The organism is Mesorhizobium sp. CA14 (genome assembly GCF_020165195.1).
Lineage (GTDB): Bacteria > Pseudomonadota > Alphaproteobacteria > Rhizobiales > Rhizobiaceae > Mesorhizobium.
In genome coordinates, this window is sequence record NZ_JAIUHR010000003.1 from 1 (window position 1) to 114,421 (window position 114,421).

General features: G+C 64.1%; 99 protein-coding genes and 1 pseudogene. 55 read left to right on the forward strand and 45 right to left on the reverse strand.

Going from position 1 to position 114,421, the window contains the following annotated elements; all coding sequences use genetic code 11:
- Positions 1-345 (reverse strand): annotated as a pseudogene (locus LB565_RS04355) (hypothetical protein); the annotation flags it as partial.
- 192 nt (positions 346-537) lie between these two features.
- Here LB565_RS04355 and LB565_RS04360 point away from each other — a divergent pair.
- Positions 538-1,149, forward strand: coding sequence for a LysE family translocator (locus LB565_RS04360; protein ID WP_224581947.1), 612 nt, complete (start codon positions 538-540; stop codon positions 1,147-1,149).
- Between the two features lie 9 nt (positions 1,150-1,158).
- Here LB565_RS04360 and LB565_RS04365 read toward each other — a convergent pair whose 3' ends face one another.
- The 3 genes from LB565_RS04365 to LB565_RS04375 are packed head-to-tail and all read right to left on the reverse strand — an operon-like array spanning position 1,159 to position 3,046.
- Entirely contained in the window at positions 1,159-1,545 is a 387-nt protein-coding gene (locus LB565_RS04365; protein WP_224581948.1) for a nuclear transport factor 2 family protein, read from the reverse strand.
- Positions 1,546-1,564: 19 nt separating this feature from the next.
- The gene (locus LB565_RS04370; protein ID WP_224581949.1) at positions 1,565-1,999 is read right to left on the reverse strand and encodes an OsmC family protein; all 435 of its coding nucleotides are present in this window, start codon (positions 1,997-1,999) and stop codon (positions 1,565-1,567) included.
- A gap of 36 nt (positions 2,000-2,035) precedes the next feature.
- Positions 2,036-3,046: a zinc-dependent alcohol dehydrogenase family protein gene (locus LB565_RS04375; RefSeq protein ID WP_224581950.1), complete on the reverse strand. Its 1,011-nt coding sequence runs from the start codon at positions 3,044-3,046 to the stop codon at positions 2,036-2,038.
- A 113-nt stretch (positions 3,047-3,159) separates the two neighbouring features.
- On the opposite strand from LB565_RS04375, the gene LB565_RS04380 reads away from it, so the two are divergent.
- Positions 3,160-3,768, forward strand: a complete 609-nt coding sequence (locus LB565_RS04380) for a TetR/AcrR family transcriptional regulator (RefSeq protein WP_224581951.1) — start codon at positions 3,160-3,162, stop codon at positions 3,766-3,768.
- An 81-nt stretch (positions 3,769-3,849) separates the two neighbouring features.
- Here LB565_RS04380 and groL read toward each other — a convergent pair whose 3' ends face one another.
- The 3 genes from groL to LB565_RS04395 form a co-directional block, all read right to left on the reverse strand.
- Positions 3,850-5,505 (reverse strand): chaperonin GroEL, encoded by a 1,656-nt coding sequence (gene groL / locus LB565_RS04385; protein WP_095768453.1) that lies wholly within the window; start codon positions 5,503-5,505, stop codon positions 3,850-3,852.
- Between the two features lie 64 nt (positions 5,506-5,569).
- The gene (gene groES, locus LB565_RS04390; RefSeq protein ID WP_010915433.1) at positions 5,570-5,866 is read right to left on the reverse strand and encodes a co-chaperone GroES; all 297 of its coding nucleotides are present in this window, start codon (positions 5,864-5,866) and stop codon (positions 5,570-5,572) included.
- A 365-nt stretch (positions 5,867-6,231) separates the two neighbouring features.
- Entirely contained in the window at positions 6,232-6,993 is a 762-nt protein-coding gene (locus LB565_RS04395) for an SDR family NAD(P)-dependent oxidoreductase (RefSeq protein ID WP_224581952.1), read from the reverse strand.
- 106 nt (positions 6,994-7,099) lie between these two features.
- On the opposite strand from LB565_RS04395, the gene LB565_RS04400 reads away from it, so the two are divergent.
- Entirely contained in the window at positions 7,100-7,996 is an 897-nt protein-coding gene (locus LB565_RS04400) for a LysR family transcriptional regulator (RefSeq protein ID WP_224581953.1), read from the forward strand.
- 6 nt (positions 7,997-8,002) lie between these two features.
- On the opposite strand, the gene LB565_RS04405 is transcribed toward LB565_RS04400, so the two are convergent.
- Positions 8,003-8,629, reverse strand: a complete 627-nt coding sequence (locus LB565_RS04405; RefSeq protein WP_224581954.1) for a TetR/AcrR family transcriptional regulator — start codon at positions 8,627-8,629, stop codon at positions 8,003-8,005.
- Positions 8,630-8,751: 122 nt separating this feature from the next.
- Between LB565_RS04405 and LB565_RS04410 the strand changes: the two genes are divergently transcribed.
- The 4 genes from LB565_RS04410 (at position 8,752) to LB565_RS04425 (ending at position 13,468) form a co-directional block, all read left to right on the forward strand.
- A complete protein-coding gene (locus LB565_RS04410) occupies positions 8,752-9,936 on the forward strand; it encodes an MFS transporter (protein WP_224581955.1) in 1,185 nt (394 codons plus the stop codon).
- Between the two features lie 14 nt (positions 9,937-9,950).
- Positions 9,951-11,231, forward strand: a complete 1,281-nt coding sequence (locus LB565_RS04415; protein WP_224581956.1) for a D-arabinono-1,4-lactone oxidase — start codon at positions 9,951-9,953, stop codon at positions 11,229-11,231.
- Complete coding sequence (locus LB565_RS04420; protein ID WP_224581957.1) at positions 11,228-12,364, forward strand: alanine racemase; 1,137 nt, start codon at positions 11,228-11,230, stop codon at positions 12,362-12,364. The genes LB565_RS04415 and LB565_RS04420 overlap by 4 nt, the downstream gene beginning before the upstream one ends.
- A gap of 168 nt (positions 12,365-12,532) precedes the next feature.
- Positions 12,533-13,468, forward strand: coding sequence for a helix-turn-helix domain-containing GNAT family N-acetyltransferase (locus LB565_RS04425; RefSeq protein WP_224581958.1), 936 nt, complete (start codon positions 12,533-12,535; stop codon positions 13,466-13,468).
- Between the two features lie 105 nt (positions 13,469-13,573).
- Here the strand turns inward: LB565_RS04425 and LB565_RS04430 are convergent, their stop codons facing one another.
- Genes LB565_RS04430 through LB565_RS04455 form a run of 6 tightly spaced genes read right to left on the reverse strand, consistent with a single transcriptional unit; the run spans position 13,574 to position 19,401 of the window.
- Complete coding sequence (locus LB565_RS04430; protein ID WP_224581959.1) at positions 13,574-14,509, reverse strand: phosphatidate cytidylyltransferase; 936 nt, start codon at positions 14,507-14,509, stop codon at positions 13,574-13,576.
- Entirely contained in the window at positions 14,509-15,168 is a 660-nt protein-coding gene (locus tag LB565_RS04435) for a lysophospholipid acyltransferase family protein (protein ID WP_224581960.1), read from the reverse strand. The genes LB565_RS04430 and LB565_RS04435 overlap by 1 nt, the downstream gene beginning before the upstream one ends.
- Positions 15,165-15,608 (reverse strand): hypothetical protein, encoded by a 444-nt coding sequence (locus LB565_RS04440; RefSeq protein WP_224581961.1) that lies wholly within the window; start codon positions 15,606-15,608, stop codon positions 15,165-15,167. Before LB565_RS04440 ends, LB565_RS04435 begins: the two co-directional genes overlap by 4 nt.
- Complete coding sequence (locus tag LB565_RS04445; RefSeq protein WP_224581962.1) at positions 15,605-16,936, reverse strand: phosphatase PAP2/dual specificity phosphatase family protein; 1,332 nt, start codon at positions 16,934-16,936, stop codon at positions 15,605-15,607. Before LB565_RS04445 ends, LB565_RS04440 begins: the two co-directional genes overlap by 4 nt.
- Before the next feature lie 13 nt (positions 16,937-16,949).
- Entirely contained in the window at positions 16,950-18,755 is a 1,806-nt protein-coding gene (locus LB565_RS04450; RefSeq protein WP_224581963.1) for a bifunctional alpha/beta hydrolase/class I SAM-dependent methyltransferase, read from the reverse strand.
- A gap of 37 nt (positions 18,756-18,792) precedes the next feature.
- The gene (locus LB565_RS04455; protein WP_224581964.1) at positions 18,793-19,401 is read right to left on the reverse strand and encodes a CDP-alcohol phosphatidyltransferase family protein; all 609 of its coding nucleotides are present in this window, start codon (positions 19,399-19,401) and stop codon (positions 18,793-18,795) included.
- A 278-nt stretch (positions 19,402-19,679) separates the two neighbouring features.
- Between LB565_RS04455 and LB565_RS04460 the strand changes: the two genes are divergently transcribed.
- From LB565_RS04460 to LB565_RS04470, 3 genes are all read left to right on the forward strand, one after another.
- Complete coding sequence (locus LB565_RS04460) at positions 19,680-20,159, forward strand: MarR family winged helix-turn-helix transcriptional regulator (RefSeq protein WP_059186480.1); 480 nt, start codon at positions 19,680-19,682, stop codon at positions 20,157-20,159.
- Positions 20,156-21,355, forward strand: a complete 1,200-nt coding sequence (locus LB565_RS04465) for an HlyD family secretion protein (RefSeq protein ID WP_224581965.1) — start codon at positions 20,156-20,158, stop codon at positions 21,353-21,355. Before LB565_RS04460 ends, LB565_RS04465 begins: the two co-directional genes overlap by 4 nt.
- Before the next feature lie 408 nt (positions 21,356-21,763).
- Entirely contained in the window at positions 21,764-23,296 is a 1,533-nt protein-coding gene (locus LB565_RS04470; protein ID WP_224581966.1) for a DHA2 family efflux MFS transporter permease subunit, read from the forward strand.
- 6 nt (positions 23,297-23,302) lie between these two features.
- On the opposite strand, the gene LB565_RS04475 is transcribed toward LB565_RS04470, so the two are convergent.
- Positions 23,303-23,809 carry a CAP domain-containing protein gene (locus LB565_RS04475; protein WP_224581967.1) on the reverse strand — a complete coding sequence of 169 codons (507 nt, stop codon included), beginning with the start codon at positions 23,807-23,809 and terminating at the stop codon, positions 23,303-23,305.
- Between the two features lie 236 nt (positions 23,810-24,045).
- Between LB565_RS04475 and LB565_RS04480 the strand changes: the two genes are divergently transcribed.
- Positions 24,046-24,870, forward strand: a complete 825-nt coding sequence (locus tag LB565_RS04480) for a DUF2189 domain-containing protein (RefSeq protein ID WP_224581968.1) — start codon at positions 24,046-24,048, stop codon at positions 24,868-24,870.
- 158 nt (positions 24,871-25,028) lie between these two features.
- On the opposite strand, the gene LB565_RS04485 is transcribed toward LB565_RS04480, so the two are convergent.
- From LB565_RS04485 to LB565_RS04495, 3 genes are all read right to left on the reverse strand, one after another.
- Positions 25,029-25,661 carry a LysE family translocator gene (locus tag LB565_RS04485; RefSeq protein ID WP_224581969.1) on the reverse strand — a complete coding sequence of 211 codons (633 nt, stop codon included), beginning with the start codon at positions 25,659-25,661 and terminating at the stop codon, positions 25,029-25,031.
- A gap of 289 nt (positions 25,662-25,950) precedes the next feature.
- Complete coding sequence (locus tag LB565_RS04490; RefSeq protein WP_224581970.1) at positions 25,951-27,924, reverse strand: TadE/TadG family type IV pilus assembly protein; 1,974 nt, start codon at positions 27,922-27,924, stop codon at positions 25,951-25,953.
- A 198-nt stretch (positions 27,925-28,122) separates the two neighbouring features.
- Positions 28,123-30,057 carry a pilus assembly protein TadG-related protein gene (locus tag LB565_RS04495; RefSeq protein WP_224581971.1) on the reverse strand — a complete coding sequence of 645 codons (1,935 nt, stop codon included), beginning with the start codon at positions 30,055-30,057 and terminating at the stop codon, positions 28,123-28,125.
- Between the two features lie 279 nt (positions 30,058-30,336).
- Here LB565_RS04495 and LB565_RS04500 point away from each other — a divergent pair, with 279 nt between their 5' ends.
- On the forward strand, positions 30,337-31,197 hold the full coding sequence (locus tag LB565_RS04500; protein WP_224581972.1) for a TIGR01459 family HAD-type hydrolase: 861 nt from the start codon (positions 30,337-30,339) through the stop codon (positions 31,195-31,197).
- Positions 31,198-31,229: 32 nt separating this feature from the next.
- Positions 31,230-32,213, forward strand: a complete 984-nt coding sequence (locus LB565_RS04505; RefSeq protein WP_224581973.1) for a bifunctional riboflavin kinase/FAD synthetase — start codon at positions 31,230-31,232, stop codon at positions 32,211-32,213.
- A 120-nt stretch (positions 32,214-32,333) separates the two neighbouring features.
- Here LB565_RS04505 and LB565_RS04510 read toward each other — a convergent pair whose 3' ends face one another.
- The 4 genes from LB565_RS04510 to LB565_RS04525 all read right to left on the reverse strand — a co-directional run bounded on the left by LB565_RS04510 (position 32,334) and on the right by LB565_RS04525 (position 36,417).
- Positions 32,334-32,888, reverse strand: a complete 555-nt coding sequence (locus tag LB565_RS04510) for an HdeD family acid-resistance protein (protein ID WP_224581974.1) — start codon at positions 32,886-32,888, stop codon at positions 32,334-32,336.
- Between the two features lie 124 nt (positions 32,889-33,012).
- Complete coding sequence (locus LB565_RS04515) at positions 33,013-34,434, reverse strand: glycosyltransferase family 4 protein (RefSeq protein ID WP_224581975.1); 1,422 nt, start codon at positions 34,432-34,434, stop codon at positions 33,013-33,015.
- 13 nt (positions 34,435-34,447) lie between these two features.
- Entirely contained in the window at positions 34,448-35,413 is a 966-nt protein-coding gene (locus LB565_RS04520) for a glycosyltransferase (protein ID WP_224581976.1), read from the reverse strand.
- 110 nt (positions 35,414-35,523) lie between these two features.
- A complete protein-coding gene (locus tag LB565_RS04525; RefSeq protein ID WP_224581977.1) occupies positions 35,524-36,417 on the reverse strand; it encodes a hypothetical protein in 894 nt (297 codons plus the stop codon).
- 304 nt (positions 36,418-36,721) lie between these two features.
- Here LB565_RS04525 and LB565_RS04530 point away from each other — a divergent pair, with 304 nt between their 5' ends.
- The 6 genes from LB565_RS04530 to LB565_RS04555 all read left to right on the forward strand — a co-directional run bounded on the left by LB565_RS04530 (position 36,722) and on the right by LB565_RS04555 (position 44,895).
- A complete protein-coding gene (locus tag LB565_RS04530) occupies positions 36,722-37,804 on the forward strand; it encodes a glycosyltransferase family 4 protein (RefSeq protein ID WP_224581978.1) in 1,083 nt (360 codons plus the stop codon).
- A 248-nt stretch (positions 37,805-38,052) separates the two neighbouring features.
- Complete coding sequence (locus tag LB565_RS04535; RefSeq protein ID WP_411970608.1) at positions 38,053-39,597, forward strand: acid phosphatase; 1,545 nt, start codon at positions 38,053-38,055, stop codon at positions 39,595-39,597.
- A 23-nt stretch (positions 39,598-39,620) separates the two neighbouring features.
- Positions 39,621-39,833, forward strand: a complete 213-nt coding sequence (locus LB565_RS04540) for a hypothetical protein (protein WP_224581980.1) — start codon at positions 39,621-39,623, stop codon at positions 39,831-39,833.
- Between the two features lie 131 nt (positions 39,834-39,964).
- Positions 39,965-40,762 (forward strand): MipA/OmpV family protein, encoded by a 798-nt coding sequence (locus tag LB565_RS04545; RefSeq protein ID WP_224581981.1) that lies wholly within the window; start codon positions 39,965-39,967, stop codon positions 40,760-40,762.
- 304 nt (positions 40,763-41,066) lie between these two features.
- On the forward strand, positions 41,067-44,030 hold the full coding sequence (gene ileS / locus LB565_RS04550; RefSeq protein ID WP_224581982.1) for an isoleucine--tRNA ligase: 2,964 nt from the start codon (positions 41,067-41,069) through the stop codon (positions 44,028-44,030).
- 253 nt (positions 44,031-44,283) lie between these two features.
- A complete protein-coding gene (locus LB565_RS04555; RefSeq protein ID WP_411970611.1) occupies positions 44,284-44,895 on the forward strand; it encodes a hypothetical protein in 612 nt (203 codons plus the stop codon).
- A 68-nt stretch (positions 44,896-44,963) separates the two neighbouring features.
- Here the strand turns inward: LB565_RS04555 and LB565_RS04560 are convergent, their stop codons facing one another.
- Positions 44,964-45,419 (reverse strand): nucleoside deaminase, encoded by a 456-nt coding sequence (locus tag LB565_RS04560; RefSeq protein ID WP_224581984.1) that lies wholly within the window; start codon positions 45,417-45,419, stop codon positions 44,964-44,966.
- Between the two features lie 181 nt (positions 45,420-45,600).
- Here LB565_RS04560 and LB565_RS04565 point away from each other — a divergent pair, with 181 nt between their 5' ends.
- The 8 genes from LB565_RS04565 to LB565_RS04600 all read left to right on the forward strand — a co-directional run bounded on the left by LB565_RS04565 (position 45,601) and on the right by LB565_RS04600 (position 58,186).
- The gene (locus LB565_RS04565; protein ID WP_224581985.1) at positions 45,601-47,610 is read left to right on the forward strand and encodes a pseudouridine synthase; all 2,010 of its coding nucleotides are present in this window, start codon (positions 45,601-45,603) and stop codon (positions 47,608-47,610) included.
- Entirely contained in the window at positions 47,591-48,145 is a 555-nt protein-coding gene (gene rsmD, locus LB565_RS04570; RefSeq protein WP_224581986.1) for a 16S rRNA (guanine(966)-N(2))-methyltransferase RsmD, read from the forward strand. The genes LB565_RS04565 and rsmD overlap by 20 nt, the downstream gene beginning before the upstream one ends.
- 129 nt (positions 48,146-48,274) lie before the next feature.
- Positions 48,275-49,633, forward strand: a complete 1,359-nt coding sequence (locus LB565_RS04575) for a M16 family metallopeptidase (RefSeq protein ID WP_224581987.1) — start codon at positions 48,275-48,277, stop codon at positions 49,631-49,633.
- Complete coding sequence (locus LB565_RS04580; protein WP_224581988.1) at positions 49,633-51,030, forward strand: M16 family metallopeptidase; 1,398 nt, start codon at positions 49,633-49,635, stop codon at positions 51,028-51,030. Before LB565_RS04575 ends, LB565_RS04580 begins: the two co-directional genes overlap by 1 nt.
- Positions 51,027-51,881 carry a patatin-like phospholipase family protein gene (locus LB565_RS04585; protein WP_224581989.1) on the forward strand — a complete coding sequence of 285 codons (855 nt, stop codon included), beginning with the start codon at positions 51,027-51,029 and terminating at the stop codon, positions 51,879-51,881. Before LB565_RS04580 ends, LB565_RS04585 begins: the two co-directional genes overlap by 4 nt.
- A gap of 511 nt (positions 51,882-52,392) precedes the next feature.
- Positions 52,393-54,834: a hypothetical protein gene (locus LB565_RS04590; RefSeq protein ID WP_224581990.1), complete on the forward strand. Its 2,442-nt coding sequence runs from the start codon at positions 52,393-52,395 to the stop codon at positions 54,832-54,834.
- Between the two features lie 36 nt (positions 54,835-54,870).
- A complete protein-coding gene (locus LB565_RS04595; RefSeq protein ID WP_224581991.1) occupies positions 54,871-56,883 on the forward strand; it encodes a type I secretion system permease/ATPase in 2,013 nt (670 codons plus the stop codon).
- Between the two features lies 1 nt (position 56,884).
- On the forward strand, positions 56,885-58,186 hold the full coding sequence (locus LB565_RS04600) for an HlyD family type I secretion periplasmic adaptor subunit (RefSeq protein ID WP_224581992.1): 1,302 nt from the start codon (positions 56,885-56,887) through the stop codon (positions 58,184-58,186).
- Positions 58,187-58,275: 89 nt separating this feature from the next.
- On the opposite strand, the gene LB565_RS04605 is transcribed toward LB565_RS04600, so the two are convergent.
- The gene (locus LB565_RS04605; protein WP_224581993.1) at positions 58,276-58,815 is read right to left on the reverse strand and encodes a dihydrofolate reductase family protein; all 540 of its coding nucleotides are present in this window, start codon (positions 58,813-58,815) and stop codon (positions 58,276-58,278) included.
- Positions 58,816-58,933: 118 nt separating this feature from the next.
- Complete coding sequence (locus tag LB565_RS04610; RefSeq protein WP_224581994.1) at positions 58,934-59,074, reverse strand: outer membrane protein; 141 nt, start codon at positions 59,072-59,074, stop codon at positions 58,934-58,936.
- A 262-nt stretch (positions 59,075-59,336) separates the two neighbouring features.
- Between LB565_RS04610 and LB565_RS04615 the strand changes: the two genes are divergently transcribed.
- Positions 59,337-59,768, forward strand: a complete 432-nt coding sequence (locus tag LB565_RS04615; RefSeq protein WP_224581995.1) for a hypothetical protein — start codon at positions 59,337-59,339, stop codon at positions 59,766-59,768.
- Entirely contained in the window at positions 59,768-60,634 is an 867-nt protein-coding gene (locus tag LB565_RS04620; protein WP_224581996.1) for an alpha/beta hydrolase, read from the forward strand. The genes LB565_RS04615 and LB565_RS04620 overlap by 1 nt, the downstream gene beginning before the upstream one ends.
- A gap of 137 nt (positions 60,635-60,771) precedes the next feature.
- Here LB565_RS04620 and LB565_RS04625 read toward each other — a convergent pair whose 3' ends face one another.
- Entirely contained in the window at positions 60,772-61,956 is a 1,185-nt protein-coding gene (locus tag LB565_RS04625; protein WP_224581997.1) for a cytochrome P450, read from the reverse strand.
- A gap of 204 nt (positions 61,957-62,160) precedes the next feature.
- Here LB565_RS04625 and LB565_RS04630 point away from each other — a divergent pair, with 204 nt between their 5' ends.
- The 7 genes from LB565_RS04630 (at position 62,161) to LB565_RS04660 (ending at position 70,711) form a co-directional block, all read left to right on the forward strand.
- Positions 62,161-63,075: an Lpg1974 family pore-forming outer membrane protein gene (locus tag LB565_RS04630; RefSeq protein ID WP_224581998.1), complete on the forward strand. Its 915-nt coding sequence runs from the start codon at positions 62,161-62,163 to the stop codon at positions 63,073-63,075.
- Between the two features lie 19 nt (positions 63,076-63,094).
- Positions 63,095-63,952 carry an alpha/beta fold hydrolase gene (locus LB565_RS04635; protein WP_224581999.1) on the forward strand — a complete coding sequence of 286 codons (858 nt, stop codon included), beginning with the start codon at positions 63,095-63,097 and terminating at the stop codon, positions 63,950-63,952.
- Between the two features lie 287 nt (positions 63,953-64,239).
- Entirely contained in the window at positions 64,240-65,289 is a 1,050-nt protein-coding gene (locus tag LB565_RS04640) for a LacI family DNA-binding transcriptional regulator (RefSeq protein ID WP_224582000.1), read from the forward strand.
- A 75-nt stretch (positions 65,290-65,364) separates the two neighbouring features.
- Positions 65,365-66,612, forward strand: a complete 1,248-nt coding sequence (locus LB565_RS04645) for an ABC transporter substrate-binding protein (protein WP_224582001.1) — start codon at positions 65,365-65,367, stop codon at positions 66,610-66,612.
- Between the two features lie 339 nt (positions 66,613-66,951).
- Complete coding sequence (locus LB565_RS04650; protein ID WP_224582002.1) at positions 66,952-67,872, forward strand: carbohydrate ABC transporter permease; 921 nt, start codon at positions 66,952-66,954, stop codon at positions 67,870-67,872.
- Positions 67,872-68,729, forward strand: a complete 858-nt coding sequence (locus tag LB565_RS04655) for a carbohydrate ABC transporter permease (protein WP_224582003.1) — start codon at positions 67,872-67,874, stop codon at positions 68,727-68,729. Before LB565_RS04650 ends, LB565_RS04655 begins: the two co-directional genes overlap by 1 nt.
- Positions 68,730-68,746: 17 nt before the next feature.
- Positions 68,747-70,711, forward strand: coding sequence for a glycoside hydrolase family 127 protein (locus LB565_RS04660; RefSeq protein WP_224582004.1), 1,965 nt, complete (start codon positions 68,747-68,749; stop codon positions 70,709-70,711).
- Positions 70,712-70,722: 11 nt separating this feature from the next.
- Here the strand turns inward: LB565_RS04660 and LB565_RS04665 are convergent, their stop codons facing one another.
- The 4 genes from LB565_RS04665 to LB565_RS04680 all read right to left on the reverse strand — a co-directional run bounded on the left by LB565_RS04665 (position 70,723) and on the right by LB565_RS04680 (position 74,917).
- Positions 70,723-71,532, reverse strand: coding sequence for an endonuclease/exonuclease/phosphatase family protein (locus LB565_RS04665; RefSeq protein WP_224582005.1), 810 nt, complete (start codon positions 71,530-71,532; stop codon positions 70,723-70,725).
- 24 nt (positions 71,533-71,556) lie between these two features.
- Positions 71,557-73,017 (reverse strand): phospholipase D-like domain-containing protein, encoded by a 1,461-nt coding sequence (locus LB565_RS04670; protein ID WP_224582006.1) that lies wholly within the window; start codon positions 73,015-73,017, stop codon positions 71,557-71,559.
- A gap of 155 nt (positions 73,018-73,172) precedes the next feature.
- On the reverse strand, positions 73,173-73,820 hold the full coding sequence (locus LB565_RS04675) for a class I SAM-dependent methyltransferase (protein WP_224582007.1): 648 nt from the start codon (positions 73,818-73,820) through the stop codon (positions 73,173-73,175).
- Positions 73,821-73,858: 38 nt separating this feature from the next.
- On the reverse strand, positions 73,859-74,917 hold the full coding sequence (locus LB565_RS04680) for an aminopeptidase (protein WP_224582273.1): 1,059 nt from the start codon (positions 74,915-74,917) through the stop codon (positions 73,859-73,861).
- Between the two features lie 296 nt (positions 74,918-75,213).
- Here LB565_RS04680 and LB565_RS04685 point away from each other — a divergent pair, with 296 nt between their 5' ends.
- Complete coding sequence (locus LB565_RS04685; protein ID WP_224582008.1) at positions 75,214-80,910, forward strand: HAMP domain-containing protein; 5,697 nt, start codon at positions 75,214-75,216, stop codon at positions 80,908-80,910.
- Between the two features lie 10 nt (positions 80,911-80,920).
- On the forward strand, positions 80,921-82,975 hold the full coding sequence (locus LB565_RS04690; protein WP_224582009.1) for a response regulator: 2,055 nt from the start codon (positions 80,921-80,923) through the stop codon (positions 82,973-82,975).
- A 26-nt stretch (positions 82,976-83,001) separates the two neighbouring features.
- On the opposite strand, the gene LB565_RS04695 is transcribed toward LB565_RS04690, so the two are convergent.
- Together LB565_RS04695 and LB565_RS04700 are read right to left on the reverse strand one after the other, a co-directional pair.
- The gene (locus tag LB565_RS04695; RefSeq protein WP_224582010.1) at positions 83,002-83,235 is read right to left on the reverse strand and encodes a hypothetical protein; all 234 of its coding nucleotides are present in this window, start codon (positions 83,233-83,235) and stop codon (positions 83,002-83,004) included.
- Positions 83,236-83,344: 109 nt separating this feature from the next.
- Positions 83,345-84,094: a DUF899 domain-containing protein gene (locus LB565_RS04700; protein ID WP_224582011.1), complete on the reverse strand. Its 750-nt coding sequence runs from the start codon at positions 84,092-84,094 to the stop codon at positions 83,345-83,347.
- A 121-nt stretch (positions 84,095-84,215) separates the two neighbouring features.
- On the opposite strand from LB565_RS04700, the gene LB565_RS04705 reads away from it, so the two are divergent.
- The gene (locus LB565_RS04705) at positions 84,216-85,436 is read left to right on the forward strand and encodes a helix-turn-helix domain-containing protein (RefSeq protein WP_224582012.1); all 1,221 of its coding nucleotides are present in this window, start codon (positions 84,216-84,218) and stop codon (positions 85,434-85,436) included.
- Positions 85,437-85,530: 94 nt separating this feature from the next.
- The gene (locus tag LB565_RS04710; protein ID WP_224582013.1) at positions 85,531-86,178 is read left to right on the forward strand and encodes a DUF5074 domain-containing protein; all 648 of its coding nucleotides are present in this window, start codon (positions 85,531-85,533) and stop codon (positions 86,176-86,178) included.
- Positions 86,179-86,197: 19 nt separating this feature from the next.
- Here LB565_RS04710 and LB565_RS04715 read toward each other — a convergent pair whose 3' ends face one another.
- The 3 genes from LB565_RS04715 to LB565_RS04725 form a co-directional block, all read right to left on the reverse strand.
- A complete protein-coding gene (locus LB565_RS04715) occupies positions 86,198-87,286 on the reverse strand; it encodes an acyltransferase family protein (RefSeq protein WP_224582014.1) in 1,089 nt (362 codons plus the stop codon).
- Positions 87,287-87,394: 108 nt separating this feature from the next.
- Positions 87,395-88,657: an MFS transporter gene (locus LB565_RS04720; protein WP_224582015.1), complete on the reverse strand. Its 1,263-nt coding sequence runs from the start codon at positions 88,655-88,657 to the stop codon at positions 87,395-87,397.
- Complete coding sequence (locus tag LB565_RS04725) at positions 88,654-89,385, reverse strand: MBL fold metallo-hydrolase (RefSeq protein WP_224582016.1); 732 nt, start codon at positions 89,383-89,385, stop codon at positions 88,654-88,656. Before LB565_RS04725 ends, LB565_RS04720 begins: the two co-directional genes overlap by 4 nt.
- Positions 89,386-89,492: 107 nt before the next feature.
- Between LB565_RS04725 and LB565_RS04730 the strand changes: the two genes are divergently transcribed.
- Positions 89,493-90,158, forward strand: a complete 666-nt coding sequence (locus tag LB565_RS04730) for an ArsR/SmtB family transcription factor (RefSeq protein WP_224582017.1) — start codon at positions 89,493-89,495, stop codon at positions 90,156-90,158.
- A gap of 157 nt (positions 90,159-90,315) precedes the next feature.
- On the opposite strand, the gene LB565_RS04735 is transcribed toward LB565_RS04730, so the two are convergent.
- The 3 genes from LB565_RS04735 to efp all read right to left on the reverse strand — a co-directional run bounded on the left by LB565_RS04735 (position 90,316) and on the right by efp (position 92,281).
- A complete protein-coding gene (locus tag LB565_RS04735) occupies positions 90,316-91,038 on the reverse strand; it encodes a DUF899 family protein (protein WP_224582018.1) in 723 nt (240 codons plus the stop codon).
- Positions 91,039-91,141: 103 nt separating this feature from the next.
- Positions 91,142-91,525 carry a VOC family protein gene (locus tag LB565_RS04740; protein ID WP_224582019.1) on the reverse strand — a complete coding sequence of 128 codons (384 nt, stop codon included), beginning with the start codon at positions 91,523-91,525 and terminating at the stop codon, positions 91,142-91,144.
- A gap of 186 nt (positions 91,526-91,711) precedes the next feature.
- Positions 91,712-92,281, reverse strand: a complete 570-nt coding sequence (gene efp, locus LB565_RS04745; RefSeq protein ID WP_224582020.1) for an elongation factor P — start codon at positions 92,279-92,281, stop codon at positions 91,712-91,714.
- A gap of 129 nt (positions 92,282-92,410) precedes the next feature.
- Between efp and epmA the strand changes: the two genes are divergently transcribed.
- The 7 genes from epmA to lpxK all read left to right on the forward strand — a co-directional run bounded on the left by epmA (position 92,411) and on the right by lpxK (position 99,332).
- Complete coding sequence (epmA, locus tag LB565_RS04750) at positions 92,411-93,454, forward strand: EF-P lysine aminoacylase EpmA (protein ID WP_224582021.1); 1,044 nt, start codon at positions 92,411-92,413, stop codon at positions 93,452-93,454.
- Between the two features lie 210 nt (positions 93,455-93,664).
- Positions 93,665-95,008 carry a TldD/PmbA family protein gene (locus LB565_RS04755; protein ID WP_224582022.1) on the forward strand — a complete coding sequence of 448 codons (1,344 nt, stop codon included), beginning with the start codon at positions 93,665-93,667 and terminating at the stop codon, positions 95,006-95,008.
- Complete coding sequence (locus tag LB565_RS04760; RefSeq protein ID WP_224582023.1) at positions 94,995-95,804, forward strand: 3'(2'),5'-bisphosphate nucleotidase CysQ; 810 nt, start codon at positions 94,995-94,997, stop codon at positions 95,802-95,804. The genes LB565_RS04755 and LB565_RS04760 overlap by 14 nt, the downstream gene beginning before the upstream one ends.
- 75 nt (positions 95,805-95,879) lie before the next feature.
- Positions 95,880-96,125: a DUF4170 domain-containing protein gene (locus LB565_RS04765; RefSeq protein WP_224582024.1), complete on the forward strand. Its 246-nt coding sequence runs from the start codon at positions 95,880-95,882 to the stop codon at positions 96,123-96,125.
- A 5-nt stretch (positions 96,126-96,130) separates the two neighbouring features.
- A complete protein-coding gene (locus tag LB565_RS04770; protein WP_224582274.1) occupies positions 96,131-96,910 on the forward strand; it encodes a lysophospholipid acyltransferase family protein in 780 nt (259 codons plus the stop codon).
- Positions 96,907-98,223: a lipid IV(A) 3-deoxy-D-manno-octulosonic acid transferase gene (gene waaA / locus LB565_RS04775; RefSeq protein WP_224582025.1), complete on the forward strand. Its 1,317-nt coding sequence runs from the start codon at positions 96,907-96,909 to the stop codon at positions 98,221-98,223. Before LB565_RS04770 ends, waaA begins: the two co-directional genes overlap by 4 nt.
- Positions 98,224-98,297: 74 nt before the next feature.
- On the forward strand, positions 98,298-99,332 hold the full coding sequence (gene lpxK, locus LB565_RS04780; RefSeq protein ID WP_224582275.1) for a tetraacyldisaccharide 4'-kinase: 1,035 nt from the start codon (positions 98,298-98,300) through the stop codon (positions 99,330-99,332).
- A gap of 27 nt (positions 99,333-99,359) precedes the next feature.
- On the opposite strand, the gene LB565_RS04785 is transcribed toward lpxK, so the two are convergent.
- Both LB565_RS04785 and LB565_RS04790 read right to left on the reverse strand, forming a co-directional pair.
- Positions 99,360-100,235, reverse strand: coding sequence for a glycosyltransferase family 92 protein (locus LB565_RS04785; protein WP_224582026.1), 876 nt, complete (start codon positions 100,233-100,235; stop codon positions 99,360-99,362).
- Positions 100,236-100,256: 21 nt separating this feature from the next.
- On the reverse strand, positions 100,257-100,490 hold the full coding sequence (locus tag LB565_RS04790) for a DUF2093 domain-containing protein (protein WP_040986608.1): 234 nt from the start codon (positions 100,488-100,490) through the stop codon (positions 100,257-100,259).
- A 116-nt stretch (positions 100,491-100,606) separates the two neighbouring features.
- Between LB565_RS04790 and LB565_RS04795 the strand changes: the two genes are divergently transcribed.
- Positions 100,607-101,203, forward strand: coding sequence for a hypothetical protein (locus LB565_RS04795; RefSeq protein ID WP_224582027.1), 597 nt, complete (start codon positions 100,607-100,609; stop codon positions 101,201-101,203).
- Positions 101,204-101,209: 6 nt separating this feature from the next.
- Here LB565_RS04795 and LB565_RS04800 read toward each other — a convergent pair whose 3' ends face one another.
- The gene (locus LB565_RS04800; protein ID WP_224582028.1) at positions 101,210-102,136 is read right to left on the reverse strand and encodes a LysR substrate-binding domain-containing protein; all 927 of its coding nucleotides are present in this window, start codon (positions 102,134-102,136) and stop codon (positions 101,210-101,212) included.
- Positions 102,137-102,226: 90 nt separating this feature from the next.
- On the opposite strand from LB565_RS04800, the gene LB565_RS04805 reads away from it, so the two are divergent.
- Positions 102,227-103,120 carry a DMT family transporter gene (locus LB565_RS04805; protein ID WP_224582029.1) on the forward strand — a complete coding sequence of 298 codons (894 nt, stop codon included), beginning with the start codon at positions 102,227-102,229 and terminating at the stop codon, positions 103,118-103,120.
- A 194-nt stretch (positions 103,121-103,314) separates the two neighbouring features.
- Here LB565_RS04805 and mutL read toward each other — a convergent pair whose 3' ends face one another.
- Together mutL and LB565_RS04815 are read right to left on the reverse strand one after the other, a co-directional pair.
- Positions 103,315-105,183, reverse strand: coding sequence for a DNA mismatch repair endonuclease MutL (mutL, locus tag LB565_RS04810; protein WP_224582030.1), 1,869 nt, complete (start codon positions 105,181-105,183; stop codon positions 103,315-103,317).
- Positions 105,184-105,449: 266 nt separating this feature from the next.
- A complete protein-coding gene (locus tag LB565_RS04815) occupies positions 105,450-106,352 on the reverse strand; it encodes a LysR substrate-binding domain-containing protein (RefSeq protein WP_224582031.1) in 903 nt (300 codons plus the stop codon).
- A gap of 89 nt (positions 106,353-106,441) precedes the next feature.
- On the opposite strand from LB565_RS04815, the gene LB565_RS04820 reads away from it, so the two are divergent.
- From LB565_RS04820 to LB565_RS04835, 4 genes are all read left to right on the forward strand, one after another.
- Complete coding sequence (locus tag LB565_RS04820; protein WP_224582032.1) at positions 106,442-107,992, forward strand: trimethylamine methyltransferase family protein; 1,551 nt, start codon at positions 106,442-106,444, stop codon at positions 107,990-107,992.
- A gap of 64 nt (positions 107,993-108,056) precedes the next feature.
- Positions 108,057-109,706: an ABC transporter substrate-binding protein gene (locus tag LB565_RS04825; RefSeq protein ID WP_224582033.1), complete on the forward strand. Its 1,650-nt coding sequence runs from the start codon at positions 108,057-108,059 to the stop codon at positions 109,704-109,706.
- A 91-nt stretch (positions 109,707-109,797) separates the two neighbouring features.
- A complete protein-coding gene (locus tag LB565_RS04830; RefSeq protein ID WP_224582034.1) occupies positions 109,798-110,271 on the forward strand; it encodes a DUF3828 domain-containing protein in 474 nt (157 codons plus the stop codon).
- Between the two features lie 4 nt (positions 110,272-110,275).
- Complete coding sequence (locus LB565_RS04835) at positions 110,276-110,863, forward strand: YbjP/YqhG family protein (protein ID WP_224582035.1); 588 nt, start codon at positions 110,276-110,278, stop codon at positions 110,861-110,863.
- A gap of 263 nt (positions 110,864-111,126) precedes the next feature.
- On the opposite strand, the gene queF is transcribed toward LB565_RS04835, so the two are convergent.
- The gene (gene queF, locus LB565_RS04840; RefSeq protein ID WP_224582036.1) at positions 111,127-111,588 is read right to left on the reverse strand and encodes a preQ(1) synthase; all 462 of its coding nucleotides are present in this window, start codon (positions 111,586-111,588) and stop codon (positions 111,127-111,129) included.
- A gap of 217 nt (positions 111,589-111,805) precedes the next feature.
- Between queF and LB565_RS04845 the strand changes: the two genes are divergently transcribed.
- Positions 111,806-113,851, forward strand: a complete 2,046-nt coding sequence (locus tag LB565_RS04845; protein WP_224582037.1) for an FAD-dependent oxidoreductase — start codon at positions 111,806-111,808, stop codon at positions 113,849-113,851.
- A 128-nt stretch (positions 113,852-113,979) separates the two neighbouring features.
- On the opposite strand, the gene LB565_RS04850 is transcribed toward LB565_RS04845, so the two are convergent.
- Complete coding sequence (locus LB565_RS04850) at positions 113,980-114,387, reverse strand: hypothetical protein (protein WP_224582038.1); 408 nt, start codon at positions 114,385-114,387, stop codon at positions 113,980-113,982.
- Between the last annotated feature and the right edge of the window lie 34 nt (positions 114,388-114,421).

Consider the following 114,421-nt stretch of genomic DNA (forward strand, 5'->3'; position numbering starts at 1 on the left):
CTCCTCGCGCTTCAAAAGATGCCCGATCAACTGCTGCAGCCATGGCCCTGCATTGCGCAGCCGGCCGAGCAAGGCCACGTCCGAAATGTCGGCAATCCCGCTTGCCGCCGCCCAGGCCACGACACCCCGCATCCCTACCTTGCCAAGGCAGTAAGCCAGCGTCAGGCGCAACAGGTCGCTCGCCGACCTGATGCCGCGTGGTCGCACGAACGCCTTCGTCTCGCGCGCACTTCCTGCGATCAACTCTTCGCCGCCGAGAAGCTCAAGTGTCTCGGCCCAGCCATCATCAACAAGCGATTCGTGTCTCATCCCCAGCGTAGAATCACAACCGATTCCGCGCCGCAATACCCTATCTTAGCGCCTATGCCCTCGAGGGGGAGATGGCCGCGAAGCGGTCAGAGGGGTCGTCTCGCATAGCGCCGACGTCGTCTTGTCGCGCAAGGGGTTGGCGCAAGGCGAAGATCACGCTCTTCACCCGCTTGCCCGGTCGCACGTCTGTCGGTACCTTCGCGCCGGGCAGGACTGCGGAGGAAATCCATGAGCATCGAATTCCTGTTGACGTCGCTGATCATTGTGGCTTCGCCAGGCACCGGCGTCCTCTACACGCTGAGCGCCGGCCTCTCGCGCGGCGCGCGCGCTTCGATCATCGCCGCCTTCGCCTGCACGCTGGGCATCATCCCGCATATGGCGGCCGCCATCACCGGCCTCGCCGCTGTGCTGCACACAAGCGCCGTCGCTTTCGAGACGCTGAAATATCTCGGCGTCGCCTATCTGCTCTACATGGCCTGGAACACGCTGAAGGAGAAGGGCGGCTTGAGCATCGATGAGGATGCCGTGCCGCGCTCGACCGCAAGGACCATCACCTCCGGCGTCCTGGTCAACATCCTGAACCCCAAACTGTCGATCTTCTTCTTCGCCTTCCTGCCGCAATTCGTCAGCACCACCGAGCCGCACGCGCTGCCCAAGATGCTGGAGCTCTCCGGCGTCTTCATGCTGATGACCTTCGTCGTCTTTGCCATCTACGGCGTGTTTGCCGCTTCGGTACGCAGCCACATCGTGTCGCGGCCGAAGGTGCTGACCTGGATGCGCCGCACCTTCGCCGGCGCCTTCGTCATGCTCGGCGCCAAGCTGGCGCTGGCCGACAGATAAGCTAGCCGACTATCCTTTGACGTAGCCCATCGCCTCGACGATTTTGCCATCCGCGACGCGCATCAGGTTGACGCCGCGCAGCGACTTGCCGTCGGACATCCAGAAGCGCCAGCGAATCGTGGCGCGGTCGCCGGCGACGAATGTTTCTTCGATGTCGAAGCGCGTTCCGGGTCCGGTGGCGATCGCCGACCACAATTCGACGCAAGCCGCCTTGCCGATGCGGCGGGCGCCGTCGGGCGCCGGCGTGGTGTTCTCGATCACGCAGTCCTGCGCCACCAATTCGTCCAGTGCCGCCGGATCGTGATGCTGGAAGACGTCATTGTAGCGCCGCATGATTTCCGCCGTCTCGGCGGAGCGCTTGGCCGCGGCGATGTCGATGATCAATTCCTGGATCATTGGATCTTCTCCTGTCGTTTCATTGAGCTACGAGGCTCGCCTTGAGCGTAATGGTTGCGACGCCGGCCAGCGCCCGCGAGACAAGGCAGGCCGCCTTGGCCTTTTGCGCCAGCCGCTCGAAATCCTCCGCCGAGATGCCCGCGACGCGGGCCCGAGTTTCGAGCTCGATGCGGGTGAGCGTCGGCCCGGCCGTGGTGGCGCCGAGATGCACCTTGGCGATCGTATGGATGTTCTCGGCCGTGTGGCCTTCGGCGCCGAGTATGGCGGTGAGCGCCATCGACAAGCAGCCGGCATGGGCGGCCGCGATCAGTTCTTCCGGATTGGTGCCCGGACCGCTCTCGAAGCGCGACGGGAAGGAATAGGCGCCTTCGAACACGCCGCTGCCCAGCTGCAGTCGGCCGGATCCCTCCTTGAGCGTGCCCTGCCATTGGGCCGAGGCCTCTCGAATTGTCATGGCTGATCTCCTCTCTGTTTGCGAAAAAAGCGACGATTACGCGCCGTCGATGACGACCTTGCCGAAGACGTCGCCCTGCTGGAAATGGCGGTAGGCCTCGCGCGGCTCGGCGAAGGGGAAGACCCTGTCGATGATCGGCTTCAGCCGGTGCGTGGCGACCGCGGCAAGCATTGCCTCCAGCCCGTTGCGGCTGCCGACGAACAGTCGGCTGATGGTGACGAGGCTGCGCTGATAGACGGCGCCCGGGATCTCGACCGGCTTGCCCTTCTGGTCCTGAACGGTCAGCAGCACGATGCGGCCGTAGAGCGAACTGGCGATCAGCGACTGCGCGAAGGTGGCTGGACCGCCGGTCTCGACGACCAGATCGATGCCGCCGGTCGTCTCGCGCAGCTTCATGCCCCATTCCGGTGTTTCGGCCGCCGCGATGACGAGGTCGGCGCCGAGTGCCCAAAGTCTGTCGGCCTTCTCGGCTCGCGAGGTGACGGCGGCCACGCGGCAGCCCATGAGCTTGGCGAACTGCAAGGAGAACAGCGCAACGCCGCCCGAGCCGATCACCAGGACCCACTGTCCGGGCTTCGGAACCTCGGCGCCCGTCAGCGCGCTCCAGGCGGTCAGCCCGGCGCAGGTGAAGGTCGCCGCTTCCTGCCATGAGAGATGGTCGGGCAGCCGCACCGCCCATTGCTCCTCGAGCAGCGCATATTCTGAGAGCATGCCGTCCAGTGTGCAGCCAAGCTGATCGACGACGCCCGGATGCATGCGGCCGTCGATCCAGCGCGCGAAGTAGCTGCCGGTGACGCGGTCGCCGACGACAAAGCGGGTCACGTCGCCGCCGACCGCGACGACTTCGCCGGCGCCGTCGCTTAGCGGCACGATGCCCGCATGCGGCGTCAGCGGATAGGTGCCGTTGAGGATCATCGTGTCGCGGCGGTTGAGCGAGGTTGCCCGCACACGCACCAGGATCTGGTTTCTCCCCGGCTCGGGGATTCGCACCTCCCGTACTGCCAGTTTCTCGATGTCGCCGAATTCCTCAAGCCGATAAGTCCGCATTGTTGCCTCCGAAATATATAGACCGATTTACATATTATGTAGACCGATTGTCATATTTGGGGCAAGCCCTATAATGCGCATTCCTGACAGAGGTTGACATTCGAGAGGTCGACGTGGCGACGGACACACGCACCCGCATGATCGAGGCGACGGCGCTGCTCCTCCGGCAGCGCGGCTATCACGGCACGTCACTGAACGACATTCTGAGCGCCAGCGCAGCACCGCGCGGTTCGCTCTATTTTCATTTTCCCGGCGGCAAGGACCAGCTTGTCATAGAGGTGACGCGCGCCAGCGTCGCCGATGTGACGGAGCGGCTGGGCGCCGCGCTGTTGGAGGAAAGCGATCCCGCCGTTGCCGTCCACCACATCTACCAGTCGGTCGCCCGCATGCTGGAGGAGAACGAGTTCTCCCTCGGCTGCCCGGTGGCGCCGGTGGTGCTCGACGCACCGAACGATGTTCCGGACCTGGTTGAAATCTGCCGCTCGGCCTTCGAGCAGTGGATCGGGCTGCTGCGCCAGGCTTTCGTCAGGGCAGGGGTGCCGGAGCGGCGCGCGCAGGCGCTGGCGCTGTTGGTCGAATCGTCGCTGGAAGGCCTGATGGTGATCGCCCGCGCCACCCGCGACCGCACGCCGGTCCAGGCGGTGGCCGACGAGGTCGCAGCGCTGGTCGAGCAGGCGGTGCTGGCTGGCAAGGTCGCACGGCAGGCCGAGAGTGCCGCCTGAGGACTCGGATTTGATCTCCAAATGCAACAAAAAGGGCGCCTTTCGGCGCCCTTTCCGTATGCATTGGCTTGGTAGCCTGGATTAGAAGTCCATGCCGCCCATGCCGCCCATGCCGCCGCCGCCCATGCCGCCAGGCATGCCGCCGCCGGCCGACTCCTTTTTCGGAGCTTCGGCGATCATGGCTTCGGTAGTGACGAGCAGGCCGGCGACCGAGGCCGCGTCCTGGAGAGCCGTGCGCACGACCTTGACCGGGTCGACGATGCCCATGGCGATCATGTCGCCATACTCGCCGGTCTGGGCGTTGTAGCCGAAGGTCGCGCCCTTGTTGTCGAGGATCTTGCCAGCGACGATCGAGGCTTCCGCACCGGCATTGGCCGCGATCTGGCGGGCCGGAGCCTGCAGCGCGCGACGCACGATGTTGATGCCGGCGGCCTGATCGGAGTTGGCGCCGGTGGCCTTGAGGTTGCCCGAGGCGCGCAGGAGCGCAACGCCGCCGCCGGCGACGATGCCCTCTTCCACGGCCGCGCGGGTCGCGTTCAGGGCGTCATCGACGCGGTCCTTCTTTTCCTTGACTTCCACTTCGGTCGCACCGCCGACGCGGATCACGGCAACGCCGCCGGCGAGCTTCGCCAGACGTTCCTGCAGCTTCTCCTTGTCGTAGTCCGAGGTGGTCTCCTCGATCTGCTGCTTGATCTGGGCGACGCGGCCCTGGATCTCGGCCTTCTTGCCGGCGCCGTCGACGATGGTGGTGTTCTCCTTGGAGATCGACACCTTCTTGGCGCGGCCGAGCATGTTGAGGCCGACATTCTCGAGCTTGATGCCGAGGTCTTCCGAGATGACCTGGCCACCGGTGAGGATGGCGATGTCTTCCAGCATGGCCTTGCGGCGGTCACCGAAGCCCGGCGCCTTGACGGCGGCGATCTTCAGGCCGCCGCGCAGCTTGTTGACGACCAGCGTGGCCAGGGCCTCGCCTTCGACGTCTTCCGAGATGATGAGCAGCGGCTTGGAGGTCTGGACGACGGCTTCCAGGACCGGCAGCATGGCCTGCAGGTTGGACAGCTTCTTCTCGTGCAGCAGGATGTAGGCGTCTTCCAGATCGGCGACCATCTTGTCGGCGTTGGTGACGAAGTAGGGCGACAGGTAGCCGCGGTCGAACTGCATGCCTTCGACGACTTCCAGCTCGGTCTCGGCGGTCTTGGCTTCCTCGACGGTGATGACGCCTTCGTTGCCGACCTTCTGCATCGCTTCCGCGATCATCTTGCCGACCGACTCGTCGCCATTGGCCGAGATCGTGCCGACCTGGGCGACTTCCTCGGAAGTCTTGATCTTCTTGGCGGCCTTGCCGAGCGCCGTGACGACTTCGGTGACGGCGAGGTCGATGCCGCGCTTCAGGTCCATCGGGTTCATGCCGGCGGCGACCGCCTTGTGGCCTTCCTGGACGATCGACTGCGCCAGAACCGTTGCGGTCGTGGTGCCGTCGCCGGCGATGTCGTTGGTCTTCGAAGCGACTTCGCGGACCATCTGCGCGCCCATGTTCTCGAACTTGTCCTCAAGCTCGATTTCCTTGGCGACGGTGACGCCGTCCTTGGTGATGCGCGGGGCGCCGAACGACTTGTCGATGACGACGTTGCGGCCCTTGGGGCCGAGGGTGACCTTCACCGCGTCGGCGAGGATGTTGACACCGCGCAGCATGCGCTCACGGGCATCGCGGGAGAATTTTACGTCTTTGGCAGCCATGTTTTAGCTCCTGGCAGGGGCTCGGGAAGAGCCCGAAGATGAAGATTCAGGTGAGGGCCGATGATCAGCCGATGATGCCCATGATGTCGGATTCCTTCATGATCAGAAGGTCTTCGCCATTGAGCTTGACTTCAGTGCCCGACCACTTGCCGAACAGGATGCGGTCGCCGGCCTTGACGTCCAGCGGGACGAGCTTGCCGCTTTCGTCGCGGGCGCCGGAGCCGACGGCGATGATCTCGCCTTCCTGCGGCTTCTCCTTCGCCGTGTCCGGGATGATGATCCCGCCGGCGGTCTTGGATTCGGATTCGACCCGGCGAACGACCACGCGGTCATGAAGCGGGCGGAACTTGGACTTTGCCATGTTGTCTTCCTCGAATGAGAACGGTGAGAACTGTTCCTCCATCCGGCGAGGCCGCCGGATATGAGTTAGCACTCACCAAAGGCGAGTGCTAACGTGGCGCTGAAATAGGCTGGCGAATTGCGAGAGTCAAGGCGCGCGCGACGGGGCGGCGGCGCGAAATTTTTCTCGCATGATTTCCCGGTTGGGAATGCGCCGGTTGGGGTGGGGATCGGCGAGGCCCGTCACCTTCGGTCGCCGGCCGACGGCTTCGAGGACCTGATGCGACATGCGTTAGGGCGGCCCAGCTCTCGTTGAGCCGCCCCGACTGCCGGTTTTCACGGGACCGACGGGAAGCGCTTGCGCTTCCTCGATTGTCCATACGGGGCTCAGATATTCATGCCGCCGGACACCTCGATGCGCTGGGCGTTGACCCAGCGATTGTCGTCGGAGAGCAGCGAGGCGATCATCGGCCCGATATCGTCGGCGACGCCGACGCGGCCGAGCGCGGTGACGCCGGCCACCATGCGGTTGATCTCGGCATTGTCGCGAACATGGCCGCCATTGAAGTCGGTGGCGATCGCGCCGGGCGCCACAGTGTTGGCGGTGATGCCGCGCTGGCCGAGCTCCTTGGCGAGGTAGCGCGTGAACACCTCGATGCCGCCTTTCATCATCGCATAGGCGGAAGATCCGGGCGCGGCGAAGCGGGCGAGCCCGCTCGAGATGTTGATGATGCGTCCGCCATCATTGATCAGCGGCAGCAGCGCCTGGGTGAGGAAGAACACACCCTTCAGATGGGTGTTCATCAGCGTGTCGAATTCCTCTTCCGTCGTCTCGGCGATCATCTTGCGCAGGCCGGTGCCGGCATTGTTGACGAGATAGTCGAAGCGGTCGCGCTGCCAGGTGTCTTTGAGCGTCTTCTTCAACGCCGCAACGAAGACCGGGAAGGTGGCGACGGCGCCGGTGTCGAGCTCAAGCGCGGCGGCGCGGCCGCCGGCCGCCTCGATCTCGGCGATTGCCGTCTTCGCCTCGTCGGCGCGCGAGCGATAGGTGAGGACGACGTCGACGCCCTTGCGGGCGAGGTTGAGCGCGGTGTTGCGGCCGAGACCGCGGCTGCCGCCGGTGATGAGGGCGATGGGGCGAGTGATCATGGCGAAATCTCCTTCTGTCTGGATGGAGATGCATATACTCGCCCGGCCGGTCGATATAATCGGCCATGGATTGCCAACACTATTCAGTCCGTGCGAACAATCAGCGATGGACCGGTTTGACAGTATGCGGCTCTTCACCCGCGTCGTGGAACGGCGCAGCTTCACCGCGGCCGCCGCCGATCTCGGCTTGCCGCGCTCCAGCGCCACCGCCGCGATCAAGCAGCTTGAAGAGCGGCTTGGCGTGCAATTGCTTCGGCGCACGACAAGGCATGTCACAACGACGCTCGACGGCGAAGCCTATTACGAGCGCTGCATCGGCATCCTCGCCGACATCGAGGACGCCGAAGGCGGCTTCGGCGCGCATGAGGTGCGCGGGCGGCTGAGCGTCGACATCAACGGCAACATGGCCCGCACCTTGGTCATCCCGGAACTGCCGGCGTTGCTCACCCGCTATCCCGGGCTCAGCCTGCATATCGGCGAGGGCGACCGGTTCGTCGACCTGGTGCGCGAGGGCGTCGACTGCGTGGTCCGTGCCGGCACGCTCCCCGACAGCGAAATGATCGCGCGTCGCATCGGCATGGCGCGCGAGGCGACGGTTGCCAGCGCCGCCTATGTCGAGCGCCACGGCCTGCCGCGCTCACTGGACGAACTTGCCGGACATATAATGATCGGCTTCGTCTCGTCCCGCACCGGCCAGGTGATGCCGCTGGAGTTCACCGTCGACGGCAAGATCCGCGAGATCGTCCTGCCGTCGCGCGTCACGGTCTCTAATTCCGACACCGCCGCTACGCTGGTGCTCCAGGGTTTTGGCCTCTACCAGGCGCCGCGCCGCCGCTTCGCCGCCGACATCGATGCCGGCCGGCTGATCGAGGTGCTGCCCGGCAATCTGCCGACGCCGACGCCGATCTCGGTGCTCTATCCGCCGAGCCGCCAGCTTTCGCCAAGGGTGAGGATGTTCGTTGATTGGCTGGTGGAGATTCTGGGGCCGAAGCTGGATCCCTGATCGCGCTCAGAGAAACAATCTCAATTGCGCGTGGATGATCGAGCGGTAATCGTCGATCGTGCGCCGGCCTTCTTCCTTGTCCTGCGTCAGCGCCAGCCGCACGACGCCGCCGGCGAGTTGGAAGATCAGGAACACGACGCGCCCGAACGCCTCGCGCTGCTCGGCCTTCAGCATCGGCGCGACATGATCACAGAACATCTTCGCCTGGTGCCGCGTCTCGGCGATGTCGAGGTGCTGCAGCGCCTTGTCGGCCTGGATGGCATTCTGCAGATCCTGGATGGCCGGGTCCGCCGCCACGCGGCTGTAATAGTCGTCGAGCAGGCGGTCGGCCGCGGCGGTCACGTCGTCCAGCCGGCCTATCTCGGCGATGATCGCGCCGAAGCGTGCGCGGCTTTCCTCGGAAAACCGCTCATAGAGCATTGCCAGAATTGCCGACTTGCTGGGGAAGTAATGATAGACGGTAGCGATCGGCCCGCCGGCCAGCGCGCCGACTTCCTTCATCGTCACCGCGTCGATGCCTTTCTCGCCGATCAGCCGCATGGTGGTGGCGAGGATCGCGTCGATACGTTCGCGGCTGCGCTCCTGCTTGGGCCTGCGTCGCGGTTCGGTCGCTTTTCGCTTCATCTGCGTCATGCGCCAAATCTCTCTCGAGAGTGCGAATTCGCGGTTGACAAGAAACATGATCAAGTATCAGTTTTCGCTAAATGCTGACAGATTGTCAGTTTTCCGATCGAGCTGCAAGGGAAGGGCGCCTCGTGACCGCATCGCAAGCCGTGCAGGCGGAAAATGGCGATTGGCTTGTCGGCAATCCCACCGGCCTGCAACTGGCCTCGGCGCTCTGGATCGGTTCGGTCGGCCTGCTGATCCTCGGTTTGCAGCCGGTGCTGCTCGGCGCGCTCTACAGCGAAGGTCACGTCACGGGCGATGAGCTGGCGCTGGTCGCCACCGCCGAGATGATTGCCATCGCCATCGGCTCGGGCGTGGTGGCGATGCTCTTGCCGGCGCGCAACATGCGCTGGAAGAGCGCGGCACTGCTCATGCTGCTGGCGCTCGCCAATGTCTGGACCGCTTATGCCGGCAGCCCCAATGCGCTGATCGGCGCGCGCACGCTGGCCGGCCTCGCGGAGGGAGGGCTGGTCGCCGTCGCGACCGAGCTGATCGCCCGCTCGCGCCGGGCCGAGCGCATCGGCGGCTATTTCGTCACGCTGCAGACCCTGGCGCAATGCGCGCTGGCGCTGATCCTCGCGCTCTTTGCCGTGCCGCGAGCGGGCTCGGCCGGCGGCTTCATCGCGCTCGGCGTCGTCTGCCTGCTTTCCCTCGTCGTGGCCTGGATCGTGCCGGACGACTATGCCGACCTTCACAAGCAAGAGCAGTTCGCCAATGTGGCGACTGTGCCGGCGATCACCGCGCTGCTGTCGATCTTCTGCTATTTCATGTTCTTCGGCGCTGTCTGGGCCTTTCTCGAGCCCATCGGCGCGCAGTTCGGTATCGATCGCCGCACCGTCGGCCTGATGGTTTCGGCGAGCCTTGCCGCGCAGGTGATCGGCGCGATGACCGCGACAATCTTCGAGGCGCGCATCGACTATCGTTTTGCCATCACCGTCATCGGGATCGTCGCGGCGATCAGCTCGGTGCTGCTTGCGTCCGGCCCCGGGCTTTCGGTGTTCTGGGCCGTGGCGCTGGTGATGGGCTTCATCCTGCTTTTCATCGTGCCTTACCAGATCCGGCTGGCCATCACCGCTGACGAGACGCGCACCGCGGTGCTGCTGGTGCCGGCTGCCCAGCTCTTCGGCCTCGCCATCGGCCCGATCGCCGCCTCGCTGCTGATCGACGGCGCGGATTTCCGGCCCGTGCCGGAATTCGCCGCCGCCACCGCTTTGGCAAGCGTCCTTTTGCTCGGCATTTTCGTGCTGGTCGCGCGGCGGCGCGGCCGGGCCTGAGCCGGAGAGGTCAGATGGCAACCGCCTGGAGCAACTGGTCCGGCTTCGTCACGGCTTCTCCGAAATTGATCGCGACGCCGGCCGATGCCGGCGAGTTGGCCGAACTGGTGCGCTCGGCGCCTGGTCCGCTGCGCGTCGCCGGCGCCGGCCATTCCTTCACGCCGCTGGTGCAGTCCGACGGCACCGTCGTCTCGCTGGAGAAGATCGAGGGTCTGGTCTCGCACGATGCCGCGAACAACCGGGCGCGGGTGAGGGCGGGCACGCGGCTCGGTCCGCTGATGCGCATCCTGCAGGACATCGGCCAGGGTCTGCCCAATATGGGCGACATCGACAAGCAGGCGATCGGCGGCGCGTTGGGCACGGCAACGCATGGCTCCGGCCCGACGCTCGGCGCCTATCACACGCAGCTTGAGGCGCTGCAGCTCGTGGATGGGCAAGGCAAGCTGCGCGAGTACAGCCGGGCAGACGACCTGGACATGATCTACGCCACCGGCGTCGCGCTGGGCAGCTTTGGCGTGCTGACCGAAGTGACGATGAACAACATCGCCACCTATCGGCTGCGCCGCCGCAAATGGGTTCTGCCGATCGGCGACATGCTCAAAAACTTCGAGACGATGATGGCCGCGCATCGCTCGGCCGAGTTCTACTACATCCCGTTCTCCGGCTACGCCCAGTTCATCGCCAGCGACCTCAGCGACGCGGCGCCAACGACGCGGCCGACCGAAGACGACGAAGAAGGATTGGCGACTTTGCGCAAGCTGCGGACCGCGTTGCGCTGGCTGCCGTCGCTGCGCCGGGCGCTGATCAGAGGGGCGGTGAAGAAGGTGCCGGCGGAAGACTATGTGCAGGACTGGCTCAACGTCTACGCCAGCGAGCGTCGCACCAAATTTAACGAGATGGAGTACCACCTGCCGTACGAGGAAGGTCCCAAGGCGTTGGCCGAGATCATCGCGCTGACGGAAAAGCACTTTCCGGAAGTCTATTTCCCGATGGAGGTGCGTTCCGTAGCGGCCGACGAGTTCTGGCTTTCGCCTTTCTACAAAAGGCTGAGCTGCTCGATCGCCATTCATCACGATGCCGCGAATGACCCGCTGCCTTTCATGCGCGCCGCCGAACCGGTCTTCCGCAAGCATGGCGGCCGACCGCATTGGGGAAAGATGCACAGCCTGAAGGCGGCGGAATTCAAGAAGCTTTATCCGCGTTGGGACGACGCGATGGCAGTGCGGCGCGACATCGATCCGCAAAACCGCTTCGTCTCGCGCTACATGGCCGACTTGTTCAGCATCCGACAATGAGCGCCTATTTCGCTGCCCTGTCCGATGCATTGAAGGCCGCCGAGATTTTCCGGCCCTGCCTTGTGCTTGACCGCGACCGGCTGGATGGCAACATCGCGCTGGTGAAGGAGAGGCTGGCGCCGGGCCTTGGCGTGCGGCTGGTCGACAAATCGCTGCCTTGCGTGCCGCTGCTCTCGCATATCGCGCGAGCACTTGAAACCAAACGCTTCATGACCTTCCATCCGCCGGTGACGCAGGCCGTGCTCGACGCCTTTCCCGAGGCCGACCTGCTCTACGGCAAGCCGATGCCGGTCGGCGCCGCCAGGGCCGCGCTGACCAGAGGCGGCGCCGGCTGGTGGTCGCGCGTCTGCTGGCTGATCGACACGCCGGAGCGGCTGGCCGACTATGGGGCCTTGGCCGCTGCGCTCGACACTGAACTGCGCTTCGCTTTCGAGGTCGATGTCGGCCTGCATCGCGGCGGCTTTCGCGATCCCGCCGGGATTAACGCGCTCCCGATTCCAAAAGGTCTGCGCTGCGAAGGCATCATGGGCTATGAGGCGCATGCGCCGGAAATCCCCGGTTTGTTCGGCGGCGCGGCCAAGGCGCTGAAGCAGGCATCTGCCAAGGCCGCGGAGTTCGCCGCTGCCCTCGATCCGGACCAGCGCCGCATCCTCAACATCGGCGGCTCCAAGACGGCGCTGCTGCACGGCGGCGGCGTCGCCAACGAAGTGTCGGTCGGCTCGGCTTTCGTGCTGCCCAAGGATTTCGACACGCCCGGGCTGGCAGGCTTCCAACCGGCGGCCTTCATCGCCACCCCGATCCTCAAGGCGCTCGATCCGATGCTGCCGGGCCCGCCGGCGGTTTCCAGGGCGCTGCAGGCGCTTGGCCTCTTCCCGCGCAAGGGTTGCTACCTCTATGGCGGCAAATGGATGTCCGAACCGGTGTTTCCCGAAGGCATGAAACCGAACGGACTGATCGGCCTGTCGTCCAACCAGCAATTCATGGGCCTGCCGGCAGGCGCGGATGTGAAGCCCGGCGACTATGCCTTCCTGCGGCCAACGCAGAGCGAGGCGGTGCTGCAGCATTTCGGGGCGATCGCTGTGTTTGCCGGCGGGCGGATCGTGGAGCTTTGGCCAGCGCTACCAATGGGGTAGGGCCACCGGGGTCGTGATTGGCGCTGGCCTCCGCGACTTTCAGGGTCTGCGCGTCGCTTCGCTCCTTGCTCCGCTCTGGAATGACGAAGTTGTGTAGTGTCTCGCTCGCCGTATTTATTGACTCAGTCAACTAAATGATTGATCCTGTCAATGACAGGAGGACTTCCCATGACCATCCACGACCATCCCGGCAAGGAGCGCATTGATACGGTGCGCGCCTTCAACCGCTTCTATACCCGCCAGATCGGCCTGCTTGACGAGGGCCTGCTGAAAAGCCCGTTCTCGCTGACCGAGGCGCGGGTGCTTTACGAGCTCGCCCATCGCGATGGGCTCGTCGCCAGCGACCTGGTGCGCGACCTCGGCCTCGATCCCGGCTACGTGAGCCGGCTCTTGAAGAAATTCGAGGAGCGCGGCTTGGTCGGACGCGAAGCCAGTGAGACCGACGCGCGCCGCGCCTCGATCGCGCTGACGCCGGCCGGCAGGGAGGCCTTCGCGCCGCTCAACCAGGACTCGCACGACCAGGTGCGCGCGCTGCTCGATCGCCTGGCGCCGGCCGACCAGGACCGGCTGGTCAAGGCCATGCGCACCGTCCAAGACTTGCTCGGCGACAGACCCGAACCGAAGGTGTCTTATATCCTGCGGCCGCTGCAGGTTGGCGACATCGGCTGGATCACGCACCGCCAGGGCCTCATCTACGCGCAGGACTATGGCTGGGACGAAACCTATGAGGCGCTGGTCGCTGAGATCCTCGGTGAGTTCGTCAAGAACTTCGTCCCGCAATGGGAGCGCAGCTGGATCGCCGAGCGCGAAGGCGAGGTGGTCGGCTCGGTCTTCGTCATGCGCAAATCGCCCAAGGTCGCGAAGCTCAGGCTGCTCTATGTCGAGCCGTCGGCGCGCGGCCTTGGCATTGGCCGGCGCCTGGTCGACGAATGCATCACCTTCGCGCGCGCCAAGGGTTACAAGACGCTGACGCTCTGGACCAACGACATATTGAGCTCGGCCCGCCGCATCTATCAGGCCGCGGGCTTCAGGCTGGTCGACGAGGAGCGCCACCATTCCTTCGGCAAGGATCTTGTCGGGCAAACGTGGAACCTCGAGCTATAGTCCTCCTTCTCCCACAAGGGGGATAAGGGAAAGCCACGCTCACCCCTTGACCGGCACCCAGATCTCCAGCCCGCCATTGCCGGTGCGCGCGTCGAATTCGGCCGCTCACACCGTCCAGAAGTAGCGCACGATGTGAAAGAAGATCGGCGCGGCGAAGACCAGGCTGTCGGTGCGGTCGAGCATGCCGCCATGGCCCTCGATCAGGTGCCCCCAGTCCTTGACGCCCTGGTCGCGCTTGATCGCCGAGGCGACGAGTCCTCCGAGGAATCCCATCGTGCAGGCGATGAAGGCGACGGCCGAGGCCTGCAGCGGCGAGAACGGCGTGATGAAGGACAAGAGTGCGCCAAGCAGGCTCGACGCCACCAGCCCGCCAATCAGGCCTTCCCAGGTCTTGGACGGCGAGACGGTCGGCGAGAAGCGGTGCTTTCCGAACAGCTTGCCGAAAATATATTGCAGCACGTCGCTGCCTTGCACGACGATGATCAGGAAGGCGATGAGAAGCAGGTTGCGGCCCTCGAAGCCAGGCACGTCGAGCGTCAGCAAAGCGGGCACGTGACTGACGCAATAGACCGAGATCATGATCGCCCATTGCTGGGCCGAGACGCGCTCGAGAAAACGTTCTGTGTCGCCGTGCAGCGCCGTGATCGCCGGCATCAGCAGGAAGCAGTAAACCGGGATGAAGATCACGAAGAGACCGTACCAGGCGGTCCACACCAGCCAGTACTGGAACGGGATGACGATGCCGAACATGCCGAGCAGCACCCAGTGGTCGCTGCGCCGGCTATGCGTCAGCGTCACGAATTCGCGCAGCGCCGCGAACGAGATCAGCGCGAACAGGATGGTCATGCCGTAGCGCCCGAAGAAGAAGGCGATCGTCATCAGCGCCACCATCACCCACCAGGCGTTGATGCGCTGGGTGAGGTTGACGAGCGTCGCGCTCAGCGGCTTCGGCGCGCGCATCGAAAGGATGCCGGCGGTGACGCTGGCGGTGCTCAGCACCACGAAAAGACCGATGATCAAAATGCTGATTTCGTGGCGCATTAATCGTCTCGGTCGGGGCGCGGGTTGAGCGCCATAAGCTCGGCGCGGGCGCGCTGCAGGAAGGCGCGGCGTTCCTCGCCGGGCGCCACCGCCACAGGGGCGCCGAAGACAACGCGGCAAAGCAGCGGCACCGGCAGGAACTGGCCTTTGGGCAGCACGCGCGACATGTTCTCGATCCAGCAGGGGATCAGCTCGACGTCCGGCCGCGCTATCGACAGATTGTAGAGTCCCGAGCGGAAGGGCAGCAGCTCGTCGCTGGTGTTCCGGGTGCCTTCCGGGAAGATAATCAGCGAATGGCCTTGGTCGAGCACGGAGAGCATGATCGAGATCGGGTGCTCCGCTTCGCTTGTCCACTGCCGACTGATCAGCACCGAGGACAGCATGTCCTCGGCGATGAAACGACGCAGCTGCGACTTGCCCCAGTATTCGGCAGCGGCGATGGCGTGCGTCTTGGCGCGCTCCGTTTCGCTCAGACAGGTCGATAGAAGGATGAAATCGCCATGACTGGTATGGTTGGCGAAATAGATGCGCTGACGGTCGGACGGCTGGCTGCCGTTCCAGATCGGCCGCACGCCGGTGACCGCCCAGGCCAGCGCCGACAGGCCGACCGAAGTCCCCGTCTGCAGCAAGGTGTAGGTGCGCAGCGCCAGCTTGCTCATCTCGGCATCCAGAAACCGGCGGTGAGGAACGTGACGACGAAGATCGCGAAGGCGATGCGTTGGCGGGCGAGCAGTTTTCGCGTTCCCGCGATCCGCTCGTCGATCGGGCGCGGCGTTGGCGAAGCGGCCTTCAGCCGCATGCGCGCCAGCATGTCGTCGACTGCGCTGCCGCCCGACACTTCGTCGCCATGGCTCGCCATCAAACGAAACAGCAGTGCGTCGAAAAGGAGGAGCGTGGAAAGTCCAAGCACCACGACGGCGCTCGCCGCCGCGACCACTAGCGCCAGCACCGCGAGGGGCGCGTGGAGCGCGCCGCGAGCCGAAGCGACCAGCGGCGCGACGCTGTCGGCGGCGATCACGATCACGGCCGGCCACGCCGCCTGCTTGACCAGCATCGCGGCGAAGGCGGCAGTCTCGCGCTGATAGGCGTCGTCGTTCATGCCGGCTCGTCCAAGCCGACCTGAAGATGCACCGGCCGGCCGGATGCGGCGAGCCGCTTGCGCGCCTGCGCCGGCGTGTGCGAGCGGCCGCTGGTGACCAGCCATTGGGCGATGACGCTGGCGCTGCGCTGGAAGCCGAGCGCGCAGCAGACCAGAACCGTGCCCTGCTTGCGCGCCGGCTCGATCGCCTCTACCGCTTTGTCGAGTGTATCGGCGGGGGGCGAAAGGAGATCGAGCATGGGAAAGCTCGTCCATCGTCCCATCGCATCGCGCGGCCGCTCCAGCTCGGCTGCAAGGTCGATCACCGTGCCGAAGCTATCGGCTTCGGCAGCATCGGGAAAACGCCCGAGGAAGACGCCGTCGGCGACGGCAACGACCGGCGGCAGCTTGCGGGTCCAGGCCCAGACATTGACCCTGGCGGCCAACCGGTACGGCCAGAGCAGCACGCGGCTTGCCAGCGAGACACGGCCGTTAGCCGTCTTCTGGAACACTTTTGGCCCGGCCCCGGCATAGCCGAAGGCGACGATGGCCAGCGCCAGCGCCGGCCACAAGAGCAGGAAGGCGAGGGCGGAGAAGAAGGCGCCGACGGTTGCGCCGGCAAGCGCCAGAGCGGCGCCCAGCGCGTAGCAGAGCGAAAGCCTCCGCGCCTTGACGTCGGCGGTCAGGCAGAAACCGGCGAAGGGCAATTCTCCTTCAGCCGGAAAGAGCCACAGCGCAAGGAAGCCGAGCAGCGCACCGGTCGGGATGTCGATAAAATGGTGCTGCCACGTCGTCAGCACCGAGGCGCCGATCAGTAAGCACCAAAAATGCCAGAGCGCGAGCACGGGACCGGAAAGGCGTTGGCGCCAGTGATCCCAGATGATCACCAGAAGCGCGATATGCAGGGAAGGAGCCTGGTTGAACGGCTTGTCGAAACTGCCGAGCATGGCAAACAGGAAGCCGGGCAGGCCGGTCGTTGCCGGCCGCACGAAAGTGGCAGTCAGCGGAAACAGGATGAAGCAGGAAACGGCGACGATCTGCGCGGTGAGGTAGCGGCCGGCCAGCCGGTCGACGCCCTGCCGGGTGTCATTGAGCAGAAGCGACAGGCCGTAGAACAGGTTGATCGACCAGTAGGGTACGATCGTCCAAGCGAGGAAGGGAACGTGGTGCTCCCAGGAGAAGACGATGCTGCCGACATATAAGCGCTTTGAGGCCAGCCAGTTGGCGAAGCCATAGGTCGAATAGAAGAATGGCGCGAGAAACGCGAGCCAAAGCGCTGACCGCAGGACGACACGTCCATAGGGCTCGGCGATGGCTGAAAGTGGCGGGGGCTCGGCGCTGGCGGGCATGCGTGGACGGTTCCTAAACCCGCCTTGCCAGCGAGACGGTGAAGATGCCCCACTGGTCGATGCGCTGGTCGAGCTTCTCGAAGCCGGCTGCTTCCACCAATTGGTCCATCTCGCCTTGCGTGCGCCGCCGCATCACCCAGGCCTGGCCGCCGCGATGCGAGGTCAGGCTGCGCGCGATCATTTCAAGCTGCGGATGCCAGGGCTGGTTGGTGTAGATGAGCAGACTGCCGGGTCGCATGGCGCGGGCGAGGCCGCCCAGCGAGCGGGTAACCTGAGCGTTGTCCGAGAAGAGCTCGTAGAGGCCGGAGACGATCGCAAGGTCAGGCGCAGGATCGAGCGCCGCCAGCTCGTCGCCGTCGAAGGCGTCGGCACGCCGGAACGAAACAGTCGCCGGCATATGCCGTTCGGCGATCAGTTTGCGGCCGAGCTCGACATTGATGTCGGAATAGTCCTGCAGGCGCACGCTGGCCGGCTGCTCCGAGCTCTTGCTGATCGCATCGAGCACATAGCGGCCGTGACCCGCGGCGATGTCGAGGATGTGGCCTGGCCGTCTGGCCGCCTTCAGCGTTGCCAGCGCCTGGCCGATCAGCTCTTCGAGGTGGAGCTTGCGCTGGCGGATGCCGCGCCAGCCGATGGCATCGAGGAAAGTCCTGTCGACCATGCGGCCGATCGGCCCGATGCCGCGGGCGTCATTCTCGTAGACATAGTCCAGCGTCGAGCCGGAATCGAAGCCCGTGCTGACGCCGATCTTCATGCCACGGGAAAACCAGCTGCCGATACGAATGAAGGCGCGGCTCAAGCCCCAGTAGAGGCCCTTGGGCGAGAGGAGATCGAGCGGCGAGGCAAGCCTGTCGGCCTCGTCGCGCGTATAACCGGCGACATCCGCCTGCTTCAGGTCGACAGCTTCGGCCGGCGAAGCGAACTGCTCTTCGAGGAAAGGCCGGATCAAGTCGAGCGCCTTGGCGCGATCGCGCTCGCCCAGCGTGTCGTGGAAGAAGCCGGGCAGCACATGCCGCTCCTTCACGCGGCTGCCGAGATTGACGAAGAACTCGTGTTGAGGACCGTGCCGCACCACCCAGTCGCTACCCGACAAAAGAAGCTGGGTCGGCACTGTGATGGCCCGGGCATCGACGACGATGCGCGCCGCATGCTGGTAGAGCTCGACCAGGATGTTCGATGCGATCGGCCTGGTGATCAGCGGATCGTTCTCGAAGGAGGCGATGCGCACCGGGTCATGGGTGAGCAGGCTCGCCTTGACGTAGGAATTGACGAAGAAGCGTCCCTTGATCTTTTGCCAGAACGCGATGCCTTCCTTGGCGAAGGGCACATAGAGTTTGACCGAGAAGGCGGGCGAGGCGAGCACCATGGCGCGCAGTTTCGGCGCATAGTCGTGCACCCAGGCGGCGGCGAGCACAGCGCCGAACGACTGCGCGATGAGCGCGATATCCTGTGTGCCAAAACTGTCTTTGGCGGCTATCTCGCGCATGAAACAGTCGATATCGCGCACAAGTGCGGCGAAGGACGGCGCGTAGCCGCGCTCGCCGGCAGAGCGCCCGCTGCCGCGCGCATCCCAGGCATAGAAGGCGTGGTCCGGCATGCGCAATTCGTCGACCAGATGCGCCATGCGGCCGCCATGCTCATGGCCACGATGGAAGAGCACCACCGCGCCCTTTGCCGCGGTCGATACCTCTGTCTGGGGCGATACGGGCGGCCAGAAACGGTAAAATATCTCCGTGCCGTCGTGGCTGCGGAAGCTGCGTTCCTGCGCCTGCCGCGCAAGTTTTTCCGCGGGCGCGGCTGCGATCTGTTCGTGAAGCATGGCGTTTCCCCCGGATGGCATGGCGAGCCCTTGATGCTTAGCCGGTGTTGCCAGTAAGGCCGGTGCGTATCCGGTTGATGGCGGTCAGCAGCGAAAGCGTAGCCATGGCCGGAAACACAAAAGGCGCGATCGAGGCTGGCCAGAAACCTATGGCGCACAAAGCTGCGACCACGCCGAGCCCCAGCGCCCTGTCGCTCTTGCCGAACGGCCCGGCATAGTTGCGCCCCGTCCCAGCAGCGATGCCGAGCACGCCGGCGAATTCGGCGAGCATCGCTGCAACGGCAAAGGCAACGACGGCCCAGACGCCAAACTGCGGGAAAGCCGCAAACGGCAGGATCAGCGCGAGGTCGGAGACGACATCGCAGATTTCGTTGAGATACATGCCAAGCGTCGAGGCCTGGCCATGCTCGCGCGCCAGCATGCCGTCCATGGCGTTGAGCGCCATGCGCATGAACAGCACCAGGGGGACGAGCAGCAGAAGAAGGCGCGAGCCGGGCGCCACCGCGATCGCCACTCCGGCCGCGATCGAGAGGGCGGCTGCCAGCATGGTGATGGAATTGGCGGTCACGCCCATTGTCGCCAGCCGATCGACAAGCGGCCGCAGCCTGTCCTGGAAAGCCGGCTTCAGCGCATAGAGCGTCGGCATTGCGTGATCCCCCGATCCACGGCGCAACCTTTACCATGAGCGAGCCGAAAGGCGCTAGCGTGCGCAGAAACCCGGGTGAATATTGAGACGGTTGAGGCCTTGCTGTGAATGCATCGCCCAAGCGATCGCATCGGCCGGTATGGGTTCGCCGTGCGGCGGATCGGCGAATTCACTGACCGCTAACCATGAATGCACCGCATGCCTGCCATGTCGATTTGCCGGCTTCTGGAACAAAGCTGCCTCTTGAATAGTGAGCACGCTTATTATATGTTCCGCTCATGGTTTCAGACGGTATCGACAGATTGGGATTTTTGATCCACGACGTGCAGCGCCTGATGCGCAAGCGTTTCGAGGCGCGCGCCAGTGGGTTGGGTCTTTCCTCGGCGCAGTGGCGCCTGCTTGTGCGCGTTGCCAAGGAGGCGGGCGTCGCGCAGGCGCGGCTTGCCGAGCTCCTCGAAATCGAGCCGATCAGCGTCTCCCGCCTGGTCGACCGCATGGAGGAGGGCGGCTGGATCGAGCGTCGCCAGGACGCGACTGACCGGCGCGTGCGCATGATCTTCCCGACCGAGAAGGCGAACGCGGCCTATGCCGACGTCAAGAGCCTAGCCGGCGAGGTCTATGAGGAATCGTTGACCGGCGTGTCGGCGGAAGAGCGCCGCGTCCTGATCCGCGTGCTGGACACCATCGTGCAGAATCTGACGGACGGCGAGACGTCGTCCCTGGAAAAGATCAAGAATACGGAAGGGGCAGCAGCATGAACGCGGCAGCCAAGATAGAAGACGACAACGTCACCAAGCTTGCGCCGGCGCAGCCGGTTGCAGAAGCCCCGGCGCAGCCGGCGGCCGCTCCGGTCGCGGCGGTTCCCGAGCCGCAGCCGGCTCCGGCCGCGCCCAAGAAGAAGCGCCGCCTCGGGCGCTTCCTGTTGATGGTCGCCCTGCCGCTGGCCCTGCTTGCCGGCGGCGCGTATGTCTGGGTCACGGGCGGCCGCTACCAGGAAACCGAGAACGCTAACCTGCAGCAAGCCAGGATTTCGGTCGCCTCCGACACGGCCGGCCGTATCGTTCAGGTCGGCATCGCCGACAACCAGCTGGTCAAGCAGGGTGACCTTCTCTTCGTCATCGATCCCGAGCCTTACAAGATCGCGCTCGCCCAGGCCGACGCGGCGGTCGCCGCCGCGCGCCTCAATGTCGAGCAGTTGCGCGCCGCTTACAGCCAGGCGATGGCGCAGGAGAGATCGGCGAGCAGCGAGGTCGATTATGCGCAATCGCAATATGACCGCGCTGCCGATCTTGCCCAGAAGGGAATCAACGCCAAGTCCTCGCTCGACGAGGCGCGCAACGATCTGGACAAGGCCAAGCAGCAACTGGCCGTCGCCCAGCAGGGCATCGTCAGCGCTAAGGCAGCACTCGGCGGCAATCCGGACATCGAGACCGACAAGCATCCGACCGTGATGGCGGCGCTCGCCGCGCGCGACAAGGCCGCCTACGATCTAGCGCAGACGACGGTCAAGGCACCGGCAGATGGCATCGTCTACCAGGCCGCCTCGTTCAAGGTCGGCCAGTATGTTTCGGTCGGCACACCGCTGTTCGCGCTCGTCGAGACCGGCGACACCTGGATCGACGCCAATTTCAAGGAGACCCAGCTCACCAATATGAAGCCGGGCCAGAAGGCCGAGATCGTCGTCGACACCTATCCGGGCCGCACCTTCGAGGCGACCGTCAAGGCGATTGGCGCCGGCACGGGCGCGGAGTTCTCGCTGCTGCCCGCGCAAAACGCTACCGGCAACTGGGTCAAGGTCACGCAGCGCATTCCCGTGCGCCTGGAGTTGACCGATCCCGACGCCAAGATGGCGTTGCGCACCGGCATGAGCGCCACCGTCACGGTGGACACCGGCGTGGCGCGCGGCCTGCCGTCGATCTTCGGTCATGCCACCGCAGGGGAGCAGGCGCAGTAAAGACAGCGAAGCCCGTCGCGATCCGGCGGGCATTGAGGGGATTGGTCCGCTGGGACGTGGCAAGGATCAGCAAGGCAAGCCGCATGGCGGCTTCTTCGAAAGCTGAGGCTTGGGCACGGACTCCGTCGGTCCTCAGGTTTCCGGGCGGCAGGTATCCGCTCCAGCAGAGACTTTCGGTCGATGTAACCCCCACATCGATCGTCGCGTCCCACCGCGATGAAGGTCTCTCAACGGGAGGCTTTGCCGCCCGGAAACCTAGAGCCGGATGATTTCAGGTGTTCGACCTGAAATCTGAATCCGCCTCTGACTCAAAGAGATAGAGCATGATGGCGTCCGAACGCCGCTTCACACTTTTCGGCATCATGCTCTAACGTACACGTTTTTGTTACCTGCTGGAAGTTCAGCATCATGAGCACGCCCGAAGCCTTCAAGGAAGTGCCGCATCGCGGACTGATCACAGTCGCGCTGATGCTGGCGACGATCATGCAGGCGCTCGACACCACGATCGCCAATGTCGCGCTGCCGACCATGACCGGCGACCTCGGCGCGTCGCCCGACAACATCAACTGGGTGCTGACCTCCTATATCGTGGCCGCGGCGATCATGACGCCGGTCACGGGCTGGCTGGCCGACCGGCTCGGCCGCAAGGAGCTGTTCCTCACCGCCGTCGTCGGCTTCACCATCTTCTCCATGCTCTGCGGTCTTGCCTGGAGCCTCGAGACCATAGTGCTCTTCCGCCTGCTGCAGGGCGTGTTCGGCGCGGCCATCGTGCCGCTGTCGCAGACCTTCCTGCTCGACATCAACCCGAAGGAGCGCCATGGCCAGGCGATGGCCATCTGGGGCGCCGGCATCATGCTCGGGCCGATCCTTGGCCCGACGCTCGGCGGCTGGCTGACCGAAAACTTCAACTGGCGCTGGGTGTTCTTCATCAACCTGCCGGTCGGCATCCTCGCCTTCCTCGGCATGGCCGCCTATCTCCCCGTCATCGCCAAGCGCGTGCGCGGCTTCGACTTCTTCGGCTTCGCCATGCTCTCGCTCGGCGTCGGCGCGCTTCAGCTTCTGCTCGACCGCGGCGGCGAGGTCGATTGGTTCAACTCGGCCGAGATCTGGATCGAGCTCGCTCTGTCGCTCACCGGCTTCTGGGTGTTCATCATCCACACGGTGACGGCCGAGCACCCCTTCATCGACCCAAAAATCTTCCTCGACCGCAATTTCGTGACCGGGCTGGGCTTCATCTTCGTCATGGGGGTGCTGATCCTGGCCTCGATGTCGCTGTTGCCGCCGATGCTTGCCAACATCTTCGGCTATCCGACCGTGACGATCGGCGTCGTGCTGGGGCCGCGCGGCATCGGCACGATGATTTCGATGCTCGTCGTCGGCCGCATCATGCACAGGATCGATGCCAGGATCCTCGTCGCCATCGGCTTCCTGCTCACCGCGCAGTCGCTCTACACGATGGCGAGCTTCACGCCGCAAATGGACAATTGGCTGATCATCTCCTCGGGCGTCATCCAGGGCCTCGGCATGGGCATGGTGTTCGTGCCGCTGTCGACGGTCGCCTTCGCCACGCTCGACGCGCGCTATCGCACCGACGCCACCTCGCTGTTCAGCCTGGTGCGCAATCTGGGCTCGTCCATCGGCGTATCGGTTGTCGCGGCGCTGATGGTGCGCAACACCCAGATCAACCACACCGAGCTGTCGGCCTTCATCAACCCATACAATCCGAACCTGTGGGCCGCTTCTCCGGCGGCCGCCGCCGGCAATCCCCTAGCACTTTCGCAGGTCGACCGTGCGGTGAATGCCCAGGCGATGATGATTTCCTATATCAACGACTTCAAGATCCTGATGGTGATGACGTTGGCCGCCATTCCATTCGTCATTCTGCTGCGCAAGCCCAAGGCGGCGCCGGCGGCCGGGGCGCCCGCAGCCCACATGGACTAGACTAGTTTATCTGCCCAGCACCAGCGCCCAGTAACGCAGCGCCGGATCGCGGCCGTCACGCACATAGGCCAGCCCGAAGCGGCTGAAATCCGGGTCGAGCATGTTGCGGCGATGTCCGTCCGAATGCATCCAGATGTCGAACAGTTTCTGCAGGTCGAAGCGGCCCTCGGCGATGTTTTCGGCCGCCGCACCCCGCACGTCATTGTCCTTCATGCGCGAGGCAAAATCCTTGCCCCAGCCGGTGGTGTGGCTCATGCGCTCGCGCGAGGCCATGTAGCCGGCCTGCTGCAGCGCCGCCTGTTCGAGCTGCGCGTCCGGCGTCAGCGTGGGCAGACCGGCGGAGCTGCGGATACCGGCCAGAGTCGCCGTGGCGGAGGAGGAGACGCCGGCGCCTTCGCCGGTCGGCACCGTGACTGTGCTGCAGGCCGCGATGCCGGCAAGTGCTGCAAGGCCGGCGGCCTTGAGCAGCGAACGGCGGTTCAGATCGGGGAGGGCTGTGATCGAGATGCTCATCCGGCCTCTGATACCGCCGATCGTGGCTTTTGCCAGGCGGGGGATGAAGGCCAGGGATGAAAATCGCGTGAAGCGGCGACTTTCCCCGGAATATCGGTTATGATGCGGCCGTTCTTGAAGTGGCAGCCACGGGCGGCCACCGCAGGCGGTGACCGACCCGCGTTGATCTGGCGCATGATTGCTTGACGAGAACCTTCCGGTTCTCGGGCTCCTGCGCTGACAAACGGAGGACGGTTATGGCCGGTTTTCATGTCATGACGGACGCGCACGGGATGCATGTGCAGCCCGCGGTGCGCCACATCACCACGTCGGATCTCTGGGATGCGTTGAGGCTCGGCGCTGCGGATTTCTGGGCCAAGCCGTCGCATTATGTGTTCCTGTGCCTGATCTATCCGATCGTCGGCCTGATCCTGACGCGGTGGAGCTCCGGCTCCAACGCCATCCAGCTCGTCTATCCGCTGATGTCGGGCTTCGCGCTGATCGGGCCGTTCGCGGCCATCGGCCTCTATGAGATCAGCCGCCGGCGCGAGCTCGGCATGAGCAGCCGCTGGCATCACGCGCTCGACGTGCGGCATTCGCCGGCGCTGCCGTCGATCGCTGTGATCGGCATCCTGCTCTTCGCGCTGTTCCTTTTGTGGCTGTTCGCCGCGCAGTCGCTCTACACTACCCTGTTCGGCGCCGAGCCGCCCGCTTCCGTCGGCGCTTTTTTGCGCGACGTGCTGACGACCGGCAAGGGCTGGACGCTGATCCTCGTCGGCAACGCCGTCGGCTTCGTTTTCGCCGCCGTCGTTTTGGCCACCACCGTCATTGCCTTTCCGCTGCTGCTTGACCGCGATGTCGGCGCCGTCTCTGCGATCGAAACCTCGGCCCGCGCCGTCATGGCCAATCCGCTGACGATGGCGCTTTGGGGGCTTACGGTCGCCGTATTGCTGGTGGTCGGCTCGATCCCGCTGTTTGCCGGGCTTGCCGTCGTCATGCCGATCCTCGGCCACGCGACCTGGCATCTCTACCGCAAGGTGGTCGAGCCGGAGCAGATCCGGCCGGTACGTCGGCCGATGTAGATCTGATGGCTCGCCCTTAGGGTACGTTGAGATTCAGGTCAGGCCGAGTCGAGAAGATGGCTGTCGAGAACCGGAGCGGAGCGTACTGCAGTACGTGAGCACCGGAAGCGCAGACAGCCGTCATTCGCAGGCCGGTCTCACCTGAATCTCGATGTGCCCTAGCGCTGCGCCTCGGTCGCCATCCTCAAGGCCAGCGCCGTCAGCACCGTGCCCATCATCCAGCGCTGCACGACCAACCAGAACGGCCGTCCGGCGAGGAAATTCGCGATCGAGCCGGCGGTTACCGCGATGATGGCGTTGACGGTGAGGCTGATCGAGATCTGCGTCACGCCGAGCACCAGAAGCTGCGACAGAACATGGCCCTTGGCCGGATTGATGAATTGGGGCAAGAGCGACAGATAGAGCACGGCCACCTTCGGATTGAGCAGGTTGGTCATCAGCCCCATGACGAAAAGCTTGCGCGGCCGGTCCCTGGGCAGCTCGCGCACCTGGAACGGAGAGCGCCCACCGGGCCGCAGCGCCTGCCAGGCGAGCCACAGCAGATAGAGCGCGCCGGCGAAGCGAAGCGCGTCATAGGCGTAAGGCACGGCAAAGATGAGCGCGGTGATGCCGAAGGCTGCCGACACCACGTAGAACAGGAAGCCCAGCGCCACACCGCCGAGAGAGATCAGCCCGGCTTTCGGCCCTTGCGACAGTGAGCGCGAGATCAGGTAGATCATGTTCGGGCCCGGTGTCAGCACCATGCCGAGGCAGATCAGCGCGAAGGTGAGATGGTTGGCGGCGTCGGGCATTGGCGGCTCCATTCGTGCAAACAATCATCACGACCGTTCGCCGGCTGCAAGGCCTTGATTGCGGGAGCTTTTGCACCAGCGTTGAAGATTGGCGGAAGCGGCGAAGCGCGTAATCTCCTCCCTTGAGGGGGGAGATGTCGCCAAAGGCGACAGAGGGAGGCACCTCAGCCGGCACGACCTCATCTTTGATGAAGGGAAGTTGCGCTCTACGTGAGACGACCCCCTCTGGCCTGCCGGCCATCTCCCCCGCAAGGGGGGAAATCCGCAATCTCTGCGCCGGCGCTACCTGCTAACCCACCACCCGCAGGTTCGACAGCTCGTTGGCAATCTCCTTGAAATTGTCGGAGAGCGTCGCGCCAGTGGCGTTCCAGAACAGCTTGGCCGGCTTGCTGGGGTTGGTCGGATCCTTGCGGAAGCGGGAATCGGAAGAGCATGCCTTCAGCGCGGCCATCGCCTTCTGGTCGCTGGTGTCGGTCGATGACATGTCGAGAGCGACCGTCATCACCATGATGTTGGCCGCCTTGGCGTTGTCGCACAATTTCGCCATCTGCTCGTTCATCGCCGCGGTGTAGTTGCTCGACGAATAGTTGAACTGGCCGATGGCGCTCGACGTGCCGCCGAACAGGCGGGTGACCGAAGTGCCGTTATAGCCGACGCCGGTATAGCCATAGGCGGCATAGGTCGACTTGTTGCCGGCCGGGTCGGGATTGACCGTCGAATAGGTGTTCTCGCCGTCGGTGAGCACGATGACGACCTTGTCGTTGCCGCGTTCCGTTTCCGGCCGCCCCTCGGCGAAGGGCGGGGCGCTGGAGACGGTGCGCCAGCCCCAGGCCATGCCTTCGGGCACATTGGTGTTGCCGTTGGGCTGCATCAGGTCGATCGCCGCCTTGATGGCTGCCAGCCCGTCCGTGGTTGTGACGTCGGTGAGCGGCGTGATCGGCGTGGTGGTGCAGCTGTAGTTCGGGCCGGCGCCTTTCGACAGCACCGGCGCATTGATTGGCCGGGGCATGAAATACTTGGCCATGTTCGACTGCCTGGTCTTGCCGGTGGTGCTCGAGGGATCGTCGTTCCACCAGCTGTTGGCCGCGCCATAGGTCACCGGCCTCGGTTCGTCGGGGTCCTGGGTCACGTACCAGTGGTTGCCGGGTTCGTCCGGGGCGAACATCGGCACGAACATCGTCGCGGGGTCTCCGACGCCAATGCCGGTGTTGTTGGGGCCGCCGGAGGCTGGCGTGTCGTCGACATTATAGGGATAAGGCCGGACCTCGACGCAGCCTTGCCAGCTGGCGAACGGCCCGTAAGTGTCGATATAGTCGTATTCGTCGTGGCTGCGCTTGCAGGTGTGGTTGTCGCGATATTCGTCGCAGACGACGCGCTTGCTGCCGGCGATACGTTCGTGGCTGGTGACGACCTTCATGTCCCGATAGAGCTCGAAGCGGGTCAATATCTGACCCTCCTCCGTGCCCCAGCCGGTACCCTTTTTATACCAGATGCCGTTGGTCTTCTGGGCGTATTTGTCCGGCGCATTCAGCGTCGACCAGTCGAAATTCTCATTGGCGACCGGCGACAGCCCGTAGGTGTCCATCCAGGAGGCATTGTCGTTTTCCGGCCCCACATTGACCGAGGCCGCGAACGGCACGAGGCTGAACTGGACCGGCTTGTCGATCTGCTTGATCTGCGCCGCCTGTTGCGCCAGCGTGTCGACGAGCTGCTTGGCGGCCTGCTTGAGCAAGTCGATGCGCTTCTGTCCCGTGCCTGTGCCGGGCGTTGTCATGGAGCCCGAATTGTCGAGCACCATCGCCACTTCCAGCGTGTTCTTCAACCGCACCTGGGAACACATCTCGATCTGGATCGGCTTATGCGCGTCGACGTCGGATGCGCCATTGAGCAATGCCGCGGCCGGATAGAAATAGGGGTGATAGGTGAGCGTCGCGCAAAGCTTCATCAGGCCGCCGCCGGTCTGGCTGCTCGGCAGTGTGACATCGAGCGAAAGGTTGCCGGGGTCGATGCCATTGAGGTTGGAATTGAAGAAGCTGGCCGCGTAGGTCCTTATCTGGTCGTCGGTGGCGCCTTCGCCAAGCCGCCGCGCGGCGGCGAAATTGGCGGCGTCGAGCGCGTTCAGCACCATCTGCTTCTGGCGGTTGAGCTCGCCGAAATCGACACCAACGGCCACTGCGCCCATTATCGGCACCATCGCGACTGCCGTCATGAGCGCATAGTTGCCGCGCCGGTCGCGGCAGAATTGGTGCCAGAATTTGCGCATTGTACTTGAAGCGGCCCCCCGCCGGCGGATTTCTGTCAGGTCACACTTCCACAAAGCGCTGAAGGCGCGGTTTGGCTAGCGGGTTGATTGCTTAATGGCGACTCCACCAACCGCTAGCCAAATCATTGCCGGATACATGCTGCGCGATGGAAAACGCGCGCCTCGCGGCCGGGCGTGGTCGATCGTCTGTCGTGCCGTTCAGCTGACGATGCGCAGGTTCGATAGCTCGTTGCCGATTGCCTTGAAGTCGTCCGACAGCGTGGCGCCGGTCGAGTTCCAGAACAGTTTCTTCGGCGTCTTGCCTGTCGGGTCGGCTGGATCCTTAGCGTAGCGCGAATCCGACGAGCAGGTCTTCAGCGCTGCCATCTGCGCCGCCTCGGCCGCGTTGCTGGAATCGAGGTCTAGCGCGATGGTCATGACGATGATATTGGCCGCCTTGGCGTTGTCGCAGAGCGTTGCCAGATGCTCGCTCATGGCCTTGGTATAGTTGGCGTTCGAATAATCGCTCTTGCTGACGTTCATGCTGGTGCCGAGGAATGGCCGGCCGTAGGTGTAGGAGCTTCCGAACGGCTTGGTCTGGCTGCCGTAGGCAAGATATCCGAGGGCCGAATAAATGGCTTTGTTGCCGGAAAGATCGTTGCCGCCGCTCCTGTAGTAGGTGCCCGAGTACGTCTGGGCACTCACCGAATCCGGCGTGTAATAGGTATTGGCGCCGTCAGTGAGCACGATCAGCACCTTGTCGTTGCCCTTTTCGGTCTCCGGCCGACCGTCGGTGAACGGGGCCGTGCTCGAAAGCGTCCGCCAGCCCCAGGCCATGCCTTCCGGCACGTTGGTGGCGCCGACATCGACCATAGCGTCGATCGCGTTCTTGACCGTGGTGGCGCCGGCAGAGGTGGAGACATCGGTCAGCGGCGTGATCGCCGTCGTGCTGCAGCTGGTGTTGGGACCGGCATTCGAGCCGTAGGCGGGTGTTACCTTGGTCCCGTAATTGAAATATTTCGGCATGAATTTCTGGCGGGTCGGGCTGTCGGTGCTGGGCGTCACGTCGAGGTGCCAATTGTTGTTTGCTGGCCGGCCGTTGCCGTCCGTATAGTCGGTCTCGTCAGGCGCGAACATCGGCACGAAGAGCGTCGCCGGCGTCGAGGTCGAGGCGGCCGTATCCTGGACATTGTATGGGTAGGGACGCGACTCGACGCAGCCGCTCCAGCTCGCGATTGGCGCGTAGGTTATGTTGGACGTGCAAACATTGTTCGAATCTTTGGTGCAAGCCGAAATTCGCTGCATCCATTTGTAGAGTGAGAAACGCGTCAGCGGCTTGTCTTTTTGGCTGGCGTCCCAGTCCGTGCCGCGCGCATACCAGATGCTGCCGACCTTCTCGACATATCTCTGCGGCCAGGGCGAATTCCCCTGGGTCATCGTCGTCCAGTCGAAATTCTCGTGCTGGATGGGCGAGATGCCATCTTGATCCATCCAGGCCGCATCTTTGTTTGCCGGGCCGATATTGACCGAGGCGGCGAACGGAACCAGGCTGAATTGAACCGGCTTGGAAACCTGCTTCATCAGCTGCGCCTGGCCAGCAAGCTGGTCGACCAGCTGCTTGGCGGCACTCTTCAGAAGATCGAACCGCACTTGGTTCGAGCCGTGGCCGAGCTCGGTCATCGAGCCCGAATTGTCGAGCACCAGCGACACTTCCAACGTGTTCTTGAGGCGGATTTCGGACCGCGCCGAGAAGTTGATAGTGGTCTGGCCGGGTGTTCCGCCGAGCAGCGCGACCGCGGCCGGCAGGAAGTAGGGCTGGTACTTCAGGGCCGCCTCGAGCACCAGCGTGCCGCCGCCGGCATTGTTGTTCGGCAGCGTCACCGTCAGCGTCGTGTTCGCCGGAAGGACGTGCCTGAGATTGGCCTCGAAGAAGGTTTTGGCGTAGGCCTTGGCGTCGGTGTCGCTGGCTCCGGCGACAATCTGCTGTGCCGTCGCGATGCCCGCGGCATCCAGCGCGTTGAGCGTCTCCTGGCGCTCCCGCACCAGTTCGGTATAGTCGACCGCCAGCGCCACGCCGCCCATCAGCGGTATCATGGTGATGACCGTCGCCAAGGCATAGTTGCCTCGTATGTCGCGAAAAAAATCGCGGATCATTGTGCTTACCCCCGCCAAGGACCCATGTTGGAATACGACCATGGTCGCAGTTGATATGATACCATGGTCGTAAATCGTTAAATTTCAGCTTGCGCGAAACAATCAACCACGCGCCACCTTTTTGACTGCGCGTTAACTCTGTGCTCGCGAGCTTGGGGTATCGCCCCGATGGTAGCGACGGGGAAAGCTCGTGACAGGATGAAGCGCTTCCGTTATGCGGGACCGGCCACGGCGGGCCCGGCTGTCGCCTTGCCAGGGATGAAAATCAGGGGACACAGCATGGCGGATTCGCCTGACATCATCGCTTCGCTCGACGATCTTGCGGGGCGCTACGCCGCCATCCTGTGCGACGTTTGGGGCGTCGTGCACAATGGCGAATGGCATTTTCCAGCCGCCGCCGCGGCGCTTGCAAGGGCGCGCGCGGCCAACGTGCCGGTCGTGCTGATCACCAATTCGCCGCGTCGCAGCGCCGACGTCGTCGCCCAGATGAAGGTGATCGGCGTGCCTGCCGACGCCTTTGACCGGGTCGTTACCTCGGGCGATGTGACCCGCGACCTGATCGCCGAAGGACCCAGGAAGATCTTCCATATCGGTCCCGAGCGGGATTTCACGCTCTATGACGGGCTCGACGTCGATCTCGTCGAGGAATTCGAGGCCTCGGGCATCGTTTGCACGGGCCTCTATGACGACGAGGTCGAGAAACCCGCCGATTATGCCGAGCTGCTGCAGCGGCTGCGTGCCCGCAATCTGCCGTTCATTTGCGCCAATCCGGATATACTGGTGGAGCGCGGCGAGCGCACGATCTGGTGCGCCGGCGCGCTCGCGCGAGATTATGCGCAGCTGGGCGGCCGCACGTTGATTGCCGGCAAGCCCTTCGCGCCGATCTACGATGTCGCCATGAAGGAAGTCGCCGGCCTTCTCGGCCGCGCCGTCGAGCGCAGCGAGGTTCTCGCCATCGGCGACGGCATGATGACCGACGTCAAGGGCGCGGCCGACAACGGCTTCGACGTGCTCTATGTCTCCGGCGGCATCCACGCTCGCGATTATGGCGATCCGCTGCGGCCCGATCCGGAAAGACTGGCGGGCTTCCTTGAAAAGCACGGCTACCGGCCGGTCGCCGTCATTGCGCGTCTGCAATAGGTTGGTGGTCTGGCCATGACGGGCGCCTCGACATGAAGCAAGCCTTCGAACATCTTTCGGCGGTCTCGCCGCTGCCCCCGCATCTGCGCGGCGGCGTCGTGGCGATCGGTAATTTCGACGGTGTCCATCGCGGCCACCAGTCCGTTCTGGAGCGCGCGCTGAGCGAAGCCCGCCGCAACGGCGCGCCCGCTTTGGTGCTCACCTTCGAGCCGCATCCGCGCAAGGTGTTCCGGCCACAGGTGCCGCTCTTCGTGCTGACGCCGCCGCCGATGAAGGCGCGGCTGCTCGCCGGGCTTGGCTTTGCCGCTTTGGTCGAGCAGCCGTTCACGCGCGATTTTGCCTCGCTCTCGCCCGAGGCCTTCGTGACCGATGTGCTGGAGAAGAACCTCGGCATCCGCCACGCCGTCACCGGTTTCGACTTTCATTTCGGCAAGGACCGCCAGGGCGGTCCGGCCTTTCTGATGGCGGCCGGAGAACGGCACGGCTTCGGCGTGACGCTGGTCGACGCCTTCCGCGACGAAGGCGCGGAGGTGGTTTCGTCGAGTCGCATCCGGGACCTGCTCGCCGAGGGCAAGGTGGAGGAGGCCGCCGGCCTGCTCGGCTACCGTTTCACCGTCGAGGCCGAGGTGATCGGCGGCCAGCGACTTGGTCGAACCCTCGGCTTCCCGACCGCCAATATGCGGCTTTCGCCGGAAGCGGCCTTGAAGGAAGGGATTTATGCCGTCCGCTTCCGCCGCGCCGATGGCACGCTTCATGACGGCGTCGCCAGCTTCGGCCGGCGGCCCACTGTCGATGACAATGGCGCGCCGCTGCTCGAAACATACGTCTTCGATCTTTCCGGCGAACTCTATGGCCAGGCCTGCCAGGTCTCGTTCTTCGGCTTCCTGCGGCCGGAGCTCAAATTCGATGGCCTCGACGCGCTGGTGGCGCAGATGAAGAACGACGAGGCGGAGGCGAGGGCGCTGCTGGCGGGCGTGCGCCCGCTCTCGCAACTCGACGCCGAAATCGTTTTCTAAAGCATGTCTCCCGAAAGTGGGAACCGGTTTCGGGGCAAAGACATGCGCAAAATCAAAAGCCTAAAGCGCAGGGAGCGAATCTAAAAGATCGCGATGCGCTTTTAGGTCGCCCTGTTGTTTCTATCGCTTCAAGGCGAGCCCGATGGCGATGAAGCTCCAGCCCTGGAACACCAGATCGATCGCCAGGAATATGCCCAGCACCCAGAGGCTGTTCACCGGCCAGCCCATGGCGATCATCAGGCCGAGCAGAATGGTGATGATGCCCGCCGCGAGCAGCCATCCCCAGCCTTGCTGCGGCCGGTGACTGAAGGCCACCCAGGACCGCAGAAGCCCCGAAGCGACGAGCGCGATGGCCAATAGCAGCGTCAGCACCGCCGAGGCGAGCAACGGGTTGTCGAAGGCGAAAAAGCCGGCGACGGCGTAGAGCAGCCCGCTCAGCAGCCAATAGAGGAAACGTCCCCAGGTCTTGACCCCGAAGGCGTGGATGATCTCGATGATGCCGGCCATCAGCATCAGCCAGCCGACGACATAGACCGAGGCGACGGTGGCGATGAACAGATTGCCGAAGGCGATGCCGCCGAAGATCAGCAGCAACACGCCGAGCGCCACGAACCATCCCCATTTGTCACGCGTCTGGCCGATCGTATCTCTGAGTGCATCGCTTGGCAGAGTCATGGTTTCATCTCCCTCGAAACTCACCACCGGTTGTGCGGCGAGAGGAAGCTAAACCCAATGGTATTGTCCGTCCAGCAACACGGGCCGAACCGCGGGCGGCCGGCCGTCCCCGGCCGCAAGGCGGTCATTCTCGCGGCGCCCGGGTTTCGTCCGCGAATGGCGCAAGCGTCGCCTCCAGCGTCTCCCGGCCGGCCTGCTCCCAGCTTCGCGCCACGAATTCGGCAGCCTTCGCCTCGTACGGAGCACGGGCCGCGGGCGAGATGATCCATCCCCGCATGGCATTTTCCCATCCTTCGACGTCGAGCGGATCAAGACGGAGTCCCGACGACCCGACGACTTCGGCGATGGCTCCGCCCGTCGAGGCGATCAGCGCCTTTCCGTAGGCCAGCGCCTCGACGGGCGGCAGCCCGTATCCTTCATAGAACGAGGGGTACACGCAGAACGCGCTGTTGCGGTAAAGAAGGGACAGCGTTCCGTCATCGACATTGTCGAGATGGACAAGGCTACTGCCGTAGTCGGGATGGCTGTGAAGCTTCGCCAGGACCTTATCGACCATCCAGCCGCTGCGGCCGACGAAAACCAGCTTCATGCCGCTGCGCGCGACCGTTCCGTCAAGGACGAGGCGCCGCCAGACATCCATGAGCAGCGAATGGTTCTTGCGCGGTTCGATGGTGGAAACGAACAGGATATAGCGATCCGTCTCGAGCCCGTCCGGCAGGCGGCCGCCCGCCTTCGACTTCCGCGCGCTGTCGCAGCCGAGAGGGACAAGTCTCAGCTCCGGCAGGTGGATGCCGAGCTTGGCGGCATATTCCTCGACATCGGTGGTGACGCGCTTCGAAGTCAGGATGAAGCGGTCTGCCAGCCCGGCCGCCAGCTTCACATAGTCCGTGAATCTCTTGACGTCGTGCGGCTTGTACCATTCGGGAAACTGGATCGGAATGATGTCGTTCAAGAGCACGATGAGCTTTGCGCCGGCGGAGCGCGCCGCGCGCGAAATGACCGCGACATCGGTATGCGCCCAGTCGCTGTTCATCAGGAGCAGATGGTCGCCGGGCAAAAGATGGTATTTGTCGCCGGCCACCGTCCGGAGCGGGACGATCCGGGTGCGCAAACCGTCCTCGCGAGCCACTTGCCGCCGCTCGTTTTCCTTCATCAGCCGGTTTTCGATCCGCTCAAGGAAACGAAGAAAAGGGCTGCCGGGATTGCGCCGGCCGAACGCGCCGATTTCCGTTATCAGGACACGGCGCGGCTTTATGATCGCCATCAGCAATCGCTGGGCCCAGTTCGGCCAGCGATCGTAAAACCGCATCTTGATGCGCGCCGGGTCGGGATAGAAACTCATGTCGCACGAGATGTCGCCGGCGATAATTTCTGCCGCCATCTGCGGCGAAACCTGCCTGAGGACCCGCTCGATCGGGTCGAACACGGTGAACGCCACCCCGGCGGCCTTGAACGCCGCCGCGGTGTAGTGCCGCTGCACGCGGACGAGGCCGACCGGAGGGCCGAGCCAGCGCGCCATGCTCGTGAGATCGACGACAAGCCGCATCAGCCGAGCCGCATCAGTTCGGCCGCATCTTTGCAGGGCGCGCGATCATCCTGCGCCAGGCCAGTCGAGGTCCGAGCGCGAGCGTCCTGAAAGAAGGGGCGCCGACAGCCGCGAGGAACAGCAGCTTGCACGTGACGGCCACGGGTATGCCCGCGGTTCGCAGCAGCAACTCGATGTCGCGTCTTTCCAGGCTGGAGACGCCGATCCCCGTGGCGGCGCGCGATGCCAGAAAACCTGCAATGGCCTGCGCGGGCTGGCCGTTCGCGTCGAACGGCTCGGCGCGATGGCGACGCAACAGCGCCGACTGCCTGGCCAGTGCCGCGGCCGCCTTTTGCTGGTCCTGTTTCACGCGCGATACTTGTCCCGGATGCGATCTCAGCTTCACCAGCGGCACTGCCATATTGGCCAGTTTTCCCGTCTCGGAAAGCCGCAGCCATAGATCGTAATCTTCGGCATAGGTGAACGCGCGACGGTAGCCTCCCGCGCGCCGGACCGCTTCGGTCCGGAACATCACCGTCGGATGAAGCATGGGATTATATCTGGCAAGCGCCTCCCGCAACGGGTCGTTGCCGGCGGGGACGTCGATCGGCCTCAGCAGCTTTCCGTCCCCGTCGATCTGCAGTCCCGCCGTACCGAGCAACTGCAAATCGGGGTCCGCCTCGAAACACGCCACCTGCAGGCGCAACCTGTCGGGCAGCGAAACGTCGTCGCAATCCATGCGCGCCACAAGAGGGGCCCGCGCGAGCGAAATCCCCATGTTCAGCGCATCGACGATCCCCTTGCCGCGGTTGGCTACAACCTTGACGCGGCCGTCACGGTCGCTGATCGACGTCGCGATCGCGGCGCTGTCATCGCAAGATCCATCGTCGACGACGATGACCTCGATATCCGCCAGATCCTGGTCCAGGATGCTTTGCAGGGCCTCGCCGACATATTGTGCGCCGTCTCGCACCGGAATGATCACGCTTACTGTCAGCAATAGAATGGTCCTTGCGATAACCGGCCGGGATCGGATGGCCGTTAAGTTGCCGGATGTCGGCGGCCCGATCTCAAAATTCCAATTCCAAAGTTCCGTCGATCTGTCGACTGTCAATTTCTTTGTCTGGCTGATCCGAGCGAGACCTCAAGGACGGGGGCGAGCAGCCGCAGGACTGCTTCACGCTTTTTCGCCTTCAACGACCGGTCGCCGTCGAGGCCGACTTCATGAAGCCAGCTACCCCGCCATTCGCAATAGGCCTGTCTGAGCTCAATCCCCGGCAAGGCGGCGAATGCGGTTATCGGCCGTTGCGGCATCGTGTTCGGGTCCGCATCCCGGTAGAGCACCTCCCAATTGGCTCCGCCGGTGTCGAGGCCGGCGAACCAGTCGAGCCCGAAGTCGAGAGGCTCGCGGCCGACGGCGTCAAATCGAAAGAAGCAATAGCCGGCCCACAAATACCATCGCGCGCCTGCCCAGCGCAGATCGCCGTAAAAAGCCGTGGCTTCAAGAGGTTCGAAGGGGTCGCAGGGCTGCGTCGGGAAAAGATCCTGGTCCAGGAATCCGAACGCGGCCGGTGCGGCAGGCTTCAGGACATTGTGCCACATCCAGTTGAGCGCCGCGCCGTGCGACCGGCTCGGGTTTTTCGCAGTCCACGGATTGGCCGGCAGCCTGACATAGGTGGCGCCATGGTCCGCGCAAACCCGCCTGTTCTCGTCTGCGGAAGCATCGCTGATGCTGTTGTCGGCGACGATGTGGAGATCGTGGCGAACAAGTTGTCCCGTCAGCCGCAATTGTAGCTCCAGGCATTGGGCATCGTCGAAGGCGACAGTTAGCAGGACATGGCGGCCCCGGGCGGCGGCACGAATATCAGGGATATCGCCACCCTTGGCCGGCTGACGCACAAAGCTCCGGTCGATTCTCCGGTAACGGGCAGTTTTGATGGCATGCAGCAGCGGCTGCAGCCTCAGCCATTGCCGCCAGTCATATTCACGCAGCGCCTTTGGCACGGCTATCGCGGCTTTCCGTCGGGGCCGGCTTGGCAGCCGCGATCGCCCTGTGGAATTTTCATGGGCGCGCTCCAGCAGGGTTCTTTTGGGAAGAAGCTTGAACCCGAAAGCATCCAAGTCTCTTGATAACCAGCTATATACAGCATATTCGTGATTTCAACACGACCAACATTTGAGCGCCGGCCGTGTTTGTTTGAACGGGGAAGTCTGGGGTGCACCCGGGGTCTCTCTCCGCCGATCTTGGGGGTAAGGCGGCGCTCCGGAAAATGTGATGAGAATCTGCTGTGCAATCTCTGCCCTCTTTATGAACGGGGGTCTGCAGAGAGATTGTCTGAATATCAGTGACCGACTGGTGGAGCGCGGCCATAGCGTGACGATCCTGACAACGCGCCAGGTCGGTCATGTCGAGAGTTCGGCGACCATAAAAGTCCATGCGGTACGGGTTCTCTCCAACCCTGGCACCGAATATGCGCTGGGAAGGGCCGTGTTGGCTGCCAGACGCGACTTCGACTGCGTGGTCGGTTTCAACAAGATGGCCGGGCTGGATATCTACTATGCTGGCGACCCGCCTTATTTTGCCTCGAAGCTCGGATGGTGGCGGCCGTTTTCCCCCCGCTTCATGCGCCAGCAGAACCTCGAATCGATGATCTTTGCCCCCGGCAACGCCGTCCAGATCATTGCGCTCAGCGAACAGCAGGCAGCGCTTTACCGCGGCTTCTGGCGAACCGAGGAATCGCGCGTTCACGTCGTCGGGCCGACGCTCGATCCGAAACGCCGCAGGCCGGACCTGCTGACTGTCGACCGCAATGAGATCCGCGATCGTTTCGGGCTTCCCCGCGAGGCGGTCATCGCCTTGACCATCGCCAATCGATTGAAGGTGAAGGGTCTCGACCGGGCGGTAAAGGCTCTTCAGCCGTTTCCGGGCGTTCATTGGCTGATTGCCGGCCTTCGAAAGAACAGCGAGGAAGAGACGCGGCTTCGTGGCCTGATTGCCAAATCCGGCATGTCGGAACGGGTTACGCTCCTGGGCATCCAGGAAGATATCCCGGCGATCGTGGTCGTGAGCGATTTCATGCTCCACGCGGCTCGCCTGGAAAATACCGGCACGGTAATCCTCGAGGCGCTCGCGAATGGCCTGCCGGTCATCGCCTCGGACGCTTGCGGATATGCAAAATATGTCGAGGCCAGCGGGGCGGGACTGGTCGTGGCCAATCGCGACGATCCCGAAATCTGGCGGCAGGCGATCCAGAAAGCCGGCGATCCGGCGGTCCGCGCGCAATGGCACCAGGCGGCCCTTGCCTACGGCGCCTCAAACCCGCTTACCGGCGGACTGGAAACGGCCTGCGACCTGATAGAGACGTCGCGCCGGAACCGGCGCGCCGCGTAGCATGAAATCTGCGTAAGCGGTTACCGTTTGCCAAAGGTTGTGCCGCTGAAGAGCATCATCACGTAAGACGGTCGCCGCCGGCCGATCGCGTCCGTCATGGCCCTGCCGTGGTCGGACTTCTCTCCACATGTGGCCAGCGCATCCTGTCGTTGGGAAGGTATCCCAAATGGCACCACGATCCTCGCTGCTATTGCAAAGATACGCCGAAGCTGGTGTCATCCCGTTTTGCACGACTGTGAGGTACGGTGATGACGCGCTCCTCTGGGATTGCCCTGTTTTCCTCGACTTTCGTTCTGTGCGCTGCCGCTTCAGCTTCCGCAGCCCAGCCCGGCGATCCCCCGGACGGCATGTCAAAAATAGAAACGGTGGTTGTCATCTTCGCGGAGAACCGCGCCTTCGACAATCTTTACGGCCATTTTCCCGGTGCCGAGGGCATCGACAAGGCAAGCAAGGAAAGTCTTGAGCAGCGCGACCGTGACGGTTCGGTGCTGTCCGAGCTTCCGCCGGTATGGGACGGGCTGACTGCCAAGGGCGTCACGCCGCCGGTGACGCAGGCGATGACCGAACACCTTCCGAACGCGCCGTTCACCGTGAACGACGCGAAAGGTTTCAACGTCCCGCTCAGCGCCACAACGCACGATCTCTGGCACCGCTATTACCAGAACCAGATGCAGATCAACGGCGGCAAGAATGACATGTTCGTCGCCTGGGGCGATTCAGGCGCCATGCCGATGAGCAATTGGGACATTTCCAAGGGGGATATGTGGGCCGTTGCGCAGAAGTACGTTCTGGCCGACCATTTCTTCATGGGTGGCTTCGGCGGCTCTTTTTTCAACCATCAGTGGCTGATCTGCGCCTGCGCGCCTTACTACGCTAATGCCGACAAAAGCACGGCCAAGCCATCGATCGCGGTGACGGATGATAACGGCACGGCGCTGAAGCTCGCCGACAATTCACCGAAATCGGCGCGCGACGGCATCCCGAAATTCGTCTCCGACGGCAATCTGACGCCGGATTTCTACGCGGTGAACACGATGCAGCCGCCTTACCAGCCGAGCGGTAACGATCCGGCGCCGGGCGGCGATCCGCGCCTGGCCGATCCGGCCAAGCCGACGACCCTGCCCCCGCAGACCGAGCCGACCATCGGCGACATGCTGAGCCTCAAGCACGTCAGCTGGGCCTGGTATTCGGGTGCCTGGCAGTACACGCTTGAACACGGCAATCACACGCCGATCCCGAATTTTCAGTACCACCACCAGCCGTTCAACTATTACGCCAATTTCGCGCCGGGCACCGAAGCCAGGCGCGAACATCTGCGCGATGCCGGACTGGGCGGCGTGAGCTTCATCCAGGCGATCGACGATGGCGTCCTGCCGCAGGTTTCTTTCTACAAGCCCCAGGGCAATCTCAACGAGCATTCCGGCTATGCCGACATCCAGGCCGGCGACCGCCATATCGCCGATGTCATCGCGCATCTGGAGAAGAGCCCGCAATGGCCGCATATGCTGGTCGTCGTCACCTATGACGAGAATGGCGGCATCTGGGATCATGTCGCGCCGCCCAAGGGCGATCGCTGGGGTCCGGGCACGCGCATCCCGGCAATCATCGTTTCGCCCTTCGCCAAACACGGCTATGTCGATCATACGCCCTATGACACGACCTCGATCCTTCGCCTCATTACCGAGCGCTTCGAACTGCCCGTGCTGCACGGCATAGTGGTTCGCGACCGAGCCGTTGCGGCGCATGGCGAGCCACCGCTCGGCGACCTTACCGACGGGCTCGAGCTGAATTGATGGCCCGCATCCGGAGGTCGAGGATGGACGCCGACAGGATTGTCGCGCTGGTCACCGCCGGCGGTATCGAACTCACCGACCGCCGGCGCAACGTCAGGAACGACGGGTGGTCACTCAGCTTCGCCAACGGTGCCACGGTGGAGGTGGGCGACGACGGCTCTGCGCGTATTGGCGGAAAAGGCACCAAGGCCGTGGCGGGGCTGCTGGACCTTCCGGTCGCGCCACGCAGCACTTGATCCGGTAGCCTTTCTCATATTTCGCAGCTGCCGTCCACGTTACGGATTTTAAGTCAAATTTTACCGAACGCACGGCATGGCTTGAGCGCTGGCGAGTGGTGCTGCCGGCGCGTTTCGCGTAAGGGGTGACGATGCGTATTGTCGGGACGATTCCTCTGGCCATCGCCATGAGCCTGCTCACCGCGCCTGTCGCTCAGGCGGGCGAAGGCGGCTGGATATCGGGTGACTGGTATCTCACCCTCGGCGCCACGGGACTCGTCGCGCCGAATTTCGAGGGCGGCAAGAAATACATGCTCAGCGCCCAGCCGATCATCTCGCTCGGCAAGGTCGGCCCCGAGGCGCGCTTCACCTCGCGCAACGACAACATCTCGCTGGCGCTGATCGATGACGGCTCCGTTCGCGCCGGCTTAACCGGCAAGTTCCTGTTCTCGCGCGAGAGCGACGACGAGTTGAAAGGCCTCGATCCGGTGCGCTGGGGCGGCGAGGTGGGTGGCTTCTTCGAATTCTATCCGCTGGATTGGGTGAGGGCACGGGCGGAGCTGCGGCACGGCATTCGAGCCCATAACGGTTTCGTAGCGGACATCGCCGCGGACGCCTTCTACGACGTCACGCCGACGGTCCGCATTTCCGGCGGCCCGCGCGTCTCCTTCGCCTCGACCGACTATTTCGACGCCTATTATGGCGTCAACGCCAAGGAAGCGGCGGCTTCGGGCTTGAGCGAATACCATCCGGGCGGCGGTGTGAAGTCGACAGGCCTCGGCGGCGCAATCACCTGGAAGGTGACGGAGCCGATGACGGCGAGCGTCTTCACCGAATATTCGCGCCTGATGGGGCCTGCAGCCGATTCCAGCCTGGTCAAGGAACGCGGCGACCGCAACCAGTGGACCTTCGGTGTCTCGACCACTTACCGCTTCAACTTCACGATGTAGGTCGCGAAAGCCGCTTCATGCCTTGAAATCCGCGCTTTATTCCTGCCGCGCCATCCGCTAAAAGCCACGCCATGACGAGCTTTTCGCGCCTTTTCGCGATCGCGATACGAATTACGGGCCCGGTGTTCCGGGCGGCCTGAGCGCCGCTGGAGCCGCCGGGAGTTTTCGCGCGCGCCCCTCGCGTTTTTTCATGAACATCAACGCATATCGCCCGAAGGTGGCTTCGGTTTTGGGAAAACGATATGCGTCAAAGCAAGACTTGACGCCCGGCTTTTGTCGTCGGGTACCCTGAGATGGCAGATCAATGACCGACACCGTTGAAACGATCGACTATTCCAAAACGCTTTATTTGCCGCAGACGGATTTCCCGATGCGCGCCGGCTTGCCCGAGAAGGAGCCCGGCCTGGTCAAGCGCTGGCAGGACATGGATCTGTACAAAAAGCTGCGCGAGGAGGCCGCCGGCCGACAGAAATTCGTGCTGCATGACGGCCCGCCCTACGCCAACGGCAACATCCATATCGGCCATGCGCTGAACAAGATCCTCAAGGATGTCATCAACCGCTCCTTCCAGATGCGCGGCTACGACGCCAACTACGTGCCGGGCTGGGACTGCCACGGCCTGCCGATCGAATGGAAGATCGAGGAGCAGTACCGCGCCAAGGGCAAGAACAAGGACGAGGTGCCGGTCAACGAGTTCCGCAGGGAATGCCGCGACTTCGCCCAGCATTGGATCAAGGTGCAGGGCGACGAGTTCCAGCGCCTCGGCGTCATCGGCGATTTCGACAATCCCTATACGACCATGGCTTACCATGCCGAGTCGCGCATCGCCGGCGAGCTGTTGAAATTCGCCATGTCCGGTCAGCTCTACCGCGGCTCGAAGCCGGTGATGTGGAGCGTGGTCGAGCGCACCGCGCTCGCCGAGGCCGAGGTCGAGTATCAGGACTATGAGAGCGACACGGTCTGGGTGAAGTTCCCGGTCGCGAGCCTCGCCCAGCCGGTCGCCGGCGCCGCGCCGGCGCTGGACGAGGCCGCGCTCGATCTGGTCGAGGCGCATATCGTCATCTGGACGACCACGCCCTGGACCATCCCCGGCAACCGCGCCGTGAGCTATTCGCCGCGCATCGGCTATGGCCTCTATGAGGTGACGGCGGCCGAGAACGCCTTCGGTCCGCAGCCCGGCGAGAAGCTGATCTTTGCCGACGCGCTGGCCGAGGAAAGCGCCGCCAAGGCCAAGGTCACGTTCAACAGGCTTCATAGCGTCTCGGCCGAACAGCTTGGGAAGCTTACGCTTTCGCATCCTTTCAAGGGGCTCGGCGGCGGCTATGAGTTCCCGGTGCCGATGGTTGCCGGCGAGCATGTCACCGACGATGCCGGCACCGGCTTCGTGCACACCGCTCCCGGTCATGGCCGCGAGGACTTCGACGCCTGGATGGAAGCTGCCGCCGACCTTCGGGCTCGCGGCGTCGACACCACGATCCCCTTCACGGTCGACGATGCAGGTTTCTTCACCAAGGACGCGCCGGGCTTCGGCCCAGGACGCGAGGGCGGTGCGGCGCGCGTCATCGACGACAACGGCAAGAAGGGCAACGCCAACCAGGCGGTCATCGACGAGTTGATCAAGCGCAATGCGCTCTTCGCGCGCGGCCGGCTGAAGCACAGCTATCCGCATTCCTGGCGCTCCAAGAAGCCGGTCATCTTCCGCAACACGCCGCAATGGTTCGTCTACATGGACAAGGACCTTGGCGACGGCACGACGCTGCGCAGCCGCGCGCTGAAGGCGATCGACGACACGCGCTTCGTGCCGGCGGCTGGCCAGAACCGCATCCGCGCCATGATCGAGGAGCGCCCGGACTGGGTGCTGTCGCGCCAGCGCGCCTGGGGCGTGCCGATCGCCGTCTTCGCCGACGAGGACGGCAATGTGCTCAAGGACGAGGCCGTCAACCGGCCCATCATGGACGCTTTCGAGAAGGAAGGCGCAGATGCCTGGTTCGCCGAGGGCGCCAAGGCGCGCTTCCTCGGCAATCATGATGCCTCGAAATGGCACCAGGTGATGGATATCCTCGACGTCTGGTTCGATTCCGGCTCGACGCATGTCTTCACGCTGGAAGACCGTCCGGACCTCAAATGGCCGGCCGACGTCTATCTCGAAGGCTCGGACCAGCATCGCGGCTGGTTCCATTCCTCGCTACTCGAAAGTTGCGGCACCAGGGGCAGGGCGCCTTACGACACGGTCATCACCCATGGCTTCACCATGGACGAGGAAGGCCGCAAGATGTCGAAGTCGCTCGGCAACACCGTCGTGCCGCAGGACGTCATCAAACAGTCCGGCGCCGATATCCTGCGGCTCTGGGTGGTGACGACCGATTATTGGGAAGACCAGCGCCTCGGCAAGAACGTGCTGCAGACCAATATCGACGCCTACCGCAAGCTCAGGAACACGATCCGCTGGATGCTGGGCACGCTTGCCCATGACGACGGCCAGGACGTGCCGGTCGAGGCCATGCCGGAACTGGAGCGGCTGATGCTGCACCGGCTGTCGGAGCTGGACGAGGTGGTGCGCCAGGGCTACGACGCGTTCGAGTTCAAGCGCATCACCCGTGCGCTGCTCGACTTCATGGTGGTGGAGCTTTCGGCCTTCTATTTCGACATCCGCAAGGACGCGCTTTACTGCGACGGACCGTCGAGCCTGCGCCGCAGGGCGGCCGTGCAGGTGGTGCGCCACCTCTTCGAATGCCTGGTGAAATGGCTCGCGCCGATGCTGCCCTTCACCACCGAGGAAGCCTGGCTCGACCGCCATCCCGAAGCCGTCTCGGTGCATCTCGATCAGTTCCCGGCGATCCCGCAGAACTGGCGCGACGAGGCGCTGGCCGAGAAATGGCGCAAGGTGAGACAGGTGCGCCGCGTCGTCACCGGCGCGCTGGAGATCGCGCGCGCCGAGAAGCTGATCGGTTCTTCGCTCGAGGCCGTGCCGGTGGTCACCATCGATGACGCCGCGCTGGAGGCGGCGATCGCCGATGTCGACATGGCCGAGATGGCGATCACCAGCTACCTCGTCATCAGCCACGGCAAGGCGCCGGAAGGCGCCTTCACGCTCGACGACGTCAAGGGCGTGGCGGTGGTGGTGGAGAAAGCCGAGGATCGCGGTCTCACCAAATGCGCGCGCTCCTGGCGCTACACCGCCGATGTCGGCCAGGACCCGGAATTCCCGGACGTTTCGGCCCGCGATGCGGCCGTGCTGCACGAGCTGAAGGCGCTCGGCCGTTTATAAGCCGGTGCAAAAGTGCCACGCCGGGCGGCCCATAGCCGCCCGTGCGTTGCCCTTAATAAGCGGTTGAGGTAAACACGCGACACTCCGGCAGACAAATTGTCGCCGGATTTCCATCGCAAGTGCGGGGAACAAGGGGATCGTGCCGTTGGCCGGTAGCGACCGAAAGGCTGTTAGAGTGGGACTTTTTGGCATGACCGACAGAACGTTTGCGCGCGCCGCGCTGCTGGCGCCGCTTGTGGTATCGGCCATCGCAATGTCCGGCTGCATGAGCTCGCCCACCTACGGAACCGGCAAGACTGCAGCCGCGCAGCTCTTCGACGATGTTTCCGGCGCCGCCTCGATTACGCCGAAGCATCGCGACCCGATCGACTACAAGCCGCGTCCTGAACTGGTGAAGCCCGCTCCCGGGCAGAAGGAAAATCTGCCGGCGCCGCAGCAGAGCATCCAGACGGCGAGCGCCGAGTGGCCCGAATCGCCGGAGGCGCGCCGCGCCCGCATCCGCGCCGACGCCACCGCGCACCAGAACGATCCGAATTACCAGCCTGAGGCGGCCGAGGACGTGCAGACCGATCCCGAAGCGGTGAAGAAGGCGATGGCGGAGTCGGGTTCCAGCCACCCACCGCGCTGGTCGCCGGATGATTCCAGCGCCACGCGCCGCGCCGAGGTTCAGCGCCGGCTGGCCGAACAGAAGCAGGGCGACCCGACCACTCGCAAATATCTGAGCGAGCCGCCGCTTGCCTATCGCCAGGCAGCCGCCACCGCGCCGCAGAACGAGCTCGGCGAGGACGAGTACAAGAAGGAGCGCCGCCTCAAGGCGCAGGCCGAAGGCAAGAAGGGTGGCTGGTTCGACTGGCTGGGTCTGTGAAATAGTCAGTAGTCAGTAGTCAGTAGTCAGTAGTCAGTAGCTTCACTACTCACTAACCACTACTCACTTCACCCGCCATTCCGTTTCTCGCGGAAGAAATCCTTGAGGATGAGGGCAGCGTCGCTCTCGCCCATTCCCGGATAGATGTCGGGCGTGTGGTGGCAGGTGGGCGAAGCGAAGAAGCGCACGCCGTTGATCACCCCGCCGCCTTTCTCGTCGGCGGCGCCGAAATAGAGCCGCCGCAGCCTGGCGAAGGAGATCGCGCCGGCGCACATCGCGCAGGGCTCCAGCGTCACATAGAGATCGTGGCCGGTGAGGCGTTCGCTGGCGAGCTTCCGGCAGGCCTCGCGGATCGCCAGCATCTCGGCATGCGCGGTCGGGTCCGAGAGTTCGCGCGTGCGGTTGCCGGCTTTCGCGATCACCGTGCCGCCATTGGCGATCACGGCGCCGACCGGCACTTCGCCGCGGCCGGCGGCCGCCGCGGCCTCTTCAAGTGCCAGGGCCATGAAATCCGGTCGTTTCACGCGGTCTCCATTCCGATTACTTCTCGCCACCCGAGAGTGATCCTGTTATCTAGCGCGAGACTCTGAAAACCGGAATCGGTTTTTGCCGCGCGGCTGGATGCGCAAAATCAAGAATGACACTGCCTGCGTTGGGCGTCCGCAAGGGCGCGCGGCGTCGTAGCAGGCGAAGACGAGCAAAGTAATGAACGACGACAAGAAATCTCCACGCGGGCCGCGCAAAGGCGGCTCGAAACCGGCGGACCAGCGAGGCCGCGGCGGCAAGCCGGCCTTCGGTCCCAAGAAACCGTTCGTGAAGCGCGAGCGGCCTATGGCCGCCGAAGGCGAGCGCCGCGATGCCGATGGCCAACGCCGTGATGTCGACGGCGGACGCCGCGACTTCAAGCGCAGCTATAAGCCGCGCGAAGCGGGCGAGGGCGCCGAGCGCGGCGAAAGGCCTTTCCGCAAAGGCCCGCGCCCGGAAGGCAAGCCGTTCGAGAAGCGCGAGGGCCGCAAGCCCTACGCACCGCGCGGCGACCGGCCGGCGGCTGCCGACGGCGAGCGCCCGGCCCGCGATTTCAAGCGCAGCCACAAGCCGCGTGAAATGGGGGAAGGCGGGGAGCGTGGCGACAGGCCGTTCCGCAAAGGTCCGCCGCGCGACGGCAAGCCCTTCGAGAAGGACCGCAAGCCCTACGCACCGCGTGGCGAGCGGCCGATGGCGGCCGACGGCGAGCGGGGAGAAAGACGTTTCGACCGTCCCAAGCGCGAATTCGGCGATCGCCCGGCACGCGACTTAGCCGACCGGCCGAAGCGCGAATTCGGCGATCGCCCGCCGCGCGACGGCATCGCAAGAAATCCGGAAGGCGGCTTCAAGCCGCGGCCGCGTCCCTCGGAAGCCGCGCCGGAGAGCGGCGAGCGCATCGCCAAGCGGCTGGCGCGCGCCGGCATCGCCTCGCGCCGCGACGCCGAAGAGCTGATCGCCGCCGGCCGCGTCAAGGTGAACGGCAAGGTGCTGGACTCGCCGGCCTTCAATGTCGGCGCCAACGACGTTATCCATCTCGACGGCACGGAGATCCCGCCGATCGAGCGCACGCGCCTCTTCCTGTTCCACAAGCCGGCGGGCGTCGTCACCACCAACCGCGATCCGGAAGGCCGCAAGACCGTCTTCGACGTGCTGCCGTCCGACCTGCCGCGGCTGATGACGATCGGCCGGCTCGACATCAACACCGAGGGCCTTTTGCTGCTCACCAATGACGGCGGGCTGTCGCGCGTGCTCGAATTGCCGGCCACAGGCTGGCTGCGGCGCTATCGTGTGCGCGTCCACGGCAAGGTCGAGGAGAGCGCGCTCGCCGGCCTGCGCGAAGGCATCGCCGTCGACGGCGTCTTCTACGGCTCGATCGAAGCCTCGCTCGACCGCGAGCAGGGCACCAATGCCTGGCTGACCATCGGGCTCCGCGAAGGCAAGAACCGCGAGGTGAAGAACATCCTCGGCGCGCTCGGCCTCGATGTGACGCGGCTGATCCGCATCTCCTACGGGCCGTTCCAGCTCGAGGATCTGCCGGAGGGCCATGTGCTCGAGATCAAGGGGCGTGTGCTGCGCGAACAGCTCGGCGAACGGCTGATCGAGGAATCCGGCGCCAATTTCGATGCCGAGATCCAAAAGCCGTTTTCCAACAAGCCGGTGCGCGGCGGCGCGCCGCGCCGCGAAGAGGCCGACCGGCCGAAATTCACGCGCGACGGCGACCGCCGGCCGATCGGCGAGGGCGGGCTGATCAAGGCGCGCAAGCGCCGCGAAGGCAGCCGCGACGAGGCGCTGAGCAAGCTCTCGACGAAACCGGACCGGGCGTTTGGCGAGCGCGGCGCGCCCTCCGACCGCGGCGGTTTCGGTGACAAGCCTCGCGGTGGGTTCGGCGACAAGCCCCGCTTCGGCGGCAAGAAATCCGAACGCGAGCAGCGGCCGATCGAACCGCCGGGCCAGCGCAAGGCCAATGTCTGGATGGCGCCGGGCGCCAGGCCGATCGGCAAGGGCAGGGCAGAAGCCGATGCCGCCAAGGCCGCCGAGGCCAAGGCGCGCAAGGCGTCTTTCAAACCGGGCGGCAAGGGCAAGCCAGGCGCAAAGCCGTTCGGCAAGCCGCGCGGCGATCGCCCTGAAGGCGATGGCGGCGACAGGCCGCGCGGTCCGAAGAGGGGCGGCGATGCGGATCGTCGGCGGTGAGTTCCGCGGGCGTCCGCTGGCGACGCCGAAAAGCAATGCCATCCGCCCAACCACTGACCGCACCCGCGAGGCGGTGTTCAACGTCCTTGCGCATCGCTACGCGGAAAGGCTCGAAGGCGGCCGCGTGCTCGATCTCTTCGCCGGCACCGGCGCGCTCGGGCTTGAGGCGCTGTCGCGCGGCGCCTCCTACTGTGTCTTCATCGAGGAATCGACGGAAGGGCGAGGCCTGATCCGCGAAAATGTCGAGGCCTATGGGCTCAGCGGTCGCACCAAGATTTTTCGTCGCGACGCCGCGCATCTCGGCGAAGTCGGTACGATCTCGCCCTTCGGGCTGGTCTTTGCCGATCCGCCCTATGGCAAAGGGCTCGGCGAGCGCGCGCTGCGCTCGGCCAAGGCCGGCGGCTGGCTTCTGCCTGGCGCGCTCTGCGTCGTCGAGGAGGCTGCCTCGGCGCCATTCGAACCGGGCGCCGGTTTTTCGGTGATGGATGAGCGCAATTACGGCGAAACGGTTATTCGGTTTATCGTCGTTGGCTGAGCCTGATGCTTCCTCTTCTCCGGCAGGGGAAGAAGGAAAAGGCGCAAGCGCCTCGAAAATGCCGAACAATTCGCTTTGCCTCGCCGGCGAACCTTGCCTATCGTCGCGCAACCGGAACCGGAGACCTTGATGACACCAACGGGGATTGGGCTGCGAGCGGCGCTTCTTGCCGGCACGCTGGCGCTCGCCGCAGTTCCGGCCCGCGCGGCCGATGACGGCGCGGTCAAGGATTTCCTGCTCGACAACGGAATGGAAGTGGTCGTCATCCCGGACCACCGCGCCCCGATCGTCACCCATATGGTCTGGTACAAGATCGGCAGCGCTGACGAGCCGCCCGGCAAATCCGGCATCGCGCATTTCTTCGAGCACTTGATGTTCAAGGCCACGACCAAACACGCCGCCGGCGAGTTCGACCGTGCCGTGGCCGAGATCGGCGGCTCAAATAACGCCTTCACCTCCTACGATTACACCGCCTTCCACGAGACGGTGCCACCTTCCGCGCTCGAAGAGATGATGGGCTTCGAGGCCGATCGCATGCGCAACCTCATCCTGACCGACGATGTCATCAAGACCGAGCGCGACGTGATCCTGGAGGAGCGCCGCTCGCGCATCGACGGCAATCCGCAGGCGGTGCTCGACGAGGAAGTCGATGCGACGCTCTGGCAGAACCAGCCATACCGCATTCCGGTCATTGGCTGGATGCAGGAGATGGAGCAGTTGAACCGTCCGGACGCGAAAGCCTTCTACGACGCCTACTATCGGCCGAACAACGCCGTGCTGGTGGTGGTGGGCGATGTCGATCCCAACGCGGTGAAGGCGATGGCCGAAAGGACCTATGGCAAGGTCGCCCGCGGCCCGGACCTGCGGCCGCGCATCCGTCCGGTCGAGCCCGAGCAGAACACGAAGCGCACGGTGACGCTCACCGACGCACGCGTCTCGGTGCCGAGCTTTTCGACGCAATGGGTGGTGCCGTCCTATCATACGGCCAAGCCGGGCGAAGCCGAGGCGCTCGACCTGCTTGCCGAGATCCTCGGCGGCGACAACCGCAGCAGGTTGTACCAGCAGCTCGTCGTCAAGCAGGGTATCGCTTCCGAGGCCGGCGCCTACTTCCAGGGCACCATGCTCGACGCCACCAACTTCACCGTCTATGGCGCCCCGCGCGGCGACGCCAACCTTGTCGACATCGAGGCGGCGGTCGATGCCGAGATCGCGCGCATCGTCAAGGACGGCGTGAGCGAAGATGAGTTGGAGCGGGCCAAGACCCGTTATGTGCGCTCCATGATCTTTGCGCGCGACAAGCAGGAAGACATGGCCAACATGTATGGCTCGACGCTTGCCACGGGCGGCAATGTCAAGGACGTCCAGGAATGGCCCGACCGCATCCGCAAGGTAACCGCCGCTGAGGTCAAGGCGGTCGCCGCCCGCTATCTGGTGCTCGATCGCTCCACCAGCGGCTACCTCTTGCCGCAGCAGCAGGCGGGGAATTGATGATGAGCATGGTTCTTGGCCGCACGATCGCGTCTCCTTCCCCGGCGAGAGAGGAAGGCAAGCTCTACCGCGCCGTCGCCACCCTTTGCTTTGCCCTGTTCTTCCTGCTTTTGCCGGTGCTCGCCGCGCGCGCCGAGATGAACATCCAGGAGGTGAAGTCTAAGAAGGGCGTCACCGCCTGGCTGGTGGAAGACCATTCGATCCCGCTGATTGCGATCCGTTTCGTCTTCGACGGCGGCACGGCGCAGGACCCTGCCGGCAAGGAAGGCCTGGTCAACCTGATGACCGGGCTGTTCGATGAGGGCGCCGGCGGCCTCGACAGCGAGGCCTTCCAGGTGAAGCTCGACGATGCCGGCGCCGAGATGAGTTTTCAGGCCGCCCGCGATGGCACCTATGGCTCGATGCGCATGCTGTCCGAGCAGAAGGACGAGGCTTTTGGCCTGCTGAAGCTGGCGGTGAACAGTCCGCGCTTCGATCAGGCGCCGATCGACCGCATCCGCGCCCAGATACTGTCCGGCATCCTCGCCAATGAGCGGGACCCCAACACGATCGGCCAGCAGCGCTGGCTGCGCGCGATCTATGGCCAGCATCCCTATGCGCGGCCGGACGAGGGCGACAAAGACAGCCTCGCCGCCATCACTGCCGACGACCTCAGGGCCTTCCACAAAGCGAATTTCGCCCGTGGCGGCCTGCATGTAGCGGTGGTGGGCGATATCGACGCCGCCACGTTGAGCGGCAGGCTTGACGAGGTGTTCGGCGACCTGCCGGACAGGCAGACGCTGGCGCAGGTTGCCGACGTCAAGCCCAAGCTCGGCCAGCAGCTCGAAGTGAATTACGACTTGCCGCAGACCTCCCTGCAGCTTGCCTGGCCGGGCGTGAAGCGCAGCGATCCCGATTTCTACGCCGCCGCGCTGATGAACGAGATTCTCGGCGGCTCGACATTCACCTCGCGGCTTTACGAGCAGGTGCGCGAGAAACGCGGCCTTGCCTATAGCGTCAGCTCCGATCTCGTCGATCACGAGCATTCCAACGCGCTGCTGGTGACGACGGCGACGCGTTCGGACCGCGCGGCCGAAACGCTTGTCATCGTGCGCCAGGTGGTGAAGGACATGGCCGAGAACGGCCCGACGGAGGAAGAGCTCGCGGCGACCAAGAAATACATGGTCGGCGCCTACGCTATCAACAATCTGGATTCCTCCAGTTCCATCGCCACGACGCTGGTGGAGCTGCAGATCGATCATCTCGGCATCGACTACATCAAGCGGCGCGCGGCTCTCATCAACGCGGTGACGCTGGCCGACGTCAAGGCGGCGGCGAAGAAGCTCCTGTCGTCCGACCCCGCGGTGATGGTCATCGGGCCGCCGCTGGTTCAGGTGGCGGGAGTCCGCAAGGGATGAGCCCGACCTTCGGGGTGGCCTTCGGCGGCGGTGGCGCGCGCGGTCTCGCGCATATCCATATCATCGAGGCTCTCGACGAGCTTGGCATCAGGCCGGCGGCGATTGCCGGCTCGTCGATCGGCGCCATCATGGGCGCCGGCATGGCGTCGGGCATGAAGGGTGCCGAGATTCACGATTATGCGCGATCGATCCTCGGCAGCCGGGCCGAGGTGGCGGCGCGCATGTGGCGCTCGCGGCCGGGCACGATCGCCGAGGCCATGCAGGGCGGCATCCGCGTCAGCCAGTTCAACATCGAGCGCATCCTGAAGGCTTTCCTGCCGGAGGCGATTCCGCAGACATTCGAGGCGCTGAAGATCCCGCTCAAGGTGACGGCGACCGATTATTTTGGCCACTGCCTTGCGGTGTTTACCGAAGGCGACCTGCATTCAGCGCTTGCCGCTTCGGCGGCCATCCCGGCGGTCTTCCGTCCGGTGACGCGCGAGGGCCGCGTGCTGATCGATGGCGGCATCTACAATCCCGTGCCTTTCGATCTCATCGAGGAGGACGCCGACATCATCATCGCCGTCGACGTCGTCGGCGCGCCGAGCGAGGCCGAGCGCAGGCATCCGACCACCGTCGATCTGATGTATGGCGCCACGCAATTGATGATGCAGTCGATCATCGCCAACAAGCTCAGACAGCACCCGCCGGACATTCTGATCCGGCCGAATGTCTCGAAATACCGCGTGCTCGAATTCCTCAAGATCGAGGCGCTGATGGCCGAGACGGCGGAGATCAAGGACGAGCTGAAGCGCGCCGTCGAGAGGGCCGTGGAAGCGCATGACGGCCGGCGCGGCAAGAAGGTGATCTGAGAGCCCCGGCGGCCGCGCCGTTTTACGGAACGGGATCGACCGAAACCGGGCAGCCCGAGGTCTGATAGGGGCGACGCAAAGGTCCCTCATAAAATAAGACCTAAGAATAGCATCAAGTATTCTTTACGCTGATTGGCCGTGTTTGCGCGCAGGTTTGACTTTTGTCATTAACTCTTCATCGAATTGCCCGTTGACGCACGCTGCAGTAGAGTTAATAATACGCTAATATAGAGTAGCGTGAAAAATCTCCCGACCGGCAACAACGGGGTACCGCGCTACTGGGGTAGGGGAAACACAGCGCGGCATCTATGCCGCTTCAGCCGTCACAATCGGATCGCCAGCCGTCGTGAGCCGCTATCTGCTGCTCGCTGGCCGGAGCCGGTGGGCGCGGCTTGCCGAACGCCAAGCTGATCCTCCTCACTGAATTCGGGCACCGATCTCGGCGCCTTTGGCATGGGTAGTTCGCCGCTATCGGCGGCCAATAAGGCGCGCTTGCGCCGTGGAGGATGACATGAGTCTCGACATAGGTTTCGGCGTTCTTCTTGATGCAACCACCATTGGCTCGGGCACGGGCAACTATGATTCCTTCCTGCGCCTGCAGGCGACAGGTATCGAGGAAGGATTCAACACCGATCAGAACGGGAACGTTCTCGACGACAAGTCGTCGTTCACGCACAGCCTGCAATATGGTGACATTCAGTCGATCAATGTCGGCGGGATCGATTACATCGAATTCCGCCTCGACCTCAACGAAAGCAACAACGCCAACAACGGCGAGATTACGCTGGAAGACCTGAAAATCTATATTTCGAGCACTGACGCCACACTTGCCGATTACAATAATGGATTCGCCGGGTTCACAACCGTCTTCGATCTTTCCGACCCCCAACTCCTCATCGACGCCAATCACGGATCTGGGACGGACGACTACCGGGTCCTCGTTCCCGTTAGCCTTTTCAAAGGGGCGACCGCGGACTCATACGTGACGCTTTATTCGAGCTTCTCGGGGGCGAATGGCGGCTTCGAGGAATGGCGCACTATCACGACCACCGGTGGTGTGGAGGATCAACCCGCGATCGCTATCGATAAAGTGACGGTGGACGGCGCTGTATCGGGCGATGGCCTGACCGTGCTGGCCAACGATGCGATTTCCTGGCAGTACACGGTTACCAACATCGGCAATGTCGCTCTGTCGAATGTCGTGGTCACCGACAATCAAAATGTGGCCGTTTCGGCCGTTCAGGGCGTCGACAATCAAGTCGGAAGCGGCGACGCCTCTCACAATGTCGGCGACGTCAACAACAACGGGCTGCTTGATGTCGGCGAAGTCTGGAAGTTCACCGGTTCCGGCCAAGCGGTGATCGGCGACTATTCCAATATCGGTTCGGTCTCCGCATCGGCCAATGGCACCACCGTGACGGACACCGATGATTCCAGCTATTTCGGTGCCGATCCCGAGGTCGCCATCAACAAGGTGACGGTGGATGGCGGGACCAAGGGCGACGGCCTCAACATCCTGTCAGGCGAAGCTATCTCCTGGGAGTACACCGTCACCAACATTGGCAATGTCGCGCTGTCTGGTGTGACGGTCACCGACAGCGATGCTGGTGTGGCGCCGGTAGCTGTGCTTGGGGCCGACAATATCCATAACATTGGCGACACCAACGATGACGGCAAGCTAGATCTCGGCGAAGCTTGGGTCTACACGGCCAGTGGTGTCGCGGGCACGGGCTCCTATAGCAACATCGGCACGGCCTCGGGTTCATTCACCGACGACGCTAGCCACACCGGCACCGATACCGCAACTGACGGCTCCAGCTACTTCGGCGCCGATCCGCACATCACGCTCGACAAGAAGACCAACGGTGTTGACCACGGCCTGAACATCTTCCAGGGACAGCCGGTTACCTGGACCTACGATGTCACCAATGACGGCAATGTCGCGCTCACCAACGTGGTTGTGAAGGACGACAACGGCACCCCCGGCAACACTAGCGATGACTTCAATGCGACGGCGATCACCAGCGGCGGGTTCAACACCGGCGACACCAATGGAAACGGCGTCCTCGACATCGGCGAAACCTGGCACTACCAGGCTACGGGCACCGCGCAACTGGGCAGCTACGTCAACAACGCGACGGCCACGACCGACGCGTATACGGACACCGCCGGCCATTCGCGTACGCCGTCGGCCACGGACAGCAGCGACTATGAGGGTTTCTCCAACAAGGCCCTGACGCAGGGCTTCTGGGGAAGTCACTCCGATGCCTGGGACAATGTCGCCAATAACGAAGGCAATCCGACCAAGAGCGCCTTCGCCAGTCACGTTTTGTCCAGTCTGGACGTCAATCCGCGCATCGACGGCTATCTGCTGCTGGGTGACAGTAACGGCAATGGCACGGCAGACGCCAACGAACATACCCTGCTGATTTCGATAAGCTTGGCGAAATCCATTGAATCGTCCTCGACCAGCGGTGACGCCAGAGTGATCATGTTGCAGCAGGCGATTGCCGCCCAGCTCAACATCGACAATCACGTCACCCAACCCAACGATCTGGTCGGCGAGGCGGTGATGTGGCTGACCAAGCAAGGTGCCTGGTCAACTGTCGGCGTCAACATTGACGCCGACAACAACGGCTATGTGGACGAGAATGCCGCTCACACCGCGCTTGCAGGGTCTGCGGTCAAGACCTCGTCGGCGGCATGGACAACTTATGTCGACGTTACCGACGCCAGCACGGGCATCACCGATTGGAACGGGGGCAAGGAAGCCGACGGCGAAGGCCTGAAGAACGCCCTGATGTGGTTCAACCAGGGCCAGTTGGTGACCTCCGGCCCCGGCGGCCATGTCGCTTGGTTCAACGGCACCAGCATCATCGACGAGCATCCCAACACGCTCGATCAATTCTGGGTGACCCTCCATGAGGTGGGCGGGCTGACGGGCGTCAGCTGAGCGGTGTGATGTAATCGGGCCTCGTGAAAAACCGCCATGGCAACAACCGGCATGCTCGGCACAGGGCAGGCGAGGACGAGGCTGGCAGGCCTAGTCCTTCTCATCCTTGGCGTGGCGATTGTTGCGCGCGGATCGCTCTCAGGGGGCACGATATTGGGCGCAACAGCGGTCGCCGGTTTCGGTGGTCTGGTTTTGTTTCGTGCACGTCCATCTGATTTCGGCGGGCGCGATGCGGCTGGCAAAGTTGCCGCGTCCACCCGGCCGGCCGCAAAGCCGGCTAAGCGCCCGCAAGGCTCAGAGCTTGCTGAGGCCCTTCGCGCCTGCCGCTCCGCTTTCCTTGCGGTCGGGCTGTTCAGCGGCATCCTCAACGTTCTGATGCTCGCCGGCTCGCTCTATATGCTCGAGGTCTATGATCGCGTGCTGCCGAGCCGCAGCCTGCCGACGCTGGTTGGCCTCTCCATCCTGCTCCTCATCCTCTATAGCGGGCAGGGTGTGCTCGAATTCGTGCGCGGACGCGTGCTCGTCCGCATCGGCGGAGCGCTCGACGAAGCGCTCGGGGGCCGTGTCTATCAATCAATTCTGCGTCTGCCCCTCAAGGCGGGCCGCGACAGCGACAGCCTGCAGCCGATGCGCGACCTGGACAGCGTCCGCGTCTTCCTGTCGGGCAGCGGGCCAACGGCGCTTTTCGACCTGCCCTGGCTGCCGCTCTACCTGTTCATCATCTTCATGTTCCACTGGCTGCTCGGCGTGACGGCGCTGGTCGGCGCGATCGTGCTGGTCGCGCTCACGATCATGGCCGAACGGCTGACGCGAAAGCCGGTTTCGTCCGGAACATCCAGCGGCATCCGCCGCAACGGCCTGGTCAGCGCGGCCAATCGAAATGCGGAAGTCGTTGCCGCCATGGGCATGGCCGGCGGTCTTACCGCGCGGTGGGAAGAGGCCAACCTCGATTACATCGCCGAGCAGCGCAAGGTGAGCGACGTCGCCGGCGGCTTCGGCGCGATATCGAAGGTCCTGCGCATGCTGCTGCAGTCGTCCATGCTCGGTCTCGGCGCCTGGCTGGTCATCGAAGGGCAGGCGACGGCGGGCATCATCATCACCGCCTCCATCCTCAGCGGCCGCGCGCTGGCTCCGGTTGATCTTGCGATTGCCAACTGGAAAGGTTTCGTCACAGCGCGCCAGGGCTGGCAGCGGCTGAACAGGGTTCTGGCGGCGCTGCCAGCTGAGAGCGCGCCGATGTTGCTGCCGCCGCCGAGCGCGAATGTCGGCATGTACAATATCGGCGTCGCTGCACCGGGCACCCAGCGGCTGCTGGTTCAGGATGTGAGCTTTGCCTTGGAGGCTGGTCATGGCGTCGGCATCATTGGGCCAAGCGGGTCGGGAAAGTCTACGCTGGTCCGCGCGCTAGTCGGCGCCTGGCTTCCGGCCATCGGCCGAATAAAGCTGGACGGCGCCGACCTCGATCAATGGTCGCAGGCCGAGCGTGGCCGCCACATCGGATACCTGCCACAAGATGTCGAGCTCTTTGCCGGGACGGTGGCCGAGAACATCGCGCGCTTCGAGCCGGAGGCAGACGCCGGCGCCATCATCGCAGCGGCGAAGGCGGCGGGCGCGCACGAGCTCATCGTCGGTTTCCGCGAAGGCTACGAGACCGAGATCGGCGAACATGGCGAGGCGCTCTCGGCCGGTCAGCGCCAGCGCATTGCGCTGGCTCGCGCGCTCTATCGCGATCCTTTCCTCGTTGTGCTCGACGAGCCGAATTCCAACCTCGACATTGATGGCGAGCAGGCGCTGATCAAAGCGATGCTGGCCGTGCGCGAACGGGGCGGTATTGTCGTGATCGTCGCGCACCGGCCGAACGTGCTTGCGGCCGTCGATTTCGTGCTGGCGATGAACCAGGGACGCGTCCATGCCTTCGGCCCGAAGGACGAGGTTTTCGCCAAGATGTTCCCGACGCTGCGGCCGGTGCCGGCCGGCGCTCCGCAACTGAGAGTAGCTTCCGAAGGTCCTCATCTTGCCGTGGCCGACGGAACCGAGGCGGGGCGCTGACATGGCTACATCAAGCGCCTCACATTTATCCATCCGCTTCTATACGCGGCTCGGCGTCGGCATCGTAATCCTGCTTGCCGGTGGCGTCGGTGGCTGGGCATCGGTCACCGAGATCGCCGGCGCGATCATCGCCCCCGGCACCCTCGTCGTCGATTCCCACGTCAAGGACGTACAGCATTCCACCGGCGGCATTGTTGCGGAGATCGATGCCAGGGACGGCGATCACGTGAAAGCCGGCGACCTTTTGCTTCGTCTCGACCGTACCGTGCCCGCAGCCAACCTTGGCGTGGTAAGCAAGGCGCTCGACCAGCTCGCCGCGCGCAAGGCGCGCCTCGATTCGGAGCGCCGCGGCAGCGACGCCATCATCTTTCCGAACGATCTTCTGGACCGCGTTGCCGATCCTGACGTCGCCGAGGCGGTGGCCGGCGAAAAGCAGCATTTCGAGACGCGGCGCACATCCCGCGCCGGCCAGAAGAGCCAGCTGGAGGAACGCATCGCTCAGCTGGAGAAGGAGATCGTCGGCGACACGGCGCAGGCGCAGGCAAAGGGCAAGGAGATAGAGCTGGTGCAGAAGGAGCTCGCTTCGGTGCGAACGCTTTGGGCCAAGAAGCTCATCTCGATCGACCGGCTGACCCAGACCGAGCGAGAGGCCACGCGCCTCGACGGTGAGCGCGGCCAGCTTATTGCGGCCCAGGCTCAGGCGCAGGGGCGGATCGCCGAGATCAAGCTGCAGATCATCCAGATCGATCTCGACCTCAGCACCGAAGTCAACAAGGATCTGCGCGATGTCGACGGCCAGATGGGCGAGCTTCTGGAGCGCAAGGTCGCCGCCGAGGACCAATTGAAGCGGGTCGACATCCGCGCGCCGCAGGACGGTGTCGTGCAGCAGTCGATCGCTTATACGATCGGCGGCGTGGTGAAACCGGGCGAGACGATCATGCAGGTCGTGCCCGACAACGACAATCTGGCGGTGGAAGCTAAGATCGCGCCGAGCGACATCGACCAGCTGTGGGTCGGCCAGCCCGCTTCGCTGCGCTTTTCGGCCTTCAACCAGCGCACCACACCGCAGATCGACGGCGTGGTCGAACGGACCTCGCCCGACATCACCACCGACCAGCGCACGGGCGTCAGCTATTACACTGTGCGCATCACCACTACCGCTGCGGAGGTCGCGCGGCTCGGCGAGGTCAAGCTGGTGCCCGGCATGCCGGTCGAATCCTTCATCAAGACCGAGGATCGCTCGGTGATGTCTTACCTGGTCAAGCCGCTGCAGGACCAGATCAGCCGGGCGTTTAGGCAGTAGGCCACTAGTGCGTTTCACCGTCATGGAAACGGCGAAACGCCTATCTCTTTGTTTTGACGCAATTCCGGACGGAAAACCGCCCCTCTAGTCTAAGCTTTCACGACCGCCCTGTATTCCATCGCCACCACGCCATTGCTGAACGGCACCGCCGAGACAAGCTCGAGCGCTGTCGGTTTGTCCGAAGGAAAGAGCCGTTCGCCTTGGCCTGCGGCTGCCGGATAAACGAGCAGTCTGAGGGTATCGACAAGGCCAACGCCAAGCAGTTGCCGGGCGAGATTCACGCTGCCATGCACATAGATGTTGCCGCCGCTTCGTTGCTTCAGCCGGGTGACCGCATCGGTAAGGGGCCCTTCGAGCAATTCGGCCGGATGCCAATTGACCGCTTTCAAGGTCGTCGAGGCGACATATTTCGGCAGCGCGTTGAAGCGGTCGGCGAAGTCGCCTTTTTCGGCAGGCCAGTGGCCGGCAAAGATTTCGTAGGTCACGCGTCCGAGAAGCATGGCGCCGCTGTCGGCAAGCTCATCCTCCTTGAATGCCTGCATCTCATCGTTCCAGGTTATTTCTGGCAGTTTCTCGTGCTCGGCGATTCCGTCGATGGTGATGAATTCGGTGACGATGAGCTTTCTCATGGCATCCTCTATTGGTTAGGTCTCGCACCATAGGACGGCCACGCCGGCGCGTTCCCGACAAAACAAAAAAGCCCGCCGGAATGACCGGCGGGCTTTCGCTTTGGCTGGAGGCCTTTGCTTAGTTGAACTTGTACTTGGCGTCGATCCGCACGGTGTGGAAGGACGGCGTCGTCGTCGCGAGCCCGATCGGGATCGGAAACACGTCCGAGAAGTCTTCCTTCTCGAACTGCGAGTAACGGTATTCGATGCCGACGGTCATCTTGTCCGACAGGGCAGTTTTCCAGGCCCGCGCCGACCGAGAAACCGCTGGAGGGCCATGGTGGCAAGCGAGGGCAAGAGGCTGGTGTGAGCCGGGCGCCGGAGCGGCATCGCGGCGCCGATGACCTCCCACCCTGAGATGCCGCGCCATCTCGTATGGCTTGGATCTGCTCAAGGTCGGTCGTGTGGCTGCGCTTTCCCACTAGCCGCGCCCCTGCTGCTGATCATAATCTCCCGCGCGCAATCGAAACGCCCGAGTCCGCATGAGCAAGCTTCTCTTTACCCGCGTTCCTTTCAACCCGGTTTCTCTCGGGCTCGTCTGCAATTTCATTGCGCACTATCCGCCCTTCGATGGATACGAGTTTGGACAGATGGTGAAGTCCTTGCGCTACCAGATCGAGCAGCAGACGCATCTCATCGGTTCCCTCGACGATGCGATCGTTGCTTACGTCGGCTGGATCGTGACCAACCGCGAAATTGCCGAGACGTGGGTTGCAAACAGGGGGCCGCTCAATCCCGATCCCGGCGGCAACGCGATTGCCGCGACCGTGATGGCGACGCGCTCTTCCTCGCACATCCTGCCGCTGATCAAGGAGGCGAAACTGCTCAACCTCGATAAGTCGGTCTACTGGAAGCGCGATTTCATCGACGCCCGCGGTGCAATGAAACGCGCCGTCCGCAAGCGGGACGCCTGATGGACGAGGCCAAGCACACTAAGGTGCTGACGCAGGAAATCCTCATCCGTCTTGGCGATCGTTATGCCTCGATGTTTGTGCGCATCTGGCAGCCGACCGGACAATCGCGCGGCACCGTGTTCTGCCTGCACGGCTTTGCCGGCAATGGCTCCGATTTCGATTACCTTGCGGCGTTCCTTTGCCGCAACGGCTATCTGGTGATCTGCCCCGACCTGCTCGGACGGGGGCGCAGCGCCTATCTCGGCTCCGGCTACGATATTGATCTCTATTCCAGGTGCCTGCGCGCGCTCAGCCAGTTTTCCGGCAAGGAGAACCATTTCGTCGGCACGTCATGGGGCGGGCTGATCCTCGTTCTGTTCCTCTATGCGAACCGCAGCCGCGTCGACAGGATTGTCCTCAACGATGTTCCCCTGGTTGGCGGGCCGAAGGTCGATGCTTTGCGAAACGAGGCCATCCGCGAAGCAGCGCTTGTATTCCAGACGCGCGCCCAGGCAGGGGAATATCTGCGTGGGGCAAATCCGGGCATGGGGCGGGTGGAGACGCGGGTCCTCGACCGGTTCATCGATAGCAGAATTGCCGCAGGGACTGGTGGGTTTCGTTTGGCCTACGATCCGGCGACGACCGGGAATTTCGAGGCCATGACCGGCCGCAAATATGACCTGTTCCCAATGGTCGCCAAGCTCGAGGCCCACATCATGCTCATGTACGACCGCGAGAGCGGGCTTATCGACAGGCAAGCCTTCGAACAATCACGCCGCGCCCGACCCGATCTTTGCATCGTCGACTACATCGATGCCGGCAACCCGCCGTCGCTGATGACGCCCGATCAGGCTTTCCTGATTCTCGGTTTTCTATCCGCCATATGAGCAGTCCATCACGGCGGGATCGCACTTCGATGAAAATATAGGCTCCCAGCCGATCTCGACCCCAACAGGCGGCCGGGAAATTGATATAGCGGCTTTCCGGACTTGCTTAAATGTCGGTCGAAACAGGCAAGCGCCCGTTAGCGTCTTGATACCGTGACCGACATGCCGCTCGCCGGGCGCAGCGCCAGCGCATAGTCGAAGCGGATAACGTCGTCGGCGCGCGTAAAGGCGAACTGGCGCACGACCGCGCGAACCGCCTGCTCCACCTCGAGTCGGCCCAGGCGTGCGCCTCCGCACATACGCGGTCCAGTCAGGAAGGGGATGAAGGCGCGGCGGTCGAAACTGTTGTTGATGAACTCCTTGCGGCTGGCATCGAAAGTCCTCGGGTTTTCCCAGAAGGCGGGATGTTGGTGAACGCCGACGACAGACAGCATGATAAGTTGCCCGGCCCTCAGTACGGTGCCATCGATGACCGTATCGGTGCCCACCTCGCGGGTCAGGAACGGGATCGGCGGAAAATAGCGCATCGTCTCGTTGATGAAGCAGTCCGTAAACGGTGTCTCTTCTTCGTCCCCGGCGATCTCCTCATGCACGCGCTCCTGGGCCTTTTGGTTGGCGCCGAGCCTGTCGATAACCCATAGCACCGTCGTCACGGTGGTCTCGACGCCGGCAAAGAGGTTCATCACAAACTCTTCGATTGGCGAAAAACCGTCAATCCCGCCAGCCTTCTCCGAGAAGCGGGCCATTTCGGCCATCGTGCGTGGGTCTGCCGTAAGCTGCGAGCCGAAATCGGCGATGATCGCGCGGGCATCCTGAATGGCGCCGTTGCGCTCGGCATCGGTGGGCGTGACCCAGGAATAATATTGCAGGCGCCGCAGCACCTCGCGCGTGCGGTCAAGCAGCGTGGCCGTTGGCCCCGCCTGCGCGACAAGGCCGAACGCCTGGTAGAAAGTCGTCATGGCACCAGCGAAAAGCGCCTGCTGGATGCCGGCGAGCGAGGTCTCGCAGCCGGCAAGACAGTTGCCGAAGACTTCAGCCACGCCTTGCTCATGGGCGGGCTTCGCCGCCGCGAGATAGCGGTCCTGGGTGACCGCGCGCCTGATAGCCCATTCCTCGTCATTGGTGTTGAAGCGGCTGAAGCCGAGCGCCGAGATCAGAGAGAAATTCTTGCGATAAAGGGCGGGAGTCTTGGCGATCCTGTCCACGGCCTCCGGATGGTCGAAGACGACGAGATTGCCGATTTCCCCGGGAATTTTTCCAAGCTCGCCCTCGTCTTGTAGGCCGCTACGCGCGAACAGAGCGTAGACGAGGTTATTGAGCATGCCGTCAATTTGCGCCGGACTGTTCACCCTAACTCCCCATGTCGGAAAACACCCCACGCTTGCAACGTTCAATGCACGTGCCTGTTACTGTTGCAAAGACGTGACACCGGTCCCGCAAAGTTGCTGACACGGCGTAGCGGCAATATGCCTTTATGAAAGCGTCTGCAATATTGCGCCGGGCTGGATTCCAGGGCGGGGCAGGAAATGCAAGGCAAGGGTAAACTATTGGCGACCGTGGCGGCCTCGGCCGCTTCGGTCACTTCCGTCGGCGTGGCGACAGCTCACGCGACGGAGGGGCAGGCGACTGATCAAACGGTCATCGATTCGCGCATCAAGCTGGCCTTTGAAGGCTCGTTCTTTCGAAACGAAATCCACGACGGCGACAAGCTCGGTCTCACGCCCGACAAGCTTGGGCACAGCAAGGCCGGTTTCAACGGCGCCGTCTCATTGACCAAGCAGATTTCCCCGGACATGGATTGGCGCCTCGCCGGCGCCTTTCACACGGGGAGGGACTGGTCGGAGGGCGAGAGTTTGGCCGAGGGTAGCGGCGTATTCAGCGCATCGCTCAGTCATGGGTTCGACTTCCAGACGGTCGACTTCGATGTCGGCAAGCACGTCAAGGTGCAGTCGGCGGACGTCCGCTTCTTCGGCGGGTTGCGGCTCTTGCATGCCGATCAAACGGCAATCGATTTTTCCGAAAGCTTTACCCCCTCCGATCCCGCCGCCGAGGGCGGCTCCTTTGACAAACTTGGCACCTCGGAATTCTGGGGTATCGGTCCGCGCGTCGGCGCCGAAGCCTATTACCCGATCGGCGAAAGCTGGGGGCTGACAGGCTCGGTTGCAGGGTCCGTCATGTGGGGTCGCCGTAAAGACGAGTTTTTGTTGACTGAAACGACCACGAATCCCGATTCCCATCAGACTCTCTCTGATGAGAGCCAGCATTCGAGCGAGACGGTTTACAATGTGGAGGCTTCGGCCGGCTTGAGCTGGGCGCCTATCACGAATACCACCTTCACCGCCGGCTACAAGATCGAGCAGTGGCACAATCTGATCGTGAACGCGGACCACAAGAATCAGACGTTCGACGGCCCGTTCATTCGCCTTGAAGTGAAGATGTGACGGCGGCGGCTGGCGGAAGGTGAGTTCGGAAGCAATTCTCGAATCCCGCTTCGCACTCAACGGCAACGTCAAACTGCACTACGTCGCGGCGGGCTCCGGCCCGCCGGTCGTTTTCCTGCACGGTTTTCCCGACCATTGCCTCGGGTGGCGTCCGCAGATGCAAGCCCTTTGCGGCAGCTATCGGGTGCTGGCGCCGGATCTGCGCGGTTTCGGACGAAGCGATGCGCCGCGAGGGCACGCCCACTATGCGTTGCTGCCGCATCTGGTCGAGGATGTGCTGGCCGTTCTGGCGGCGGAACAACTCTCCCAGGCTTCGATCGTCGGCCACGACTGGGGTGCGACCATCGCCTGGTGGCTCGCCATGCGCGTGCCGCACGCGGTGCGCCACCTTGTTGTTCTGTCTACGCCGCATCCGCGAAATTACATTCGCGCCATCGCCGATCCGGCCAACGCAGGTTTTTTCAGCTATATGCGCCGTTTCCAAGAAGCGGGCGCGGCAGCCTTGCCGGCACCGGAGGAGCTTGGCGCGTGGATTGCGGATGTCGCCGACAGGCAGGCGCTCGTCGAGTCGCTTCGAGGTTCCGATCCGGAGGCGATGCTCGGTTACTATCGGGCCAATATACCGCTTGGCAGGGTGCCGGACATCGGCCCGCTGCCGCTGGTCAGGGCGCCGACTTTGGTGCTGTTCGGAACCGACGATCCCTATGTTCCGACCAACGCCTATGATGGCACCTTCCGTGAAGTCGATAACGTCACCTCGCTTATAGCCATCCCTGACGCGGGGCATTTCATCCATCACCAAGCCGCCGGTTTGGTAAGCCGCGAGATAGAGGCGTGGGTGTCGCGGCCGCCGTCCAGCTTTCGCTCTTTGGGGTAGGGCTGTCCGGTTGGAAGGCGCGCGCTAGCTACCGCGGGTGGTGCGTCAGTCGTTTGCCCATTCTGTTCAAAGTGGTTGATGTGCGACGTTCCGGAGCCCCGTCCGCCTGACGCCCTTCGCGGGACTGATTGTCAAAAAAATTCTTGCCTTCATGCTCATCTTCACCCTATTCTCCGCTTTGAGAAAACCTTTTCCCAAATGGTTGCTTTCGACATCCGCCCCCGGTTCGAACGCGGCAGGCCTCTGTGAGCAAAGGTTTTCTCAACTTGGGAGGTCCTGCACCGAAAATGGTTTCAGACGCCGAGTCAGCGCCAGTTTCCGCAAAGCCGCCGGTCACGCTGCGCGAGGTCGCCGCCGCGGCCGGCGTCAGCGTGGCGACGGCGTCCAAGGCGCTGAACGGGCAGGGGCGCATGACGGCCGAGACGCGCGAGCGCATCCGCGAGACGGCGCGGCGGCTTGGCTTTCGGCCGAACAGCCTGGCGCAGAGCCTGTTGCGAAAACGCTCCTTCACCGTCGGCCTGCTCACCAACGATACCTATGGCCGCTTCTCGCTGCCGCTGATGGCCGGCGTTTCGGATGCGCTGGTCGACAAGGGCGTGTCGGTGTTCCTGTGCAATGTCGAGGACGATCAGCGGCTCGGCCAACTGCATGTCGAAGCCATGCTCGACAAGCGCGTCGACGGCATCGTCGCCACCGGAAAGCGCATCGACCGCCATCTGCCGGTCGATCTCTCCAACCTGCGCATTCCGGTCGTCTACGCCTTCACCCAGCCGGATCCCGGCGCGGTTGGCCTCGTCTCCGACGATGCCGGCGGCGCGCGGCTGGCGGTCGAGCAGTTTTTGCGGCTCGGGCGCCGCCGCATCGCCCATGTCAGCGGCCCGGCAAGCTTCGCCGTGGTGCACGCTCGGGCAGGGGCCTACCGCGATGTCCTGACGGAGAACGGCTTGCCCGCAGCCGAGCCGCTGCTGGGCGCCTGGTCGGAAGGCTGGGGCCACGATGCGGTGGCAAAACTGTTCGGCAAAGCGGGCAGGGAAGGATGGCCGGATGCCGTCTTCTGCGGCAACGACCAGATCGCCCGCGGTGTCATCGATGCGCTGCGCGAGCGCGGCATTAGCGTGCCCGAGGATGTCGGCGTCATCGGCTTCGACAATTGGGAGATCGTGGCCGAGGCGACGCGCCCGCCGCTGACCTCGATCGACATGAACCTGGCGAGCCTCGGGCGCGAGGCCGGGCTTGCCCTGCTTTCGCTCGTCGACGGCCAGCCGGCCGCCCCGGGCATCAGGAAACTGCCGTGCCGGCTGGTGGTGCGTCAGTCATGCGGCAGTCCGCCGCAATGAAGCAACAAGGCTACGCGCCCGGATCCGCCGGGCGGCATGGCCAAAACAGGGAGGAGAACCATGAGGAGGAGTAAAATGAAGACCATGTTTGCCAAGCTGGCTTTAGCCGCGGCCGTCATCGGCGGCGGCCTGCAGGCGGCGTCCGCCGAGACCGCCAACATCTGGGTGCGCGCCGACGGCTCGAACTTCATGCCGCGCATCGTCGACGCCTTCAACAAGGCGCATAAGGACCAGATCAAGCTCGACATCATCCCCAATGCCGAGATCATTCCGAAATATGGCGCGGCCGCCGCCGGCGGCACCGCGCCCGACGCGCTCTCGCTCGACCTGATCTACACGCCGTCCTTCGCCGCCGCCGGCCAATTGGAGGACATCACCGACTGGGCGAAATCCTTGCCCTATTTCGCCAGCCTGTCGCCAGCGCATGTGAAGACCGGCACCTACAAGGACCGCATCTACGGCCTGCCGTTCTCGGCCGACGCCTCGGTGCTGATCTGGAACAAGAAGCTGTTCAAGCAGGCGGGGCTCGATCCTGAGAAGGGCCCGGCCAACTGGGCCGAGATCGAGGCCGACGCCGAGAAGGTCAACGCGCTCGGCGGCGACATCAAGGGCTTCTACTTCTCCGGCAATTGCGGCGGCTGCAACATCTTCACCTTCACGCCGCTGATCTGGGCCTCGGGCGCCGACATCCTGTCCGAGGACGGCTCGAAGGCGACGCTCGATAGCCCGCAGCTGCGCGGCGCGATCGACCTCTACCGTTCGATGGTCAAGAAGGGGCTGGTGCCCGAGGGCGCGCAGACCGACACCGGCGCCAACTTCTTCGCCGCCTTCGCCGGCGGCAAGATCGGCATCTCGCCGTCCGGCGCCTTCGCCATCGGCGCGCTCAACACGCAATACCCGGACGTCGACTACGGCATCACCTTCCTGCCGGGCAAGGATGGCGGCTGGTCGTCCTTCGCAGGCGGCGACAATTTCGTCGTCACCAAGGGCACCAAGAAGATCGCCGTGGTGAAGGAGTTTTTGGACTTCGCCTATTCGCTCGAAGGCCAGACCATCCTCGCCAAATATGGCAGCCTGCCGGTGCGAAACGACATCGCCAAGGACGCGTTGAAGGACCTCGACCCGCGCTACCAGGTGGCGGCCGAGGCGATGGCCAAGGGCAGGACGCCCTATTCGGTGGTGTTCAACGACCTGATCAACTCCGCCAACGGTCCCTGGACGCAGATGATCAACGAGGTGTTCTTCGGTGACGATGTCGATGGCGCTATCAAGAACGCGCAGGAGACGATGCAGTCGATCATCGACCAGGCGCCGAACAAGTAGACACCAGGGCCAGCCGGCGGCGAGGATAGCGCAACGCCTCGCCGCCAAGGCTCTGACCGGCCGCCCGCCCCGTCTCCCTGGCCGGGCGGCCGGGGACTGTATCGCTGAACGGCAGGGTTTTATCGCGTTGAGAAAGCACACCCACCAGTATCGCCAATTTGAGGCGCCGCGAGGTTCTCTCCCCCTTCTCCCCTTGTGGGAGAAGGTGTCGCCGAAGGCGACGGATGAGGGGTGTTCCAGCGGAGTGAGGCGTTGGCGTTCCCTGGAACACCCCTCATCCGTCTCGGCGCTTCGCGCCGATCCACCTTCCCCCACAAGGCGGGAAGGAGAGATGCAGCCATGACCGCCATCACCGCCGCCTCCGCTCCCGCCCGCTCGCGCGCCGGTGTCAGCCGTCGGCAATGGGTGGGCCTGCTCTATGTCCTGCCGGCCGTCGCCCTGGTCACCGTCTTCTTCGTCATTCCGCTCGGCATGACTGCGTGGATGTCGCTGCACAATTGGCCGCTGATGGGCGAGCATGCCTTCATCGGCCTCGACAATTATTTCGCGATCCTGCGCGACACGCGCTTCTGGAATGCGCTGAAATTCACCTTCTACTACACGGTGATCGTCACTATCGCGATCTTCGCCGTCGCCTTTCCGCTGGCGATCTTCATCGAAAAGCCGCGCCCGCTCACCAATCTCTATCGCACCGCCTTCTTCATGCCGGCCGTGGTCGGCTTCGCCTCGGCGAGCCTGCTCTGGTCTTGGCTCTTGAATGTCGATTCCGGCCTGTTCAGCCCAGCCGCTTACGACCTCGGCCTGACCGAAAAGAAGGTCAATCTTCTCGCCACCTTCCAGCCGGCCTTCTGGTCGATCATCGCCATGGTGGTGTGGAAGGTCGCCGGCTTCACCATGATCATCCTGATGACCGGCCTGCAATCGATCCCGCAGGATCTGCAGGAGGCCGCCGTCATCGACGGGGCAGGGCCGTTCGCCAGGTTCCGGGCGATCACCTTGCCGCTGATGCGCCGCACGCTGGCGCTGGCGCTGATCCTGTCGGTCGCGGGGTCGATCCTCGCCTTCGACCAGTTCTATATCATCCTGCGCGGCGGTCCGCGCAACCAGACGCTGACGGCGGTCTACTGGATCTTCAACCAGTCCTTCGTCTCGTTCAAGCTCGGCTATGGCGCGGCGCTCTCGATGGTGCTGCTGGTCATCCTGGTGGCGCTCAGCCTCATCCAGCTCTGGCTGCTGCGCAAGCCCGAGGGGCTCGACTGATGGCCGAAGCGATGTCGCAAAACCGGAAAGTCGGCTTCAGCCTCGCCAGGCATTCCACCGGCATCGTCGCCTCGGTGCTGTTCCTGGCGCCGATCGTCTGGACGGTGCTGTCGACCTTCAAGCCTGCGCAGGAGGCGCGACAGCCGCCGCTGCCGCCCTGGCCGACCACCGGCTTCTCGATCGAGAACTATCAGACGCTGAACTCCTTCGGCGACGGGCTGTGGGCTTCAGCGCAGAACAGCATCTATGTCTCGGTGATGACGGTGCTGCTCTCGGTGCTGGTCAGCGTGCTCGCCGGCTACGGCTTCTCGCGCTTCCGCTTTCCGTTCCGGGACTTCTTCTTCATCCTGATCCTGTCGACGATCATGATCCCGTTCCAGTCGATCCTGACGCCGATTTTCCTTGTGCTGACGAAGCTCGGCCTGCACAACACGCTGACCGGGCTGGTCTGCGTCTATGTCACGCTGCAGCTGCCTTTCTCGATCTTCATGATGCGCAACGCCTTCGACGCCGTGCCGCGCGAGATCGAGGAGGCGGCGCGCATGGACGGCGCCAACAACGTTACCATGCTCGTCAAGGTTATGCTGCCGCTGGTCTGGCCCGGCGTCGTCACCATCGCGCTGTTCGCCTTCCTCGGCGCCTGGAACGAGTTCCTGGCAGCCCTCGTGCTGATGACCGACCAGTCCAAATTCACTCTGCCGGTGATGATGACCGCGCTCCAGTCCGGCCGCTTCGGCGCCATCGACTGGGGCGCGGTGCAGGCCGGCGTCACGGTGATGATGGTGCCTTGCCTGATCCTGTTCCTGGCGCTGCAGCGCTTCTACATCCGCGGCCTCATGGCCGGGGCCGTCAAGTAGTTCGAATGGAGTGAATCATGACCGCATCGCAGCCCGCCAAAGAGACCGGCACCTCCGCCAGGCCGAAGCTCGCCTTCCGCCCGTTGCCAGTGCCGCAGGTGGATGTCCGCGGCTTCTGGGGCGACCGTGTCGACGCGGTCGCCGCCAAGACCGCCGGCATCCTCTACGACCGCTGCGTCGAGGCCCGCATGCTGGAGCAGATCGATCCGGACGTGCCGTCGCCGGGCGTGGTCATTCCCTTCCACGTCAGCGACGGCTTCACCGCGAGCACCGTGACGACGCAGATGTTCTGGGATTCCGATTGGGGCAAGACGATCGAGACCGCCGCCTATTCGCTCTACCGCCGCCGCAATCCCGATCTCGAAAAGAAGATCGACGCCGTCATCGATATGTACGGCAAGCTGCAGCAGGAGGACGGCTACCTCTCCAGCTGGTACCAGCGCATCCAGCCCGGCCTGCGCTGGACGAACCTGCGCGACTGCCACGAGCTCTATTGCGCCGGCCATCTGATCGAGGGCGCGGTCGCCTACTACCAGGCGACGGGCAAACGCAAGCTCCTCGACATCATGAGCCGCTATGCCGACCACATCGCCGACACTTTCGGCCCGGAGCCCGGCAAGCGGAAGGGATATTGCGGCCATGAGGAGATAGAGCTGGCGCTGGTCCGCCTCGCCCGTGTCACCGGTAACGACAAATATATGAAGCTGGCTAAATATTTCATCGACCAGCGCGGCCAGCAGCCGCATTATTTCGACGAGGAGGCGCTGGCGCGCGGCGCCGACCCCAAGGATTTCCACTTCAAGACCTATGAATACAACCAGTCGCACAAGCCGGTGCGCGAGCAGGACAAGGTCGTCGGCCATGCGGTGAGGGCGATGTATCTCTATTCCGGCATGGCCGACATCGCGACGGAGTATGGCGACGACTCACTCAAGGTCGCGCTCGAGCGGCTCTGGGACGATCTCACGACGAAGAGCCTTTACGTCACCGGGGGCCTCGGGCCGTCGGCCGACAATGAAGGCTTCACCAACGACTACGACCTGCCCAACGAGACCGCCTATGCCGAGACCTGCGCTTCGGTCGGCCTGGTGTTCTGGGCAAGCCGTATGCTCGGCATGGGGCCGAATCGCCGCTACGCCGACATGATGGAGCGCGCTTTCTACAACGGCTCGATATCGGGCCTGTCGCTCGACGGCTCGCTGTTCTTCTACGAAAACCCCCTGGAGAGCCGGGGCGGCCATCACCGCTGGAAATGGCACCGCTGCCCATGCTGCCCGCCCAATATCGGCCGCATGGTGGCGTCCATCGGCAGCTATTTCTACGGTCTTGCCGACGATGCGCTGGCGGTGCACCTCTATGGCGATTCGAGCGCCCGCTTCGAGATCGCCGGCCGGCAGGTGACGCTCGTTCAGACCAGCAGCTATCCCTGGGACGGCGCGATCGCGATCGAGATCGGGCCGGAGGCGCCCGTAGAGTTCACGCTTCACTTGCGCATACCCGCCTGGTGCCGCAAGGCGGCGTTGCGCGTCAACGGAAAGCTCGTCGATCTCGAAGCGGCGACGGTCGACGGCTACGCAGCGATCCGCCGCGAATGGCGCCAGGGCGACAAGGTCGAGCTCGACCTCGAAATATCGATGGCGCGTCTCTTCGCCAACCCGCAGGTGCGCCAGGACATCGGCCGCGTCGCGCTCGCGCGCGGCCCGCTGATCTACTGCGTCGAGGAAACCGACAACGGCGGCGGGCTGCATCGCATTGCCCTGCCGCGCGAGGCAAGGCTAGAGGCGCACAAAGAGCCGAACCTGCTCGGCGGGGTCGTCACCCTTTCGGCCATCGGCAGCAGGGCCGAGGCGGAAGACTGGGGCGCCGATCTCTATCGCCCCGAACCGCCGGCGACGCGGGAAACGAAACTCAAGGCCGTTCCCTATTTCGCCTGGGATAATCGCGATCCCGGCGAGATGCTGGTCTGGCTGAGGGAAGGCTGAACGCGGCCTCTCTAAAGATGCACGAACGCCGTCAGCGGCAGGTGGTCGGAAGCAACGCGCGACAGCGGCGTGTCATGCGCCTCGACGCCTGAAACCAAATCGTGCCGGTTACCCATGATGCGGTCGAGCGCCAGAACCGGCAGGCCCGACGGGAAAGTCGGCACCGCCGGCGGCGTCGGGCCGAAGGTCGTGTGCAGCGTGTTCAGCGCCGAGCGGTTGCCGAGCCGCCACTCGTTGAGGTCGCCGAGCAAGAGCGTCGGCCTTTCGTCGGCGCTGCTCATGATGTCGAGCACGACGCGCGCCTGTTCCGAACGCGAGCGGCGCAGCAGGCCGAGATGGGCGGCAATGACGCGCAGCGACCGTTTCTCGTCGAGATCGATCTCGGCGACCAGCGCGCCGCGCGGCTCCAGCCCCGGCAGCTTGATCTGGTGGACGTCGCGCACGGTGCCGCGCTTGAACAACAGCACATTGCCGCGCCAGCCATGCCCCTTGCCGTTGCCGCTGACCGGCACCGGCACCAGCCCCGTCTCCAGCTCCAGGCGGGCCAGGTCGAGCAGCCCGGCCCTGTCGCCGAAGCGGTTGTCGGCCTCTTGCAGCGCGATCACGTCGGGGCTCATTTCGCGGATGACGCGCGCCGTTCTTTCAGGGTCGAATTTGCGGTCGGTGCCGATGCATTTGTGGACGTTGTAGGAGGCAACGACGATTTCCGTGTCGTTGACGCGCTTGCGCGGCGTCGCCTTCGCCTTGCGCGCGCTTCTGCTGCGGATCGAGAGCAGCACGGTCTCGGGCAGGCTGCGTCCTTTGATGTCGTCTATCTCCATGATCCTGCTGCTCGATTTCCTGCTCTAAAGATAGGGCGATCCCAGCCACAGCAAACGGTCGAAGACGCGGATTGCGAATGGCCTTGCCTTCAGCGTCTGCAGCGTCACCGGCTGGGCCGTCGAGATGGCGGCCGCGATGCGGGCGTCGATCTCAGCGGCGAAGTTTATATCCAGGACTTCCAGGTCGATCTCGAAATTCAGCCTCAGCGAGCGGGCGTCCAGATTGGAGGAACCGACATAGGCCCACACGCCGTCGATTGCCATCAGCTTCGAATGGTCGAACGAGCCTTCATGCCGCCAGACGCGGCAATAGTGCTTCAAAACTTGGTCGAACTGCGCCGTCATCGCATGGTCGACAAGGAAAAGATTGTTCACCGCCGGCACGACAATGTCGATTTCGACGCCGCGCCGGCCGGCGGTGGTCAGCGCGCTGATGAACTCCCGGTCCGGCAGGAAATAGGGCGACATGATGCGGATCGACTTGCGGGCGACCGAGAACGCCCCCATCAGCAGTTTCAGGTTGGTTTCGTTGGACGCGTCCGGCCCGGTCGCCACCGCGCGCACCAGCATCGGCTGCCCTGGTGGCGGCACGGTGCGCTCGACCTGCCAGGATCCGTCCTTCAACGCCTCGTTGCCGGCAAAGCGCCAGTCCTCGGCGGCAACCGAGAACAGATCGGCCACCACCGGCCCGGTGACCTCGAAATGGGTGTCGCGCGAACTGTCGGAACCGGCGAATTCGGCCGAGAAACCCTTGCGGATGTTCATCCCTCCCGTGAACGCCACCGTGCCGTCGACGACCAAGATCTTCCTGTGGGTCCTGAGATTGGCATAGGGGAGTCTCAGGCCCATGACGATGTTGCCGTTGAAGAGGTCGACGGTGATGTCGGCCTCCCTGAGCTGCTTCAGGATGCTGGGCACCGAGTAGCGCACGCCGACGGCGTCGATCAGCACACGCACGGTGACGCCGCGCTTGACGGCGTTGCCGAGCGACTGGACGAAAAGCGCTCCGACCGCGTCATTGTCGAAAATATAGGTTTCCAGAAGCACGCTTCTTTGCGCCGCGTCGATTGCACGGCACATCGCCGTATAGGCCTCGTCGCCCGTCTTGAGCACCGCGATGGTGTTTCCCGAGGTGAGCGGACGCCGCGTAACCCTGTCGCCCAGCGTCTTCAGCCCGGTGAAACGCTGGCCGTATTCGGCGTTGATCAAGGCTTCCAGCGCGACGTCCCGGTCATGCCTGGCGGCGGCGGCCTCGGGCGAGACCGGCCGCATGGCGCTGATCGTCGCGCGGCGGATGCGGTTGATGCCGGCGATGGCATAGATGATCGCGCCGAGGAAGGGCGACAAAAGCATCACGCCCACCCAGCCGGTGGCCGCGCGCACGTCTTCCTTCGTCATTATGGCATGCACGATGCCCACCGCCGCCATCGCCAGCGACAGGATCAGGATGAGCGTCGACCAGTGACTCGCAATCGCCTCGAACATCGGCCCGACTATTGTGCGAGCCGGCGCGGAAGGCAATGCGGATGGGGCATTCTCGCGCTCATTCGGATCCCGACCGGGCGGCGAGAACCGCGCTCATCCGCTCGGCCGGTTCCGCGACCGGGTTCATCAGAAGATACATCGGCAGGGCCGCCGGCCTAGGGCTTCCTGAAGAAGCCCGACAGAATGTTCGGGCCCGCTTCTCCGGGCCGCAGCCTGATCCCGTCCTCAAAGCAGTTCAGCGTCACGCATTCGAAGCCGCTATGCGCGAGCAGCGCCACCAGCGCGTCACGGTCGAAATGGTGCAGATGCTCGTTGGGCAGGCGCATGCGCCATTTGGCGAACCATGCGTCGCCGTCGGCGCCGAGCTCGCGCCAGCGGCAATAGGGGACGGCGACGGCCAGGTGGCGGGCCTGGAGGCGGGAGAGGAAGCTGAGATCCGGGATGTGCTCGAGCACGTCGAACATGGCGACGAGGTCCCATGTGCCGGCGAGCGCCTGATCCCAATCGACAAAGCGGACACCCTTGGGCAGGGGAAACTCGGCGATTTCGCAGCCGGCGCAATCGGCGACTCCGGTTATCTTCGCGGCTTCGATGAACGTGCCCGTGCCATATCCGATTTCCAGCACCGAGCGAGGAATCTCGCCGGTGACGCCGAGCACCCAGCCAAGCCGCTGATAGCCGAGCTTGATGGTCCGGTCGCTCAGGTCCTCGTAATAGGAGATGTATTTCTTGTCGTATTTGATCGGTGTGAAGTCGATCTGGTGGATCACGCCGAACCTGTCCACCTCGTAATTATCCAACATTGCCCGCGCGGCCTCCGGATGTAAAATCCCTTACATGGTCAATGACACGCGGCCACGGTCCTAAGCGCTTCGGCTCGGGAAGGTGCAGGCAAATTCCCGATCCGCCGAACGGAAGCATAGAATCTTGGGTAATCGCCGGAGCACAAGTCGAACAAGCGGAGAAACGCCGGAACCTCTTCGCCGTAGACAGCAGTCGCCGCGAGCTTTGCGTTGTTGATGGGGCTGTCGAACCAGGCATCGTATCCACGGTATCCGGCCCAGCGCTTGTCGCGCATCTGCCGGTAGCGCGCCCGCAGCCTGTCGATCGTGGCTGCCTTGGCAGCGGCCATCTGCTCCGGACGACGCGGGCTCCCGTAGACCTCCCTCAGCCCGTCCCGCGTTTTCGAGATCAGTTCGAGAAAATCCGCCTTGCGCTTGCGGTCAATTTCGTAGCTGCGCAATCCGGCGCGATTGCCGGTGGCGCGGAGCCATTTCCTCGTACCGGTGGTTTCGACGGAAACCGCGAAAGCCTCGTTGAACGCGGAGTCGCCGTTCACATAGATTTTCTGATGCGCCAGCTCGTGGAAGATAAGGCTTGCGAGATAGGTGTCGTTCTGACGCAGCATGGTGCTCAGCAGCGGATCGCTGAACCAGCCCAGCGTGGAGTACGCGGTGATGCCTGTCACATAGACATCCAGCCCCTGTCTCTGCAGCTCGGCGGCATTTTCGAGCGCGTCTTTGCGGGAAAAATAACCCTTGTAGGGAACGCAGCCGAACACCGGAAAACACCATGTTACCGGCGCGAGCGAGAATTGCGGCGCGGCGAAGACCGCCAGGGTCACATCGTTGCGACCGACGTCGACATAACTGCGGTAGCTGCTGTTATCGGGCAGCGCCAGTTCTTCGGTGGCAAAGCGGCGTATGGCGCTCGCCGACGTCAACTTGGCGCGCAATGGTTCCGGCGTCGACGGATCACGGATTAGCTTTGCAACATTCTTCCGCGCGGCCATGATCTCAACGTGGCCCTCCAACGACTGCGCATAGTAGGAAATGCTGGTGCATCCGGTCAGGCCGGACGCCAGGATCGCCGCGGCAAGCAATCGAAAAACGCGCTTCAAAGCCTGCCCACCGCCCGCTCGTCTCCCATGGAACAAATGTCTCCATTTGCTCCAATGTCTCAAACAGGCGCGCTTATTTTCGTCAAGACCTGGAGGGGGCGGCGGCCTGACTTTCGATTTTGGCGGAATCGGCATCCGCCGATTCACCACGCGGCGCTTAACGAAGATCTCCTCGCCCATAAATGGAACCGAAATACCGTTCGCGCGTTGTGGCCCTCGCGGGAGTGTGTCCGCGAGGGGAATTTTTCATTCGCGACAACTTCATCGTTATCAGCCCAGGGCTGTGAGGGGGCGCTGTGACTACGTTGAAATCCAAGCCGCAGTTGGACCGCCGCCAGATTTTGAATGCCCTCAAAGCCTTCCGGCGGGGCGACTTCTCTGTGCGCATCGACAATGTCTATGAAGGGCTCGATTCCGATATCGCAGACACCTTCAACCAGATCGTGGAGATCAACGATCAGGTCACGCGCGAGTTCGAGCGGCTGAGCAGGATGGTCGGCAAGGATGGGCGGATCGGTGAGCGCGGCCATGTACGCAATGCCACAGGCAGCTGGGAAAAAAGCGTCCGCTCCGTCAACGATCTGATCGAGGACATGGTCCAACCGACCACGGAGGTGGCTCGCGTCATTGGTGCGGTTGCCAAGGGCGATCTGTCGCAAACCATGATGGTGGAGATCGACGGTCGGCCGCTGCGAGGCGAGTTTCTCCGTATCGGCAAGGTCGTCAACACGATGGTCGGGCAGTTGGGGTCCTTCGCCTCGGAGGTTACGCGCGTTGCCCGCGAGGTGGGCACCGAAGGCAAGCTGGGCGGCCAGGCGCGGGTGAAGGGCGTGGCCGGCACCTGGAAAGACCTGACCGACAACGTCAATGCCATGGCGACCAATCTCACAGGGCAGGTCCGCAATATCGCCGAGGTCACCACGGCCGTCGCCTCGGGCGACTTGTCGAAGAAAATCACCGTCGACGTGAAGGGCGAGATCCTGGAACTGAAGAACACCATCAACACGATGGTGGACCAGCTCAATTCATTCGCTTCGGAAGTGACGCGCGTGGCGCGTGAGGTCGGCACCGAAGGCAAGCTCGGCGGTCAGGCGCGCGTGGAGGGGGTCGGTGGCACCTGGAAGGACCTTACCGACAACGTCAATTCAATGGCCGAAAATCTGACCGGCCAGGTCCGCAACATCGCCGAGGTGACGACGGCCGTCGCGCTCGGCGATCTGTCGAAGAAGATCACCGTCGATGTGAAAGGCGAAATTCTCGAACTGAAGAACACCATCAATACCATGGTGGACCAGCTCAACTCGTTTGCGTCGGAAGTGACGCGCGTGGCGCGCGAGGTCGGTTCCGAGGGCAAGCTGGGCGGCCAGGCCCAGGTACGTGGTGTCGCCGGCACGTGGAAGGATCTGACGGACAATGTGAACTCGATGGCCGAAAACCTGACCGGGCAGGTTCGCAACATCGCCGAAGTGACGACGGCGGTCGCGTCTGGCGATTTGTCGAAGAAGATCACCGTGGCCGTCCAGGGCGAGATCCTGGAGCTCAAGGACACCATCAACACCATGGTGGATCAGCTCAACTCCTTCGCCTCGGAGGTGACGCGCGTTGCGCGCGAAGTTGGCACCGAAGGCAAGCTTGGCGGCCAAGCCGACGTGAAAGGCGTCGGCGGTACCTGGAAGGACCTGACCGACAGCGTCAACCTGATGGCGGCCAACCTTACAGGCCAGGTGCGCAATATCGCCGAAGTGACCACGGCCGTCGCGCGCGGCGACCTGTCGAAGAAGATCACCGTCGACGTCAAGGGCGAAATTCTGGAATTGAAAGATACCGTCAACACGATGGTGGATCAGCTCAACTCCTTCGCCTCGGAAGTGACGCGCGTTGCCCGCGAAGTCGGCTCGGAAGGCAAGCTTGGCGGACAGGCCCACGTTGAAGGCGTCGGCGGCACCTGGAAGGATTTGACCGACAATGTGAACGCAATGGCCGGCAATCTTACGGTCCAGCTGCGTGACGTCTCCAAGGTCGCGACCGCGATCGCCACCGGCGACCTGACCCAGAAGATCACGGTCGATGCGCTGGGCGAGATCCTGCAGATCAAGGACGTCATCAACACGATGGTCGATCAGCTCAACTCGTTCGCATCGGAAGTGACGCGTGTTGCGCGCGAGGTCGGCTCGGATGGCAAGCTGGGCGGCCAGGCGCAGGTTCGCGGCGTAGCCGGCACGTGGAAGGACCTGACCGACAATGTGAATGCCATGGCCGCGAATTTGACCGGTCAGGTGCGCAACATTGCCGAGGTGACCACCGCCGTCGCCCTTGGGGATCTTTCCAAGAAGATCACTGTCGACGTCAAAGGCGAAATCCTGGAGCTGAAGTCGACGATCAACACCATGGTCGACCAGCTGAACTCATTCGCCGGAGAGGTGACCCGAGTCGCCCGAGAGGTCGGCACCGAGGGCAAATTGGGCGGCCAGGCCCAGGTCCGCGGCGTCGCCGGCACCTGGAAAGACCTCACCGACAACGTGAATTCCATGGCCGAGAATCTCACCGGCCAGGTGCGTAACATCGCTGAAGTGACCACCGCCGTCGCACGCGGCGATCTGTCGAAAAAGATCACGGTGGACGTCAAGGGCGAGATTTTGGAGCTGAAATCGACGATCAACACCATGGTCGATCAGCTGAACTCTTTCGCCGGGGAGGTGACGCGCGTGGCACGCGAGGTCGGCACCGAGGGCAAGCTCGGCGGCCAGGCCCGCGTCGAGGGCGTTGCCGGCACCTGGAAGGACCTTACCGACAACGTCAACCTGATGGCCACCAACCTCACGAACCAGGTGCGCGGCATCGCGGATGTCGTGACCGCGGTGGCGCAGGGAAATCTGCGCCGCAAGCTCACTGTCGATGCCAAGGGCGAGATCGCCTCGCTGGCCGATACCATAAACGGCATGATCGAGACGCTCGCTACCTTTGCCGACCAGGTCACCAACGTCGCGCGTGAGGTCGGCATCGAAGGCAAGCTTGGCGGCCAGGCTCGCGTGCCGGGCGCGGCCGGCCTCTGGCGCGACCTGACGGACAACGTCAATCAGCTCGCAGCCAATCTCACGACCCAGGTGCGTGCCATCGCTGAAGTGTCGACCGCCGTGACCAAGGGTGATCTGACGCGCTCGATCAGCGTCCAGGCGTCAGGCGAGGTGGCGGCGCTCAAGGACAACATCAACGAGATGATCCGCAACCTCAAGGATCAGACGCTCAAGAATGCCGAACAGGACTGGCTGAAGACCAATCTGGCGCGTTTCTCGCGCATGCTGCAGGGCGAGCGCGATCTGGCGACGGTGTCGCGTCTGATCATGTCGGAGCTGGCGCCGCTGGTGAACGCGCAATATGGCGTGTTCTACGTAACCAACCGGGAAGAAGACGAGTCCTATCTCGAGCTCGCGGCGTCCTATGGCGCCGAGAGCAAGGCCTCGATGAAACAGCGCCTCGACCTGCGCGAGGGCCTTATCGGCCAAAGCGCTGCCGACAAGCGTGCGATCGTCCTCGACAATGTGCCGCCGGATTTCCTGCGCGTCACAACCGGCCTCGGCAACGCCGCGCCGGCCAATGTCATCATCCTGCCCGCGCTCTTCGAAGACGAGGTCAAGGCGGTGATCGAGCTCGCCTCCTTCAGCGAATTTCGCGACACGCACCAGTCGTTCCTCAATCAGCTGATGGAATCGGTCGGCATCGTGCTCAACACGATCGCGGCGACGATGCGCACCGAAGGCCTGCTCAAACAGTCGCAGCTTCTGACCTCCGAATTGCAGGCGCGCCAGACGGAATTGACCAAGAAGCAGGAGGAACTGCACGCCACCAACGAAGAGCTCCAGGAAAAGGCCCAGCTGCTCGAAAACGAAAAGAAGCAGGTGGAGAACAAGAATCTGGAAATCGAAATGGCTCGGCGGGCGCTCGAGGAGAAAGCCGAACAGCTCGCGCTTACCTCCAAGTACAAATCCGAATTTCTGGCAAATATGAGTCACGAGCTGCGGACACCGCTGAACTCGCTGCTCATCCTCTCGAATCTGCTGGCCAGCAACCAGCAGGGCAACCTCAACGACAAGCAAGTCGAGTTTGCCCGGACCATCAATTCGGCCGGGACAGATCTGCTCAGCCTCATCAACGACATTCTCGATCTGTCGAAGATCGAGTCCGGCACTGTTTCCGTCGAGATCAATGATATGCCGCTGGCGCATCTTCGCCAGCACATGGAACGCACATTCCGTCAGTTGGCGGCCGACAAGGGACTGGGCTTCACCATAGAACTTGATCCCGCCCTTCCGGAGACGGTGCGCACCGACGAAAAGCGGCTGCAGCAAATCGTGCTCAACCTGTTGTCGAACGCGTTCAAATTCACGTCGATGGGCGAGGTCAGCCTCACCTTCAAGCCCGAGAAGACCGGGCGGCGCAACGGTGTCCATGCGCCCAAGGCAGTGGCCATCGCGGTCACGGATACCGGCATCGGCATTCCCGAGGACAAGCAGAAGCTGATTTTCGAGGCTTTCCAACAAGCCGACGGCACCACCAGCCGAAAATACGGCGGCACCGGGCTGGGCCTATCCATCAGCCGTGAGATCGCGCGGCTGCTGGGAGGCGAGCTGAGGGTTGAGAGCACGCCCGGCAAGGGTTCGACATTCACGCTCGTCATCCCCATCGAAGGTCCGCGGGCGGTTCCGCAACCCGTGATCGTCGAACAGGACGTGATGGTTCCAACCGGCGGAGTTTCGGTTCCCCAACTGATCGACGACCGGGATGCGCTCTCTCCCGAAGACCGGGTCGTGCTGATCGTCGAGGACGATCCCACCTTTGCGGGATTGCTGTTGGGCATGGCGCGCTCGGCAGGCCTCAAGGGCGTCTTGTCCACCGCGGGCTCCGGGACGGTGGCGCTGGCGAGGAAGCTGGTGCCGGATGCAATCACTCTGGATCTCGGCCTTTCGGATATAGATGGCTGGGTGCTGTTCGATCTTCTGCGGCACGACCCCAAGACTGCAGGCATCCCGATACATGTCATCTCGGGTGCGGAAGATACGGCTGGCCTGTTGCGCAATGGCGCCGCCAGCGTCTCGACAAAGCCGGCATCGTCGGACGACCTCATGAAGGTGTTCGAGGACATTCATTCGACCAAGTTGCGCCTGCAGCGCAATGTCCTGATCGTGGATGCCGATCCCGAGCGGCGGCTTGCCTTGGTCGAAGCGATCCGCGATGGCGTCACTTCCGTCACGCCTGTCGGTCGGATCGCCGCAAATGGCCGGGGAATAGACTTCGACACCTATGACGCGATCGTGCTGGGCTTCGGGAGATCGGGCAAGGACAACGCCAAGATGATCGAGGAGATCGCAGCCTCGCTCGAGAGCCTGTCATCCAAGCTTGTGTTCTTCGCACCCTATCCGGAGGCTCTGGAGCAACTGATCGGGCTGAGACCGGAGTTGGCGGATCTTGCCCGTGCCGAGAATTTTGGCCAGTTGGCGCTGCTGATGTCGGCAACCCTGCCGCGGGATAGTCGTACCAACGGGGCTGCGGCCTCCCAACGATCGGATCGGTCCGATCTTGCCGGCGCCAAAGTTCTCATCGTCGACGACGACATTCGCAACATCTATTCGCTGACCAGCGTGCTCGAAACATATGGCATTCAGGTTTTGCATGCCGAGCGTGGTCGCGACGGCATCGCGTTGCTCGAGCAAAATCCGGACATGGACGTCGCGCTCATCGACATCATGATGCCTGAGATGGACGGTTATGAAACGATGCGGCAGATACGCGGCATGCCGCCAATCGCGCACGTCCCCCTGATCTCGGTGACCGCCAAGGCAATGAAGGGCGACCGGCAAAAGTGCCTTGATGCGGGTGCTTCAGATTACATGGCCAAGCCCGTGGATCTTGACCTTCTGCTCGCGCTGCTCCGGGTCTGGATAGGGCGGTCGAGACAACACGCGCAGCCATCAGAAAAGCTCCTGGCGGTCATGTGACGGTTCATCGATGCAAAGAATTCTGAAGACCGAACCCGAGCACCAGCCAGGCTTGCCGGAGGTCACAGAAGGCGCCAGGATCCTCGCTGTTGACGATGACGATCGCAATCTCATGGCGATCAGCGAAGTCTTGGCCGGAGTGGGCGAAGTCGTCTGTGCGCACACTGGCGAGGAGGCGCTGCGGTTTCTTCTGAAAGAAGACTTCGCCGTCATTCTGCTGGATGTGCTGATGCCGGGGCTGGACGGATACGAGACTGCCTCATTGATTCGCCAACGCGAGCAGTCGAGACGCACCCCCATCATCTTCCTGACCGCGATCAACAAGGAAGAGGCGCACATGTTGCGCGGTTATGGCGCCGGTGCGGTCGACTTCGTCTTCAAACCCTTCGATTCGGTCATGCTGCGTTCAAAGGTGGCCGTGTTCGTCGAGTTGCACGAGAAGACCCTGGAAATCCAGCGCAAGGCGATTGTGGAGCAGAAATTGCTGGAGCGGGCCCTGGAGTCGCAAAGGTCGAGGCTCGAGGCGGAACGAGCCTTGCGCGCCGCCGAGCAGCGCCAGGAGGCCATCCTGCAATCGGTGCCGGTTTGCTTTCATGCGCGATCCCTCGAACCGCCTTTTGACGCCCGCTTCGTCACCAGCGGGATCGAGCGGTTGACCGGATTTTCTCCCGAGCGGCTAACATCGGAGCCCGGCTTTGGCCTTAGCCGTGTGCATCCGGAGGACTTGCCCGATGTCGAGGCCGCGCTGCTTGGCGCCAAAGTGGCCGGCTCCTATAGCTGCGAATTCCGATGGCAGTGCGCGGATGGCAAATACCGAAGCTTCCTGGACCAGGGCGTCATCTTGCATAATCCCCTGGAAAATACGGACGAAATTGTTGGCACGCTGCTCGACATCACCGAGCGGCGCGAGCTTGAAGACCGGCTGCTCAAGGCGCAGCGTCTTGACGCCATCGGCAAGCTTACCGGCGGACTTGCCCATGATTTCAACAACCTGCTTGCGGCAATTCTCAGCGGGCTCGGGCTGCTCGAGCGCAGCACCGCGCTCGACGAGCAAGGAAAAAAAGTGCTCGACCTTACAAGGCGCTCGGCCAAACAAGGCGCCGACCTGGTCAATCGCATGCTCGCCTTTTCCCGGCGTCAGCATCTGAAGCCCGAACCTTTGCAACTGGCAACGCTGGTAGAGCCGCTGTACGGGCTCGTCGGGCCAGTGCTCGGAGGCCTGGTTCGTTTCGAATGGCAAATCGACAATTCGGTTTGGCCGGTGCTGGTAGACGCAGGCCAGCTCGAGCTCGCCCTCATGAACCTGGTTTTCAACGCGCGCGACGCGATGCCCACAGGCGGTTCGATCACGATATGCGCTGAAAATCGCACGACCGACGGTCACTCCGACGAACTGGGGGCAGGCGACTATGTCGTCATCTCGGTCATCGACACCGGCTCGGGCATTCCGGCCGATCTCCTGGCGAAGGTCATTGAGCCCTTCTTCACGACGAAAGCCGTCGGCAAGGGCACCGGCCTTGGCCTGAGTACCGTCTACGGGTTTGCGAAGCAGTCGGGCGGCACGCTTCGGATCGAGAGCGTTGTCGGGCGAGGCACGGCGATGCACCTGTGGCTGCCGCGATCATTGAAGCAACCGGCCCGGTCGGTCGAGCAGCGCCAGGTCAACCAACCTCGCATGAACGGCAACGGCGCCCAGCCGTCTATCCTGTTGGTCGACGACAGCGATGCCTTGCGCGAGTTGACGGCGGCGTCGTTGAGGCAAAGCGGCTTCGATGTGACATGCGCGGCCGGCGGTGCCGAGGCGCTGGCCAGAATCGAGAAAGCGCCGCAGGATTTCGACGTGATCGTCACCGATTTTGCCATGCCGCTTGTTTCAGGTCTGGACGTGATCCGATTTGCGCGCAACCTGAAGGCGGATTGGCCAGCAGTCATCATTACCGGTTACGCCGACACCAAGGCAATCGGCGATCTGCCGGCGGATGTTCCTTTGCTCGCGAAACCCTACAAAGACCAGGAGCTTGTCAACTCTATCCTGCTGGCGAAACAGACGTTTGGTCGGAGCTGAGATGGAGACCGGCGATATCGTCGATTTCACCCCCTCCTCGCCACCAGCCGCAGCCATGGCGCAAGATGGAAAGCCGCCATCAGGAGATACATCGGCGCCATTCCGCTGAGCACCGAGGCGCCCGGCATGCACATCATGTCGTGGCCGTCATAGGCAACTGTCAGCAAGGCCATTGCTGCAAAGGTCGGCGCCGCGGCGAGGCAAAGCCAGTCGGCGAGGCCGAAGCCGCTCAGGCGGGGCGCTGGATTGTCGATGCTCATGGTGTCCACCTTCTGAAGCGGTCAGGTTTGCAAGCGCCGGAGAGAGGGAAGGGCGCGGCGAGATCGGCTCCGGCGGCACGCGGCGCGCGCCGCCGGAGTCGCTTCACGTTCAGGCGTTCTTGTTGCGGAACGCCGCTTCGCCGGCATCCGACACCTCGACCCATCTCTGGTCGGGCGCGGCACCTTCCTCGTAATTGTCGTGCCAGTTCCACCATTTGTAGGTCTGGGTCTGCGGATAGCCCTCGGGCGAATCCTCCCACACCTCCTGGCGGCCGAGCGGCGTGACGTCGAGATAGCTCCAGACGGTGCCAAAGGCTTCGTCGCCGCGGTTGTTGACGAAATAGGTGCGGAAGATGCGCTTGCCGTCATGGATGAAGACGTTGTGGCCGTGCCATTCGTCGACGCCGAAATCCTTATCCCAGCTGTCGGTGATGGTGTACCAGGGCATCTTCCAGTCCATCCGCTGCTTCAGCCGCTGGATATCGGCCTGCGGCGCGCGCGAGGCGTAGGCAAGCGTGGTGTCGCGGGCATTGAGATGGGCGAGGTTGCCGACCTGGTCGGCGCCGAGCGAGCAGCCGCGGCAGGCATGTTCGGGCCAGCCATAGACGCCCGGCTCGAAGAAGGCGCGGTAGATGACGAGCTGGCGGCGGCCTTCGAAGAGGTCGAGCAGGCTCATCTTGCCGTTCGGGCCTTCGAACACATAGTCCTTCTTGACTTCCATCCACGGCATGCGGCGGCGTTCGGCGGCCAAAGCGTCGCGGGCGCGGGTGAGCGCCTTTTCTTTCACCAGCATCTCTTCATAGGCGCCTTCCCACGCTTCCTGCGAAACGACCGGCGGTGTCTTCATGTGTTGGGTCATTGCTCTTGTCCCGTTCTTGGGTTTGGTTGGGGGTGACGAGGACAGACATAGGGCCGCATCCGTTGATGATGAGAGTTACAAGTGTGACGCGATTTGCTGCGGCGGGCTTTGAGGCGATGGCATGGATTCGCTGATCAACGCCGCCGGCCGCGCGCTTGCCGCGGGCGATCCGCTCGGCGCCTTGAAGCGCGTCGCGCTGCGCGACGACGCCCCGGCGCTGGCGCTGCGCGGCATCGCGATGGCGCAGCTCGGCGATTTCGCCAAGGCCAAGGCGCTGCTGAAGGACGCCGCCCGCGCCTTCAGCCCGAGGGAAGCGGTGGCGCGCGCCCGCTGCATCGTCGCCGAGGCTGAGATCGCGCTGGTCTCGCGCGACCTCGGCTGGCCGGAGAAGGCGCTGCGGTCCGCAAGGGCGACGCTTCAATCGCATGGTGATCGCTTGAATGCCGCCTATGCGGGCAGCCTCGAGGCGCGCCGCCTCATCCTGATCGGCCGTCTCGACGAGGCCGAGCGCCTGCTGTCGGACTTCGATCCGGCGCCGCTGCCGCCGGTGGCGCGCGTCGCGCATGAACTGGCCGCAGCCGGCATCGCCGTCCGGCGCCTCAGGACAAAGGCGGCGCGCTCGGCCTTCGGCCGGGCATCGCTTGCCGCTTATGAAGCCAACATTCCGGCGTTGAAGGCCGAAGTCGAAGCGGCGTCCCTGGTTCTGAACACGCCGGTCGGCCGGCTGATCGCGCGGGGCACCGAGAAGGAGCTGCTGCTCGACGAAGTCGAGGCGTTGCTGACCTCCGGCGCGCTGGTCATCGATGCCTGCCGCAACGTCGTGCGCGAAGGCGGCACCATGGTCTCGCTGGCGACCCGGCCGGTGCTGTTCGCGCTGGCGCGCACGCTCGCCGAGGCGTGGCCGGCTGACGCCTCGCGCGAGATGCTGCTTAAGCGCGCCTTCCGGGCGAAGCACGCCGATGAATCGCATCGTGCGCGGCTCAGGGTCGAGATGGGTCGGCTTCGCGCCGAGCTCGCCGGGCTTGCCGAGATCAATGCGACCGCCGGCGGCTTTGCGTTGACGCCGCTCAACGCCGCCGAGATCGTCGTGCTGGCGCCGCCGGTCGAGGACGAGCATGGCGCTGTGCTGGCGTTCCTGACCGATGGCGAGGCCTGGTCGAGCTCGGCGCTGGCGATCGCGCTTGGTGCCAGCGCGCGCACCGTGCAGAGGGCGCTGGAGCAGTTGTCGGCCGAGCACAAGGTGCAGGCGGTCGGCCGCGGCCGGGCGCGCCGTTGGATGATGCCGCCGATGACCGGATTCCCGACCGTCTTGTTACTCCCGGGTCCGCTGCCGAGCGAGTAAGCATGTCCGCCGAAAGTGGACTCCGGTCTCGGAAAAGAGACATGCGTGGAGCCGACGGTCCAGGCAAGATTGGTCAAGAGCGATGGAGAGCAAGATGAAGAAAGCGACTGCCGAGATCCTGCGTGAATACGGACCCTTTCCGGGGGTTAAGACCGTGGCTGGCGTGACCTTCGACGGCGAGAAAGTCTGGTTCGCCTCGGGCGACAAGCTGAACGCGCTCGACCCCGCGACGGGCGCCACGACGAGCTCGATCGACGTCGCCGCGCACGCTGGAACCGCTTTCGATGGCGAGCATCTCTACCAGATCGCCGAGGACCGCATCCAGAAGATCGATCCGGCGACGGGCAAGGTGCTCGCCAGCATCCCAGCCCCGGGTAATGGCGGCGATTCTGGTCTTGCCTGGGCCGAGGGCTCATTGTGGGTCGGGCAACATCGGGCCCGCAAGATCCATCAGATCGATCCCGAAACGGGCAAGGTGCTGCGCACCATCGAATCCAAGCGCGTCGTCACCGGCGTCACCTGGGTCGACGGCGAGCTCTGGCATGGCACCTGGGAAGGCGACGAAAGCGATCTGCGCCGCGTCGATCCGCGCTCGGGCGAGGTGCTGGAGACCCTGGAGATGCCGGCCGGAACCGGCGTGTCCGGCCTGGAGTCGGACGGCGCCGGCTGCTTCTTCTGCGGCGGCGGCGGCAGCGGCAAGATCAGGACGGTGCGCCGGCCGGGACATGACGCTGGCAGGTGACCCCGGACAGGCGGTCCAGTCAGGCCGCCTCGCGCGCCGGCCGAGCAACGCCCTTGTTTGAGAGCTGACCGGCATTCGGCCTGTCGACATGCGCCCAAGCCGGCCGCTCGAACAGGAAGGCGCCGAAGCCGATGCGCTTGAAGATGAAGTAGAGCACCACCGGGCTGATGACCGAGACGAGCAGCACCGCCAGGCTCAGCATGCCGGTGTCGGTCAGAAGGCCGCTCGCCAGCATGAGCCCGCGGAAGATCGACATCGGGATGGTGAAGGCGACATAGACGACCAGCGAATGCTCGCCCAGCCAGCGCAGCCATTCCATCGCGGCGAATCTCGACAGGAAACCGCCGGCGACGCAGAGCGCCACGGCGCCGGCGACGGCCAGCGCCAGATGCAGCGGCGGCCATGCCGCCAGGCCCATCTGCATGCCGACCGGTTGCATCGCATAGCCCGGCGAATAGACGAGCAGGCCGTTGACGAGGGCCCAGGCGAGCAGGCCCGCAACGGCGGTCGCCGGCCGTGCCTGCGTCCACTCCACCAGCCGGAAGATCAGCGGCGCCAGCACGAAGCCGAGATAGAAGAACACGAAATAAGCCGCGAACTGCTCGAGCGCGTAGCTGTCCGGCTTCGGCGCCCACATTTGCAGCGCGGCGGCGAGCGGGATGACGATCCAGTGCGGCACGCGAAGCTCGCGCAGCGCGCGGATGGCGATCCCGAAGACCGCAAGCATGTAGATGAACCACAACACGCCATAGGGCTGGACAATCGCCATTGCGAGGTCGTGCAGCATGCCGGCGGGATCGCCGCTGAAGATGCCTATCTTCAGCCCAATCGAGATGACCGCCCAGAGCACATAGAAATAGAGGTAGTGGACGACGCGCCGGTCGACATAGCGCCGCCATGGCCGGTCGATCACCTGCGACAGGAACAGGCCCGAGATCAGGAAGAATTCCGGCATGCGGAAGGGCGTCGCAAAGCCGATGACATAGTGCAGGAAGCCGACGCCACCGGTATATTCGCCGGTGTTGTAGGCCGAATACATCATCACCACCAGGATGATGGAAAGGCCTTTTGCCGTGTCCACCCACGGCATGCGGTCCGGATTGCTCATGAACGATCTCGAGGGAAATGTACCTGTCCAGACTGTAGCGGACAGGCACTTCCCGCGCAGCATCAAGCTTCCATTAACGTAAACACGGCCTTCGTTTCCGAGGCGGTCTCAACTATCGCCCGATATCGGAACCACGGTGGCGGAACGCGGCTCACGCATCGTCACCGCGACGATCGCGCCCGACAGGAAAGTCAATGCGGCAATGGCCGCAATCGCCGCGACGAAGCCGAAGAAGTCTGCGATCAGGCCGGCGGACAGCGCCCCGATGGCGTAGCCGAGGTCGCGCCAGAAGCGATAGACGCTGAGCGAACGTGCCCGCCAGGAGGGATGCGATGCGTCCGACATGGCTGCGATCAGGCTCGGATAGACCATTGCCGTGCCGAGGCCGAGCAAAAGGCTGGCCAGCAGCCACCAGCCGAATTCGCGCGTCATGGCGGTGGTGAGAAGCCCCGCCGCCTGCACCCACATGCCGGCGACGATCAGCCCCTTGCGGCCCCAGCGGTCGCTCAACGGCCCGGTGGCGACCTGGAAGATGCCCCACACCGCCGGATAGACCGCCTTGAGGATGCCGATGCGCTCGATGCCGAGCCCATTGGCGATGAAGAAGAGCGGAAACAGCCCCCAGCTCATGCCGTCGTTCAGGTTGTTGACCAGGCCGGCCTGCGAGGCGGCGAACAAATTGCGATCCCCGAACGAAGTCAGCATGAAGATCTCGCGGAAGCCCAGCGGTGAACCCTGTTTTGGATGGTTGGCCAGCTCCAGCCGCACGTGCTCGCGCGTGTCGCGCACAAGCAGGATCGACAGCGCCGCACCCAGGATCGCATAGCCGACGCCGAGATAGATCGGCACGGGGCGCAGACCGTAGCGGCTCGCCAGATAGCCGGTGAGGAAGGCCGTGACGCCGACCGCGAGGTAGCCGGCGAACTCGTTGAGGCCGACGGCGAGCCCACGCGATTTGGGCCCGACCAGGTCGACCTTCATGATCACCGTCATCGACCAGGCGAAGCCCTGGTTGATGCCGAGCAGCGCGTTGGCGGCGACGATCCAGCCCCAGCTCGGCGCCCAGATGATGATGAACGGCACCGGCAGGCCGAATAGCCAGCCGAGGATCAGCACGCGCTTGCGGCCCCATCTGTCGGCAAGCTGGCCGGAGACGAGGTTGGCGCAGGCCTTGACCATGCCGAAGCTGACGATGAAGGACACGACCAGCGTGGTCGATGCGACGCCAAACTCCTCCGCGCCGATCAGCGGCACGACGGTCCGTTCGATTCCGACCATGCCGCCGACGAAGGCGTTGATCAGCACCAGGAGCGAAAACTGCTTCCAGTTGGCCTTGAGGCCGAGCGCGACGGCGGATGCCGCTGTGCTCAAGGTTTCGCTCCGGCGTTGACGGCCCGGTTCCGGGCGGCCTCCGGCGGCGGGGGAGGGATATCGGCGGTCATGGCGGCGACGAACTCATCCTCGTGCTCGATGCGGAACGCCTTGTTGAAGCGTCGCTCGAAGCCGATGGTCGATGTCGGCTTGCCGCTCAGCGAGCGGCCGCAAACCGAGCCGGAATAGGCACCGGGCAGTACCTCGATATGGTCGGGCAACTCCTTTAGGCGGCGCACGCTGGCATAAAGCGCACGCGCCCCGTCCTCGGCGCTTGAAGCAAGCTCGGTGCGGCCGAGATCGCCGACCATCAGCGTGTGCCCGGTGAGCACGAACCAAGGCTCGGCCGACCGCGTCCGGTCGGTGACCAACAGGCTCAGATGCTCCGGCGTATGGCCCGGTGTATGCAAGACCGTCGCCGTGACATTGCCGAGCTCGAGCACCTCGCCATCCTTGACACGCCGGAACGGGAAGCCTGCATCGGCCCCTTCGAACAGCACGTATTCCGCGCCCGTCGCCTCGGCCAGCGAGCGTCCGGCCGAGATGTGGTCGGCATGGATATGCGTGTCGACGACATAGAGGATGCGCATGCCGGTCGCGCGCGCTGCATCGACATAGGGCGCGATGTCGCCGACCGGGTCGACCACGGCCGCGGAAGCCTTGCCGCCGCAGCCGAACAGATAGGAGGCGGCAACCGGATCGTTGTGCAGGAACTGCCTGAGAATCATCGCTTTTTCCTCCGAACGAGCGGCTGCGCCCCGGGGAGCCGCTCTGCTTGACAGCAATGGTCGAAACCGTCATTCAATTATTCCATTGAATGACGGCAGAAAGGTCGATGTCAATCCGCAATCCAAAGCAGGCGCTGTACGAGCAGTTCGCGATCGTCGCCAAGGCGCTCGGGCATCCGCTGCGCCTGGAAATGATCGAGCATCTGGCGCAAGGCGCGCGCAGCGTCGAGGCGCTCGCCGCGAAGCTCGGCCTGCCCGTCGCCAACATCTCTCAGCATCTGCAGGCGCTGCGCCGCGCCGGCATCGTCTCGGCCGAGCGCGACGGCAAGTTCGTGCATTATTCGCTGGCCGATGACAGCGTGCTTTCCGCCTTCGCTTCGGTGCGCGGCGTCGCCGAGCGGCAGCTTGCCGAGGTCGACCGCATCGTGCGCGGCTATTTCGACGCGCGCGACGACATGCGACCGGTCACGCGCGATGAGCTTCAGACGCTGATGCGCGATGGCCTTGTTACGCTGATCGACGTCCGCCCGGCGGACGAGTTCGCGCTCGGCCATGTACCGGGCGCCATCAATGTCCCGCTGGGGGAAGTCAGAGCCTGGTCCGGCAGTGCCGATGCCGTCAAGGAAGTCGTCGCCTATTGCCGTGGACCGTGGTGCGTGATGTCTTTCGAGGCGGTGGCCGCGTTGCGCTCGCTCGGGCATGCGGCGCGCCGTCTGGAGGACGGCATGCCGGAATGGAAAGCGGCCGGCCTGCCTGTGGAAGTGCTGGCCTGATCGTGACAGCGCGGAACGCTCGACGCCGAAAGGCCGCTGAGCGCCAATTGCAGACGCTTGGTGACAACATGGCGAATGCCTTGAGCGGGCCGTGAGCGGATTGGCAGGTCTCCACCCTTTCCGCTACGCCAGACCCCCAGCAAACCATCTCGGCCGCTTAGTAGGTGATCTTCGGGTACCAGTCGGTCCCGCGACCTTCCGGCGTCCAGTCCAGGACGTTCCACAACATCATCAAGTCGGGCTCGGTTGTTGGGTCTTTGCCCGGATCGGCTGACTCAAAACCCAGTTCCGCACCCCAGAAGTGCCGAATGCTTCCGTCGCGCCGCGTGAAGACGTTTTCGGCGGCGGTGTCGGTCCCATCGTCCATGATCGCGTGGTAATCCCGGCTAAAATTCCCGTTGACGTCGGCGTAGAAACGCAGGTTCTTCCAACCACGCTCTACCTTGAAGGCGATCTGCCGCTCGATGGCCGAAAGGCCGACGACGGCGAGGGCGATTCGCTGGCGGAGGTGGTCGGCGTTGCCGTCTAGGCAGCTCAGCAGCGCGGTGCACATGGGGCAAGGGCGCTGGCGCTTGGGGCCATACATCCAGTTGTAGACGAACAGAGTGTCCTTATCGCCGAAGAGCTCCTCGAAGCCGACGGGATTGGCGCCGGCCACGCTACTGGCTTCGCCGATGAACTGATAGTCGCCCTTGACCTCGCCGCCAGGCGGCAAGGCGCGACGCTGGGCGGCGACGCGCGCGATGTGGCGGTTGAGTTCGATCTCCTCTATCAACAGGGCCTCGCGCGCCTTGCGGTACTCGGCGCTCTCGTTCGGCTGGCGGGCGCGGTTCTTGTGAGCGATCGCAGCAGCGGGTTGCAGGGCGGAACCGTCGGCCATGACGTTGTCTCCTTTCCAATCCCTTTCAACTGGTCATCCGCCTTAGGGTTCCGCCTGGATCGATGCTGCGCGCGATACGCAGACTGTCGCATTAAACGGTACTTTATTGCGCTTCGTAGAGTTCCAACGGCAATCCATCCGGGTCGCTAAAGAAGGTGAAGCGCCGATCCGTATATGGATCGATCCGGATTGGCTCAACGGCAACGCCGGCGGCTTCCAGGCGCGCAACTACGGGGTCGAGGTTCCCCACAGCAAATGCCAAGTGGCGCAGCCCTGTCGCCTCCGGATAAGACGGCCGCGGCGCTGGGGCCGGGAAGGAGAATAATTCCAGCTGGGCGGATCCGATCCGCAGGTCGGCCTTCCAAGATTGCCGCTCCTCCCGATAGACCTCTCGGATCAGGTCCAGGCCGAGGAGCTCGACATAGAACCGTCGCGACCGATCGTAATCGGTGCAGATAAGCGCGACGTGGTGAATGGCGTCCAGCATCTTTCGAACTCTAGCCAAGCTGGGCTTTGGGGCCAAGGTCACCACCTTTGCAGCTGTCATCGCTGACAGGATCGCCTTACCCGCTTCGGGGCAGAGCCTGGCATCCAGACTGCGGATACCGGCCGACCGTGGCCCGCTTGGTCGCGGGCGCGCCGTTGGCTTGGGCTGCTGTGAAACTCCGGACTCTCAGTCCTTGGCGCGCTCGACATAGGAGCCGTCGGCGGTCATCACCACCACGCGCGTGCCGGCGGAGATGTGCGGCGGCACGGCGGTGCGCACGCCGTTGGAGAGCACGGCCGGCTTGTAGGAGGAAGATGCGGTCTGGCCCTTGGTGACCGGCTCGGTTTCCACCACCTCGAAGGTGGCGCGCTGCGGCAGCACCAGCGAGATCGGCACGCCGTTGAATTGCGCGAGCTGCACGGCCATGCCTTCCTGCAGATAAGGCGCCATGTCGCCGACCACGGCTTCGGAAGCCACGACCTGGTCGTAGCTTTCCGGGTTCATGAAATGGAACCCCTCGCCGTCGGAATAGAGGAAGGTGTGCTCGCGCTCCTCGACGTAGGCGCGCTCGACCATTTCGGTGGTGCGGTAGCGTTCCGACACCTTCACCCCGTCGCCGATGCGGCGCATGTCGAGCTGGGTCACCGGCGTGCCCTTGCCAGGGTGGATGTTTTCGGCAAAGAGGATGACATAGAGCTTGCCGTCCTTATCGACGACGTTGCCTTTGCGTAAGGAACTGGCGATGACCTTGACCACGATATTCGATCCCGTTCGAGTTTTTCGGCCTGCAAGCGTCGATTTCCGCGAAGCAGCGACGGCGGCCATCGCGTGCGCCCTAGCGCATCTTGCGCTGAACCGCCAGCCTTCGGTGCGATTTTCCTGCCCATGACAGCCGCTTCGCCCTGGTGGACGCCTGATATACACGCCGATCGCCGGCCGCGGCTGATGGCGCGCAACGCCATAGCCGCCGCGCTTCGCGGCTGGTTCGGGGAGCGCGATTTCATCGAGGTGACGACCTCGGCGCTGCAGGTTTCGCCGGGCAACGAGGCGCATCTTGCCGCCTTCGCCACCGAGTCGATCGGGCCCGACGCGTCGCGCCGGCCCCTCTATCTCCACACCTCGCCGGAATTCGCCTGCAAGAAGCTGCTTGCCGCCGGCGAGAGGCGCATCTTCAGCCTCGGCCCGGTCTGGCGCAACCGCGAGCGCGGGCCGCTGCATCATCCGGAATTCACCATGCTCGAATGGTATCGCGTCGGCGAGAGCTATGAGACCCTGATGATTGACTGCGCCGAATTCCTGGCGCTCGCCGCGGAAAAGGCCGGCGCCAAGAGTTTCCGTTTTCGCAGCCGCAAGGCCGATCCGTTCGCCGAGCCGGAGCGGCTGAGCGTGGCCGAAGCCTTCGCCCGCCATGCCGGTATCGATCTGCTCGCGACCGTTTCAGTCGACGGCAGCACGGACCGGGATGCGCTTTACGGGGCGCTGGCCGGAGCCGGCCTGCGCACCGCGCCCGACGACAATTGGGCCGACCTGTTCAGCCGGGTGATGGTGGAAAAAATCGAACCGGCGCTGGGGCAGGGACGGGCCACCATCCTTTACGGCTATCCGATCTCGGAGGCGGCGCTCGCCCGGCCGAGCGCTGAGGATCCGCGCGTCGCCGAGCGCTTCGAGCTCTATTGCTGCGGTGTCGAGCTCGCCAACGCCTTTGGCGAGCTCACCGACGCGGCCGAGCAGCGCCGCCGCTTCACTGCCGAGATGGACGAGAAAGAGCGCGTCTATGGCGAGCGCTATCCGCTGGACGAGGATTTCCTCGCGGCTTTGGCCGTCATGCCGCAGGCAAGCGGCTCGGCCTTGGGCTTCGACCGGCTGGTGATGCTGGCGACGGGAGCAACGAGGATCGATGACGTGATCTGGGCGCCGGTGGCCAGCTGACGCTCTTCATGGCGCTGCGGCAAAGCATCCCGCGTGAACCACAGCGATTGCCTTGAGATTGCCGCATCCGCCATTGCACAAGCGTCGGTGGAACAATAGATGGTGCGAATGAATCCATGATGGTGTCCAAGGCATCAATGGATGGCACCCAAGCATCCAAAGCCGGCGAGGTTCGCCTGATGGACTGCTTGAACAAACAGGAACAACCTTATGACCGATAAGCTCGACGCAGCGAAATTGACCGACCGCGTCGCGGCGCTCGTCGAGGCGGCCAAGGGCGCCGGTGCGGACGCGGCCGACGCGGTGGCGGTGCGCGGCCGCTCGACCGGCGTCTCGGTTCGGCTGGGCAAGGTCGAAGGAACCGAATCGTCGGAGAGCGAGGATGTGTCGCTGCGCGTCTTCGTCGGCCAGCGCGTGGCGAGCGTCTCGGCCACCGCCGCATCCGATCCGAAGGCGCTTGCCGAACGCGCGGTGGCGATGGCGAAAGTCTCGCCGGAGGACCCGTTCCAGGGCCTCGCCGACCCCGCGCTGCTCGCCCGTAATTTGCGCGATCTCGACCTTTTCGACCCGACCGAGGTGCCGGCAGATCAATTGAAGGACGCAGCGCTTGCCGCTGAAGCGGCCGCATTGGCGGTCAAGGGCGTCACCAATTCCTCGGGCAGCAGCGCCGGCGCCGGCTTGGGCGGTATGGTTCTCGCCACCTCGCATGGCTTTGTCGGCCAGTATGTCGCCTCGCGCTTCTCGCGCTCGACCAGCGTCATTGCGGGTAAGGGAACCGCGATGGAGCGTGACTACGAGTTTTCGTCGCGCCAGCATTTCGCCGACCTCGACGCGCCGGAAGAGATCGGCCGCAAGGCGGGCGAACGCGCGGTGCGCCGCCTCGGCGCCCGCAAGGCAGCGACCGGCCCGGTCGACGTGGTGTTCGATCCGCGCGTGGCGCGCGGCATAGCCGGCCACCTCGCCGGCGCCATCAACGGCGCTGCGGTCGCCCGCAAGACCAGCTTCCTGCGCGACATGATGGGCAAGCAGGTGGCTTCGGCCGCAATCACCGTCACCGACGAGCCTTTGCGGCGGCGCGGCCAGGCATCGCGTCCCTTCGACGGCGAAGGTGTCGAGGGCGAGAAACTGCTGATGGTCGAGAAGGGCATCTTGAACCACTGGTTCCTGTCGACCTCGGCCGCGCGTGAGCTCGGCCTTGTCACCAATGGACGCGGCTCGCGCAGCGGCTCGTCCGTTTCACCGTCCTCGACCAACCTTGCCATCGAGCCCGGCGAACGTTCGCCGGAAGATTTGATCGCGTCGTTGAAGCGCGGTTTCTATATCACCGAGGTCTTCGGCCAGGGCGTCGACATGGTCACCGGCGAATACAGCCGCGGCGCCTCCGGCTACTGGATCGAGAACGGCGCGCTGGCCTATCCGGTGGCCGAGGTGACGATCGCGTCGAACCTGAAAACCATGTTCCTCAACATGGTGCCGGCGAACGATCTCGACCGCAATTTCGGCACAGCGGCGCCGACACTCCTGATCGAAGGGATGACCCTTGCCGGCGCTTGACCAATTGACCTCGAGCGCTGCCCGCGACGATCTCGTTCTGCTGCGCGAGGCCGCTCGCGAGGCCGGCGCCATCGCGATGCGCTATTTCGGCAACAACCCGCAGGTGTGGATGAAGGGCGGCACCTCGCCGGTCAGCGAGGCCGACCATGCGGCGGACGCCTATCTGCGCGAGACCCTGCTCAAGGCGCGGCCGGATTATGGCTGGCTGTCGGAGGAGACCGCCGACGATCATGCCAGGCTGTCGGCTCGCCGCACCTTCGTCGTGGACCCGATCGACGGCACGCGCGGCTTTCTCGATGGCCTGCATTCCTGGTGCGTCAGCGTCGCCGTGGTCGAGGACGGGCGCTCGCTTGCCGGCGTGCTCGAATGCCCGGCCAAACGCGAGACCTATTGTGCGCTGCCGGGCGAGGGCGCCTATCTCAACGATAAGCGGATTCATGTGCGTCCGCTGGGCGAAAGCGTCGATATCGGCGGACCCAAGCCGCTGGTCGACCTGATGCCGCAAGCCTGGCACGACAGGCTGCGGCGGACGGCCTACATTCCCTCGCTTGCCTATCGGCTGGCGATGATCGCCGCCGGCAAGCTCGACGCGACCTTCGTCAAGCCCAACGCGCATGACTGGGACATCGCCGCCGCCGATCTCATTCTCACCGAGGCCGGCGGCGCATTGCTCGACCGCACCGGCAAGCCGCCGCGCTATGCCGGCGAGGTGATCAACCATGGTGCGCTTGCCGCCGGCAGCGGCGAACTGCTCGGCGTGCTCGCCAGGGTCATCGCGGGGATTGACCGAGGGTGAGTCGGCCCGCAGTTCCAAAATCGGCTGCTTTGGGCTAAACGTTTCACAAAACTCATGAATCTGCGAAGGATCGGCATGGCCGTGGAAGACGGAAAGAAGCAGCTTTTGCACCTGGTGTTCGGTGGCGAGCTGAAAAAGCTGGGTGGAACCGAGTTTCGCGACCTGGACGCGCTCGACATCGTCGGCATCTACCCCGACTATCAATCGGCGCACGCCGCTTGGAAGGCGAAGGCGCAAGCCAGTGTCGACAATGCCCAGATGCGTTATTTCGTTGTTCATCTGCACCGTTTGCTCGATCCAGAATCGAAGGTCGGCATTTGACGTCGATGGAGCATGAAGCGGTGAAAGGCACGACCGGGCGGCGCGCCGCCAGGCGCGGCGGAACGCGCATGCTTTGGCGGCGCATCCGCGAGCCGTTGGCGCAGTCGAGTTTCGTCAAGAACTTCATTGCCAGCCTGTTCGCCTGGTTCCTGCGCCTGATTCGGCTCACCAGCCCGATTGTCGAGGGCTCCACCCAGGTTGCGGGCGGCGCATATGCGCATCTCGAGCCCGGCATCATCGCGCTCTGGCACGGTCAGCATCTTCTCACCCCTGCCTATTATCCCAAGGGCCGGCCGCTGGTCGCCATGGTTTCGCGCAGCGCCGATGCGGAGCTCCAGGCGCTGATGATCGAGAAATTCGGCATCGAGGCGGTGCGCGGTTCCGGCGGCCGCGACAGTTCGAGGCATCTCGACAAAGGCGGCGCCAAGGCCCTGATCGCGCTGAAGAAATCGCTCGTCGCGGGCAAGAACGTCGCCATGATCGCCGACATTCCGAACGGCACGCCGCGCGATGCCGGGCTCGGCATCGTCCTTCTGGCAAGGCTTTCCGGCCGGCCGATCCTGCCCTCGGCCATCGCCACCAGCCGCCGCAAGGTGTTGGAGAAGAGCTGGGACAAGACCACCATCAACCTGCCTTTCGGCCGCTCGGCGGTTATCGTGGGCCCGCCTGTCTTCGTGCCGGCCGATGCCGATGATGCCGAGATGGAGCGCAAGCGGCAGGAGGTCACGGCCTCCCTCAATGCCGCGACGGCCGAGGCCTATCGCCTCGTGGATGGCGGCAAATGAGCGAGCGTTGGGCGCGCGCTGCCCTCACGGCCTACCGCTATGCGGGGGCGGTCGCCTATCCGCTGATCGGTCCCTATGTCGCCTGGCGCGCCTCGCGCGGCAAGGAGGATCGCGCCCGCCGGCGGGAGCGCTACGGCGTTGCCGGGCGTCCGCGGCCGGAAGGGCCGGTGATCTGGATCCATGCGGCCAGCGTCGGCGAGACGATCGCGGTGGTGCCGCTGGTCGAGAGCATCCTCGACTATGGCGTCAACATCGTTCTGACCACCGGCACCGTGACCTCGGCCAAGGTGGCCGAAGAGCGCCTCGGCAGCCGCATCATCCACCAATATGTACCGCTCGATCTCAAGCCCGCGGTAAGCCGTTTTCTTGATCACTGGCGGCCGGAACTGGCGATCATCGCCGAATCGGAAATCTGGCCGATGACCATCCTGGAACTTGGCGCCCGCAATGTGCCCCAGGTTCTGGTCAATGGCCGGCTGTCGGACCGCTCCTTCATGTCCTGGAAGAAGCGCGCCGGCGTTGCCGAGGCGCTGTTCGAGAATCTCGCCCATGTCATCGCCCAGTCGGATGTCGACGGCGAGCGGTTCCGCGCGCTGGGCGCCCGGCCGGTCACCGTTTCCGGCAACCTCAAGGTGGACACCAACCCGCCGCCGGTCGACGAACGGGCCTTAGCCACCCTGCAGCGTCAGATCGGTGGTCGTCCGACCTGGGCTGCGATCTCGACCCATGATGGCGAGGAGGTCGTGGCCGCGGAGGTCCATGCAAGCCTGCATAGGCGCCATCACGGGCTCTTGACCATCATCGTGCCGCGTCATCCCGATCGCGCCGATGCGCTGGCCGCGCAGATTTCCGGCATGGGCCTGTCCGTGGCAAGGCGCAGCAAGGGCGACCGCATCTCCCACGATACCGACATCCTTCTCGGCGACACGATCGGCGAAATGGGCCTTTACCTGAGACTGACCGAGATCGCTTTCGTCGGCCGCTCGCTGACTTCGCAAGGCGGCCAGAACCCGCTTGAGCCGGCGATGCTCGAAACCGCCGTGCTGGCCGGCCGTAACGTGCAGAATTTCCGCGAGGCCTATCAGCGCCTGCTCGACAGCGGCGGCGCGAAGCTGGTGCGCGACCGCGACATGCTGACCGGCGCCGTCAATTTCCTTTTGACCAACGAAGCGGCGCGCCACGAAATGATGGCGGCGGGTGCCGCCACCGTCGACGAGATGCGCGGCGCGCTCGCCCGCACGCTGAAATCGCTGGAGCCTTATATCCAGCCGCTGGTCGTCAAGGCGCGCCTGAAAGGCGCAAACGGGCGCTAGATCATGATGCCAAAAATCGGGACCGGTTTTTGGAAAAGTCCATGCGCGAAGCCGAGACGCATGGGGCAGGCGCGATGACCAGCGAAGCGCCACCCTTCTGGTGGGAAAAGCCGGACTGGCGGGTGCTTGCGCTGTCGCCCGCATCGGCGATCTATGGACTGGTCGCCGGCCGCCGCATGCGCCATGCTCCGCGCGAGAAGGTCGCAGCACCGGTGCTATGCGTCGGCAACCTTACCGTCGGCGGCAGCGGCAAGACGCCGGTCGCCATCGCTTTAGCCAAGCAGGCCAAGCACATGCAACTCACGCCAGGCTTCCTGTCGCGCGGCCATGGCGGCTCGTTCGCCAAGCCGCATGTCGTCGACGCGCATCACGACGCCGCCAAGCATGTCGGCGACGAGCCGCTGCTTCTGGCCGAACATGCTCCGGTCGCGGTGACGGCGAACCGCGCTGCCGGCGCGAAGCTGCTCATCGAAAAACATGGCTGCGACTTTCTGATCATGGATGACGGCTTCCAGTCGGCGCGCGTCCATATCGACTACGCGCTGGTGGTGGTCGACGCCCGCTTCGGCATCGGCAACGGCCGCGTCATCCCCGGCGGCCCGCTGCGCGCCAAGGTCGTCGACCAACTGGTGTTCACCAGCGGCTTGCTGAAGATGGGCGAGGGGACCGCCGCCGATGGCGTCGTGCGCCAGGCAGCGCGCGCCGGGCGGCCGATCTTCCTGGCGCATGTCGAGCCGGCGAACCCGTCGCGCTTCGAAGGTGGCCGCTTCCTTGCCTTCGCCGGCATCGGCCATCCGGAGAAATTCTTCGACACGGTGCGCGGCGCGGGCGGCGAAGTGGCTCAGTCGCGCGCCTTTCCGGACCATCATTTCTACGCCCAGGACGAGTTGGCCGATCTCCTGACGCTTGCCCGGCAGGAGGGGCTGCGGCTCGTCACCACGGCAAAGGACGCAGCACGGCTGCGCCATGGCGCGACGCCCGCCGGTTTCCTCGATCGACTGGATGTGCTCGATATCGAGGCAGTCTTCGAACTCGATCATGTGCCCGAACGCATCGTCGACGAGACGCTCGACGCCTGGCGCCAGCGCAAGATGCGGGGCAGAGCATGATGAGGGGAGGCGAAGAGGCGGCCGCGGCTATCCTGCGCGCCGCATCGTCTGCAGGATCGTCTCGTCGCGCTCGACATTGAGCTTGCTTTCGAAGGCGAAATGCCGATCCCTGTCCCGCAGCGCGGACGTCGAGGCGTCGCCGCGCCGGATTTTCTGGTCGAGGTCGGCGAGAGATCGCGACCAATAGTGGTTGATCCTCAATATATCGAACTGGGGAGGCATGCCGGGCGCGATGGTCCGTCGACGGGTATCCATCCCTTCACCGGACAGGAATTTCGACTGATGGACGCCCACCCTGTAGACCATGCGCGGGTTGAGGATTGTCTTGACCGTCGTGATGTCCGGCCCGGCTCGCATCATATAGGCCTCGACCACTGGCCGTTCCGGCCGCTCGACATGGCCGGAGGAGCCATAGAAAGCTTGCCATACGCAAACGCCTGGCAGATCGCGATACTCCCTCAGAACCGAGGGTACGTCACGTCCGTCGGGCGCGAAAAGAAACTCATCGACGTCGAAGAATCCGATCCACAACGCTTCACGCCAGCGCCTGCGGATACAGTCCCTATAAGCCGACAGCTGCCCCACCGGCCGCGGCCAGTCGACCAGCGTAACCAGCCCCTCCTGGATGAACGGATTCAATACGGCTTTGAAGTCATCGGTCGAGAAGTTGTTGTAGAGATAGAAATGCTCAAATCCCACATTCTGGTGGAACCTGATCCATTCGGCCAGGAACGGCGCTTCCTCGCGGAAGATGGCGCAGGCCGTCAGCTTGTATCGGGGCGCCCTCGACACCGCCCGATCGCGCATCCTCGCGCGCATGATAAGCGGCATGCGAACAAGGGTCTTAAGAGATTTCTTGAAGTTTTTCAATGCAGTACCTAAGCGGTCGAGCTTGGCTGCCACGGCGCCATGGGCTCGCAAGACCTATCCCCGCTTGCGCAATTCCGGGTGCATCTCGATCTCGCGGGCAAGCGAGACCGCCGCGTTCACATAGGGTTCCTGCCGCGCGACGCTCCAATATTTGAGCTCGTCGAGCGGAATGTTCTCGCCCGTCACCGCGCAGCGCACGAAGGAACCGGGACTGGTGACCTGGAAGTCGCCGTCGAGGTAGCGGATCCGGGCTTCCCTGCCGCCCGGGCCTTCGAAACGGTTCATCATGAAAGGGCGCTTGCGTTCATCGGGTTTCAATCGCCACAAATCGCCGGCAACGTCAAGCTTGACGCAATGCTCATCCAGTATGGCTCAAGCGGAAAAATTAATTTCCGGAAGCCGGCATGGACATCACCTCGACCCGCTTGAACGCACTGATCGGTGAAGCGCTCACCCCGCAGCCGGTGCCATCGCCCAAGGCCGATCCGGCGACGGCGGCTTTGATCAGGACGTTGGTCCAGCCGCCGGCGCCCTCGACCGGGCAGGCGGCGCAAATCGCGGCCCAGTCGCTGCAAAGCGCGCAGCCGCGCCCTGCCGCGCAGGCATCACAACGCCTGTCGTCCTCCGAGGCCGAGGATGCCTACCGGGCCGTCATGGAGCTCGATGCCGCCCCCGGCGATGCGCCGGCAAGATCCTCGACGGGCAGGGCGGCGATGGATATCGATCAGCCTCCGCGCGGCGTCGCCCACGCAGCGGTCGCCGACAATACGCCCAGGCCCGCGGCTGCGCCGGCATTGTCCACATTTTCGCCGGCCGTCGCTTCCGCCGCAATGCTGGTCGCGGCCAACGCCAATGCGCCGCAGCCTCGCGGTGCCGCGGTTCGTCCGGCAGGTCACGCGCCGCGATCCGATTCCGTCGCGGTGTCGCTCTGGACGATATCGGTCGTCACGGCAATCGTCTCGGCCGTGACCGCGACGATCATGGTGCTGTTGCTTCGATAAGCTCGCTCAGACGTCGTCCTGAAGGAAAGCCTCGAGCTTTTCCGGAGCAAGCCCTGCCTGTTCTGCAATGCGCCTGGCAAGGTCAGCCGCAGCCGCGCGCGGCCGGCCGACCGGGCGGTCCATCCAGTAAGACACCGGATTGAGCGTAACGCGCTCGTCGACGGCAACGATGCGGCCGGATTGGAGCTGGTCTGCCGTCAGCGGCGGCCGCGCCAGCGCAATGCCCAGCCCATGCGCCGCCGCGTCCAGCACCAGATTGTAGTCCTCGAAACGCCTGTCCTGCGGACGCGGGCGATAATCGACGTCTTGTGCGGTGAACCACGCGCGCCATGCGGACGCGTCGGAATCGTTGATCAGCGGGAACTTCAGCAGCCGCGCAGGATCGCCACGCCCGATCTCCTTGGCGAGCTCCGGCGAGGCGATCGGGAAAATATGCTCCTCGAAAAGCTGCACCGAGATGCGGCCGGGAATACGGCCGCGCCCGCAGCGCACCGAAAGGTCTATCCCTTCGTCGGCGAGATCGGCCTGGCGGTTGTCGACGTCGAGCACGATGCGCAGCTTGGTCGGATGGTTCTCGAGCGCCGCCATGCGCGGCATCAGCCACAGCCCGCTCACTGACGGGATGGAGGCCAGCCGCACCACGGCCGTGCCGCGCGGCTCGACCCAGCGGTCGGAGTTGAACGAGATCAGCGCGAAGGCTTCGGCGGTCCTCAGATGCAGGCGGTTGCCTTCGATCGTCAACGTCACGCCGCGCGCGTTGCGCTCGAACACTTTCAAGCCAAGCCAGTCCTCCAGCTTGGCGATCTGGCGGCTCACGGCGCCATGGGTGAGGTTGAGCTTTTCGGCCGCCGCGGAAAAACTCCCTGTTCGCGCCGCCGCATCGAAGGCGCGCAGGGTTTCCAGCGGCAGTATCTGGTCAGAGCTGTGATCCATCCTCACAGCTGACCTTCGAATTGGTCGTTTGTCAATTAGCCGGCAATGGCGTTCTCTGCATCCATGACGCAGAAAGACGAGGCTACGACAATGAGCGCTTACACCGGCACGTTGAATGAGACACAGCGCATGGACACCGCCGCAGCGATCGCGGTGACGTTGACGGTTATCGGCTGGGCCTCGGCCTTCCCGGCGATCCGCGCCGGCCTTGCCGCCTTCCAGCCGCTGGAGCTCGGGGCGCTGCGCTTTGCCATCGCGGCGGTTCCGGCCGCCCTATTTCTCGCCGTGAAGCGCCCGGCGCTGCCCAGGATCGACGAGCTGTGGCGCTTCGGCTTCGGCGGCGCCATCTTCGTCGCGCTCTACACCGCCATGCTCAATTTCGGCGAGCTGACCGTCTCGGCGGGCGCGGCCGGCTTCATCATCAATGTCAGCCCGATCTTCACGGCCATCATGGCGATGGCCCTGCTCGGCGAGCGCTTCTCAGGGCTCGCCTGGCTGGGCACCGTCATTTCCTTCGCCGGCATCGGCATCATTGCGGTCGCCGACGGGCATGGCCTGCATTTCAACGCCGGCGCGCTGCTGGTGTTGGGTTCCGCGCTCTGCTCCGCCGTCAACACCATTGTCCAGAAACCGCTCTTTGCCCGCCATCATCCGCTGACGATATCCGCTTCCAACATGGTGCTCGGTGCGCTCTGCCTGTCACCCTTTCTGCCGGAAGCGTTTTCGCAGGCGGCGGTCGCTGACACCGCCGGTCTTGGCGCCGTCATCTATCTCGGCATTGTGCCCTCGTTGATCGCCTATGCCGCCTGGGCGACCGCGCTGTCGCGCCTGCCCGCCGCGCGCGCCTCGAACTTCCTCTATCTCGTCTCGCCGACCTCCGCCTTGATCGGCTTCTTCTGGCTGGGCGAAGTGCCGTCGCTGCTCGGCATCCTCGGCGGCGCGCTGGCGCTGGGCGGCGTAATCGTGGTGAATTTGAAACGGTAAGCCGCGGGCTGAATAGCCTTAACTCAAGAAAGAGCCGCTTCGAGCGGCTCCTTTCTTGCCCCCTCATCCGGCCGCTTCGCGGCCACCTTCTCCCCGCCGGGGAGAAGAGGTTGGCGCCGACGCTGAAAGTCTCCTCTCCTCACCGGGGAGAGGTCGGCCGAGCGAAGCGGAGGCTGGGTGAAGGGCTTTGGCGCTCACCGCCGCCCGAACAGCCTTTCGATATCCGCGAGCTTGAGCTCGATATAGGTCGGACGGCCATGGTTGCAGGTGCCGGAGCCGGGCGTCGCCTCCATCTGGCGCAGCAGCGCGTTCATCTCCTCGGCCTTGAGCAGGCGCCCTGACCGCACCGAGCCGTGGCAGGCCATGGTGGCGGCTATTCTGTCCAGCCGCTCCTTCAACGTCTCGACGGTGTCGTTGTCGGCAATCTCGTCGGCGAGGTCGCGCACGAGTTGCTGCACATTGGTCTCGCCGAGCATCGAGGGCGTCTCGCGCACCGCCACGGCGCCGGGACCGAAGCGTTCGAGGCCGAGGCCGAATCTGGCGAGCGTCTCGGAATGCATCGCCAGCCGCTCTGCATCCTCTTCCGGCAGGTCGACGATCTCGGGCAAAAGCAGCATCTGCGACGGCACCGCGCGCGAATGCAGCGCATTCTTCAGCGCCTCGTAGACCAGCCGCTCATGCGCGGCATGCTGGTCGACGATGACGAGCGAATCTCTGGTCTGGGCGACGATATAGTTCTCATGCACCTGCGCGCGCGCCGCGCCCAGCACCATACCGAGCAGCGCTTCAGTCGGCTCGGCCATGCCGGCGCGGACATCGGCGCTGGCGAGCGGGCCGGTGTCGAAGGCCGCCTGGTCGCTCTCCGCAAAGCCGTTTCGTGGCGCCCGTGCTTCGCCCATTTCGAGCGGCCGCTGCGCCGAGCGCAACGGATCGAAGCCTCCCGAGCCGGAAGCGTAATAAGCGGCCTCGTAGCTGCGATGGCCGTTGGCCGGGCCGGGATGCGCGTAGGGCGTAGCCCCCGGCCGGAATGCCGCCATCATGCCGGCGGCACCCGTCGTCGCCGCGCGGATGCCCGCGGCGGCCAGCGCCTCGCGGATGGCGCCGACGATCAGCCCGCGCACCAGGCCGGGATCGCGGAAACGCACATCGGCCTTGGCGGGATGGACGTTGACGTCGACAGTCGAGGGGTCAAGCGACAGGAAGAGCACCGTCACCGCATGCCGGTCTCGCGGCAGCACGTCGGCGAAGGCGCCGCGGATAGCGCCGGCGATCAGCTTGTCACGCACCGGCCGCCCATTGACATAGGCATATTGCTGCAGCGCATTAGCGCGTGTGTAGGACGGGATCGAAACGTGACCTGCGAGGTGAACTCCCTCCCGCGCGGCATCGATGGCAATGGCATTGTCCGGGAAATCCTTGCCCATCACTTGCGCGACGCGGGCAAGCCGGCCCTCCGGCGTGTCGCTGGTTGCCGGCAGTTCCAGCGTCGAGCGGTCGGCGCCGGTCAGCGTGAAGCGGACAGCCGGAAAGGCGATGGCAATGCGCTTCACCACGTCGCTGGTGGCCGAGCTTTCGGCGCGCTCGCCCTTCATGAATTTCAGCCTGGCCGGCGTCGCGAAGAAGAGGTCGCGCACCTCGACCGTGGTGCCGCGGTTCGCTGCCGCCGGCTTCACCGCCGAGACACGCCCGCCGTCGATGCCGATCTCGGCCGCGCTGTCGCCGCCGGCCGTGCGCGAGCGGATCGACAGCCGCGCGACGGAACCGATCGAGGGAAGCGCCTCGCCGCGGAAGCCGAGGGAACGGATATCGTGGATGTCGTGGGAGAGCTTCGAGGTGCAGTGCCGCGCGACCGCCAGCGCCAGTTCCTGTTCGGGAATGCCCGAGCCGTCATCGGTGACGCGGATCAGATTGAGCCCGCCACCCGCCGTGACGACTTCGACGCGCGATGCGCCGGCATCAAGCGCATTCTCGACCAGTTCCTTCACCACGCTCGCTGGACGCTCGATGACCTCGCCGGCAGCGATCTGATTGATCATCGTTTCGGAAAGCTGGCGGATGGGCATGAGGCGATTATAGGCGGATTCGGATGGCGTGGGCAAAAGCTGCGCGTATTATGGAGAGGCTAGCGGGACAGCACCCCCCTCTGGCCTGCCGGCCATCTCCCCCGCAAGGGGGGAGATTGGCTGTGTCATCGCCTCGCTCTTCTGCAACGTACGAGATTGGCGAGGGCCTGCGTCAAGTCTGATCTCCCCCCTTGCGGGGGAGATGTCCGGCAGGACAGAGGGGGGTGTGAAGGATCGCTACGACGGCAATTGCCCGACGATGCAATCTAAGCCTGCGCCACAAGCCAGTCCCTCACCCTGCGCGCATTGTCGCTGAGGTCGCGGTTCTTCGGCCAGATGACATGGAAGCCGATGCCGGTCCGCATCACATGGTCGGTCACCGGCACCAGCAGCCCTGACGCCACCAGCCGCTCGACCAAATGCCGCCATCCGAGCGAGATGCCTTGTCCCTCCATCACCGCCTGGATCACCAGGGCATAATCGTTGATGCGTAGGCCGCGCTCCGCATTGCGCAGGCTGGTTCCGGCTGACGCGAACCATTCGTCCCAGTTCGGCGCCTCGCGATAGGGCTCCTCGAGATGGATCAGCCGGTGCGTTGCCAGTTCCTCGACCGTCTTCGGCTTGCCGAATTTGGCGAGATAGTTCGGGCCTGCGACCGGGAAGATCTCTTCATCGGAGAGCGACAGCGAGTGATAGTCCGGCCAGTCGCGCGGCACGCCGCCGCGCACCCCGAGAGGAATCCCCTCGGCGATGATGTCGAGGTCGCGGTCGGCGGTCTGGATGCGCAGGTCGATGCCCGGTAGCTCGTCGCGGAACTGCTGCAGGCGCGGCATCATCCAGAACGAGCCGAAAGCCGTCGAGGCGGCCAACGTCACGTGCCCGCCGGTCGCCTGCAGGCGCAGGTCCTCCGCCGATTTGCGGATGTGCGACAGGCCGAGCGAGACATCGGCGTGGAAGCGCTCGCCGGCTTCCGTCAGAAGCACCTGGCGGTGGCGCCGCTGGAAGAGCTTGGCGCCGAGCTGCTCTTCCAGGCCGCGAACGGCATAGGAAACGGCGGCCTGCGTCATGCCGAGCTCGCGCCCGGCGGCGGTGAAGCTCGACAGCCGGCCGGCGGCTTCGAAGACGATGAGGCTGCCGGCGGAGGGCAGAAGGTGGCGCAGGCTTCGCATAAGGTGAACTTATACAGAAGATCAGGATTTTCCAGCGTCACAGCCATATTTTGCCTCGCTAACGTGAGTGGCGGGAAGAAGGAGCCTCCATGAACGCACCGGCCGTTGAATTGACCGAACAGACCCACCGCCGCGGCGGCGGCCGTCTTGGCCGCAAGGCACTGAGAACCGCGCCGATCGCGTCCTTCCCGACCCTTGTGCGCAAGATTCCTGCCTATGAGATCGTGCCCGACGAGGCGGTGGAGCTGATCCACGAGGAATCACTCAAGATCCTCGAGGAAGTGGGGTGCGAATTCCGCGACGACGGAGCGATCGAGCTCTGGAAAGCGGCCGGCGCCGATGTCAGGCAAACGCGTGTCCGTATCGACCGCGCGCTGTTGATGGAACTGGTCTCGAAAGTTCCTGCTGAGTTCACGCTCAACGCGCGCAATCCGGAGCGCACCGTGCGCGTCGGCGGCAAGAACTCGATTTTCGTGCCGATGTATGGCGCGCCCTATGTCCGCGACCTCGACAACAAGCGGCGCTACGGCACGCTCGCCGACCTCAACAATTTCCATAAGCTCGCCTACATGGCGCCGGCGCTGCATTCGTCGAGCTCGGTCATTTGCGAGCCGATGGAAATCGCGGTGCCGAAGCGGCACCTGCACATCATCCACTCGGCGCTGAAACATTCCGACAAGCCGTTCATGGGCATCGTGACGTCCAAGGAGCGCGCCGAGGACACAATGGCGATGGCCGGTATCGTCTTCGGCGAGGAGTTCGTGCGCGACAACCCCGTGCTGGTGGCGATCACCAACTGCAATTCGCCGCTGGTCTGGGACGCCACCATGATCGACGCCATGCGGGTCTATGCGAGCAACAACCAGCCGCTGATCCTGGCGCCTTTCGCGCTCTGCGGCGCCTCGACCTCGGCCTCCGCCGTCGGCGCGGTGGCGCAGGTCAATGCTGAGGCGCTTGCCGGCGTGGCTTTGACCCAGCTCATCCGGCCCGGCTCGCCGCAGCTCTACGGCCAGTTCATGGTGACCGTCGACATGAAGACTGGCGCGCCGATGGGCGGCACGCCCGAAGCGGCACAGATGATGTATCTGATGGGCGCGCTGGCTAGGAAATACAAGCTGCCATGGCGCACATCCGGCTTTCATGTCGGCTCCAAGCTCAATGACGCGCAGGCGGGCTACGAGGCGAACATGCTGATGCATGCCGCGATCCTCTCCGGCGCCAATTACATCTGGCATTCGGCAGGCTGGCTGGAGGCGGGCCTCACCTGCGGCTATTCGAAATTCGCCACCGACAGCGAGCAGCTGGTCGGCTGGTACAAATATGCTGGCGGCGTTCCCTTCGACGATTTCAAGGAAGCGATGGCGGCAATCCGCGAGGTCGGCCCGCAAGGGCATTTCCTCGGCACGCAGCATACGCTCGAGCATTTCGAGAGCGCCTTCTTCATGCCCAACATCATGGACTTCAATTCCTTCGAGCAGTGGAGTGCCGAAGGCGCCAAGGACCACGATACGCGCGGCCTCGAAAAGGCGCGCGCCATGCTCGCCGACTACCAGGAGCCGAAACTCGACGAGGGCATCGCCGAGGGTCTCCGGGATTTGATCGCCCGGCGTGAGGAAAAACTGCCGGACAGCGTTAGTTGAGGGATAGCTGCGATAGTTGAAACCAACCGGGCGAAGACCTGAAGAAATCAATGGGAGAAAGAGAATGACACTGTTCAGAAGCAATGGCGACCGGGTTCCGGCCGCTATCGAAGCGATGGCCGAGGAGGCGCGCGCGGGACGCGTCGACCGGCGCGAATTCCTGGCGCTGGCAAGCGCCTTCGGCGCGTCGACGGCTTTCGCCTATGGCATGCTCGGCCTTGCCGCGCCGACCAAGGCGCTCGCCGACGAGCCCAAGAAGGGCGGAACGCTGCATGTCGCGATGTCGGTCAAGGCGCAGAAGGACCCGCGCACGTATGACTGGACGGAGATGGCGAACGTCACCCGCACCTGGCTGGAGCCGCTGGTGCGCTACACGCACCAATTCACCTTCGAGCCGGTGCTGCTCGAAAGCTGGGACGTCAATGACGACGCCACCGAATACACGCTGCATCTGCGCAAGGGCGTCACCTGGAACAATGGCGATGCCTTCAATGCCGATGATGTGGTCGCCAATCTGAATCGCTGGTGCGAGAAGGGTGCTTCCGGCAATTCCATGGCGGCCCGTGTCGGTGCGCTGATCGACACCAAGACCGGCAAGGCCAAGGATGGCGCGATCACCAAGGTCGACGACCATACGGTCAAGCTGAAGCTCAACGAAGCCGATATCGCCATCATCCCAGGCTTCACCGACTATCCGGCCCTGGTCGTGCACCGCGATTTCGACAAGGACGGCGCCGATCCGATCAAGAAGCCGATCGGCACCGGAGCTTTCGAACTGGTGTCCTATTCGGTTGGTCAGAAGGCGGTCGTCAAGCGCCGCGAGAACGGCAAGTGGTGGGGCGGCGAAGCGCCACTCGACGGTGTGGAATTCATCGACTACGGCACCGACTTCAACGCCACGCTGAATGCCTTCGATTCAGGCGAGATCGACCTCGATTTCGAAACGCCCGCCGACTTCATCGACCCGCTCGACAAGATGAATCTGGTGAAATCGGAGGTCGCGACGGCGACCACGCTCGTTGCCCGCACCAACATCACGCATAAGCCCTATGACGACAAGCGGGTGCGCAATGCGCTGCAGATGGCGGTCGACAACAACCAGGTCATGCAGCTCGGCTATAATGGCCGCGGCACGGTCGGCGAGAACCATCATGTCGCGCCGATCCATCCCGAATACTACCCGCTGCCCAAGAAGCAGCGCGATGCCGCCGGCGCCAAGAAGCTGATGGCGGAGGCCGGCCAGGCCGACTTCGAGCATGAGCTGATCACCGTCGAGGACGAATGGCAGAAGAACACCGGCGATGCCATTGCCGGCCAGTTGCGCGACGCCGGCATCAAGGTGAAGCGCACGGTGCTGCCGGGCTCGACCTTCTGGAACGACTGGACGAAATATCCTTATTCCATGACCATCTGGTACATGCGCCCGCTCGGCGTGCAGGTGCTGGCGCTCGGCTACCGCACCGGCGAGGCCTGGAACGAGACGGCCTACTCCAATCCGGAGTTCGACGCCAAGCTCAAGGAGGCGCTGTCGCAGATCGACGTCGCCAAGCGCAAGGAGGTGATGAAGGATGTCGAGGCGATCCTGCAGGATTCCGGCGTCATCATCCAGCCCTTCTGGCAGAAGCTCTATTGCCACATGAACAAGAAGGTGAAGAACTATTCGATGCACCAGACCTACGAAATGGACTTCCAGAACGTCTGGCTGGATGCCTGAGCGCGCCTGGACTTCATGAGCCGCAAAAAAGGCGATATGCAGGATGCGTGACGGCGAGCTTGCCGCCACGCACCGAACCCGGAGATCCTGCATGAAGCCGATAGTGCTTGCCGCTGTCCTTTCGATTGCCTTGCCCGGCGCCGCGTTTGCCGGGCCGGCTTCCAACGCCGTGAAGTTCTTCTATGTGCCTGCGGTGAAGTTCGAGGCGGACGCCAAATACCGCGACCGTTTCACCGAGCCGGTCACCAGGCTGTTCGAAGCCAACGACAAGGCGCAGAAGGAGAAGCCCGACGAGGTGTCCTGCATCGATTTCGACCCCGGCCTCGACGCCCAGGATTTCGATCAGAAGACCCTATCGAAGACGCTGAAGCTCACCGAGGCCGTCAATGGCGATACCGCCGAGGTGACGGCAAGCTTCAATCTTTTCCCGGAAGGCGATGACTCCAAACGCGAAATGGTGTGGTCGCTGAAGAAAGTGGACGGCAAGTGGAAGATCGCCGACATCACCTCCAAGACCAGCGACTGGAAGCTCAGCGCGCTGGCATGCGGCACCTCGACGGAGTGACGCCGTGCTTCGCCGTCTCGTCCTCGCGCTGTCGAGCTTGTCGATGCTGGTCGCGGGGCTGAGCGGCGGCGCCTGCGCGCAGGGGCTCTTCGGCTCGCCGCCGCCAAAAGCCTCACCCGACGACAATGCGCCGGATGCGGCGCCGCCTGCCACAACCCCGACGCCGCAAACCGCGCCGGCCGAACCGGCGCCTGCCGCGCCCGTCCTGCCAGGATCGCCGACGGCGGTGGTCAAGCCATTCTACGAGCATCTTGGTCTCGAGCTTGCTCCCGCCCAGCGCAAGAACTTCGTCGATCCGGCGAAAACCGTGCTCGACAAGAGCGACGCGCTGCGCGCCTCGGGGCAGGGCGAATGCCTCGACCCCAACATGGCGCTAGACAATGCCGACTATGACAAGCTCGCCATCGACCGGAGCCTGCGCACCATCGAGGCGGTCAATGGCGACGGGGCCAAGGTGGTGGTCGCCTTCGTCGTCGAGGGCGACCAGCACCGGCTGGAATGGAAGCTGAAGAAGGTCGGTGGCGCCTGGAAGGTCTCCGATCTTCTGTCGGTCACCGGCGAATGGGCGCTCAGCCAGTACCAGTGCGAATGATAGTGGTGATTGAAGATCAGGGCTGGCGATCCTTCGCGCCCCCCTCTGGCCTGACGGCCATCTCCCCCGCTTGGGGGGAGATCAGATGTCACGCCGGCTTTCCCCAATCTCCGACGTTGCAGGATAAGCGGGACGCCGAAGCTGCCAATCTCCCCCCTTGCGGGGGAGATGTCCGGTCCACCCTCCGTAGCTGCAGCGCAGCTGCTGCGAAGGACGGGCAGGACAGAGGGGGGTGCTGTCCCGCCAGCCTTTCGCAACAAATCTCAACCGCGCCCGCGATAGGGCGCAACGCCGGTGTCGGGCAGCCAGGCGTCCTTGGGCGGCGCGCCGGTCTGCCAGAAGACGTCGATCGGGATGCCGCCGCGCGGGAACCAGTAGCCGCCGACGCGCAGCCAGAGCGGTTTCGTGGCGTCCACGATGCGGCGGCCGATGATCACCGTGCACTCCTCATGGAAGGCGCCGTGGTTGCGGAACGAGGTCATGAACAGTTTCAAAGACTTCGATTCCACCAGCGTCTTGTCGGGCGCGTAGTCGATGACGATGTGGGCGAAATCCGGCTGGCCGGTGACCGGACACAGCGAGGTGAATTCCGGGCAGGTGAAGCGCACGATCGCCGGCGGGCCGTCGCCGCGATTGAAGGGGACGGTTTCCAGGACCGCCTGTTCGGGGCTCTGTGGCGTCTCGACGTGCTTGCCGAGCTGGGTGAGGTTTTTGGCGTCGGTCATGGGCGGGCTCCTTGCTCCCGGCCGTTGGAAGCGCAGTTCAATGCGGCGGGCGCGAAACGAAGGTTGAAAGAAGCGTTGCAGTCCTCACGGGCGCAGCGCGTTTGACCGCTCATTAGCATCGGACCGAAAAGTGCGCAGCGGTTTTCGGATAAATCCGATGCGTGAAATGGAAGCGGGAGCGCTGCGCTCCCGCACAATTTGAAACGGCAGGAAGACAATGACCAGCAACGACCCGCTTCTCCAACCCTATCAGCTGAAGCACCTGACGCTGAAGAACCGGGTGATGTCGACCAGCCATGAGCCGGCCTATTCCGAGGACGGCATGCCGAAGGAGCGCTACCGGCTCTACCATGCCGAGAAAGCCAAGGGCGGCATGGCGCTGACCATGACGGCGGGCTCGGCAATCGTCTCGCGCGACAGCCCGGCCGCCTTCGGCAATCTGCATGTCTATGAGGACCGCATCGTTCCCTGGCTCGCCGAACTGGCGGACGCCTGTCATGAGCATGACTGCAAGGTTATGATCCAGATCACTCATCTCGGCCGCCGCACCGGCTGGAACAAGGCCGACTGGCTGCCGGTGCTTTCGGCCTCGCCGGTGCGCGAGCCGGCGCATCGCGCCTTCCCGAAGGCGATCGAGGAATGGGACATCGAGCGCATCGTCGCCGACTATGCGTCGGCCGCGCAGCGCTGCCAGGCAGCCGGCCTCGACGGCATCGAGTTCGAATCCTACGGCCATCTGATGGATGGCTTCTGGTCGCCTTTGACCAACCACCGCGACGACGAGTATGGCGGCTCGCTCGACAACCGGCTGCGCTTCACCGACATGGTGCTGGATGCCGTGCGCGCCGCCGTCGGCCAGAAATTCATCGTCGGCATCCGCATGGTCGCCGACGAGGACATCGAAAACGGCATCTCGAAGGAAGTGGGCGTCGAGATCACCAGGCGCTTGGCCTCATCCGGCAAGGTCGATTTCCTGAACATCATCCGCGGCACGATCGAGACCGATGCGTCGCTGACCAAGGTCATCCCGGTGACCGGCATGCGGTCCTCGCCGCATCTCGATTTCGCCGGCGAGGTGAGGGCGGCGACGAAATTCCCGACCTTCCATGCGGCGCGCATTTCCGATGTCGCCACCGCCCGCCACGCCATCGCCACCGGCAAGCTCGACATGGTCGGCATGACCCGCGCCCATATCGCCGATCCGCATATCATCCGCAAAGTGATGGAGGGCCGCGAGCACGAGATCCGCCCCTGCGTCGGCGCCACCTATTGTCTCGACCGCATCTATGAAGGCGGTGAGGCGCTGTGCATCCACAACGCCGCGACCGGCCGCGAGGCGACCATTCCGCACGTCATCGCCAAGAGCGAGGGACCGAAGAAGAAAGTCGTGGTGGTGGGCGCGGGCGCCGGTGGCCTGGAGGCCGCCCGCGTCGCGGCCGAGCGTGGCCATCAGGTGACTGTGCTCGAAGCCTCCAGCCAGGCAGGCGGCCAAGTGCGCCTGGCAACCCAGAACCTGCGCCGCAAGGAACTGATCGGCATCATCGACTGGCGGTTGGCCGAGCTCGACCGCCTCGGCGTCGAGATCCGCTACGACGCCTGGGCCGAGAAGGACGATGTGCTGGCGCTGGCGCCGGATGTGGTGATCGTGGCGACCGGCGGCATGCCGCAGAACCCGCCGCTGACGGAAGGCGACAATCTCGTCACCTCGAGCTGGGACATCATGGCCGGCAGCGTCAAGCCGGCCGAGAATGTCCTGCTTTACGACGACAATGGCGGCCATCAGGGCATGGGCGCCGCCGAACTCATCGCCAACAGCGGCTCGAAGCTGGAACTGGTTTCGCCCGAGCGCTTCTTCGCACCGGAAATGGGCGGCATGAACCACGTGCCCTATATGCGCGCCTTCCACGAGAAGGGCGTCACCGTCACCATCAACACCCGCCTGCGCTCGGTGCGGCGCGAGGGCAACCAACTCGTCGCCGAGCTGGCATCGGACTTTGCCAATGGCTGGCGCGGCGAGCGGCGCGTCGACCAGGTGGTGGTCGAGCACGGCACTGCGCCGCTCGACGATCTCTATCTGTCGCTCAAGCCCCTGTCGAAGAATGGCGGCGCAGTCGATTATGAGCGGCTGGTGAGCGGCGGCGACATCTTCCCCGCCCGCAATGCCGAAGGCGGCTTCGTGATGTTTCGCATCGGCGACGCTGTCGCCTCGCGCAACATCCACGCCGCCATCTATGACGGCATCCGGTTCGGGATCAGGATTTGATCGGGCAGCATGATCGGAAGAGATCGTGCTCAAACAAGAAGACGCGCAACGGACCTTTGCAAGGAGAGCCACCTGCCGCTTCGGTCCGTTGCGCGCCGCGCCCGGTCGGCTTCGCCGGCCGTGCGATGTCAAAACAGCTTGGCGGTCGCCATGCAAAACACGGTGATGACCAGCAGCCCGCCCGCGATGCGTTCGCCTCTGGTCATCTTCGCCCGCAATTGGGTCTGCGTCGCTTGATCGGCGCCGGCCAGCTGCCTGCTGGCGGAGGCGACGAGCGCGCCCTGCACGCCGGCGGCGATCAGCGCCGTCAAAATGCCCAGCGCCAGCACCTTCTCCATCGGCCCGAACGCGCCCTCATGGAAGAAATACCAAAGCAGTATGCCGGTCAGGAACGCCAGGCCGGAAGCGCCGAGCTGCGGTCGGATGAAGCGCTCCGCCCTGATCTCCGGATCGCGGGCAACCGCAATGGTTGTGCCGGCCCAGAACACGCCGGCCATGACGTGCAGGCCGATGGTGACGATATAGACATATTGCATGACCGCATTCCTCTCTGCCGCCCGCCGCGCGTCG

What these genes read in the sequence shown, in the direction of transcription:
- LB565_RS04360 (WP_224581947.1), top strand. Translation starts at nt 538, where the DNA reads ATGAGCATCGAATTCCTGTTGACGTCGCTGATCATTGTGGCTTCGCCA.
- LB565_RS04365 (WP_224581948.1), bottom strand. Translation starts at nt 1,545, where the DNA reads ATGATCCAGGAATTGATCATCGACATCGCCGCGGCCAAGCGCTCCGCC.
- LB565_RS04370 (WP_224581949.1), bottom strand. Translation starts at nt 1,999, where the DNA reads ATGACAATTCGAGAGGCCTCGGCCCAATGGCAGGGCACGCTCAAGGAG.
- LB565_RS04375 (WP_224581950.1), bottom strand. Translation starts at nt 3,046, where the DNA reads ATGCGGACTTATCGGCTTGAGGAATTCGGCGACATCGAGAAACTGGCA.
- groL (WP_095768453.1), bottom strand. Translation starts at nt 5,505, where the DNA reads ATGGCTGCCAAAGACGTAAAATTCTCCCGCGATGCCCGTGAGCGCATG.
- groES (WP_010915433.1), bottom strand. Translation starts at nt 5,866, where the DNA reads ATGGCAAAGTCCAAGTTCCGCCCGCTTCATGACCGCGTGGTCGTTCGC.
- LB565_RS04395 (WP_224581952.1), bottom strand. Translation starts at nt 6,993, where the DNA reads ATGATCACTCGCCCCATCGCCCTCATCACCGGCGGCAGCCGCGGTCTC.
- LB565_RS04400 (WP_224581953.1), top strand. Translation starts at nt 7,100, where the DNA reads ATGGACCGGTTTGACAGTATGCGGCTCTTCACCCGCGTCGTGGAACGG.
- LB565_RS04405 (WP_224581954.1), bottom strand. Translation starts at nt 8,629, where the DNA reads ATGACGCAGATGAAGCGAAAAGCGACCGAACCGCGACGCAGGCCCAAG.
- LB565_RS04415 (WP_224581956.1), top strand. Translation starts at nt 9,951, where the DNA reads ATGGCAACCGCCTGGAGCAACTGGTCCGGCTTCGTCACGGCTTCTCCG.
- LB565_RS04420 (WP_224581957.1), top strand. Translation starts at nt 11,228, where the DNA reads ATGAGCGCCTATTTCGCTGCCCTGTCCGATGCATTGAAGGCCGCCGAG.
- LB565_RS04425 (WP_224581958.1), top strand. Translation starts at nt 12,533, where the DNA reads ATGACCATCCACGACCATCCCGGCAAGGAGCGCATTGATACGGTGCGC.
- LB565_RS04430 (WP_224581959.1), bottom strand. Translation starts at nt 14,509, where the DNA reads ATGCGCCACGAAATCAGCATTTTGATCATCGGTCTTTTCGTGGTGCTG.
- LB565_RS04435 (WP_224581960.1), bottom strand. Translation starts at nt 15,168, where the DNA reads ATGAGCAAGCTGGCGCTGCGCACCTACACCTTGCTGCAGACGGGGACT.
- LB565_RS04440 (WP_224581961.1), bottom strand. Translation starts at nt 15,608, where the DNA reads ATGAACGACGACGCCTATCAGCGCGAGACTGCCGCCTTCGCCGCGATG.
- LB565_RS04445 (WP_224581962.1), bottom strand. Translation starts at nt 16,936, where the DNA reads ATGCCCGCCAGCGCCGAGCCCCCGCCACTTTCAGCCATCGCCGAGCCC.
- LB565_RS04450 (WP_224581963.1), bottom strand. Translation starts at nt 18,755, where the DNA reads ATGCTTCACGAACAGATCGCAGCCGCGCCCGCGGAAAAACTTGCGCGG.
- LB565_RS04455 (WP_224581964.1), bottom strand. Translation starts at nt 19,401, where the DNA reads ATGCCGACGCTCTATGCGCTGAAGCCGGCTTTCCAGGACAGGCTGCGG.
- LB565_RS04460 (WP_059186480.1), top strand. Translation starts at nt 19,680, where the DNA reads ATGGTTTCAGACGGTATCGACAGATTGGGATTTTTGATCCACGACGTG.
- LB565_RS04465 (WP_224581965.1), top strand. Translation starts at nt 20,156, where the DNA reads ATGAACGCGGCAGCCAAGATAGAAGACGACAACGTCACCAAGCTTGCG.
- LB565_RS04470 (WP_224581966.1), top strand. Translation starts at nt 21,764, where the DNA reads ATGAGCACGCCCGAAGCCTTCAAGGAAGTGCCGCATCGCGGACTGATC.
- LB565_RS04475 (WP_224581967.1), bottom strand. Translation starts at nt 23,809, where the DNA reads ATGAGCATCTCGATCACAGCCCTCCCCGATCTGAACCGCCGTTCGCTG.
- LB565_RS04480 (WP_224581968.1), top strand. Translation starts at nt 24,046, where the DNA reads ATGGCCGGTTTTCATGTCATGACGGACGCGCACGGGATGCATGTGCAG.
- LB565_RS04485 (WP_224581969.1), bottom strand. Translation starts at nt 25,661, where the DNA reads ATGCCCGACGCCGCCAACCATCTCACCTTCGCGCTGATCTGCCTCGGC.
- LB565_RS04490 (WP_224581970.1), bottom strand. Translation starts at nt 27,924, where the DNA reads ATGCGCAAATTCTGGCACCAATTCTGCCGCGACCGGCGCGGCAACTAT.
- LB565_RS04495 (WP_224581971.1), bottom strand. Translation starts at nt 30,057, where the DNA reads ATGATCCGCGATTTTTTTCGCGACATACGAGGCAACTATGCCTTGGCG.
- LB565_RS04500 (WP_224581972.1), top strand. Translation starts at nt 30,337, where the DNA reads ATGGCGGATTCGCCTGACATCATCGCTTCGCTCGACGATCTTGCGGGG.
- LB565_RS04505 (WP_224581973.1), top strand. Translation starts at nt 31,230, where the DNA reads ATGAAGCAAGCCTTCGAACATCTTTCGGCGGTCTCGCCGCTGCCCCCG.
- LB565_RS04510 (WP_224581974.1), bottom strand. Translation starts at nt 32,888, where the DNA reads ATGACTCTGCCAAGCGATGCACTCAGAGATACGATCGGCCAGACGCGT.
- LB565_RS04515 (WP_224581975.1), bottom strand. Translation starts at nt 34,434, where the DNA reads ATGCGGCTTGTCGTCGATCTCACGAGCATGGCGCGCTGGCTCGGCCCT.
- LB565_RS04530 (WP_224581978.1), top strand. Translation starts at nt 36,722, where the DNA reads ATGAACGGGGGTCTGCAGAGAGATTGTCTGAATATCAGTGACCGACTG.
- LB565_RS04535 (WP_411970608.1), top strand. Translation starts at nt 38,053, where the DNA reads ATGACGCGCTCCTCTGGGATTGCCCTGTTTTCCTCGACTTTCGTTCTG.
- LB565_RS04540 (WP_224581980.1), top strand. Translation starts at nt 39,621, where the DNA reads ATGGACGCCGACAGGATTGTCGCGCTGGTCACCGCCGGCGGTATCGAA.
- LB565_RS04545 (WP_224581981.1), top strand. Translation starts at nt 39,965, where the DNA reads ATGCGTATTGTCGGGACGATTCCTCTGGCCATCGCCATGAGCCTGCTC.
- ileS (WP_224581982.1), top strand. Translation starts at nt 41,067, where the DNA reads ATGACCGACACCGTTGAAACGATCGACTATTCCAAAACGCTTTATTTG.
- LB565_RS04555 (WP_411970611.1), top strand. Translation starts at nt 44,284, where the DNA reads ATGTCCGGCTGCATGAGCTCGCCCACCTACGGAACCGGCAAGACTGCA.
- LB565_RS04565 (WP_224581985.1), top strand. Translation starts at nt 45,601, where the DNA reads ATGAACGACGACAAGAAATCTCCACGCGGGCCGCGCAAAGGCGGCTCG.
- rsmD (WP_224581986.1), top strand. Translation starts at nt 47,591, where the DNA reads ATGCGGATCGTCGGCGGTGAGTTCCGCGGGCGTCCGCTGGCGACGCCG.
- LB565_RS04575 (WP_224581987.1), top strand. Translation starts at nt 48,275, where the DNA reads ATGACACCAACGGGGATTGGGCTGCGAGCGGCGCTTCTTGCCGGCACG.
- LB565_RS04580 (WP_224581988.1), top strand. Translation starts at nt 49,633, where the DNA reads ATGATGAGCATGGTTCTTGGCCGCACGATCGCGTCTCCTTCCCCGGCG.
- LB565_RS04585 (WP_224581989.1), top strand. Translation starts at nt 51,027, where the DNA reads ATGAGCCCGACCTTCGGGGTGGCCTTCGGCGGCGGTGGCGCGCGCGGT.
- LB565_RS04590 (WP_224581990.1), top strand. Translation starts at nt 52,393, where the DNA reads ATGAGTCTCGACATAGGTTTCGGCGTTCTTCTTGATGCAACCACCATT.
- LB565_RS04595 (WP_224581991.1), top strand. Translation starts at nt 54,871, where the DNA reads ATGGCAACAACCGGCATGCTCGGCACAGGGCAGGCGAGGACGAGGCTG.
- LB565_RS04600 (WP_224581992.1), top strand. Translation starts at nt 56,885, where the DNA reads ATGGCTACATCAAGCGCCTCACATTTATCCATCCGCTTCTATACGCGG.
- LB565_RS04605 (WP_224581993.1), bottom strand. Translation starts at nt 58,815, where the DNA reads ATGAGAAAGCTCATCGTCACCGAATTCATCACCATCGACGGAATCGCC.
- LB565_RS04610 (WP_224581994.1), bottom strand. Translation starts at nt 59,074, where the DNA reads ATGACCGTCGGCATCGAATACCGTTACTCGCAGTTCGAGAAGGAAGAC.
- LB565_RS04615 (WP_224581995.1), top strand. Translation starts at nt 59,337, where the DNA reads ATGAGCAAGCTTCTCTTTACCCGCGTTCCTTTCAACCCGGTTTCTCTC.
- LB565_RS04620 (WP_224581996.1), top strand. Translation starts at nt 59,768, where the DNA reads ATGGACGAGGCCAAGCACACTAAGGTGCTGACGCAGGAAATCCTCATC.
- LB565_RS04625 (WP_224581997.1), bottom strand. Translation starts at nt 61,956, where the DNA reads ATGCTCAATAACCTCGTCTACGCTCTGTTCGCGCGTAGCGGCCTACAA.
- LB565_RS04630 (WP_224581998.1), top strand. Translation starts at nt 62,161, where the DNA reads ATGCAAGGCAAGGGTAAACTATTGGCGACCGTGGCGGCCTCGGCCGCT.
- LB565_RS04640 (WP_224582000.1), top strand. Translation starts at nt 64,240, where the DNA reads ATGGTTTCAGACGCCGAGTCAGCGCCAGTTTCCGCAAAGCCGCCGGTC.
- LB565_RS04645 (WP_224582001.1), top strand. Translation starts at nt 65,365, where the DNA reads ATGAAGACCATGTTTGCCAAGCTGGCTTTAGCCGCGGCCGTCATCGGC.
- LB565_RS04650 (WP_224582002.1), top strand. Translation starts at nt 66,952, where the DNA reads ATGACCGCCATCACCGCCGCCTCCGCTCCCGCCCGCTCGCGCGCCGGT.
- LB565_RS04655 (WP_224582003.1), top strand. Translation starts at nt 67,872, where the DNA reads ATGGCCGAAGCGATGTCGCAAAACCGGAAAGTCGGCTTCAGCCTCGCC.
- LB565_RS04660 (WP_224582004.1), top strand. Translation starts at nt 68,747, where the DNA reads ATGACCGCATCGCAGCCCGCCAAAGAGACCGGCACCTCCGCCAGGCCG.
- LB565_RS04665 (WP_224582005.1), bottom strand. Translation starts at nt 71,532, where the DNA reads ATGGAGATAGACGACATCAAAGGACGCAGCCTGCCCGAGACCGTGCTG.
- LB565_RS04670 (WP_224582006.1), bottom strand. Translation starts at nt 73,017, where the DNA reads ATGTTCGAGGCGATTGCGAGTCACTGGTCGACGCTCATCCTGATCCTG.
- LB565_RS04675 (WP_224582007.1), bottom strand. Translation starts at nt 73,820, where the DNA reads ATGTTGGATAATTACGAGGTGGACAGGTTCGGCGTGATCCACCAGATC.
- LB565_RS04690 (WP_224582009.1), top strand. Translation starts at nt 80,921, where the DNA reads ATGCAAAGAATTCTGAAGACCGAACCCGAGCACCAGCCAGGCTTGCCG.
- LB565_RS04695 (WP_224582010.1), bottom strand. Translation starts at nt 83,235, where the DNA reads ATGAGCATCGACAATCCAGCGCCCCGCCTGAGCGGCTTCGGCCTCGCC.
- LB565_RS04700 (WP_224582011.1), bottom strand. Translation starts at nt 84,094, where the DNA reads ATGACCCAACACATGAAGACACCGCCGGTCGTTTCGCAGGAAGCGTGG.
- LB565_RS04705 (WP_224582012.1), top strand. Translation starts at nt 84,216, where the DNA reads ATGGATTCGCTGATCAACGCCGCCGGCCGCGCGCTTGCCGCGGGCGAT.
- LB565_RS04710 (WP_224582013.1), top strand. Translation starts at nt 85,531, where the DNA reads ATGAAGAAAGCGACTGCCGAGATCCTGCGTGAATACGGACCCTTTCCG.
- LB565_RS04715 (WP_224582014.1), bottom strand. Translation starts at nt 87,286, where the DNA reads ATGAGCAATCCGGACCGCATGCCGTGGGTGGACACGGCAAAAGGCCTT.
- LB565_RS04725 (WP_224582016.1), bottom strand. Translation starts at nt 89,385, where the DNA reads ATGATTCTCAGGCAGTTCCTGCACAACGATCCGGTTGCCGCCTCCTAT.
- LB565_RS04730 (WP_224582017.1), top strand. Translation starts at nt 89,493, where the DNA reads ATGTCAATCCGCAATCCAAAGCAGGCGCTGTACGAGCAGTTCGCGATC.
- LB565_RS04735 (WP_224582018.1), bottom strand. Translation starts at nt 91,038, where the DNA reads ATGGCCGACGGTTCCGCCCTGCAACCCGCTGCTGCGATCGCTCACAAG.
- LB565_RS04740 (WP_224582019.1), bottom strand. Translation starts at nt 91,525, where the DNA reads ATGCTGGACGCCATTCACCACGTCGCGCTTATCTGCACCGATTACGAT.
- epmA (WP_224582021.1), top strand. Translation starts at nt 92,411, where the DNA reads ATGACAGCCGCTTCGCCCTGGTGGACGCCTGATATACACGCCGATCGC.
- LB565_RS04755 (WP_224582022.1), top strand. Translation starts at nt 93,665, where the DNA reads ATGACCGATAAGCTCGACGCAGCGAAATTGACCGACCGCGTCGCGGCG.
- LB565_RS04765 (WP_224582024.1), top strand. Translation starts at nt 95,880, where the DNA reads ATGGCCGTGGAAGACGGAAAGAAGCAGCTTTTGCACCTGGTGTTCGGT.
- LB565_RS04770 (WP_224582274.1), top strand. Translation starts at nt 96,131, where the DNA reads ATGGAGCATGAAGCGGTGAAAGGCACGACCGGGCGGCGCGCCGCCAGG.
- waaA (WP_224582025.1), top strand. Translation starts at nt 96,907, where the DNA reads ATGAGCGAGCGTTGGGCGCGCGCTGCCCTCACGGCCTACCGCTATGCG.
- lpxK (WP_224582275.1), top strand. Translation starts at nt 98,298, where the DNA reads ATGACCAGCGAAGCGCCACCCTTCTGGTGGGAAAAGCCGGACTGGCGG.
- LB565_RS04790 (WP_040986608.1), bottom strand. Translation starts at nt 100,490, where the DNA reads ATGATGAACCGTTTCGAAGGCCCGGGCGGCAGGGAAGCCCGGATCCGC.
- LB565_RS04795 (WP_224582027.1), top strand. Translation starts at nt 100,607, where the DNA reads ATGGACATCACCTCGACCCGCTTGAACGCACTGATCGGTGAAGCGCTC.
- LB565_RS04800 (WP_224582028.1), bottom strand. Translation starts at nt 102,136, where the DNA reads ATGGATCACAGCTCTGACCAGATACTGCCGCTGGAAACCCTGCGCGCC.
- LB565_RS04805 (WP_224582029.1), top strand. Translation starts at nt 102,227, where the DNA reads ATGAGCGCTTACACCGGCACGTTGAATGAGACACAGCGCATGGACACC.
- mutL (WP_224582030.1), bottom strand. Translation starts at nt 105,183, where the DNA reads ATGCCCATCCGCCAGCTTTCCGAAACGATGATCAATCAGATCGCTGCC.
- LB565_RS04815 (WP_224582031.1), bottom strand. Translation starts at nt 106,352, where the DNA reads ATGCGAAGCCTGCGCCACCTTCTGCCCTCCGCCGGCAGCCTCATCGTC.
- LB565_RS04820 (WP_224582032.1), top strand. Translation starts at nt 106,442, where the DNA reads ATGAACGCACCGGCCGTTGAATTGACCGAACAGACCCACCGCCGCGGC.
- LB565_RS04825 (WP_224582033.1), top strand. Translation starts at nt 108,057, where the DNA reads ATGACACTGTTCAGAAGCAATGGCGACCGGGTTCCGGCCGCTATCGAA.
- LB565_RS04830 (WP_224582034.1), top strand. Translation starts at nt 109,798, where the DNA reads ATGAAGCCGATAGTGCTTGCCGCTGTCCTTTCGATTGCCTTGCCCGGC.
- queF (WP_224582036.1), bottom strand. Translation starts at nt 111,588, where the DNA reads ATGACCGACGCCAAAAACCTCACCCAGCTCGGCAAGCACGTCGAGACG.
- LB565_RS04845 (WP_224582037.1), top strand. Translation starts at nt 111,806, where the DNA reads ATGACCAGCAACGACCCGCTTCTCCAACCCTATCAGCTGAAGCACCTG.
- LB565_RS04850 (WP_224582038.1), bottom strand. Translation starts at nt 114,387, where the DNA reads ATGCAATATGTCTATATCGTCACCATCGGCCTGCACGTCATGGCCGGC.